The sequence below is a fragment of the Variovorax soli genome, assembly GCF_031454625.1.
GTDB classification, from domain to species: Bacteria; Pseudomonadota; Gammaproteobacteria; order Burkholderiales; family Burkholderiaceae_C; genus Variovorax; species Variovorax soli_A.
Genome location: NZ_JAVDRF010000002.1, coordinates 443,574 through 555,898, shown reverse-complemented (window position 1 = coordinate 555,898; position 112,325 = coordinate 443,574). Strand labels below are relative to the sequence as shown.

The window sequence follows — 112,325 nt, the reverse complement described above, 5'->3', positions numbered from 1 at the left end:
CTGGCGGCCGAGCTCGCCCTCTTCTCGCGCCAGTCGGCCAGCTCGCTATCGAACACCGTGGTCTACGAGGTGCAGACCGGCGCCCTGCTGCTGGTGCAGGCCTTGCTGGGCCTGTCGCGCGACGGCTTCACGCTGATTGCGCTGCTGCTCTACCTGGTCTATCTCAATTGGAAGCTGACGCTGATCGTCGGCGTGCTGGTGCCGGGGGTGGCCTGGATCATCAAGGCGTTTTCCAAGCGTCTCTATCGGCTCACCCTGCTCGGCCAGCAGGCGACCGACGAGCTGGCCTACGTGGTCGAGGAAAACGTGCTCGCCCACCGCATGGTCCGGCTGCACAACGCCGAGGCCAGCCAGACCCGGCGCTTCGACCGCTTGAGCCACGACCTCAACCGACTGGCCGTGAAGTCCACCATCGCCTCGGCCGCGACCACGCCCCTGACGCAGATCGTCGCAGCGGTCGCGCTTTCCGCAGTGGTCATGATCGCGCTCTGGCAAAGCGGCAAGCAGGGCTTCACGGTGGGCGGGTTCGTGGCCTACATCACTGCCATGCTGATGCTGATCGCACCGATCCGCCGCCTGGCCGACATGACCAGCCCGATCACGCGCGGACTCGCAGCGCTGGAGCGCGGCCTCGCGCTCATCGACGAAGTGGCGCCGGAATCGCAAGGCAGCTTCCGCACGCCGCGCGTGGTGGGCCGCATCGAGCTGCGCGCGGTGCACGTGAACTACCGCGGCGCGCAGGAGGCCCGCGCGCTGGACGGCGTGAGCCTGACGATCGCACCCGGCGAGGTGGTGGCCTTCGTCGGGCCCTCCGGCTCGGGCAAGACCACCCTGGTCAACCTGCTGCCGCGCTTCGTGCTGCCGAGCGCGGGCGAGGTGCTGCTGGACGGGCACGCCGTCGCCGACTGGGAGCTCAAGAACCTGCGATCGCAATTCGCGATGGTCAGCCAGGACGTGGTCATGCTCAACGACACGCTGGCCGCCAACGTGGCGCTGGGCGCCGACCTCGACCGCGATCGCGTGCTGACCTGCATCGCCGCCGCGAACCTGGCGGTGCACGTCGAGGGCCTGCCTCAAGGCATCGACACGGTGCTGGGGCATAACGCGACCCAGCTCTCCGGGGGGCAGCGCCAGCGCCTGGCAATCGCGCGCGCGCTCTACAAGGACGCACCCGTGCTGCTGCTCGACGAGGCCACTTCCGCGCTCGACACGGAATCGGAGCGCCTGGTGCAAGAGGCGCTGCAGCGGCTGATGCGCAATCGCACCACCCTGATCGTCGCGCACCGCCTCTCGACCATCCAGCACGCCGACCGCATCGTGGTGATGGAGCACGGCCGCATCGTCGAGCAAGGCAGCCATGCGCAGCTCATGGCGCTGGAAGGCCTCTATTCGCGGCTGCAGGCGCATGCGGTGCGCTCGGCGCCGGAAGGCGGCGAGCCCAGCCTCTGAGGCTTGGCCGCCTTGCGCTCGCTGCCGCCGGTGCACTGCAGGAGATCGACGCCATTGCGAAGATCGAGCGCGGCCGACTTCAAGCCCTTCGAAGCATGGACGCTGCCCGCCAAGGCGATCGTGCGCACCGCGGGCCGGGTGGCCACCGGACGCTTCGCCGATGCGAGCGGCGACCTCGATGCCGCCGCCAAGGCCTGCGAGGAGGCCATCGCCATGCAGGCCAGCCTCAGCTACGCCCTGCTGGTACCACCCGGTACGTCAATCGCTCGGCGCGGTCCGGCTGCGGCAAGGCAGGCTCGACGAGGCGCAGCAGGCCTTCAGGGGATTCGCGTGCGCAACAGCGGCTGGGCGCTCGTGAGGCTGGCCGAAGTCGAGCGCAGGCGGGGCGATGCAGTGCGCGACAATCGGCCGAGTGGTCGGAGCCTGCCGGGACGGCAGGCATCCGGCGCGCGCGAAACCACCCCCCTGATGACAGCCGCCCCCATCTACGCTTTGCCCCTTCCCCCTGCCGGCCTCGCTGCATTGGAGCAGCGGCTCGCCGGCGATCTCGAATGCCTGGGTTGGCCAGCGCGGCCCTGGATGCGCGAGCGCCAGCATGACGGTGCCGAGGTGCTCGACGTCGCCATCGTCGGCGCCGGCCAGGCCGGCCTCGCTGCCGCAGCCGCACTCGCGCAGCAAGGCATACGGGCCGTGGTGTTCGACCGCGCGCGCGAGGGCTTCGAAGGGCCCTGGGCGACCACGGCGCGCATGGAAACGCTGCGCTCGCCCAAGGAGCTCACCGGCCCGGCGCTGGGGCTGCCCGCCCTCACCTTCCGCGCCTGGTTCGAGGCCCGGTTCGGCGCCGAGGCCTGGGCTCTCCTCGACAAGATCCCGCGCCTTCAATGGATGGACTACCTGCGCTGGTATCGGCGCGTGATGGCGGTGGACGTGCGCAACGAAACGACGGTCACCGCCTTTCATCCGCGCGCCGATGCGATGGTGCGGCTCGCGCTGCAGACGCCCGAGGGCGCACGCAGCGTGCTGGCGCGGCGCGTGGTGCTGGCGACAGGGCGCGATGGCCTCGGTGGCCCGGCCGTTCCCTCTTTCGTCGCCGGGTTGCCGCCGTCGGCCTGGGCGCATTCCTCCGACGACATGGACTACGCCCGGTTGAATGGCCTGCGCGTCGGCGTGATCGGCGCGGGCGCCTCGGCGATGGACAGCGCCGCCACCGCGCTGGAAGCCGGCGCGCGCAGTGTGGACCTGCTGATCCGCCGCGATGATCTGCCCCGCGTCAACAAAGGCAAGGGAGCCGGCTCACCGGGACTGACCCACGGACACTACGACCTGCCGGATGAACACAAGTGGCGCGTGCGGCACTACATCAACCGCCAGAGCGTGCCGCCGCCGCGCGGCAGCACGCTGCGGGTTTCGCGGCATCCCGGCGCACGCTTCCACTTCGGCTGCCCCATTCTCGATGTCGCCTGGCAAGCCGACGACCGCGCGCTGCGCGTCTCGACGCCACGCGGCGAGTTCGAGTTTGACTTCCTGATCGTGTCCACCGGCTTCAAGGTGGATTGGGGCAGCCGCCCCGAGTTCGCCGCCATTGCCCCCCATGTGCGCGCATGGAAGGAGCGCTTCACGCCGCCACCGGGCGAAGAGGACACCGAGCTGGCCGACTCGCCGGACCTCGGGCCCGCGTTCGAACTCCAGGAAAGGGTCGCGGGCGCCTGCCCCGGGCTCGATCGCATCCATTGCTTCTGCTACCCCGCCGCGATGTCGCACGGCACCGTCTCCGGCGACATCCCCGCCATCAGCGAAGGCGCGCGGCGGCTGGCCGGCGGCATCGCGAGCCTCTTCTATCGCGAGGATTTCGAGTACCACTTCGCGCGGCTCGAAGCTTTCGACGAGCCGGAACTGATGGGCGACGAATGGGTGCCCGCGGCGCCCGCCGACGCGAATCCTGGCGAACCTTTGCGGCGCACCGCCAGCTGAACAAGCCGCACCCCTCGATCACACGACGATGACCTCCGCACCCACTCCCTCGACACCTTCCACGCCTTTCGACCTGGTCGATCGGCTCGTGCCCCTGGCCCCTGGCCAGTCCACCTGGAAGATCCGCCACGAGCGCCCCAAGGTCGTCGAAGCCACGCAAGGCAGCTACGAGGCCCTGTTCTCGCCGGCCGTGGAAGGCCTCGCCGTCATCGAGCGCTTGCTGGTCGCGCTGCATGCCTGCCGCATCGGCAGGGCCGCTGCGTTCGGCGACCATTACCGCGAGCGTCTTCTCGCAGAGGGCGCCGAGGCTTCGCTCGTCGATGCCGTGGACCGAGGCGGGATCGCTTCGCTGCGCGACCCGCGCCTGGCGCGCCTGCTCAGCTTCACCGCCACGCTGATGCGGCGCCCGCTGGACGGCGACCAGGCCGCGGTCCAGGCGCTGCGCGAGGCCGGTCTGAGCACACCCGCCATCGTTGCACTGGCGCAGCTGGTGGCCTTCCTGTCCTACCAGGTCCGGCTGGCCGCGGGGTTGAAGGCCATGTCCGATGCGGAGGCCGCGGCATGACGGCACCGATCCGCATCCAGGGCTTCACCACGGAGGTCCTGCGCTGGCAACCCTGGCTCGAGGGCGTGGCGCTCGACAGCGCCACGCCCGAGCAGCTGGCGGCGCTCGACGCGATGAGCCCGCAGGCCAGGACCTCGCCCTATTTCCTGCTGCTGGCGCACCAGCCCGAGATGCTGCTGCAGCGCTCCATCGCCTTCAACGCGATCATGTTCGCGCCCGGCGGCATGCCGCGCGCGGAGCGCGAGCTGGGCGCCACGGTGGAGTCGCGCGTGAATGGCTGCGTGTACTGCGCCTCGGTGCATGCGCAGCGCTTCCAGCAGCTCGCCCGGCGCAGCGACGTGATCGAGCAGGTGTTCGAGGAGCCCGCCTCCGCCGGCACCACGCCGAGGGAGCAGGCCATCGTGCGTTTCTCGATGCGGCTGACGGAGAAGCCCGACGAGGTGATGGCCGAAGACATTCGCGCCTTGCGAGAGGTCGGGCTCTCGGCGCTGGAGATCCTCGACCTGATCCATTCGGTGGCGCTCTTCGCGTGGGCCAATCGCCTGATGCTCAACCTCGGCGAGCCCATCTTTCCCGAGGACCCTGCAAGCGAAGCGGCCGGCGCCTGAGCCACCGGCTCAGCGCAGACGCTCGCGCAGCCCGGTGACGGTCTCGCGCTCCAGCGCCAGCGGCGCGAGCAGGTCGTTCTCGCCGCGGAAGTCGACGCCGGCGATCAGCGAGGCGGCGTCCACCAGGGTGCGGGTGGCGGGCATGGGCAAGCCGGCCATGCGGCCGAGGGCTTCGAGGAACACGAGGCCGTACGGGATGTCCTCGGTCACGTACCGGGTATCCACGCGGATCGGGCCCGGCGGTCCGCCGCGCTTCGCATGGAGCTCGGAGGCGATATCCGCCAGCCGTGTCGAAGCCACGCCGAAGGAGCGCGCGAAGTGCTCCTCGACGCTGCCGACCTCGATGCCGTACGCGCCGGCCAGCGCACGCCGCTCGGCATCGAGCGTTTCGATCACGCGCGCGACCGCGGGCGTCATGCAGTGGTACTGGGCCCAGGGCTCGCCACGCTCGATCCGGGTCCAGTTGTAGACCGCGAGCGGCGCGTGCGAGATCGCATTGACATTGGCGAGCGCGCTCTGCAGCGCATCGTCCTGCGCATGGAAGCCCTCCCCGAACATCGCGGTGCACAAGGCCAGCACGGAGGCGATGTCCGCGCCGGGCAGCGCCGAGACGCCGACGCGGCCACGGCGCGTCATGACCCGCACCTGCAACGCGGACTCGCGCCGGGCGGTCAGCACCGTCGTGCCCAGGCTCGCGACCGTCAACTGCCGGCCCGCCCGCTTGGCGTTCTCGTAAAGGTAGAGCGAGGACAGCGAGGCCATGGAACTGACGATGACCACCTGCCCGTCCCGAACGAAGGGGAGCATCCGGTCCATCACCCGGCGATGGCCATTGACCGGCATTGCGAGCAGCAGCACGTCGGCATCGCCGCAGAGCTCGGCCAGGCCGTGCACGAAGCCGGCGGCCACCGTGCACGGATGCAGGCCCGTGCACGCCAGCGCGTGGGTTCCCGGCAACCCGGCCTCGGTGCCGCGCGGCGACCACAGCAGGACTTCGTGCCCTGCCTGCCTCAACCAGACCGCGCTGGCCAGCGCGATCGCACCCGTTCCCACGATGCCGACGCGCAGCCGGCCACCGGCGGCGCTGCCGAATGAATCCGTCCGCTCCGAAGCAGGCCGCTCGGGCTCAGTCAACCTTGATCCCGCCCTGCTTGATGACGCGCGCCCAGCGCTGGCTGTCTTCCTCCACCACTTTGCCCAGCGCCGCGCTGCCGCCGCAGGTGTCCACGGCGCCCAGCTGCGCGAAGTGCTGCCGCGTCTCCGGCATGCCGCACACCTCGAGCAATGCCGCCGAGAGCGCCTTGACCCGCTCCGCGGGCATGCTCGCGGGCGCCATCACGCCCACCCAGACCGGCACGTCCATGCCGCCCGCACCGATCGCCTCGCCCACCGTCCTGGCATTGCCGAGCTTGGGCAAGGGCGCACGCGAGAAGGTGCCGAGCACGCGGGCCTTGCCGCTCTCGACCATGGGCTCGATGGAAGCTGCGCTGGTGACGATCAGCGCCACCTGCCCGCCCAGCAGGTCGGTCAAGGCGGGCGCGGCGCCGCGGTACGGCACGTGCAGCAGCTCCACACCGGCGCCCTGCGCCAGCAGTGCGCCGGTCAGGTGCGACACGGTGCCGTTCCCGGTGGAGGCGTAGCTCACCAGGCCGGGCCTGCTCTTTGCGTCGCGCAAGGCATCGGCCAAGGTCTTGTAGGGACTCTCGGCGCGCACCGCCACCGTCATGGGGGTGTCGGCAATCAAGGCCACCGGTGCGAAGTCCCGGCGCGGGTCGTAGGGCAGCTTGGGCTGCAGGTGCGGGGCGATCGTGATGGCACCGCCGGTGGCCAGCAGCACGGTCGCGCCATCGGTCGACTTGGCCACGGCGTCCGCCGCCACGATGCCGCCGGCGCCAGCCTTGTTGTCGATGACCACCGGCGTGCCCAGCTTGTCGCCGAGCTTGCTGCCGAGGTAACGGGCGATCACGTCCTGCGCGCCGCCGGAGGCGAAGGGCACGACGATGCGCAGAGGCTTGTCGTTCTGCCCGAGCGCGGGCGCCGCTGCCATGCAGGCCGCGAGGGCGAGCGACAGTGATTTGGAGAGCAGTTTCATGAGGACGTCCGGAAACGTGGAAAGACGAGCGGCAAGCGGCGTGCCTCAGAGCAGCACGATGTCGTATTGCCCCTGCCCCATCGCCGGCTCCGCCTGAAGCGAGATCGGCTTGCCGATGAAATCGCTGAGCCCCGCCAGGTGCTGGCTTTCCTCATCGAGGAACAACTCGATCACCTGCGGCGAGGACACGATGCGGAACTCGCGCGGCGTGAACTGGCGCGCCTCGCGCAGGATCTCGCGCAGCACGTCGTAGGCCACGCTGCGTGCGGTCTTGACGATGCCCTGCCCGCCGCAGGCCAGGCAGGGCTCGCACAGCATGTGCGCCAGCGACTCGCGGGTGCGCTTGCGCGTCATCTCGACCAGGCCGAGCTGCGAGAAGCCGCCTGCGGTGGTCTTGACGCGGTCGCGTGCCAGCTGCTTGCGGAACTCGGCCAGCACCTGCTCGCGATGGTCGTCGCGCACCATGTCGATGAAGTCGACGATGATGATCCCGCCCAGGTTGCGCAGGCGCAGCTGCCGGGCGATGGCCTGCGCAGCCTCCAGGTTGGTCTTGAAGATCGTGTCGTCGAAGTTGCGCGCGCCGACATAGCCGCCGGTGTTGACGTCGATCGTGGTGAGCGCCTCGGTCTGGTCCACCACCAGGTAGCCGCCGGACTTCAGGTCGACGCGGCGCCCCAGCGCCTTGGCGATCTCCTCGTCGATCGAATAGAGGTCGAAGATCGGCCGCTCGCCCTTGTAGAGCTGCAGCTTGCCCGCGGCCTGCGGCATGAATTCGAGGCCGAACTTGAGCAGCGCATCGAACTGCTCGCGCGAGTCGATGCGGATGGTCTGCGTGTCTTCGATGGTCATGTCGCGCAGTACGCGCTGCAGCAGGCTCAGATCCTGGTGCAGCAGCGACATCGGCGGCATGCGCGTCGACAGCTCGCGGATGCGCGACCAGGTCTTGCGCAGGTAGGCGATGTCTTCCGCCAGCTCGGCATCGCTCGAATCCTCGCCATTGGTGCGCAGGATGAAGCCACCGGTGGCCTCGGGCACCACGCCGCCGCTGCCGGCCGCGGCGGCCGCCTCGATCAGCACCTGCATGCGGGCGCGCAACGCATCGCGCAGGTCGGAGGGGATCTTCTGCGACACGCCCACATGGTTGTCCTGCGGCAAAAAGACCAGCAGCCGGCCCGCAATGCTGATCTGCGTGGACAGGCGGGCGCCCTTGGTGCCGATCGGGTCCTTGATCACCTGCACCAGGAGCGACTGGCCCTCGAACACCTGCTTTTCGATCGGCACCACCCCGCTGCCGTTGCGAGGGTCGCGATCGATCGCCGTCGCACTCGGCCGCGAACCGGGCGTGAACGGCGCCACTATGTCGGCCACGTGCAGGAAGGCCGTGCGGTCCAGGCCGATGTCGATGAACGCAGACTGCATGCCGGGCAGCACCCGCGAGACCTTGCCCAGGTAGACATTGCCGACCAGCCCGCGCTCCAGCGTGCGCTCCACGTGGAGCTCCTGCACGGCGCCGTGCTCGACCACGGCGACGCGGGTCTCCTGGGGGGACCAGTTGATCAGGATGTCTTGCATCTTCGTCTACCTAAAGCGCAAAGCCGGCCAGGCGCAGCAACTGGGCCGTCTCGAACATCGGAAGGCCCATGATGCCCGAATGCGAGCCGCTGATGTGCTCGACGAAGGCGGCCGCCCGCCCCTGGATGGCATAGGCCCCCGCCTTGCCCTCGGGCTCGCCGCTGGCAACGTAGGCAGCGATGCGGCGCTTCTCGACCGCGGCGAAGCGCACGCGCGATACGCTGAGCGCCGCATGCCGGCGCTTGCCGTGCTGCAGCGCCACGGCCGTCAGCACGCGGTGCGTGCGGCCGGACAACAGCGCCAGCATGCGCTGCGCGTCCTGTGCATCGGCGGGTTTGCCGAGGATGGCTCGCCCGCAGGCGACCGTGGTGTCGGCGCACAGCACCGGCGCCGGCGGCAGTCCCAGGCGGCGATGGCGCGCCACCGCCGCATCCAGCTTGAGCGCGGTGACGCGCTGCACGTAGGCGGTGGGCGATTCGCCCGGCTGCACGTGCTCCAGCGCCTCCGTGTCCTCCTCGGGACCGGCCAGCAGCAGCTCGTGGCGCACGCCGAGCAGGCCCAGCAGCTGCGCGCGGCGCGGGCTCTGCGAGGCGAGATAGATGAAGGGGTCCGTCATTCGCGGTGGTAAGGATGGCCGGCGTTGATCGACCAGGCGCGGTAGAGCTGCTCGACGAGCAGCACACGCGCCATTGCATGGGGCAAGGTGAGATCCGAAAGCCGGATGCGTTCGTGCGCGGCGGCCTTGAAGGCCGGGTCCAGCCCGTCGGGGCCGCCGATCACCAGCGCCACGTCGTCGCCCCCGCCCTGCCAGGCCGACAGCCGGGCCGCCAGCGCCTTGGTCGTGAGGGCGGTCCCGCGCTCGTCCAGCACCACGATGCGCATGCCCTTGGCGATCGCCGCCTCGATGCGCTCGCGCTCGGCGGCATGCAGCGTCTCGAGCGTCTTGGAGGCGCGCGGCTCGGTCTTGACCGCCCGCAGCTCGAGCTTGAGCTCGGGCGGAAAGCGCTTGGCGTAGTCGTCCCAGGCGGTCTGTGCCCAGTCGGGCACTCGCTGCCCGACCGCGACCACCAGCAACTTCATGCGCGTGCCGTGGCGGTCTTGCGCGGGGCCCTTTTCGCCGCGGTCACTTTCTTGGCCGGGGCCTTCGCAGCGGCCTTCTTGGCGGGCGCCTTGTTCACGACCATGGTCTTGACCGGCGCCTTCCTGGCTGGCGTCTTCCCGGCGGCGGTCTTCCTGGCCGCCGGCTTCGGCTTGGCGGCCGCGTCGGCAGCGCGCTGGGCGGTCTTGGCGGCGCTGGAGCGCCGGAGCGAAGGGCTCTTGGCGGCCGGCGCCTTTTCTTCGACCGCGCGGGGCGCCATCGGCTTGGCGGCGCCGAGCCTGGTCCGCACCGGCTTGTCGCCCCAGATCTCTTCCAGGTGGTAGTACTGGCGGATGGCCGGCTGCATGATGTGCGCCACCGCGGCGCCGCAGTCGACGATGATCCACTCGCCGTTTTCCTCGCCCTCCACGCGCGGCTTGGTGAAGCCGGCATCGCGCACGGCATCGCGCACGCTGGCCGCGAGCGCCTTGGTCTGGCGGTTGGAGGTGCCCGAAGCGACGATCACGCGCTCGAACAGCGGCGAGAGGTGCTCGGTGTCGAAGACCTGGATGTCGTGCGCCTTGACGTCCTCGAGTCCATCGATGATGGCTCTCTGGAGTTTCTGGGTGTCTTTCTTGGCGGCGGCTTCAGTACTCATCAGGTGGAACGGTAGAGGTGGTGTTGGTCAATATAGCGTGCAACCGCCGGCGGAACCAGACGAAAGAAGTCCTGGCCCTGCGCGGCGCGCATCCGCACGTCGGTGGCGCTGGTGTCCATGGGGGCGAGCGCGAGCGTCTCGAAGCGTGCGTCGGGCGGGAGTCCCGCCAACCCACGAGGATCGAAGGGACTTCCGTGCGTCGCGACGGGACGCTGCGCGACGGCGACGACGGCCCTCTGCAGGATCTCGCGCCAGCCGTGCCATTGCGGCAGCGAGGCCGCCTGGTCGGCGCCCAGGATGAGCACCAGTTCGGCGCCCGGGTGCTCCTGCTGCAACTCGCGCAAGGTGTCGAGGGTGTAGGTGGGGCCGGCGCGCCGCAGCTCGCGCGCGTCGACGATGGCGCCCGGCAGGCCTTCGAAGGCCAGCTGCGCCATCGCGAGGCGATGCCCGCCAGCGCTCAGCGCGCGTTCCTTGTGCCAGGCGTCACCGGTGGGAAAGATGCGCAGCTCGGCCAGGCCCAGCTGCGCGAGCGCGGCCTGCACCAGGGCGAGGTGTGCGTTGTGCGGCGGATCGAAGGCGCCGCCGAACACGCCGATGCGAGGCGCGGTCACAGCCATTCGCGGCGCACGATGAAATCGCTGTAGAGCGCGGCTTCCGGCGTGCCCGGCTCCGGCTCGCGGCGGTAGGCCCAGCTGGCCTGCGGCGGCATCGACAGCAGGATGGATTCCGTGCGTCCGCCCGACTGAAGACCGAAGTGCGTGCCGCGGTCCCACACCAGGTTGAACTCCACGTAGCGTCCGCGCCGGTAGAGCTGGAACGCGCGCTCGCGCTCGCCGGAAGGCGTGGCGCGCCGGCGCTCGACGATCGGCAGGTAGGCCGGCAGGAAGGCATCGCCGACCGAACGCAGCATGGCGAAGCTGCGCTCGAAGCCGAGCTCCGCGAAGTCGTCGAAGAAGATGCCGCCGATGCCGCGCTGCTCGTTGCGATGCTTGAGGAAGAAATACTCGTCGCACCAGGTCTTGAAGCGCGGGTACTTGTCATCGCCGAAGGGCGCCAGCGCATCGCGGCAGGCGCGATGGAAATGCACCGCGTCCTCCTCGAAGCCGTAATAGGGCGTCAGGTCCATGCCGCCGCCGAACCAGCACACCGGTTCCCCCTGCGCCGGCAGCGCCGCCAGCATGCGCACGTTCATGTGCACGGTGGGCACGTAGGGGTTGCGCGGATGGAACACCAGCGAGACGCCCATGGCCTCGAAGGGAGCGCCGGCCAGCTCGGGCCTGTGCTGGGTGGCCGAAGGCGGCAGCTTCGGGCCGCGCACCTGGGAGAAGCCGCAGCCCGCGCGTTCGAACAGGGCACCGTCCTCCAGGATGCAGGTCAGGCCGCTCCCCTGCAGGGGTTCGCCGGGCCCCTTCTCCCAGGCATCGCGCACGCAGGCATGGCCGTCGGCCGCCTCGATCGCAGCCACGATGCGCTGCTGCAGCCCCCGCAGGTAGTCGCCGACGGCTTGGGGGTCGTCGCGCATCAGCCTGGGGGCGTGCGCGCCTGGACGGCGCGGTGCCCGATGTCCTTGCGGTACTGCGCCCCATCGAAATGGATGCGCGCCGCCACCGCGTACGCGCGCTGCTGCGCCTGCTTGACGCTGTCGGCCAGCACGGTGACGCACAGCACGCGCCCCCCGCTGGTCTTGAGCTCGCCCTCTTCGAAGGTGGTGCCGGCATGGAAGACCACGGCATCGGACGTCTCGGGCGGGATGCCGTGGATGGCATCGCCCTTGCGCGGCGACAAGGGATAACCGTGCGCCGCCATCACGACGCCGAGCGCGACGCGGCGGTCCCAGTCGAGCTCGATCTGGTCGAGCGTGCCGTCGGTCGCGTGCCAGAACACCTCGAACAGGTCGGACTTCAGCCGCATCATGATCGGCTGGGTCTCGGGGTCGCCCATGCGGCAGTTGAATTCCAGCGTCTTGGGGTGGCCGGCGGCGTCGATCATCAGCCCGGCGTAGAGGAAGCCGGTGTAGGGAATGCCGTCCTTCTCCATGCCGCGGATGGTGGGCAGGATGATCTCGCGCATGGCCCGCGCGTGCACCTCGGCCGTGACCACCGGCGCCGGCGAGTAGGCGCCCATGCCGCCGGTGTTGGGGCCCTGGTCGCCGTCCTGCAGGCGCTTGTGGTCCTGGCTGGTGGCGAGCGCCGTCACGTTCACGCCGTCGCACAGCACGATGAAGCTGGCCTCCTCGCCCTGCAGGAACTCCTCGATCACTACGCGCGCGCCGCCCTCGTTGTGCGAGATGCCCAGCTTGTTGTCCACCAGCATGAAGTCGATGGCCTCATGCGCTTCCTGCAGCGTCGTCGCCACCACCACGCCCTTGCCGGCCGCCAGGCCGTCGGCCTTGATCACGATCGGCACGCCCTTGGCGTCCACGTAGGCATGGGCGGCCCCGGGATGGGTGAAGGCCTCGTACTCGGCCGTGGGAATGTTGTGGCGCTTCATGAAGGCCTTGGAGAAGGCCTTGGAGCTCTCCAGCTGCGCCGCGGCCTTGGTGGGGCCGAAGATGCGCAGCCCGTGCGCGCGGAATTCGTCCACCACGCCCGCTGCCAGCGGCGCCTCGGGGCCGACCACGGTCAGCGCGATCTTCTCCTTCAAGGCCCAGGCCCGCAGCGCGGCGGGCTCGGCGATGTCGATGCATTCGTAGCGCGAATCCGCGTGCGTGCCGCCGTTGCCCGGCGCCACGTAGACGCGGCTCACGCGCGCAGCCTGTGCCAGGCGCCACGCCAGTGCGTGCTCGCGGCCCCCTCCCCCGATCACCAGTACCTTCATTCGCAGGCTTTCATGGTCGCTTTTCTCATTCGGAAAGCGCAGCGTTGTGATAGACATCCTGCACGTCGTCGAGGTCCTCGAGCGCGTCGAGCAGCTTCTGCATCTTCGCGGCCTCCTCGCCGGCCAGCTCGATGGTGTTCTCGGCGCGCATCGTCACCTCGGCAATCTCGGGCTTGAGGCCTGCCGCCTCCAGCGCGTCGCGCACGGCCTCGAAGTCGCCGGGCGCGGTGAGCACCTCGATGGCGCCGTCCTCATCGCTCAGCACGTCCTCGGCGCCGGCCTCGAGCGCGACCTCCATCACCTTGTCCTCGCTGGTGCCGGGCGCGAAGACGAGCTGCCCGCAATGCTTGAACTGAAAGGCGACGGAGCCTTCGGTGCCCATGTTGCCCCCGTGCTTGCCGAAGGCGTGGCGCACCTCGGCCACGGTGCGCACGCGGTTGTCGGTCATGGTGTCGACGATGATCGCGGCGCCGCCGATGCCGTAGCCCTCGTAGCGGATCTCCTCGTAGCTGACGCCTTCGAGGTTGCCGGTGGCCTTGTCGATGTTGCGCTTGATGGTGTCGGCCGGCAGATTGACGGCCTTGGCCTTGTCGACCGCCAGCCGCAGCCGGGGATTGGCGCTCAGATCGCCGCCGCCGGCCTTCGCCGCGACCATGATTTCACGGATGGCACGGGTCCAGAGCTTGCCGCGCTTTTCGTCCTGCCGGCCCTTCCTGTGCTGAATGTTCGCCCATTTACTGTGTCCGGCCATGGCAGTCGTTCTCGCTATCTCGTGTTTTCGAAGCAGGTAGGGAGTTTACTGTCCGGCGCGGTACGACGGCCCCGCGTCCTACAGGGGGAGCACAGATCCTTTTTGGGATAATCCGCCGCTGATGCGCCGGGCCAGGTCGGGCATCTCCGGTTTCCATCCCTCACAGCGCATGAATATTCCTCCAACAACGAATGCCGAAGCCGCAACGCCCGCCGAGGAGCACTGCGACGTGCTCGTGATCGGCGGTGGCCCGGCCGGCTCCACGGCCGCGGCGTTGCTGGCGCAGCAGGGCCGCAAGGTGGTCCTGCTCGAGAAGGCACACCATCCTCGCTTCCACATCGGCGAGTCGCTGCTGCCGGCCAACGTGCAGCTGTTCGACCGGCTCGGCCTGCGCGACGAGATCGAGCGCATCGGCATGCCGAAGTGGGGCGTGGAATTCGTTTCCCCCGACCACGACCACAACGCCATGGTCGAGTTCGCCGACGCCTGGGACAAGACCATGCCCTATGCGTGGCAGGTGCGGCGCTCGGAGATGGACGAGATCCTGTTCCGCAACGCCGGCGCCCGCGGCGCGCAGACCCTCGAGGGCTGCCGCGTGCGCGAAGTCCAGTTCGACGCCGAGGGCGCCACGGTCAGCGCCCGTCTCGACGACGGTGCCGCGCGCAGCTGGCGCGCCCGCTTCGTGCTCGACGCCTCCGGCCGCGACACCTTCCTGTCGAACAAGTTCAAGGCCAAGCAGAAGAACCCCAAGCACAACAGCTCGGCCCTCTTCGGCCATTTCCGCAACGCCGACCGGCTGCCGGGCAAGCTCGAGGGCAACATCACCATCTTCTGGTTCGCGCACGGCTGGTTCTGGTACATCCCGCTGGCCGACGGCACCACCAGCATCGGCGCCGTCTGCTGGCCCTACTACCTCAAGTCGCGCAGCAAGCCCCTCAACGATTTCTTCGCCGACACCATCGCGCTGTGCCCGCAGCTGGCCGCGCGCCTGTCCTCGGCCACGCTGGTGGACGACGCGGTCCATGCCACCGGCAACTATTCGTACACCAGCACGCACTGCAGCGGCGAGCGTTACCTGATGCTGGGCGACGCCTACAGCTTCATCGACCCGGTGTTCTCCTCGGGCGTGTACCTCGCCATGTACAGCGCCTTCGAAGGCGCCGACGTGGTGGCGGCGGCCCTCGACCGCCCGGCCGAGGCCGCCGCGGCGCGGCAGCGCTTCGAGCGCGACATGCGCAAGGGCCCGCGCGAGTTCTCCTGGTTCATCTTCCGCGTGACCAATCCCACCATCCGCGAATTCTTCATGTACCCGCAAAACCCGTTCCGCGTGAAGGAAGCGCTGCTGTCGCTCCTGGCCGGCGACATCTACGGCAAGACGCCGATCTGGCGCTCGCTGCGGGTGCTCAAGGCTCTGTACTACCTGGTGTCCGCCGGCCATCCGCGCCGCACCTGGCAGGCCTGGCAGCGGCGGCGCCGCAACGTCCGCGACCTCGGGCCGCTCGCCGGCGAAAACATCGTCGAGGCCCGGTGAGCGCCACCCGGACGCCCGAAGGCGCTCGCCCCCTCCTGACGAGCCCGGGGAAGGTTCTCTTGTGAGCGCGCGCGACTTCAACGGGGTGCCGCCCCTGCGCGTCGAGCGACTGTCGCTGTCCCAGAGCCTGGCGCTGCCGCTGGCCGGGCAGGCACCCTTCGGCGCGCTCGGCTACGGCACTCCCAACGACCTGGCCTGGATGCCGACGGTCAATGCCCGCGTACTCTCGGACGCCGGCGCCATGGCCGACGTGTGGCACGCCAGCGAGCACATCGAATCCGGCACCACCGGCGCGGTGCGCTGGCGCTGCGACGGCCACTGGATGCTGGGGGCCATCGACCTCGACGAAACGAGCGAAGGATCCGACCTCGCCGAGCCGGCCCACCGGGCCTACCGCGACCTCTTCCGGTCGCTCGCGCACACCGGCTGCACGCACCTGTTGCGGGTCTGGAACTACCTGCCTCGCATCAACGCCGATGGCGGTGGCCTCGAGCGCTACCGCCAGTTCAACCTGGGCCGCCAGCAAGCCTTCGTCGAGGCCGGCCAGGCCGCCTTCGAAGGCGCGCCGGCCGCCTGTGCCCTGGGCATCCACCAGGGTGCCCTGGGCATCCGCTTCCTGGCCGGCCGCGTCGCGCCGCTGCCGGTCGAGAACCCGCGCCAGGTCTCGGCGTACCACTACCCGCCAGCCTATGGCCCGCGCTCGCCCACCTTCTCGCGCGCCGCACTGGCCGAAATCGGCGGCGGCGACGTGGCGCTGTTCATCTCCGGCACGGCGAGCATCGTCGGGCACGAGACGGTGCACCGCGGCGACGTGCGCGCGCAGACCGAAGAAACGCTGCGCAATCTCGAGGCCGTGATCGCCGCGGCCAACGCGCGCGGCTCCGCGCGCTTCGGCCTGGAGCGCATCGATGCCGTGGTCTACGTGCGCCATGCCGCCGACACGCCGACCGTGCGCCAGGTGCTCGAACAGAAGCTGGGCGCCCATTCCCACATGCTGCGCCACGCGATCTGCCTGGAGGCGGACATCTGCCGCCAGGAGCTGCTGGTGGAGATCGAGGCCCATGCCGTCGCCGCCGGCTCCTTGGGGCCTGACCGTACCGGCAAACCATGAAGCGCCTGCTGCGCTGGATCGTCTCCGTTCCCCTCGCCGTGCTGCTCTATGCATTGCTGGCGCTGCTGGGCGGAATCTCGCTCGCCTGGAACCTGATCGCGATGCTGCTCTACCCGGTGCTGCCCGCGCGCACCGGCCGCGCACTGGGCCGCCGCGTGATCGCGCTGGCCTACCGCGCCTTCTGGGCCACCGCCTCGGCCGTGGGCATGATGCGCATCGACGCCGGCTGCCTCGACGCGCTGCGCGAGGAACGCGGCGTGGTCTTCGTCGCCAACCACCCGACCATGCTCGACGCACTGCTGCTGGTGGCGCGCCTGCCGCGCAGCGCCTGCATCATGAAGGCCGACCTGATGCGCAACATCTTTCTCGGCGCGGGCGCGCGGCTGGCGCGCTACATCCGCAACGACTCGGCGCGCGTCATGGTGCGCCTCGCCGTCGAAGACCTGAAGGCCGGCGGCCAGCTGGTGATCTTCCCCGAGGGCACGCGCACGGTGACGCCGCCGCTGAATGCCTTCCGCCCCGGCGTCACGCTCATCGCGAAGCTGGCGCAGGCGCCGATCCAGACCGTCTTCATCGACACCGACTCGCCCTACCTCGCCAAGGGCTGGCCGCTGTGGCGGGTGCCGCCGCTGCCCATCGTCTTCACCCTGCGGCTGGGCCGGCGCTTCGCGCCTCAGCAGGACAGCGACGCGCTGCTGCGAGAGATCGAACAATACTTCCGACATCCCCTGGAACAGCGCGCCACCGACGCGCAGCCCGCATGCCAGCAGCCTCGCGCACCCACCTTGTCCTGATCCCCAGCTACAACACCGGCGAGCGCCTGTTCTCCACCGTGAGCGCGGCCCGCGCCCAATGGAATCCGGTGTGGGTGGTGGTCGACGGCAGCACCGACGGCACCGGCGAGCGGCTGCAGCAGATGGCCAGCGCCGATCCCGGCCTGCGCGTGTGGCTGCTGCCGCACAACCAGGGCAAGGGCGCGGCCGTGCTGCACGGGCTGCGCGCGGCGCGGGAGGCCGGCTTCACGCATGCGCTCACCATGGATTCGGACGGCCAGCATCCCGCCGAGCTGATCCCGGCCTTCATGCAGGCCTCGCAGGCAAGGCCCGAGACGATGGTGCTGGGCCGCCCGGTGTTCGACGCCTCGGCGCCGCTGCTGCGGGTGCGCGGGCGCAAGGTGTCCAACGGCTGGACCCAGCTCGAGACGCTCTTCGCCGGCATCGGCGACTCGCTCTACGGCTTCCGCGTCTACCCGGTGGCGGCGCTGATCGCGGTCATGGAGCGCCAGCCGTGGATGCGCCGTTTCGACTTCGACACCGAGGCCGTGGTGCGCCTGGCCTGGCGCGGCGTCAAGCCGGTCAACATCGACGCGCCGGTCAAGTACCTCAGCGCCGAGGAAGGCGGCGTCTCGCACTTCCGCTACTTGCGCGACAACGCCCTGCTGACGTGGATGCACACGCGGCTGATGGTGGAGTTCGTGCTGCGCTTGCCGAGCCTGGTGTGGCGCAGGGTGCGAGGGGCGCCGCCCTTTCAGCGCTGACGAATGCGGACACCGTCTGTCCGCCTTCAAGCCCTCAGACCATCCCGCCGTTGATCGAGATGATCTGGCCCGTGATGTAGGCCGCCTCTTCGCTTGCCAGGAAGCCCGCCAGCGCCGCCACCTCCTCCGGCCGGCCCGCTCGCTTCACGGGCACCAGCTGGTCGATCATGGCCTTGTCGAAAGCACCGTCGGCCATCGGCGAGGCGATGATGCCCGGGGCGATTGCATTGACCGTCACGCCGCGTGCCGCCACCTCCAGCGAAAGCGCCTTGGTCGCGCTGTTGAGCGCGCCCTTCGCCGCCGCGTAGTTGACCTGCCCGCGGTTGCCGGTGAGCGAAGCCACCGACGACATGTTGATGATCCGCCCCCAGCGCGTGCGCAGCATCGGCAGCAGCAGCGGCTGCGTGACGCGGAAGAAGCCGTTGAGGGAGACGTCGATCACCTTGTGCCATTGCGCCGCGCGCATTCCGGGCAGCACGGCGTCGTCGTGCACGCCGGCGTTGTTGACGAGGATCTGCACGGGTCCGCCCGCCAGCAGGCGCTCGCAAGCGGTACGCGTGCCTTCATCGCTGCCGAGGTCGAAGACATGGCACTCGGCCTTGCCGCCGGCGGCGGTGATGGCGGCAGCCAGCTGCTCGACCGCCTCCGGCCTGCTGTTGGCATGCAGCAGCACCACGGCGCCATCGCGCGCCAGGCGTTGCGCCACCGCCGCGCCGAGGGCGCCACTGGCGCCGGTGATCAATGCGCGCTTTCCGTCGAGACTCATGAGGATCGGCTTTCCAAGGCAGGCGGCGTGTTGAGGACGACCACGGCGCGGCCTTCGGCCAGCGCGCGCCCTGCTTCGTCCTTGACCGCGAATTCGTAGAGGATCTGGCTCGCATCGCCCGAGAGACGACGTGCATGCACATGCAGCATTCCCTCGACCTCGTCGAGCCTCGAGACGGCCATGCGCACGTTGCGCGCGCTCGCGAGGAAGCCGGCCGAGGGCTCGCTGCCTTCCGGCGCAATCAGGCCGCCATGCAGGGCCATCGCCTGGGCTGCGTACTCGATCGCATTGGCGGACAGCAGGCCTCCGGCCGTGCGCAGCGGGTTGTCCGCGCGCCGGTGCGTGGCAGTCGTGCAATGGATCTCGTGCGCATCCCAGGATTCCAGCCGCTCCAGCAGGCACATGCTGCCGCTGTGGGGGATCAGGCGGGCGATGCCGGCCCGGTCGAGCTGTTGCGCCGCGTTCATCGGAGTCCCTTCGCGTTCGGCTGCGGCCGAGCGCCTTCGGGCGGCGGGGCGACGCTCATGACGTCTCCGCGCCGCGGTCGGCCACCAGCAGCACGTTGGCGAAGGGCGTGCCGGCGCTCATGGGGACGCTCTGCACCGCCGAGAAGCCCAGGCGCTGCAACAGCGCCGTCCACTCGGACAGCGGGCGTCCCCAGGTCGGCGAGACACGGTGCCCGCGGACGCGCGTGACGGTGCGGTCCACCCATTGGCTGATCGCGTAACCGCGCCGGCTGGCCGCATCGCCCACGCGCAGCAACAGCCGCCCGCCCGGCTGCAGGGCGCCGTGCACGCGGCGCAGCACGCCTTCCTGCGCGCCGTGATCCACGTAGTGCAGCACGTCGAGGATCACGACCAGGTCGCAGGCCGGCATGGCTGCCTTGCGCATGTCCTCGCAGGCGAAGCGCGGCGCCGGCCGCAGGTGGCCGATGGAAGCCTCGGCGCGCGCCACATCCTTCGGCATCAGCTCGATGCCGGTGTAGTGGGCCGCGGCCGGCGTGGCGGCCCAGGCCGCCGGCCAGCGGCCCGGCTGCGCCTGCATCGCGGCCATCGCCGAGAGCAGGCTGGCGAACAGGCCCTGGCCGCATCCGATGTCCACCACGCGGCGGCGCTCGCCGATCAGGCCGCGTTCGATCAGCCCGCGGAACACCGGATCGTGTCCCAGCTTGCCGCGCGCGAAATGCCAGGCGAAGTTGCCGGCCTGCTTGTAGGGCTGGGTCGCGGCGTCGTGCAATTGACGCCAGGCGGCGTCCGTGGAGGGCTTGTCTTTCATGAGCGGGTCAGGAGCTGTCACTGCTTTTCAACGCTTGCGGCAGTGTCACGGCGCGCAGGCCCTCGGCACGAAGGCGCTCGAGCAGACGCGGCAGGACCTCGAGCACCACGGGACGTCCTGCGGCCGTGCGGGCGGCATGGCCATCGTGCAGCAGCAGGATGTCGCCCGCCTCCAGGCCTTTCGTGAGACGCGCGAGCACCGTGGCCGGATCGCGTTCGCGCGTGTCGAAGCCGCGGCGTGTCCAGCTCACCAGCACCAGCCCCAGGCGACGCAGGACCGGCGCGAGAAAAGGGTTGCGCAGCCCGGCCGGCGCGCGGAAGCAGATGGGACGCTGGCCCGTCGCTTCCTGCAGCAGCAGCTGCGCGCGCTCGATCTCGGCGTGGAAGCCGCGCGGTCCGAGCAGGGAGAAGTTGTGGCGATGCCGCGCCGTGTGATTCTGGATGCTGTGGCCGCGCGCGACGATCTCGCGCGCCAGGGCCGGGTGCTCGCGCACGCGCTCGGCGATGCAGAAGAAGGTAGCGCGCTGGCCCTCGGCATCGAGCAGGTCCAGCACCTGCGGCGTGACGTCCGGGTCGGGTCCGTCATCGATGGTGATCGCAATCTCGCAGCGCGCGGCCGAGGCTGCCGGCAGCCGCGTGACGTTCGGCCCCAGCAGGCTGCTGCGCGGTGTGAGGCCGGCGGCCGTGATCAGCACGTGGTTCAGCACCACTGCCCCGATCGCCCAGGGCATCGCCCCCGGCACGAAGAGCGCCGCCGCCAGCGCCAGCAGGTGCCAGCCGACGCTGGCGCGCACGACGGGCGGCCAAGGCCATGAGCCGGAGGCGGGAAGGGCTTGGGACATCGGCGTGGATTCTCCCATCAGCGGCGTGGCGCCGAGACGCCCGCGGGCCCGCGCGCGAATGCGGCCGACAGCAGCAGCGCCAGCAGCGCGCCCGGCGCGACCACGCGGCCGATGGCCGACAGCGCCGGGATGTCCGAGACCGCGATCAACGTGAAGGACACGACCGTCGTCAGGTTGGCCAGCATCAGCGAGGCCAGCGTGTCCTCGTCGGCGCGGCCGGTCTCGCGCAGCTGGTCGAAAAAGAGCGCGTAATTGGAGCCCACCGCCACCACCAGCAGCAGGCCCACCAGGTGCAGGATGCCCAACGGCACCTGCAGCACGGCGAGGCCGCCCAGCGTCAACAGCACGGCGACCAGCAGCGGCTCGCAGACGGCCAGCAGCCGGCGCCCGGAGCGCAGCCAGGCGCCCAGCAGCAGGACCACCGCGAGCGCACCCAGCATCACCTGCACGAAGGCCTCGTGCAGGTAGCGCCGGTAGAGGCTGCGCAGTTCGTCGCCGACGTTGACCACCTGCACCTCGGCCATGCCGGCGAGCGCGGCCTCGAGGCGCTTCGCATCGAAGCGCTCGCCGGGATGCAGCGAGATCAGCGTCGACCAGCCGCCGCCGGGGCGCTCGAACATCAGTGCGCCGACCACCGCGCCGAGCGGGCCGCCGGCCAGGTCGGCGCGGTGGATCATCGGCTGGCCGCGCGCCGCCTCGACATCGGCCAGGAAGGGCCCGAGCCGGCTGGCGGACAAGGGCAGGCCCTGCGTGGCTTCGGCCAACCGCGCCTTCAGCGTCGCTGAATCGGGCAGGCTGGCGAGGCGCGCCGCCTGCGCCGCCTCGCTGGGCAGCACGCGGGTGACGCTCTCGAAGCCGGCGAGCTCGCCCTGCCCCACCAGCGCCTCGAGCTTCGCGGCCGCGGCCTCGGTGTTGCGCAGGGCCGCCTGCTCGTCGGCGCCGCGCACCACCACCAGAGTGCCGCCGTCGCTGGCGCCGATATCGGCGCGCAGCGCTTCGTCGAGCTGCTGCGCGGCCTTGGGCACCGGGCTCATCGCACTCAGGTCGGCGCGCCAGAGGTGGCCGCCCTGCCAGAGCACCAGGGCCAGCGCACCGATTCCGAGGCCGACAAAAAGCAGGCGCAGCCGCGGGAGGGCGCGCACGATGAGTCCCGCGATCTGCGCCATCTGCCGCCGCATGCCCATGCCTGTCGCGCCATCGGGCGCCAGCACCGGCAGCACGAAGCGCGCGACCAGCGCGGCGGCGATCAGCCCGGCCAGCGAGAAAACGCCCAGCTGCGCCAGCCCCGGAAAGCCCGAGAACACCAGCGCCGCGAAGCCGCAGACCGAGGTCAGCAAGCCCAGCCGCACGGTCGGCCAATGGATCTCGCGCCAGCGCATCCAGCCGGTGCCGGGCACGGCGGAGCCCCGCGCCTGGATCAGGTAGTAGATCGCGTAGTCCACCGTCTCGCCGATCAGCGTGCTGCCGAAGCCCATCGTCAGGCCGTGCACCTCGCCGAACACCAGGCTGACCGCCGCCGTGCCCCCGACCACGCCGGTGGCGACCGGCAGCAGCGCCACCACCAGCGCGCGCGGCGAGGCAAAGGCCAGCAGCAGCAGGGCGCCCATCACGAGGCCGCCGATGGTGGCGAGCTGGATGGCTTCGTGCTTGATGCGATCGCGGCTCTCGACGGAGAACACCGGTGCGCCGGTCAGCTGCAGCCGCGGACCGGCGCCGTTCATCTCGCGCGTGGCGGCGTCGAAGGCCTGTTGGATCTGCGCAATGGCCTGCGCCTGCGCGTCCAGGTCGCTGCCGGCCGCGTGGGTGGTGGCCAGGATCAGCGCCCGCGGCGCGCTGCGCGAGACCCACACGCCCTGCTCGCTGCGCGGCGAGCTCGCGGGGATCAGGCCCTCGGCGATGCGTTGCGTCTCGCCGGTGGGATCGCGCTCCAGCAGGGGCCGGGTGATCTGCCCCGCCGGCGTGCCCAGCTGCGAGAGCGTGTCGACGAGGGCATCGCGCAGGCCCGCGGCCGTGAAGCGCTCGGGCGCGATGTCGGGCGCCAGCTGGTAGCGATGCTCGAAGAGCCAGGTGCCGGCCTCCTTCCAGTCGCCCGTCTCGCCGTTCTGCACCTGGTCGAAGCGCCTGCTCTCGCGCATCGATGACGCCACGGCGCGCGACACCGCCGCGCGCTGGGCGGAATCCTTGCCGCCTTCGATGCCGATGAACAGGGTGCGCGAGGCGATGCCGCTTTGCAGCTGCTCGATCAGCACGCGCTGCCGCTGGTCCGGGCTGGCGGGCAGGAAGGCAGAAAGGTCCGCGCTGAAATGCGTGCGCGCAATGAGCGCGCTGCCGGCCGCCAGCGCCAGCAGCCAGACGACGAGGGCCAGCGCATGGCGCTGCCGGCCCGACGCGGCTGCCTGGGGCGCGGTCACGATGCGCCGCGCACCGGCGTGACCACCATGACCGAGCGGTCGCCGCCGATGAATTCCATCTCGATGCCCAGCACTTCGCCCCCCTTGCCCGTGAGCCGCAGCGAGCGCACCTGGGCCGCGAGCTTCTCGTCGATGGGCACGAGGTCCAGCGCCCACTTGTCGGCCGAGCCCGTGAGCGTGCTTCGGAAATAGCGCTGCAGGGTCTGCGTGTTGCCGTTCAGGGTGCTGCGCATGGCTTCGACCATGCCCAGCAGTTCCGGCATGCTGTCCAGCGTCAGCGTGCGGGTGCGGCCGCCGCGCGACAGGGTCAGGGTATTGCCGTCGACCGCCATGGTCTCGGGCCGCGGCGTGAGCGTGCGCCGCGTCAGCCGGTCGGGTGCCTGGAAGCTCAGCGTGCCGCTCGCGTCCAGCGGCCCTTCGAGGCCGCGCACGAAGCGCTGCTCGGTGAAGCGCGCCTCGCCATTCTTTTGCCGGGCGAGCAGGCCCATCAGCTCGGGCAAATCGAAGGCCCACGCCGAGGATGCACAGAGGCAGAGCGCAGCCACCAGCCAGCGGCGCCAATGCTCAATCTTCGAGCCAGAAATCATGGAAGTTGAACCAGTTGTACGGGTAGGCGCGGCACAGCGCTTCGAGCCGCGCGACATAGCTTTCGAGCGCCGCGCGGATGCGGCGTTCGCGCTCGGCAAGGTCCGGCACGCGTTCGCTGAAGTCGGCCAGCGGCTCGAAACGGACATCGTAGCGGGCGCCGCCCATATAGAGGCCCGCCATGAAGAACACCTTGCGCCGCAGCAGTGCCGCCAGCCGGAACGGACCGTCATCGATCACCGCCGGATGGCCGAGAAAAGGCAGCGTGATGCTGTTGCCGCGCTGCTGGCCCGCATCTTCAGGGCTGGGCAGCGTGCGGTCGGCCAGGAGCCCCGCAAGGCCCCCGCCATCCAGCCAGTCGCGCAGGTCCAGCATGGAATGCGGCCGCCCGAGGGCGATGATGTGCGGCCGCAGGCCGGGCTGGGCGATCGCCTCGAGGACCGCCGTGATCTGCTGCGCGTTGTCCCGGTACATCAGCATCGCGAGCCGCAGTTCCTTCGGACAGCCGCTCTGGTGCTTGCAGGCACCGATGGCTTCGAAGCTGCCGACGTGCGCACCGAGCAGGAAGGCGCCGCGCCCCGCGGTCACCTCGGCCTCGACCGGTTCGTTGCCTTGCACGCGCACGTCGAACAGGTCCATGCGGCCGCGCAGGAAGTAGATGCGGTCCAGCACCGTGGACGCGAAGGCATGCAGCAGGCGGTAGCCATCGGCCCAGCCGGCGCGCGGGCCGATGGCGCGGAACAGGTAGCGCTTGATGTGCCGCCGCGGCGCGGGCGAGAACAGCAGGAAGTACAGGCAGATCGGATGAAGCACCAGCCGCGCCAGCGGCCGCCCGCAGCGAATGGCGATCCAGCAGATCACGCGCAGCGCCAGCATGTTGCTGCGCTCGGGCGTGCGCGACCAGTCGGCCTGGCGCGGTTTCGCCTTGCCGGCCTCGGGCGGCTGCGCACCGCCCATGGGCGGCGTCCCTTCGCCTGCGGCTGCGCTGCGGGCACCTTCGGACGGCCGGGCGGCGTTCATGCCTCGCTGCCCGGTGTCCAGCGCCCGCTGGCCGCGACCACCTCCGCCACCCGCACCTCGAAGCGAAGGCCTCGCGAGGCGCCGCTCTCGGGGCTGAGGTCGATCCGCAGCGTGCTGCCCGGGCGCACCGGCGCGAGGAACTTGGCCGCCGCGAGCGTGGGCCGCGGGCCCAGCCGGGCCGCCAGCGCGGGCACGCCCTGCGCGGCCTCCAGCACCTCGGCCAGCAGCAAGGCGCCGGGCAGCAGCGGCTGGCCCGGGAAATGGCCGGCAAAGGCCGGGTGGTCCAAAGGCACCTCGTGCGTGAGCTGCACCGGCGTGCCGTCGGACGCGAGCTGCGCCAGCGCGAACTCGCGCAGCGCGCGCGCCGTCAGCTTGCCGGTGCCCTCGCGCGGGAAGGCGTTCACGTGCACCACGCGGCGCGGCACGAAGACGGCTTCGAGCCGCTCGCGCAGCGCGGCGATGATGCCGTGGGCATCGAGCGTGGGCGCTACCACGAAGGCGACCGGGCGCACCACGCCGTCGGTGACGTCGTCGGGCAGCCAGAAAGCGCCGTCCTCCACGCCCGGGATGCTGTTGAGGTGGTGGTTGAGGTAGCCCAGCGAGCTGCGCCGCCCCGCCACGTGGATCAGGTCGTTGGCGCGCCCGAGCAGGCGGAAGTGCCGGTCGTCGACGAGCTCCAGCACGTCGGCCATCGGCGTCGGCTCGGGCACGAAGTCGCCCGCGAAGACGAAGCGCTCGGCGCCCGCGGCGTCGTGCTCGGCATGCACGCGGATCTCGCCGAAGGTCTCCCAGACCTCGCTGCGGGTCGGCCGGCGGGTCGCGACCTGGCCCGACTCGGTGCTGCCGTAGATCTCGATCATCCGGCCGCCCATGGCCTGCTCGGCCTGGGCCGCGAGCTGCGGCGAGAGCGGCGCGGTGGCCGAGAGGATGAGATCCACCGGCGGCAGCGCGATGCCCGAGAGCAGCAGCGTCTTGAGGTGGAAGGGCGTGGTCACCAGCGCTCGCGGCTGCGGCACCGAGGCCAGGGCCTGGGCCACGTCCGCCGGGAAGAAGGGCCGGCCGCTTTCGAAGGCGGCACCGCCCAGCATCGCGAGCAGCGCCGAGGATTCGAGCCCGTAGCTGTGCTGCACCGGCACCGTCGCCACCAGCGTGAGGCCGGCCAGCGAAGGGCGCCCGAGCAGCGCCGACAGGCGCCCAACCGCGGCGGCCACGTCGCCCACCAGCGTCTTCCAGGACTTGGCGTGCGGCTGCGGCGTGCCGGTGGAACCGGAGGTCAGCAGGCTCACCGCATGCAGGCTGGCCGCGATCGTGGGCACGAAGGGCTCGCCTGGGCCTGCCGGGGGCGGCCGGTGCTCGATCAGGACGCGTGGCATGCCGGGCGTCGCAAGGCCCGCATCGTCCGCCACGGCATAGGTGAGGGAGCCCGGCTCGACCAGGCGCGCCAGCGTGTCGGGCCGCGCGTCGGGCGGCAGCAGGCTGGCCTGGCCGCGCACCAGCGCCGCGGCCAGGCCCAGCGCAAAGGCGTAGCGGTCGGTGCAGAGGTTGACCACCGGGCCGCCGTCCGGCAGCTGCGGGGCCAGGCGCGCCACGTCGGCCAGAAACTCGCGCGCGCTCACCGGCACGCCTGCACGCCAGGCGAGCGGCGCATCGAGATCGCGCTCGGCCAGCAGCGGAAGAAGTTCGGGGCTCAAGCTCGGGTCGCCTTCATGGCCGCGGCGCCGGATCGGCTGGCGCGTTGTAGAAGGCACGCACCGCGTCGATCAGGCGCGTGCGCTCGAATTCGGGGTGCAGCCGGTAGCGCAGCAGGTATTCGCCCACGAAGAGAATTCCCACCATCAGCGGCGTCAGCAGGTTGGCCAACACCGACCAGGCGGCGAAGGACATGGTGGCATAGACGATCACCGAGGCCAGCACCATCAGTGCGAAGTAAACGGTCCAGACCCAGGTCACGCGGCAGGTGTAGTCGCGCATCGCGGGCGACAGCGGATGGATGCGCGCGGCGAACTGGCCAATGAGCGAGAGCCGGTCGCGCCGCAGCGTGCCGCCGAACCAGCCGCACAGCAGCGCGTTGATGCCCGCGTGCTGCAGCATGTAGAGCCGGTTGGGATCGCCCGCATCGCCGCGCAGCACCAAGGCGAAGCCCAGCACGCCGGCCAGCGCCGCGATCGCAAGGCCCCAGCTGCCGAAGCGGCTACCCGCGATGCCCAGCGCCGTCAGCCAGAGCGGACCGAGCAGCACTCCCACCGCCCAGGGCTCGGCGGCGTGGAAGAGCATCATCCAATGGGAAACGCCGGCATAGCCCACCCCCGCGAGCAGCAGGAGCGCCATGCGCCATCGAGACATGGGTCAGGAGTCGCCGCGATTCTGGGCGACGTGGGCTGCGAGGCTGCGCAGCGACTGGAAAATCTGCTGGTTGCGCTCGTCGTCCGAGCGCAGCTGGAAGCCGTACTTGCGCGAGACCTCGAGCGCGACCTCGAGGATGTCGATCGAATCGAGCCCCAGCCCTTCACCGTAGAGCGGCGCCTTCGGCACGATCTCGGCGGGTGCGATCTCCAGATTCAGCGACTCCACCAGAAGCACGGCCAGCTCGTTCTCCAGAGCGGACTGTTCGGGTGCATCGTCAAGAGCGGAAATGGGGGGCTGGGTCGATGACAAAAGAGGCTCCGAGAACTTTGGAATGAACTATCGCACGGGGTCGGAATTATAGGAGGCGGCCCCGGATGGCTTGGATAGACTGCGCTCAATCCTCAAACCGCCGGAGCACCCCATGGCCGCCCCCCTCCTGATCGCCCGCCACGACAGCATCGAATGCAATCTCCTGCCCGGGCTCGCCAACCGCCACGGCCTGATCACCGGCGCCACCGGCACCGGCAAGACCGTCACCCTGCAGACCATGGCCGAGAAGCTCTCGGCCATCGGCGTCCCGGTGTTCATGGCCGACGTCAAGGGAGACCTGACCGGCATCAGCCAGCCGGGCAGCATCGGCGAGAAGATGGCCGCCACCCTCAAGGACCGCGGCCTCGAGCCGCCCGAGTCGCTGGCTTGCCCCGCCACCCTGTGGGACGTGTTCGGCGAGCAAGGCCACCCGGTGCGCGCCACCGTCTCGGACATGGGGCCGCTGCTGCTGGGCCGCATGCTCGACCTCAACGAAACCCAGGCCGGCGTGTTGAACCTGGTGTTCAAGATCGCAGACGACAGCGGCCTGCTGCTGCTCGACCTCAAGGACCTGCGCGCGATGCTCCAGCACGTGGGCGAGAACGCGAGCCAGTTCACCACCGAATACGGCAACATCAGCGCCGCCAGCGTGGGAGCGATCCAGCGGGGGCTGCTGCAGATCGAGAGCCAGGGCGGCGACAAGTTCTTCGGCGAGCCCATGCTCAACATCTCGGACTTCATGCAGACCGAGGGCGGCAAGGGCGTGGTCAACATCCTGGCGGCCGACAAGCTCATGAATTCGCCCCGGCTCTATGCGACCTTCCTGCTGTGGCTGCTGTCGGAGCTGTTCGAGCAGTTGCCCGAGATCGGCGATCCGGAGCAGCCCAAGCTGGTGTTCTTCTTCGACGAGGCGCACCTGCTCTTCAACGAGGCGCCCAAGGCGCTGGTCGAGCGCATCGAACTGGTGGTGCGGCTGGTGCGCTCCAAGGGCGTGGGCGTGTTCTTCGTGACGCAGAACCCGCTGGACATTCCCGATTCGGTGCTGGCCCAGCTGGGCAACCGCGTGCAGCACGCCCTGCGCGCCTTCACGCCGCGCGACCAGAAGGCGGTGAAGGCGACCGCCACCACCATGCGGCAGAAGCCTGGCCTGGACATCGAGGCCGCGATCACCGAGCTGGCGGTGGGCGAAGCGCTGGTGAGCTTCCTCGACGACAAGGGGCGGCCCAGCGTCACCGAGCGCGTCTACGTGCTGCCGCCGGGCAGCCGGATCGGGCCGATCACGCCGGCGCAAAGGCAGGCGTTGATGGCGAATTCGCTGGTGGCCGGCGTCTACGAGAAGGCGGTGGACCGCGATTCGGCCTACGAGAAGCTCAAGGGACGCGCCGAGTCGGCGCCCGATGCGCCGCCCGTGGCTGCCGGCAAGCCCGGCGCCGCGACACCGGCCGAATCGGGCGGCGTGATGGGCAGCCTGAACGAGATCCTGTTCGGCTCGACCGGACCGCGCGGCGGCAAGCGCGACGGCCTGGCCCAGACCATGGCGAAGTCCGCGATGCGCACGATGGGGACGCAGGTGGGCAAGGAGATCCTGCGCGGGGTGCTCGGAGGGATCTTCGGGGCCAAGTCGCGGCGCTGAGGGCGCCGCAGAACGCGGGAATCGGTGCGACCGCCTCACCCGATCCTGCTGCCCGCAGCGTCCTTCACCACCGGAGCATCCGGTGCCCGATCAGCGCACCCGCCGCCACCGGCAGCGCCATCCCCATCACATACCAGATCGCCAGGAACGGTGCTGCCAGCTCCGGGCAGTGCAAGGCATAGACCGCGGCCCCCGCACCCGCCGACATGGCACCGGCCGCTGCGCCGGCCAGCGCAGGCCGCGTCGGCGCGAGGCTTTTCAGTGCCACCAGCGAGGCCACGAACACCGGCAGCGCGATGAACGCGATGTTGAAGACGCAGGTCCGCCAGGTCTGCCCCCACACCATCGCCGCGCGCTCGTCGACCGGCGCCATCAGCCAGGCCGCCAAGCCCAGCGCCCACACCAGCAGCACCGGCACGGCCACGCCCAGCCAGGCCGCGCGCACGCGTACCCCGGGCCGCGCCAGCCGCTGCACGAGCACGAAGCCGGCGACGGCGACACAGGCCGGGAACAGCAGCTTGACCCAGAACATCGGCCAGAACAGGGTCTGCACGAGGTCGCGCCGCACGCCGTATTCGAAGACCATCGTGGCAACCGACAGCGGCAGCCCGACGGCGAGCGCCAGCGCCAGGCGTCGCGCAGCCGCATGCCGCTGCACCGGCTCCGCTCGGGCAGCAAGCAGCGCGACGAGCTCGTCTGTTTTCATGAGGGGGATCTTCCGATCTTCGACGCCAGCGCCTTGAGCCCGCGATGAATGCCCACCTTGACCGCGGACTCCGACATGCCGGTCAGCCGTGCCGCCTCGGCCACCGACAGGCCCTCGAGCTTGACGTGGACGATCGGCAACCGATGCCGGTCCGGCAAGGTGTCGAGCAATCCGGCCAGGTCGCGGCGCGCATCGCTGGCCTCGGTGGCCGAATCGGCGAACACGGCAAGGTCGTCGTCCAGCGGTTCGTGCAGTGCCTCGCGGCCGGCCTTGGAACGCAGCAGGTCGATCATCTTGTAGCGCGCGATCGCATGCACCCAAGCCGTCAGCGGCTGGTCGCTCTGGTAGGTGTGGCGCTGGTTGTGCATGGCGAGCAGGCATTCCTGGACAAGGTCTTCCACTTCATCGGGCCAACCGAACAGCCGCCTGGCCAGAAAAGCGCGCAGGTGCGCGCTGAGCTTCTGCAGGAAGTCCCGATAGGCCACGGCATCGCCATCCAGGCCGCGCACGAACAGCTCGTGCAGCACCGTCTCCGCATCGCTCTTTGCCATCGGGCTCCCAGTGGTCATTCGGGCTTCGGCGCGTGCCGGTTACAGCACTGCGCAAAAAAAGAAATCCGGCGGATTGTGCCGTGCGCTGTAACGGCGACCGCAGGGCCGGCGAAGTAGAGACGACTGCGCCGAGCGGCGCGGTTGCAACCTTCACTCACTTACTGGAGCTCGTCCATGATCACTCGTCCCCTCGCCATCACCGCCCTCGCCCTCGGCGCTCTCGCCGCCGGTTCCGCCATGGCCCAAGACACCAAGCCCATGGGCGACAAGATGGCCACCATGGAGAAATGCTACGGCGTCTCGATGGCCGGCAAGAACGACTGCGCCGCCGGCCCGGGCACCACCTGCGCGGGCACCTCGAAGGTGGACTACCAGGGCAACTCCTGGAAGAACGTGCCGGCCGGCACCTGCACCACGATCAAGACGCCGAAGGGCATGGGCTCGCTGACGCCCATCAAGTCCTGACCACGCAGCCCGCCGCGCCATGCCCTCCCCTGCACTCAGCACCGGGCTCGGCCTCAAGGCCGAACACTACGACGCCGCCGTGTCGGCGCAGGCCGAGGGCCTTTGGTTCGAGGTGCATCCCGAGAACTACATGGTGGCGGGCGGGCCGCGCCTCGGCTGGCTCGAGGCGGTGCGCGAGCACCATCCCGTCTCGCTGCACGGCGTGTCGCTCTCGCTGGCGGGCGAGAGCGAGCCCGATGCCGCGCACCTCCAGCGGCTGGCCGCGCTCGCCGATCGCATCCGGCCCGCGCTGATCTCCGAACACCTGGCCTGGTCGGCCTGGAACGGGCACTACTTTCCCGACCTGCTGCCCTTCGAGCGCAGCACCGAGGCCCTGCATCGCATCGCGGCCAACATCGGCCGCACGCAGGACGCACTGGGCACCGCGATCGCGATCGAGAACCCCTCCCACTACCTGCGCTTCGACGGCCACGGCTGGGACGAGATCGACTTCCTCGCCGAGCTGGCACGGCGCACCGGCTGCACGCTGCTGCTGGACATCAACAACGTTCACGTGTCGGCACGCAACCTGGGCTACTCGGCCGAGGCCTGGCTGGACCGCTTTCCGCAGGCGCTGGTGAGCGAAGTCCATCTTGCCGGCCATTCGCACGACCCCGCGCTGGGCGAGGCCTTGTTGATCGACTCGCACGATGCGCCTGTCGCGCCGGAAGTCTGGGCGCTCTATCGCCGCTTCATCGCGCGCGCCGGCGCGAGGCCCACGCTGATCGAGCGTGACGGCAACGTGCCCGGCTTCCGCGAGCTGATGCACGAGCGCGACGTGGCCGAAGCGGCGCTGCGCGAAAGCGCCGGCGCACTGGAGGCCCGGTCATGAGCTTCCAGGCTGCCTTCGCCCAGGCCCTGTTCGACCCCGATGCGGCGACCGACCCGGCCGTGCGGCAGCTCATCGGTCAGCCCGCCTTCGCGGTCTATCGCAACACGATGATGAAGGGCTGCCTCGACGCGCTGGAGGCCAACTTCCCGGCCGTTGCGCGGCTGGTCGGCCGTGAATGGTTCCGCGCCGCGGCCGCACTGCATGCGGCAGCCAGCCCGCCGCGCGATGGAAGGCTGTTGCATTACGGCGAAGGCTTCGCCGATTTCCTCCGGCGCTTCGAGCCGGCGGCCGATCTGCCTTACCTGCCCGATGTCGCGCGTCTCGACGCGCTGTGGCGCGAGGTCCATGCCGCCCCCGACGCAGCACCGCTCGACGCAGCGCGGCTGTCGCGCCTGGCACCGGAGCGCCTCGCATCCCTGTCGCTTCAGCCCCATCCGGCCGCGCGCTGGGCCTGGTTCGCCGAGCAGCCGATCTACAGCATCTGGTCGCGCAATCGCGGCACCACCCACGAAGCTGCAGACGAAGAACTCGCCTGGCACGGGGAAGGCGCGCTCCTCACGCGACCTGCCGATGCCGTGACCTGGCATTCCATCGACCGAGCCGGCTGCGCCTTCCTGGATGCCTGTGCCAGCGGCCTGCCACTGGGCGAGGCCGCCGAGCAGGCCTTGATGCTCGATGCCGACTGCGACCTCGCAACGCTGCTCCAAACCCTGCTGCGTGCCGGGGCCTTCATCAACACCGATCTCCTCATCGAAAGCACACCATGACCATGAGCACGAACACCGCCGCCGCCGACTCCTTCGCGCCGCCCGATGCGCACGGCCTGCGCGCACGCTGGAACCGCCTCGCGGAACTGCTCACCCGCCTCGTGCCGCACGACCTGCTGGCGCTGGCCACACGCGTTGGCATTGCCGCCATCTTCTTCCTCTCGGGACGCACCAAGGTCGAGGGCTTCCTCACGCTGACCCCCAGCGCCTACGAGCTGTTCCGCACCGAGTACAAGCTGCCCCTGCTGCCGCCCGAGCTCGCGGCGCATCTCGCGGCCTATGCCGAGCACCTGTTCCCCGTCTTGCTGGTGCTGGGCCTCTTCACCCGGCTGTCGGCCCTCGCGCTGCTGGGCATGACGCTGGTGATCCAGCTCTTCGTCTATCCCGACGCATGGCCCACGCACCTGTCGTGGATGGCGCTGCTGCTCTACCTCGTCGGGCGCGGCGGAGGTGCGCTGGCGCTCGACCGGGTGTTGCGCATCGCGTGAAGGCCCGCGGCGCGCGGCTTGCCAGCCGCAGGAGCCCTCGCTACATTGTGTTTTTTGAGGGCCCGCAATGTCCGTTGACGCCGTTCCGACTCCTTCCTCGCCGACGCTTTCCCCGCATCCTTCCGAGCCCTCCCCCTCCGCGCCGGTCGCCACCTCGCCGGCCTCCTCTTCCCCGCAGCGGCCGCATATCCGCCTGACCTCGCATGCCGGCGGCATGGGCGCGCTGCCGATTCAGTGGGGCGCCGCCAACGCCGCCGAGCGCGGCCCGGTGGTCGGCACCACCACCAAGCGCGCGCACCGCAACGTGATCGGCACGCACAGCGGCTCCTACAGCGTCTATCGCGCGCTGGCCGTGGCGGCGGGTGCACTCAAGCGCGAGCACAAGGCCGACCTGACCAACACCGCGCCCACCGACGTGATCGGGCCCTATCCGCAATGGGGCGAGCCGGGCCGCATCGTTTCGCTCGATCCGTGGGGCGCCGTGGTGGCCGACGTCTTCGCGGCCGAGCTGGCAGCGGGCTACGACATCCGCCCCACCATCGCGATCACCAAGGCGCATGTGATCCTGCCCGAGGTCATCGAGGCCTTGCAGAAGGGCCGCCTCGTGGCCGATGGCAAGTTCCTCACCCCCGGCGGCGCGGCCATCGTCACCAAGGCCGCGATCGAGCCGGTCTGGTACCTGCCCGAGGTCGCGCGCCGCTTCGGCTGCTCCGAGACCGACCTGCGCCGCGTGCTCTTCGAGGAAACCGGCGGCATGTACCCCGAGCTCGTGACCCGCTCCGACCTCGAAGTCTTCCTGCCGCCCATCGGCGGCCAGACCCTGTACATCTTCGGCAATCCGCGCGACCTGGCGAATCCGGAGGTCGAGCTCACGGCGCGCATCCACGACGAATGCAACGGCTCCGACGTCTTCGGCTCCGACATCTGCACCTGCCGGCCCTACCTCACGCATGCGATCGAGGAGTGCATCCGCGGCGCGCAGCGCGGTGGCGTGGGCCTCATCGCCTACTCGCGCAAGGAAGGCCGCGCGCTCGGCGAGGTGACCAAGTTCCTGGTCTACAACGCGCGCAAGCGCCAGGTCGGCGGCGACACGGCCGACCAGTACTTCGCTCGCACCGAATGCGTGGCCGGCGTGCAGGACATGCGCTTCCAGGAGCTGATGCCCGATGTGTTCCACTGGCTCGGCATCCGCAAGATCCACCGCCTGGTGTCGATGAGCAACATGAAGTTCGACGCCATCGCCGGCTCGGGCATCGAGATCGGCGAGCGGGTGAACATCCCCGACGAGCTGATCCCCGCCGACGCGCGCGTCGAGATGGACGCCAAGATGGCGGCAGGCTACTTCACGCCGGGCGTGGTTCCCGACGCCGAGGAACTCAAGAAAGCCAAGGGAAGGAATCTCGATTCATGAGCAAGGACAACTACGGGCTCGACCCCGACCGGCCCACTTCGAACGCCGCCGTGCGCCATGCCGATGCCGATGGTCATGTGGACCCCGCCCTCGAGTTCGTGGAAGACACCACCCGGCCCGCCGGCGCCGTGGCGTTCCTGCGTTCCACCCGCGCGATCCGCATTCGCGCCGCGGCGCTGCTGGCGCGTGCGCGGCGCGGCGAGTCGGAGTGGTTCACCATCGGCGACGAGGCAGCGCTCGAAGAGACCGCGCGCACCGTGGCAGGCGTGACGAACGAGCGCTACCCCTCCGGTCCCATCCCCTTTCACAGCCGCTGGCGGCACTTCGAGGCCGGCGACGTCAACCGGATGGAGGAGCTCGACCGCCTGCTGGGCAACCTCAACCCGACGGAGCGCGCCCGCGCCCATATCGATCTGGTGTTGGTCAGCGTGCTGCTCGATGCCGGCGCCGGTCCCTACTGGCACTACACCGAGCCTGCCAGCGGCAAGCGCTTCACGCGCTCCGAGGGACTGGGCGTCGCGACCTTCCATGCCTTCACCAGCGGCTTGTTCTCCTCCGATCCGGATCGCCCGCTGCAGGCCGACGCCGCGGGGCTGCGCGGCCTCGTGACCGACCGGCTGGGCGATGCGTTCCAGGTGAGCGACATGAACCCGCTGGTGGGCCTCGCCGGCCGCGCGACCTTGCTGCGCCGCCTGGGCGAGGCCATGAGCGAGCAGCCGGAGACCTTCGGCGAGGACGGCCGCCCGGGCGGCATCTTCAACGCGCTGGTGAGCCCGCTCGGCCCCACCGCGCCGCCGACGGCCGAGGTCACGGCGCACGAGATCCTCTCGCTGCTGCTCGAGTCGCTCTCGTCCATCTGGCCGGCCGCCAATAGCATCGACAGCCTCGCGACCGACGGCAGCGACGCAGCGGGCGGCCTCCCCAGCGGCGATCCGGCGCTGGCACTGGGCGACTGCTGGCGCCACCACGCCGTGCGCGGGCCCGGGCTCACCAACGGGTGGATGCCCTTCCACAAGCTTTCGCAGTGGCTCACCTACTCGCTGATCGAGCCCTTCGAGTGGGCCGGCGTCAAGGTGCGCCACCTGGAGGCGCTCACCGCGCTGCCCGAATACCGCAATGGCGGCCTGCTCATCGACAGCGGCGTCATCGTGCCGCGCGACCAGGACCTGCTGGAGCGCACCTGGAAGGTCGGCGACGAGTTCATCGTCGAATGGCGCGCGCTGACCATCGCGCTGCTCGACGAGCTGGTGCCGCGCGTGCGCAAGGCGTTGGACCGCAACGAGGACGAGCTGCCCCTGGCCCGCGTGCTGGAAGGCGGCACGTGGGCCGCGGGCCGCGTGCTGGCACAGCGCTTGCGTGGCGGCACGCCACCCTTGCGCATCGAAAGCGACGGCACTGTCTTCTAGACTCTCTCTTTCGAAAAACGCCAACCAGCCCTTCCCATGAGCAACGTCCACCTCGTCGACCATCCTCTCGTCCAGCACAAGCTCACGCTGATGCGCCGCAAGGAGGCCAGCACCAACAGCTTCCGGCGCCTCCTCAACGAGATCAGCATGCTGATGGCTTACGAGGTCACGCGCGACATGCCGATGCAGGACATCGAGATCGAGACCCCCCTCGAGACCATGAACGCCAAGGTGATCGACGGCAAGAAGGTCGTGCTTGTCTCCATCCTGCGCGCCGGCACCGGCATCCTCGATGGCATGCTCGGCGTGGTGCCCGGCGCGCGCGTGGGCCACATCGGCTTGTACCGCGACCCGAAGACGCTCACCGCGGTCGAGTACTACTTCAAGATGCCGGGCGAGATGGGCGAGCGCGACTGCATCGTGGTCGATCCGATGCTGGCGACCGGCAACTCGGCGGTCGCTGCGGTGGAGCGGCTCAAGGAACTGAATCCGAAGTCGATCAAGTTCGTGTGTCTGCTGACCTGCCCCGAGGGCATCCGCACCATGCAGGCGGCGCATCCGGACGTGCCCATCTACACCGCGGCCATCGACCGCGAGCTGAACAGCCATGGCTACATCCTGCCGGGGCTCGGAGATGCCGGCGACCGCATCTTCGGGACGAAATGACGCTCGCCCCCAGGTTGCCCGGCACTTCGTGTCCGGGCGCCCACCCCCTACCGGGGGCAACACCAGCGGCCCGGCAAAGCCGGTTCCGCGGTGTTCCCGAATGAATTGCCAACCCGAGGAGAAGCCTGTGCCCCCACGCCGCCGATTGATCGTCCGCTCCATCGCCCTGGCCGCAGCGCTCGCAGGCGGCGCGCCCGGCCTTGCGTTCGCGCAGGCCAAGCTCAAGGTGGCGGCGGTCTACACCGTGCCCTTCGAGCAGCAATGGGTCGGCCGCATCCACAAGGCGCTGAAGGCGGCCGAAGCGCGCGGCGAGATCGAGTACAAGGCCACCGAGAACGTCGCCAACGCGGACTACGAGCGCGTGATGCGCGAGTACGCACAGGCCGGCAACCAGTTGATCCTGGGCGAGGTCTTCGGCGTCGAGGCCGCGGCGCGCAAGGTCGCCAAGGACTTCCCGAAGACAGCCTTCCTGATGGGCTCCTCGCTGAAGCCGCAGGCACCCAACTTCTCGGTCTTCGACAACTACATCCAGGAGCCGGCCTATCTGTCCGGCATGGTGGCCGGCGGCATGACGAAGACCAACAGGATCGGCATGGTGGGCGGCTTCCCCATCCCCGAGGTCAACCGCCTGATGAATGCCTTCATGGCCGGCGCGAAGGAAACCAACCCCAAGGTGGAGTTCAGCGTGAGCTTCATCAACAGCTGGTTCGATCCGCCCAAGGCCAAGGAGGCCGCTTTCGCGATGATCGACAAGGGCGCCGACGTGATGTACGCCGAGCGCTTCGGCGTCAGCGACGCGGCCAAGGAAAAGGGCAAGCTCGCCATCGGCAACGTGATCGACACGCAGGACAAGTACCCCGACACCGTGGTCGCCTCGGCCCTTTGGAACTTCGAGCCCTCGGCCAACCGGGCGATCAAGCTCGTGAAGGAAGGCAAGTTCGTCGCCGAGGACTACGGCCCCTATTCGATGATGAAGCACAAGGGCTCGGAACTGGCGCCGCTGGGCACCTTCGAGAAAAAGGTACCGCCCGAGATCGTCGCCAAGGTCAAGGCGAAGGAAGCGGACATCCTTGCGGGCAAGTTCACGGTGAAGGTGGACGACAGCCAGCCCAAGTCCACCGCCAAGTAAACACGATGGGTGATTCCGTGCTGCGGCTGCGCGGCATCACCAAGCGCTTCGGCAGCCTGGTCGCCAACGACGCGATCTCGCTCGAGCTCGGTGCCGGCGAGGCGCTCGCGCTGCTGGGAGAGAACGGCGCCGGCAAGTCAACGCTGATGTCGATCCTCTTCGGCCACTACACCGCCGACGCCGGCGACATCGAAGTCTTCGGCCGGCCCCTGGCGCCCGGCTTGCCCAAGGCTGCGCTGGCCGCCGGCGTGGGCATGGTGCACCAGCACTTCACGCTGGCCGACAACCTGAGCGTGCTCGACAACGTGATGATGGGCACCGAGCCTTTGTGGCAACCGTTCTCGCGGCGAAGCGCGGCGCGCGCCAGGCTGCTCGAGGTCTCGGCGCGCTTCGGGCTACCGGTGAAGCCGGAGGCCCGGGTCGGCAGCCTGTCGGTGGGCGAGCGGCAGCGGGTGGAGATCCTCAAGGCGCTGTACCGCGGCGCGCGCATCCTGATCCTCGACGAGCCCACCGCCGTGCTCACCCCGCAGGAAAGCGAGGCGCTGTTCGGCACGCTCTCGCAGATGGTGACCGGCGGGCTCTCGATCATCTTCATCAGCCACAAGCTCGACGAGGTGCTGCGCGTCTCGCACCGCATCGCGGTGCTGCGCGGCGGCAGGCTGGTGGCGCAGGCGCCGACGCGCGAGACCACGCGGGCGCAGCTGGCGCTGTGGATGGTCGGCCATGCGGTGGCGGGCGTGAAACGCACGCCAGCGCTCCAGGTGGGCGATGCGGTCTGCGTGCTCGACCACGTGCGCACGGCGGGCAGGGGGCATGACCGGCTGCTCGATGTTTCGTTGAGCCTGCGCGCCGGCGAGATCACGGCCGTGGCGGGCGTTTCCGGCAACGGCCAGGTCGCGCTGGCCGAGCTGCTCAGCGGCACCCGGCGTGCGACCGGCGGCAGCGTGCAGCTGATGGGACGCGCCCTGCCCGCCTCGCCCGCGCGCCTGGTCCGGCGCGGCGTGGCCCGCATTCCCGAGGACCGGCACGCGGTCGGCGTGGTGGGCGACCTGCCGGTGTGGGAGAACGCCGTGTCCGAGCGGCTTCGCAACGCCGGCTTCTCGCGCTGGCTCTGGGTTCGGCGGGCGGCAGCGCGTGCCCACGCACGCCGCGTGGAGCAAGCCTTCGACGTGCGCGGCGCGGGGCTGGACGCACCGGCGCGCGCACTGTCGGGCGGCAACATGCAGAAGCTGATCCTCGGCCGTGCGCTGCTGGCGCCGGATGCGGCGAAGAACAAGACGGCGCGGCTGATCGTTGCGCACCAGCCGACCTGGGGCCTGGACGTCGGCGCGGTCGCCTATGTGCAGCAACAGTTGATCGCGGCGCGCGACGCCGGCGCCGCGGTGCTGCTGATCTCCGACGACCTCGACGAGGTGCTGGCCCTGGGAGACCGGGTGGCCGTGATGCACGGCGGCCGGCTGGGTGAGCCGCGCCCTGCCTCGGCCTGGACGCGCGAAGCCATCGGGCTCGCCATGGCGGGCGCATGAGCGCTCCGCGTTGCCCCGCAGAGCACCGAAGCTGGGGACCGCACCCGTGATGCGGCTGGAGCGCCGCCACGAGACCTCGCGCGCCGCGCTGCTGCTGGCGCCGGTCGGCGCGATCGGCTTCACGCTGCTGGTCAGCGCGCTGCTGGTGCTGTGGGCCGGCGCGCCGGTGGGCCGCACCTACGCACTGCTGCTGCAAGGCGGCTTCGGGTCGGTCTTCGCCTGGAGCGAGACGCTGACGCGCGCCACGCCGCTGATCCTCACCGGCCTGGCCGCCACCGTGGCCTTCAAGGCCCGCCTCTACAACATTGGCGCGGAGGGGCAGTTCTACGGCGGCGCGCTCGCTGCCGTAGCGGTGGGCGGACTGCACGGCGGCACCGGCTTCGCGCTGCCGGCCTGGCTGCTGTTCCCGCTCATGATGGCGGCCGCCGCCTGCGTGGGCGCCCTGCTGCTGCTGGGCCCCGCACTGATGAAGAACAAGCTGGGCGTGGACGAGGTGGTGACCACGCTGCTGATCAACTTCATCGTGCTGCTCGGCGCCTCGGCGCTGCTCGATGGTCCGATGAAGGACCCGAGCGCGATGGGCTGGCCGCAGAGCGTGTCGCTGCAACCCGAGCTCGAGCTGAGTCGGCTGGTCGCGCAGACCCGCGTCCACACCGGGCTGCTGTGGGCCGGCGTGCTGGCGCTGCTGGCCTGGGTGCTCTTCAAGTACACGGTGATCGGCTTCGACATCCGCGCGCTGGGCGCCAACGCGCGCGCGGCGGCCTTCGCCGGCGTGCCGGTCACGCGCACCCTGGTGCTGGTGGCCTTGATCTCGGGCGCGCTGGCGGGGCTGGCCGGCGCGATCGAGGTCGCGGGCCGCACCAGCTATGTCACGCTGGACATGTCGCCGGGCTACGGCTACAGCGGCATTGTGATCGCGATGCTGGCCGGGCTGCATCCGCTGGGCGTGCTGGCCGCGGGCGTGTTCGTGGCCGGCGTGCAGGTGGGCGCCGACACCATGAGCCGCGCGATCGGCGTGCCCACCTACATCGCCGACGTGATCGTCGCGGCCTCGCTGATCGCGGTGCTGGTGGCCACGCTGCTGACGCAATACAGGGCACGATGGAAATAGCCGAGATCCTTTCCAACCAGGCCTTCTGGGTGGCGGTGCTGCGCATCGCGACGCCGCTGGTCTTCGGCACGCTGGGCGTGCTGCTGTGCGAGCGCGCGGGGGTGTTGAACCTCGGCATCGAAGGCATCATGGTCGCGGGCGCCTTCGCGGGCTGGCTCGCGGTGTATGCCGGCGCGCCGCTGTGGGCGGGCGTGGCGGTGGCGGCGATCGCCGGCGCGGTCTTCGGGCTGCTGCATGCCTTGCTCACCGTGGGGCTCGCGCTGTCGCAGCACGTGTCGGGGCTGGGCATCACGCTGCTGGCGACGGCGCTCAGCTACTACGGCTACCGCGTGAGCTTCCCGAAGGTGAACACGCCGCCGACGGTCACGCCCTTCGCGCCGATGGAATGGCTGCCCATCCCCGTGCTCGACGCGCAGACGCCGCTCACGCTGCTGGCGCTGCTGCTGGTGCCGCTGCTGGCGTACCTGCTCTACCGCACGCCGATGGGACTGGCGCTGCGCATGGTGGGCGAGAACCCGCAGGCGGCAGAGGGCCAGGGCGTGTCGGTCGCGGCGGCACGCACCGGCGCGATCGTGGCCGGCTCGGCCCTGATGGGCGTGGCCGGGTCCTTTCTCACGCTCTCGGCCTTCAACGCCTTCTTCTTCAACATGGTCAACGGCCGCGGCTGGATCTGCGTGGCCCTGGTGGTCTTCGCCTCCTGGCGGCCGGGCAAGGCCCTGCTGGGCGCCTTGCTGTTCGCCTTCTTCGACGCGCTGCAGCTGCGGCTGCAACAATCGGGCGACGCGCTGCTGCCATACCAGCTGTACCTGATGCTGCCCTACGTGCTGTCGATCGTGGCGCTGGTGCTGGTGGCGCGCAAGGCGGGCTATCCGCAGGCTCTCATGAAGCCGTATCGCAAGGGAGAACGCTGACGCCATGCTCGATCTACTCGTCCACAACGCCACGCTCCCCGATGGGCGCAGCGGCATGTCCATTGCCGTGCAGGACGGCCGCATCGCCGAGGTGGCGGCGGGCCTCGATGCACCGGCGCACGACAAGTGCGATGCGCAAGGCCTGTTGGTCGCGCCGCATTTCGTCGATCCGCATTTCCACATGGACGCGACACTGAGCTACGGCCTGCCGCGGGTCAACGAGAGCGGAACGCTGCTCGAAGGCATCGCGCTGTGGGGCGAGCTGAAGCCGCTGCTCACCGCCGAAGCGCTGATCGAGCGCGCCCTCGCCTACTGCGACTGGGCGGTGGCCAAGGGCCTGCTGGCGATCCGCAGCCATGTCGACACGAGCGACCCGAGCCTGCTGGCGGTCGACGCGCTGCTCGAGGTGAAGAAGCGCGTGGCGCCCTACCTCACGCTGCAGCTGGTCGCCTTTCCGCAGGATGGCGTGCTGCGCACGCCGGGCGGCGTCGACAACCTGAAGCGCGCGCTCGACAAAGGCGTGGACGTGGTCGGCGGCATTCCGCATTTCGAGCGGACCATGGCCGACGGCGCCGCCAGCGTCAAGCTGCTGTGCGAGCTGGCCGCCGAGCGCGCGCTGCCGGTGGACATGCATTGCGACGAATCGGACGACCCGCTCTCGCGCCATATCGAGACGCTGGCTTTCGAGGCGCAGCGGCTCGGCCTGCAGGGGCGTGTCACGGGCTCGCATTGCACCTCGATGCACTCGATGGACAACTACTACGCGAGCAAGCTGCTGCCGCTCGTCGCCGAGGCCGGCGTCGCGGTCGTGGCCAACCCGCTCATCAACATCACGCTGCAGGGCCGGCACGACACCTACCCCAAGCGCCGCGGCATGACACGCGTGCCGGAGCTGATGGCGCAGGGCGTGAACGTGGCCTTCGGGCACGACTGCGTCATGGACCCTTGGTACGGCATGGGTTCCGGCGACATGCTGGAAGTGGCGCACATGGGGCTGCACGTGGCGCAGATGACCAGCCAGCAGGGCATGCGGCAGTGCTTCGACGCGGTGACGTTGAATGCCGCGAAGGTCTTCGGGCTCGAAGGCTACGGCCTGGACGCCGGCTGCGATGCGAGTTTCGTGCTGCTGCAGGCGCGCGATCCGGTCGAGGCGATCCGGCTGCGCGCGCCGCGGCTCAAGGTCTGGCGCAAGGGGCGGCTGCTGGCCGAGACGCCGGCGGCGACGGCGGCACTGCAATTGCCGGGTCGGCCGGCATCGACGAGCTGGATGCCGTCAACGCGCTGAGCGACCCGGCGCTTCGTCCGAGCGGCGCGACGGCGCACCTCAAGCGGAGGGGACGATGGCCTCGGCGTATTCGTACAGCGCACCGAGAATCTCCTCGCCGCGCTCGTCCGCGGTCTCGGCCAGGGCATCGATCTCGGCGAAGAGCCGATCGACGTTGCGCGCACCGCCCTCGCCTTCGAGCAGGCGTGCCGTACGATGCGCCTCCCAGCGCGCGAGCGCCTCCGCATCGAGGGTGTCGGGAAAGTTGCGGGCGCGGTAGCGAAACACCAGTTCCTCCAGCCGCGGGTCGTCGAAGCCCGTGCGCGAACGCGCCAGCTCGGCCGGCGACAGGCCGCGCAGCTGCGTGAGCCGCCGGCGGTCGCCGTTGCCGACAAAGCCGCCGTAGAGGTCTTCGTCGACATCGGGCGTCTCTGCGCGCGGCCGCTCGTAGACCTGCGGCCAGATCGCGCTCATGTCGGGCAAGGCCGCCGCCAGCGTCGCATGGCGCATGGCCGCTTCGAGGTCGATTCCCCAGCGCGTGGCCATGGCCGGCGCGAGCGTCTTGAGGTTGCCGACCACCATCGGCGACTTGTTCAGGTGAACGCCTTTCAGCGGCAGGCGCAGCACGCCTTCCGGCAGGTCGGCGCTGCGCGTGAAGAGGCGCAGGCGCAGGGTCGCGACATCCAAGTCGCGCAGCTCGCTGGGGTCGTGGGCGAGGTCCCAGGCGAGCAGCTCGTTCTTGTTGGTCGGATGGGTCGCCAGCGGCCACATGACGGCGAGGCAGCCGCGCTCGGCCGGGAACATGCCCGAGACGTGCAGGAAGGGCCGCGCCGTCTCGCGCGTGGCCGGCAAGCCCAGCTCGCCGGTGACGCGGTCTTTCCTGTGCAGTCCCAGGGCGAAGTCGAAGAGCTTGGGCTGGCGCGTGCGGATCAGGCGCGCCAGTGCGATGGTGGCGCGCACATCGGAGAGCGCATCGTGCGCCGCCTCGTGCAGCAGCCCGTTGGCGCGCGCGAGGTCTTCGAGCTTGAAGCTGGGCGAGCCGTCTTCCTTCGTCGGCCACTCGATGCCATCGGGCCGCAGGGCGTAGCAGAGCCGAACGACATCGAGCAGGTCCCAGCGGCCGCAGTCGTTCTGCCACTCGCGCGCATAGGGGTCGATGAGGTTGCGCCAGAACAGAAAGCGCGTCACCTCGTCATCGAAGCGGATGGTGTTGTAGCCCACGCCGATGGTCCCGGGTTGCGAGAACGCGGCTTCGATCTTCGCGGCGAACTCGTGCTCGGGCAGGCCGCGCTCGAGGCACAGCTGCGGCGTGATGCCCGTGATCAGGCACGACTCCGCGCTCGGCAGGTAGTCGGGCGCGGGCTTGCAGTAGATCATCAAGGGCTCGCCGATCTCGTTGAGCTCGGCATCGGTGCGAACCCCGGCGAACTGCGACGGCCGGTCGCGCCGCGGCTCGACGCCGAAGGTCTCGTAGTCGTGCCAAAGAAAAGTCTGCGTCGTCATCAAAAGTGTTTCTCCCTCTTCTTGCTTTTGCGCCTTTCGCGAACCTTCGCGTCCGGCAATCCGATTCCGTTCCCGCCTTTATAGAAGCGGCGAAAACAGCCGCGCGGCCGCATCGCCGAGCCGGCGCGCGAAACTTTCGCGCCGCTGCCCACGGATCGCGGCAGCGCTGTGCAGGTCGGTCTCGAACTGCGCCGCCAGTGGCTTGGCGAGGGCCGGCCCGTAGATCACGGCACACACCTCGAAGTTGAGGCGGAAGCTGCGATTGTCGAAGTTGGCGGTGCCGATGATCGCGCAGTGGTCGTCCACCACCAGCGTCTTGGAGTGCAGCATGCGCGCCTTGTACTCCCAGATCTTGACGCCGGCCGCAATCAGCTCGTCGTAGTAGGAGCGCGCCGCGGCGCTCACGATCAGCGAATCGCTGCGCCGCGGCACCAGCAGCCGCACGTCCACACCGCGCAGCGCAGCGCTGGTCATGGCCATCAGCGCCGGCTCGCCGGGCACGAAGTACGGCGTGGTCAGCCAGGCCCGATGCGAAGCCGAGTGGATGGCCGCGACGTGCATGCGGTGGATGGCTTCGAGGGCGCTGTCGGGGCCGCTGGTAACGATCTGAACGGGGATGTCGCCCGCGCCTTCCTGGCCCGGCAGGCGCGGCAGCAGGACGTCCAGGGTCTCGTTGATGCGGCGCGGGTCTTCGCCGGTGGCGTAGGTCCAGTCCTCGAGAAAGGTGGTCTGCAGCCAGCGCACGGCGCTGCCCTCGATGCGCAGGTGGGCGTCGTGGTAGGCGTCGGGCCGGATGCGGCGGTCTTCCTCGTCGGTGATGTTGACGCCGCCGGTGAAGCCGACGCGGCCGTCGCACACGACGATCTTGCGGTGGGTACGGTAGTTGGTCACCGGCCGCAGCCGCCGGCCGATGCGGGTGTCGTGGAACAGCGCCACCTCGATGCCCGCCTCGAGCATGGGCGCCATGAAGCGGCGTCCGATGCGCTTGGAGCCCAGCGCATCGAGCAGCAGGCGCACGGTGACGCCTCCGCGCGCGCGTTCGATGAGCAGGTCGCGCAGGGCCGTTCCGGTCCTGTCAGGCTCGAAGATGTAGTACTCGAGGTGAATGTGGTCGCGCGCCTGGCGGATCGCCTCGAAGATGGCATCGAAGGTGCGGGCGCCGCCGGACAGCAGCTCGGTGGCGGTCGCACTCGATACCGGCAGCCCGCAGGCCGCCGTGCCGAGCGCGGCCATCTGCCGCAACGCCGGCGGCGCCCGCTCGGCCGCCGCGCGCAAGCTCGCCACGTCGGCCGGCGCCTGTGCGATCGCCCGGCTGCGCAGCCGCTTGAGGCGCTGCTTCTTCAGCCGCTGCGGCCCGAGGAAGTAGTAGATGAGAAATCCCGCAAAAGGCAGCAGCGCCAGCGAGAGGATCCAGCTCATCGTCGAGACCGGCGCACGCTTCTGCATCACGATCCAGACGGAAAGCACCGCGATGTAGCCGCTCCACGCGAGGGAGAGGCCGGTCTTCCATTCCTGGCTGAGCTGGGGGAGGATCAAAGGGAGAAGAGAGATTCGTGCAAAAAAAAGCCGGTAGCGCGAATGCTACCGGCCTCGGGACGGAGTCCCCCAGGATCGCGGGTCAGCCCGTGGCGGCCTCTTCGGCCTCGGGCTTGGCGCGCCCTTCCTTTTTGGGAACCGGCTGGATGTCCAGCTGGACTTCTTCCTTGTCGTCGAGGTCCACCGTGAGACGCCCGCCTTCCTGCAGGCGTCCGAACAGCAGCTCGTCGGCCAGGGCGCGGCGGATCGTGTCCTGGATCAGGCGCTGCATCGGCCGTGCACCCATCAGCGGATCGAAGCCCTTCTTCGCCAGGTGCTTGCGCAGCGTGTCGGTGAAGGTGACGTCGACCTTCTTCTCGGCCAACTGGGTTTCGAGCTGCAGCAGGAACTTGTCGACCACGCGCAGGATGATCTGCTCGTCCAGCGACTTGAAGCTCACGATCGCGTCCAGGCGGTTGCGGAACTCCGGCGTGAACAGGCGCTTGATGTCACCCATCTCGTCGCCCGCCTGGCGCGGATTGGTGAACCCGATGGTCGCCTTGTTCATGGTCTCCGCGCCCGCGTTGGTGGTCATCACGATGATCACGTTGCGGAAGTCGGCCTTGCGCCCGTTGTTGTCGGTCAGCGTGCCGTGGTCCATCACCTGCAGCAGCACGTTGAAGATGTCCGGGTGCGCCTTCTCGATTTCGTCGAGCAGCAGCACCGCGTGCGGCTTCTTGGTGATCGCCTCGGTGAGCAGGCCGCCCTGGTCGAAACCGACGTAGCCGGGAGGCGCGCCGATCAGCCGGCTCACCGCATGGCGCTCCATGTACTCCGACATGTCGAAGCGGATCAGCTCGATGCCCATGATGTAGGCCAGTTGCTTCGCCGCCTCGGTCTTGCCGACGCCGGTGGGGCCGCTGAACAGGAAGGAGCCGATTGGCTTGTCGTCGCGGCCCAGGCCGGAACGTGCCATCTTGACGGACGAGGCCAGCACCTCGAGCGCCTTGTCCTGGCCGAACACCACGCTCTTGAGGTCGCGCTCGATGTTCTGCAGCTTGCCGCGGTCGTCGTTCGAGACGTTGGCCGGGGGAATGCGCGCAATCTTGGCGACGATTTCCTCGACCTCGCTCTTGCTGATGGTCTTCTTGCGCTTGTTCGCCGGCAGGATGCGCTGGGCGGCGCCGGCCTCATCGATGACGTCGATCGCCTTGTCGGGCAGGTGACGGTCATTGATGTACTTGGCGCTCAGCTCCGCCGCGGCCTGCAGTGCGGCCACGCCGTACTTCACGCCATGGTGCTCTTCGAAGCGCGACTTCAGGCCCTTCAGGATGTCGACGGTTTCCTGCACGGTCGGCTCGACCACATCCACCTTCTGGAAGCGCCGGGACAGGGCCGCATCCTTCTCGAAGATGCCGCGGTACTCGGTGAAGGTGGTGGCGCCGATGCACTTGAGCTGGCCGCTAGACAGGGCGGGCTTCAGCAGGTTGGAGGCATCCAGCGTACCGCCGGAGGCGGCGCCGGCACCGATCAGCGTGTGGATCTCGTCGATGAAGAGGATCGCGTTAGGCTTGTCCTTGAGGGACTTGAGCACCCCCTTCAGGCGCTGCTCGAAGTCGCCACGGTACTTGGTGCCGGCCAGCAGCGCGCCCATGTCGAGCGAGTACACGTGCGACTCGGCCAGGATCTCCGGCACGTCGCCCTGCGTGATGCGCCAAGCCAGGCCCTCGGCGATCGCGGTCTTGCCCACGCCGGCCTCGCCCACCAGCAGCGGGTTGTTCTTGCGGCGGCGGCACAGGATCTGGATGACGCGCTCGACCTCGTACTCACGGCCGATCAGCGGATCGATCTTGCCGTCCTTGGCCATCTGGTTGAGGTTTTGGGTGAACTGCTCGAGCGGGGACGACTTCTCGTTCTTCTCGCCACCGCTCTCTTCGCCTTCGGACGAAGATTCGCTGCTGCTCTTGGCAGCTTCAGGCGGGTCGCTCTTCTTGATGCCGTGGGCAATGAAATTCACCACGTCGAGACGCGTCACGCCCTGCTGGTGCAGGTAGTAGACGGCATGCGAGTCCTTCTCGCCGAAGATCGCGACCAGCACGTTGGCGCCGGTGACTTCCTTCTTGCCGTTGCCGGTGGACTGCACATGCATGATGGCGCGCTGGATCACGCGCTGGAAACCGAGCGTGGGCTGCGTGTCCACATCGTCGGTGCCGGCCACCTGCGGGGTGTTGTCCTTGATGAAATTCGTGAGCGACGCGCGAAGGTCGTCCACATTGGCCGAGCAGGCGCGCAGAACTTCGGCGGCGCTCGGGTTGTCCAGCAAAGCGAGCAGCAGATGCTCCACCGTGATGAACTCATGGCGTTGCTGCCTTGCTTCCACAAAAGCCATGTGCAAGCTGACTTCCAGTTCCTGGGCAATCATGTGATTTCCTTTGGCTTTGCTGTAAATTTAATTCTCAGATGGGTTGGAGCGCAATTTATTCAACCGGTTCACTGACGCACTGCAAGGGATGCCCGGCCTGGTGGGCCGCTTCCATCACCTGATTGACCTTGGTGGCCGCCATGTCGCGTGAATAGACGCCGCAGATGCCGCGGCCGTCGAGATGGATCTTGAGCATGATCTGGGTGGCGGTCTCCCGGTCCTTGTTGAAGAACTCCTGGATCACGACGATCACGAACTCCATCGGCGTGTAGTCGTCGTTGAGCATCACCACCTGGTACATCTGCGGCGGCGCAGTCTTCTGCGGGCGCCGCTCGATCACGACCGCATCACCGTCGTCCCGCCGCGGCGTCACGGCCGGCGGCGTGGGGGGGGTCGAAGGGATTCTGGTAGCCATGAAATTCATTTTATCGAGCCGACCGCCGCTTGCAGCGCCCGTGATCGGACAACTGGTGGCGGCTTTGTGACATTCAAGACGCAGGGCGACAGGTTTGCAGGGAAAGTGCATGCAAGCGCCGTGCCGTCCTTTGCTGGGCGCATCTGGCGCTGCAGCAAAAAGAAAGCCTCGGCGCCTTGCGGAGACCGAGGCTTGGCGCAGAAGCATCCACAGACGCCTCGCGGACCGCTTTTACATGTTGTCAATCATGACCTGGCCGAAGCCCGAGCAGCTCACCTGGGTGGCGCCCTCCATCAGGCGGGCGAAGTCGTAGGTCACCTTCTTGCTGGCGATGGACTTTTCCATCGAGCGGATGATCAGGTCGGCGGCCTCGGTCCAGCCCATGTGGCGGAGCATCATCTCGGCCGAAAGGATCTCTGAGCCGGGGTTCACGTAGTCCTTGCCGGCATATTTCGGCGCCGTGCCATGCGTCGCTTCGAACATGGCGACGGTGTCGCTCAGGTTGGCGCCGGGCGCGATGCCGATGCCGCCGACCTGGGCCGCCAGGGCGTCGGAGACGTAGTCGCCGTTCAGGTTCAAGGTGGCGATCACGCTGTACTCGGCGGGGCGCAGCAATATCTGTTGCAGGAAGGCGTCGGCGATCGAGTCCTTCACCGTGATTTCCTTGCCGCTCTTGGGGTTCTTGAACTTCATCCAGGGGCCGCCGTCGACAAGTTCGGCACCGAACTCCCTGGCCGCCAGCCCATACGCCCAGTCGCGGAAGGCGCCCTCGGTGAACTTCATGATGTTGCCCTTGTGGACAATGGTCACGCTCGGCTTGTCGTTGTCGATCGCGTACTGGATGGCCTTGCGTACCAGGCGCTCGGTGCCTTCGCGCGACACGGGCTTGATGCCCAGGCCCGAGGTGCTGGGGAAACGGATCTTCTTGACGCCGAAGTCCTCCTGCAGGATCTTGATGAGCTTCTTCGCCTTGTCGCTCTCGGCTTCGAACTCGATCCCGGCGTAGATGTCTTCGGAGTTCTCCCGAAAGATCACCATATGGGTCTTGTGCGGCTCCTTGACCGGGCTGGGCACGCCCTCGAAGTACTGGATGGGACGCAGGCAGACGTACAGGTCGAGTTCCTGGCGCAGCGCCACGTTCAGCGAACGGATGCCGCCGCCGACCGGCGTCGTCAGCGGGCCCTTGATCGAAACCACGTAGTCGCGCACTGCCTGCAGCGTTTCCTCCGGCAGCCAGACGTCCGGGCCGTAAACCTTGATCGACTTTTCGCCGGCATAGACCTCCATCCACCGGATCTTCCTCTTGCCGCCATAGGCCTTGGCCACGGCCGCGTCGACCACCTTGATCATCACGGGCGTGATGTCGACGCCGGTGCCGTCACCCTCGATGAAAGGGATGATGGGCTGGTCAGGCACATTGAGGGAATTGTCGGCATTGACCGTGATCTTCTGACCCTCGGCCGGGACTTTGATGTGTTGGAAACTGGACATGAGAGCGAGAACTCCGGGTCTGAATTAAGGCAGGAAGACACCATGTTTCCAGCCGGCTGAATAGCCGTAGAATTTTAGACGCAACCGGAGGAGGTGGAAGGTTCTGTCAACCGCGGCTATATAGCCCTCGTTGTTGACGGACCTTCTGCTGGCCGGGAGGCGTTTTCAATCCATTTCCACAGAGGATCCTGTAATGAGCAAAGTTCTCGCAGTCATGATGGCCGGCTTGTTCGCCACCGCCGCATTCGCGCAGACCCAACCCGCTGAAGTCAACCCCCAGGGTCAGGGCAAGGCCGCTGATCGAGCCGAAGCCAGGAAGGCCTCCAAGCCTGCTGGTCAGGTCAAGCCTGCCGCGGGAGATCAGGGCAAAGTGGCGGAAGGCAGCGGCGGCGTGACCGCCACCGGCGCCGACAAGGCCGCCCAGGCCCGCCGCGATTCTCGCGATACGCGCCGTCCCGCCAAGGGCGGCGGCAAGAGGCCGGTTCCCGCCCAAGGCGGCACGCCTCAGTAAGCCGCCAGGCTCTGAACCCAGCAAAAAAGCGCTCGTTGGAGCGCTTTTTTTTGCCCGCTGTTGCAGTCCTGTCAACTGCCGATCTTCCACGTCGTTGAACGCGGGCGCCCTCGACGAGGGATGCAATCCATATTTTCGAAATTCAAAGGATTTTTCATGAATAAGCTGCTCGCCGCGTTGGTCGCCGGTTTCTTTGCCGTCGGCGCTTTTGCCGCCCAGGACGCTTCCGCGCCTGTGGTCGTTCCCAGCGCCTCGGTCCATGCGGTGAAGATGACCCAGAAAGTGACCAAGAAAAAGGTCCGCCACGTCGCTCACAAGTCGCACCATGCCGTGAAGAAGGTGTAAGCTCCTGCACCCATCGCCCATGCCCGCCTGTGCGGGCATTTTTGTTTGCGCCGCACCTTGCACCCGAGTCGTCCCATGTTCCAGCGCCTCATCGTCCTGCTCGCCCTGTTCGCCTCGTTGGTTGCATCAGCGCTCGCCCAGCAAGCCCAAACCGGTCTCCAGCGCGTGAGGCTTTCGGCCGGCATGTACCAGATCGACGCGCAGGTGGCACAGACCCCGGAGCAGCGGCAGATCGGCCTCATGTTTCGCAATGAAATGCCCCAGACCGAGGGGATGATCTTCGTATTCGAGCAGCCAGCCACCCAGTGCTTCTGGATGCGCAACACCCTGCTGCCGCTGACTGCCGCGTTCATCGCCGATGACGGACGCATCGTCAACCTGGCAGACATGAAGCCGCAGACCGACGACTCCCATTGCTCCGAGGAACCGGTGCGCTTCGTGCTCGAAATGAACCAGGGCTGGTTCGCCCACAAGAACATCAAGAAGGGCGCAAAGCTGGGCGGCGAGCTGTTCGCCAAAAAGCGCTGAGCCGCATCGGCGCCCAAATAAAAAGCCGACTCGCGGGTCGGCTTTCTTGTTGCAACAGCAAATCAGGTCAGCCGAAGTTCTTCGCGGCGAAGTCCCAGTTCACGAGCTTGGCGAGGAAGGTCTCGACGTATTTAGGACGCAGGTTCCGGTAGTCGATGTAGTAGGCGTGTTCCCAGACGTCCACCGTCAGCAGTGGCTTGTCGCCGGTCGTCAGCGGCGTTCCCGCGGCGCCCATGTTGACGATGTCCACCCCGCCGTCGGCCTTCTTCACCAACCAGGTCCAGCCCGAACCGAAGTTGCCCACCGCCGACTTCACGAAAGCTTCCTTGAAGGCCGCGTAGCCGCCCCACTTGGCCTCGATCGCCTTGGCCAGTGCGCCGGTGGGCTCGCCGCCGCCGGAGGGCTTCATGCAGTTCCAGAAGAAGGTGTGGTTCCAGATCTGCGCGGCGTTGTTGTAGATGCCGCCGCTGGACTTCTTGACGATGTCCTCGAGTTCCATGTTCTCGAACTCGGTGCCCTTCTGCAGGTTGTTGAGGTTCACCACATAGGCGTTGTGATGCTTGCCGTAGTGGTACTCCAGCGTTTCCTTGGAGTACTCGGGCGCCAGCGCGTCCAGCGGATATGGGAGGGGTGGAAGGACGTGTTCCATGTCTTTTCTCGCAGGTTGGTTGTGGGACGAAGCATTCTAGAAAGGAATCACGTCACTCGCGTCGGACGCAGTCTCGTGTCCGTTCCGACAACGGTCATATCGGCGGTGCCGTCGGCCAGGCGCGCCTGGACGGGGTCGCCGGGCGCCAGATGCTGTGCCCGGGTGATGGCCTTGCCATCGGCGCCGGTGAGCCATGCATAGCCGCGTTCGAGCACCAGCGCGGGATCGAGCAGTTGCAATCGCAGCGTTGCCCGTTCCAGCCGTTCCCTGCGCCGCGCCAACGCGCGGGCGAACTTGAGCGGCAACTCGGCCTGCAACGCTTGCTGTGCATGGTTTAGCCGCTCTGTCCGCGACAACGCCGCATGGCGCAGGCGCTGGGCATGCTGCACCAGACGCAATTCCTGGCGCAGAACCAGCGTCGACGGGCGCGCCAGACGGGACGCTGCGTCGTCGACACGCTGGTTCAATTGGTCCACGCGCCTCGAAAGCGCCCGGCGCAGCCGCTGCTCGAGCAAGGCCAGCGCCGCCACCCACAACTCGCGCGGAGCGGCTGCGAGCTCGGCCGCGGCGGTGGGGGTCGGCGCGCGGACGTCGGCGCAGAAATCGGCAATGGTGAAGTCGGTTTCATGGCCGACACCGCTGACGACCGGTACCGGGCTTTGCACGATCGTGCGCGCCAGCACTTCGTCGTTGAAGGCCCAGAGATCCTCGATCGAGCCGCCTCCGCGCACCAGCAGGATCACGTCGACCTGCGGCCGCCGCAGCGCATAGAGCGACCGCAGCGAACGCAGCAGTTCTGCCGGCGCGCCAGGACCCTGGACGGCGGCCGGTGCCAGCACGACGGGAATGTGCGGCACGCGTCGCCGCAGGGCGGTGACCACGTCGTGCAGCGCGGCGGCGCCGAGCGAAGTCACGAGGCCGATGGCCCTCGGCATGGCCGGCAGCGCCCGCTTGCGCTCGGGTTCGAACAGGCCTTCGGCCTCCAGACGCGCCTTGCGCTGCAGGAACTGCTCGAACAGCGCGCCCTGCCCGGCCCGGCGCAGGCTCTCGACAACCAATTGCAAATCGCCGCGCGGCTCGTACACCGCCAAGCGCCCGCGGACCTCGACCCGGTCGCCGTCGCGCGGCGAGAAATCAAGGAGGACCGCGGCACGCCTGAACATGGCGCACCTCAATTGGCCGCTTTCGTCCTTCAGCGCGAAGTAACAGTGGCCGCTGGCGGCACGCGAGAACCCGCTGATCTCGCCGCGCACCGCGACCGGATTGAAGCGGGCATCGAGCGCATCCGCAACGGCGTGGCACAGCGCCCCGACGGCCCACACCCGTGGCGCCGCCCTCTGCGTCTCAAATTCGCTCATAGGTCGAAAGCATCACGAGCGGCCAGTCGTCCACAAGCAGGGTGTTGGCCCCTGCTCCTTGCGAGGCATTGGCAGGCAATGCATGAGTTCACGTACAAGACCTTGATTTGATTGAAAAAAGTACTGCTCAAAATTCAATCGATCCAGCGCGAGGGCCGTGGAATGGGGCCGGGTGCAGGTTGGTTGGCGGGTTAGCCACAAAGTTATCCACAGAATTTGTGGGCCACGGCTGACAGGCAAATACAAATCGCAACATCTGCCCTGACGGTGGATAATCGCCGCGCATCTGCAGTCCACGGGCCGGAGGATTTTCTTGTTTTCGATCATAGTTGCTGCGGGCTGGCCGATCTGGCCGCTGCTCGCCTGTTCAGTGGTGGGGCTCGCGCTGGTCATCGAGCGATTCACCAGTCTGAAGACCTCAAAGATCCTTCCTCCCAAGCTGCTCGACGAGGCCATCACGGTCTCGCGCAACGCCATTCCCGGGCCGGACGTGGTGACCAAGCTGGAAAAAAATTCGGGACTTGGGGAGGTCCTCGCGGCCGGGTTCCGCCATCTGAATTCCAACCCCCAGTCGACCGAGGACGACCTGCGGGCCTCGATGGAAGCAGCCGGGCGCATCGTCGCTCACCGGCTCGAACGCTACCTCCCCGCGCTGGCGACCATCGCCTCGGCGGCTCCGCTGCTCGGCCTGCTGGGCACCGTGATCGGCATGATCGAGATCTTCGGCTCGCAGTCGCCGACCAGCGGCGCGGTTGGCTCCGGCAATCCCGCGCAGTTGGCGCACGGCATTTCCATTGCGCTCTACAACACGGCCTTCGGGCTGATCGTCGCGATCCCGGCCCTGATCTTCTGGCGCTACTTCCGCACCCGCGTCGATGAGTACCTGCTCAATCTCGAGCTCGCCGGCGAGCGCTTCGCGCGCCACCTGAATACGCTGCGGTCATGAACGCCCCCATGCTTGCCGCTTCGTGTGCAGCGCTCCCTCCCGAGGGGGGTCCAGCCTCCCCGGGGCGGCCCGACGAAGGGCGGCCATGAGAAGAATGCACTTCAGCCACGGCTCCAAGGAAGAGCCCGAGATCAACCTGATCCCTTTCATCGACGTGCTGCTGGTCGTGCTCATCTTCCTGATGCTGTCGACCACTTACAGCAAGTTCACCGAGATGCAGCTGCGCCTGCCGGTGGCCGACGTAGACGCCCAGCGCGACTATCCCAAGGAAGTGATCGTCGGCGTCTCCGCGGACGGGCGCTATTCGATCAACAAGACCGTGCTGCCCGAGCGCAGCGTGGAAGCCGTGGCCGAGGCCCTGGGCGCCGCGGCGAACGGCGGCAAGGACAGCGTCGTCATCATCAGCGCCGATGCCAGCACTGCACATCAGTCGGTGATCACGGTGATGGAGGCCGCCCGCCGCGCCGGCCTCATGCAGATCACCTTTGCCACCCAATCGGCCGCAGGAGCGGGACGCTAGTTGAACCTGCAGCGGATCTGGCTGCAGCGCGGCGTACTCGCGGGCCTGCTGTGGCCTCTTTCCCTTCTTTACGGCGCATTGGCAACCACCCGCCGAGTGCTCTATGGGCTTGGCCTCCTGGCCACCGAGCGCGCGGGCGTGCCAGTGATCGTGGTCGGCAACGTGATCGCCGGCGGTTCGGGCAAGACGCCGGTCGTGATGGCGATCGTGCGCCATCTCCAGGCCCGCGGGCTGAAGGTCGGCGTGGTGTCGCGTGGCTACGGCCGGACGACCGACGATTGCCGCGAAGTGCATGAGGGCAGCGACCCCAATGAAGTCGGCGACGAGCCGGCCCTGATCCGCCGTTCGACCGGGGCGCCCGTCTTCGTGGCGCGCCGGCGCATCGAGGCCGCGCGCGCGCTTCTGGCGCGCCATCCGGACACACGGTGCATCGTGAGCGATGACGGCCTGCAGCACCTGGCGCTGGCGCGCGATATCGAGATCTGCGTCTTCGACGACCGCGGCGCCGGCAATGGTTGGCTGCTGCCTGCCGGCCCGCTGCGCGAGCGATGGCCGCGCCGCTGCGACCTGGTGCTCCACACCGGCTCGCGGCCTGCCTTCGCTGGCTTCACGGCGCAGCGTTCGCTGGCCGAGCAGGCCGTGCGGCTGGACGGCACGCCGGTGCCGCTGGCTGCCCTCGCCGACCGGCCGTTGGTGGCGGTCGCCGCCATCGCGAAGCCGGAGGCTTTTTTTCAGATGCTGCGCGAGCGCGGGTTGCTGCCGCAGCAGTGCATCGGGCTGCCCGACCATTACGACTTCGCCGGCTGGCGTCCGCCGCCGGGTAACGGCTACACGTTGCTCTGCACGGAGAAGGACGCGCTCAAGCTGTGGCACCGCGCGCCCGATGCGCTAGCGCTGCCGCTGGTGTTCGAACCCGAGGCTGCCTTCTTCCGTGCACTCGACGCAAAGCTATCATCTGTCGATGGACACCAAGCTGCTTGAACTGCTCGTCTGCCCCGTAACCAAGGGCCCGCTCACGTGGCATCCCGAGAAGCAAGAGCTGCGCTCGCGCAGTGCACGGCTCGCCTACCCGGTGCGCGACGGCATCCCTGTGTTGCTGGAGACCGAAGCCCGCACGCTGTCCGACGAAGAACTGGGACTCTGAGCTTGCGCTTCCTGGTCTTGATTCCGGCACGGCTCGCCTCCACGCGGCTGCCCGACAAGCCTCTGGCGGACATCGCCGGCGTGCCGATGGTCGTGCGCGTCGCTCAGCGTGCGCGCCAGTCGGGCGCCGAGCGCGTGGTGGTGGCGGCCGACGATGCCCGCATCGTCGCCGCGTGCGGGGCGCACGGCATCGAGGCTCTGCTGACCGGTACCGACCACCCGAGCGGCAGCGACCGGCTCGCCGAGGCATGCGTGCAGCTCGGCCTGACGGATGACGAGATCGTCGTCAATGTCCAGGGTGACGAGCCGCTGATCGATCCGGAGCTCATCGACGCGGTGGCCGCGACCCTGGCCTCGCGCACCAATGCCGCGATGAGCACGGCCGCGCACGCGATCGACTCCCTCGAGGACTTCCTCAATCCCAATGTCGTCAAGACGGTGCTCGATGCCCAAGGCAATGCGCTTTACTTCAGCCGGGCGCCGATCCCCTGGTGGCGCGACGGCTTCGCCCGGAACGGACCGACGGCCCTGCCCACCTCACCGGCACCGCTGCGCCACATCGGCATCTACGGCTATCGCGCGGGCTTCGTACGCCGGTTCCCGGCCCTCCCACCATCGCCGATCGAAGCCACGGAGGCGCTGGAGCAGTTGCGCGCCCAGTGGCACGGATACCGCATTGCCGTGCACGTGAGCGCGCATGCGCCCGGTCCGGGCATCGATACGCCCGAAGATCTCGCAAGGGTCCGCGCCCTTTTCGCCGCCGCTTGATCTCGCCCGCGAACGGGCCGGTTTCGGGCGAGAGCGCATGCTATCCTCGAAACAACTCCGCCCATGCAACGCCGTTCCCGGTATGCCGAGCGCGACAGAAGATCGAAGAACCGTCCGAGGACACCATGAGACTGATTTTGTTGGGCGCCCCCGGGGCGGGCAAAGGCACACAGGCCGCCTTCATCTGCCAGAAATACGGCATTCCTCAAATCTCGACCGGCGACATGCTGCGCGCCGCGGTCAAGGCCGGCACGCCGCTGGGCCTGCAGGCCAAGGCGGTGATGGCCTCCGGGGCACTGGTGAGCGACGATCTGATCATCAATCTTGTCAAGGAACGACTTGCGCTGCCGGATTGCGCCCAGGGTTTCCTTTTCGACGGCTTCCCACGCACCATCCCGCAGGCCGACGCCATGCGCGCGGCCAACGTCAAGCTGGACTACGTGCTCGAGATCGATGTGCCCTTTGCCGACATCGTCGAGCGCATGAGCGGACGCCGCTCTCACCCGGCGTCCGGACGCACCTATCACGTCAAGTTCAATCCGCCGAAGGTCGAGGGCAAGGACGACGTCACGGGCGAAGACCTGATCCAACGCGATGACGACAAGGAAGAGACCGTGCGCCACCGGCTCGACGTCTACAGCCAGCAGACCCGGCCCCTGGTCGACTACTATGCGGCCTGGGCCAGGACAGAGCCCGAGGCCGCGCCGAAGTACCGCGCCATCAGCGGCGTCGGCACGGTCGAAGAGATCACCCAACGCGCCCTGGCCGCCCTGTCGAGCTGATCCGCTGAGCTGCGCAGCGACTGCGCGCCTGGAATTGCCCGGCCTCCCAGGTGGCGGGCAGCAGCAAGCCTATCTCGACCGGGAGCTTGCATCAACTCCGACGCCAGGTAGATCCATCCGCCCGAGCGCAGGGCCTCCAACAAGTGCTCAGGGCTGGGTGGCCATCAACTCCAGCATCAGGGCAATGCGCGCCTTCACCGGGGACAGCGCACCGGCGTCGCGCAGCACGGCACCAGGCGCCGGAAGAATGCGGCCCTGCGGGCAGCGCGTGGCACGCACAACCGCCACGCCCGCCGCCTGCGCCCGCAGCGCGGCTGCTTCAAGGGACTCGTGCAAAGTGCCGTTGCCGGTTGCCGCGAGCACCAGACCCTGGACCGGCTCCGCGGCCCCTGCCTGCCGCTCCCGCACAAGGGCATCGACGAGACTGCCGCGTGCCTCGGCGTGGCTCATCAGGATCTCCACGCGCGGCCAGTGTTCAATCTGCTGCATCCGTACGAAGCAATGGCGTGCCGGCTCCGGCGGGGAAAGGGGCCAGTTCCTGAGCTCGCGCAGGGCGCCCTCCTCCACATAGGCCACGGGACCTGCATCGCCCGAGTCGAAAGCGTCGACCCGGTAGGGATGGACCTTCTGCACGTCCAAGGCGCCATGCACGGAGCCCGCACAGACGGCCACCACACCGCGAGCACCGGGGGTGGCCGCAACAGCCACGGCATCGCGCATGTTTTGCGGCCCATCGGGCGTCAGCGCTGTGGCCGGTCGCATGGCACAGGTCAGCACCACCGGCTTGGAAGGCGCCAACACCGATTGAAGGAAGAATGCCGTCTCCTCCAGCGTATCGGTGCCGTGGGTGATGACCAGGCCGGCCACGTCGGACTGGGCCAGCCAATGGGCACAGCGTTCGGCCAGCCGTCTCCAGATCGCAAAGCTCATGTCCTTGCTGTCCGCCTGCGCCACCTGCTCGGTCTGCAACGCGACGCCCGGGGGCGCGACGATGCCCTCCAGCAGTTCGGTCACGCCCACTTGGCCGGCGGTATAGCCCACGTTGTCGGCCGGGCGTGCAGCGCGCCCCGCGATCGTGCCGCCCGTGCCCAGCACGATCACGCGGCGCCTGCTTTCGGTATTGTTATCGGCCATGGCTTGCCAAAGCTCCGGAAACTGGTTAAAAATACAGCTACTGGATATGCAGCCAGTGCCGCAAGGAGTCACCCATGCAGTTTGCCGTCAAGCTTACCGCCCGCCAGCAACAGATTCTGGACCTTATCCAGGCCGCCATCGCGCGCACCGGCGCGCCACCCACGCGCGCCGAGATTGCCGCCGAGCTGGGCTTCAAGTCCGCCAACGCGGCGGAGGAACACCTGCAGGCGCTGGCACGCAAGGGTGTCATCGAACTCGTGAGCGGGACCTCACGCGGCATCCGCCTCAAGGGCGACGCACTGCGCTCGCTGAACGAATCGCGCAACAGCCAGTTCTCCTTGTCACTGCCCGGCATGGCACAGCTTGCGTTGCCACTGATTGGCCGCGTTGCCGCAGGCTCGCCCATCCTGGCGCAGGAGCACGTGGACCAGACCTATTACGTGGAGAACACGCTGTTCCAGCGCCAACCCGATTACCTTCTCAAAGTGCGCGGCATGTCCATGCGCGACGCCGGCATCATGGACGGCGACCTGCTGGCCGTGCAGGCCACCAAAGAGGCCCGCAACGGCCAGATCGTCGTGGCCCGCCTGGGCGACGAAGTCACCGTCAAGCGCCTCAAGCGCAACAAGCAGGTCATCGAGCTGCATGCCGAGAATCCAGACTACCCCACCATCATTGTTCAGCCGGGCGAACCCTTCGAGATCGAAGGTCTCGCCGTCGGCCTCATCCGCAACACGATGCTGATGTAGCCCCGCACAAGCGGCGTCGGCGAAGTCGCCCGTGCCGTCAAAGCGGCTGCTACAGGTGGCGGGCGTATGGCCAAGGGCCATCACCCTGTCGCGGCCGATCCAAGCAATCCTGCCTGTGTTCAATCTCTGACCTTCATGGAGTTCACATGGGAATCGCTCTGCTCAGCCTCGTTGACTTTTTCACGCCCCTTCAATCGCTGGCCAGCCGCTGGATGCCGTCGCGCCGCCGCAGCGTCTCCGGTTTGCGCTACGTCGGCATCCGTCCCGGTTGTGCCGCGCGTCCGTCCGTGCCGGCGTCACGCCTTTCGGCGCCCGCCCGTCCGTTGCGCGTGGTGCGCACGGTCGATGCGCAACCCAACGGTACGGGCAGAGGCCGCGTCGTGATCTCCGGCCGCATGGCCGACGTGTGCGCTGAGCTCGATCGGTTGGCAGCGCTGGAGGCAGCCGGCGCCACGCCGTCCGGCCGCCTGCACTGAGGCCCACGCTTCGCCGGCTGGCGCGCTGAGCGCCCGAAGCACGGACCCGGACGCCCGAAGCGCGGACATACCCCAGGAGCGCCCTGCGCTTTCTGGCGCACGGCACGCAGCCACGTGGATGGTGCGAGGCACAATGGCACGCCATGAACATCGTGATCCTCGACGACTATCAGGATGCAGTGCGCAAGCTGCGCTGCGCCTCCAAGCTCGACGCGTATGCCGCCAAGGTCTACACCAACACCGTCAAAGGCATCGGGCAGCTCTCGGTGCGGCTCAAGGACGCCGACGTGATCGTGCTGATCCGCGAACGCACCCAGATCTCACGCCAGCTGATCGAGAAGCTGCCCAAGCTCAAGCTCATTTCGCAGACCGGTCGCGCCGGCAATCACATCGACGTCAATGCATGCACCGAGCATGGCGTGGCGGTCGCCGAGGGTTCGGGTTCGCCGCTTGCGCCGGCCGAGCTCACCTGGGCACTGATCATGGCGGCGATGCGCCGATTGCCCCAATACATCAGCAACCTCAAGCACGGCGCCTGGCAACAGTCGGGCCTCAAGTCCGCGTCCATGCCGGCCAACTTCGGGCTGGGTTCCGTGCTCAAAGGCAAGACGCTCTGCATCTGGGGTTATGGCCGCATTGGCCAACTGGTCGCACGCTACGGGCAGGCCTTCGGGATGCAGGTCGTGATCTGGGGCCGTGAGGAGAGCTGCGCGCGCGCGCGCTCCGACGGATTCCAGGTGGCCCCCAACCGCGAAGCCTTGTTCGCCGCGGCCGACGTGCTGTCCGTTCACCTGCGGCTCACCGAGGAGACCCGCGGCCTGGTCACGCTCGAGGACCTCTCGCGCATGAAACCTACCGCGCTCTTCGTCAACACCTCGCGCGCCGAGTTGGTCGAGCAGGACGCCTTGCTCGCCGCGCTCAACCGCGGCCGGCCTGGCCTCGCAGCCATCGACGTCTTCGAGAGCGAGCCGCCGCTGCAAGGCCACGCCTTGCTGCGGCTGGAGAACTGCATCTGCACGCCGCACATCGGTTATGTCGAGCAGGACAGCTACGAGATGTACTTCGGCCAGGCGTTCGACAACGTCGTCAGCTTCATCAAGGGCAGTCCGACCAACATCGTCAATCCGGGCGCGCTGCAGGTGCGACGTTGAAGCGCCCCGGCCTGTCGGCGCCGCTTTGGGCCCTCCTGGCGGGCAACTTCGTGATCGGCACCGGGATCATGGTGGTGCCCGGGACGCTCAACGAGCTCAGCGGTTCGCTGCAGGTCAGCGCGGCCACGGCCGGCCAGCTGATCACTGCCGGGGCGACAGTGGTGTGTTTCGGCGCGCCGCTGCTTGCCGCCGCGGTTGCGGGGTGGGACCGGCGGCTGCTGTTGGCCTGCACCATGCTCTGGTACGCGGCCGGCCATCTGGTCGCGACACTGATGCCGAGTTTCGGCGGATTGCTGGCGGTGCGCATGCTGACCGTCCTCTCCCCCGCCATCTTCACGCCTCAGGCCGCCGCCTGCGTCGGCCTGCTGGTGCCGCCGGAGCAGCGCGGCCGTGCCGTGACTTTTGTTTTCCTGGGCTGGTCCATGGCCTCGGTGCTCGGCCTGCCGCTGGGCACCTTGATCGGGGGCCATTTCGGTTGGCGAACCGCCTTCGTCGTGATCGCGGTGCTGTCGCTGCTGAGCGCGGCCTGGATCTGGCGCCAGTTGCCGAGCGGCATCCGACCGCCGGCCTTGACGCGGGCCGCCTGGGCGCAAGTGCTCAAGAGTCCGCTGCTGATGGGAGTGGTGGCGGTCACTGCGCTCCAGGGCTCGGGCCAGTTCGTGCTGCTCAGCTACTTCGCTCCCGTGCTGCGCGAGACCCTCGGCGCCGACGCCACGGCGCTCGGATTCATCTGGGGCTGGTTCGGCGTCTGCGGCCTGCTGGGCAACATGCTCGTGAGCCGGAGCATCGATCGCGTGGGCGCCCCGCGCATGGTGCTCATCACCACCTCGTTGATCGCGCTGAGCTTGTTGTTGTGGCCGCTGGGCGTCACGCTCATCGGGCTGGCGCTGATCCTGGTGCCTTGGGGCCTGGGCTGCTTCGCCACCAACTCGGCGCAGCAGGCGCGCCTGGTGTCGATGGCTCCGGCACTCGCCCCCGGCTCGGTGGCCCTCAACAGCTCCGGCATCTACGTGGGGCAGGCCGTGGGTGCCGCGGCCGGCGGCTGGCTTCTGGCAAACGACGCGATCGCCGGGATGAGCTGGGCCGGATTCGCAATGCTCATTTGCGCACTGGTGCTGAGCCTGGCTGTCGACCGCGCCCAGGCGCGACGCGCTGCCTTCAGCGTTTAACCGGCTTCGGCGCGATCTCGGCCTCGGTGTCCGGATCGAAGAGTTCGAAATCGATCACATGCGGATCGGCCGAAGGCGCCGGCGGTGGCTTGGGTGTGTCGAGCGGAGCGCGCATCGTTTCGAAGGCAGTCCTGTCGAAGTCGCTGAAGTCCAGGCTGGCGTCGGGCTGGACGCGTACCGACTCGCGGCTACTTCGGCCATCCGGCACTGGCCTGGGGCCATCCGGGACCAGCACGGTCTCGTGCTCCAGCGTGTCGTCGATCGCATCGTAGATCGAGTCAGGCAGCATTGGCCCATCCTCGACGGGCTCGGGCGGGCGCTCGCCTGCGAGCGGCGCGGGCGTCGTGGCCATCTGCTCGTGGCCGAAGGTGTCGACAAAGGAATGCGGCGTGACCGGCGCGGGCGGCGCGCTGTCCGGATCGATCACCTCCTTGGCCACCGAATAGAGCAACAGCAGTTCCTGGTAGGCAGCGAGATCGAAGGCCTCGTCTTCGCTCACTCCGGGCTTGCGAAAGATCAGTTCCTCGATCAGCGCCAGGGTGCCGGGCGCCGGCCATTGCGACTCGATGCGCGCCAGCGTGCTGCGGTAATGCTCGAGTCCCTTGCCCGTCTGATCGAATTGCTCGAAAGGCGGCACGTAGGCATTGAAGGCCCGCTCGAACTCGTCGGCCAGGCGGGCATAGTCGTCCTTGCGGTCGAGCGAGTGGTAGATGCGCAGCAGGTCCAGATAGGCCAGGGCGCTGGTGCCGGGGTTGGTGGCGATGTGCTCGCGCAGCACCGCGATCGCCTGGTCGTGCTGGCCGAGCGAAAGGAAGAAGTCGGATTGCTGCTGGACGTCGAAGAGCTCTTCGGTGTTGACGGGCCGCAGGGGCGTGCCGTCGGCGGCGCGCGCTGCATGGGGAGGATGGGACTCGACGAAACCGCTCTCGTCCTCGGGTTCCAGGTCTGCGAAGGTGGCTGCGCCGAAGTTGGTGGCGTTCGCGCTGCTCCGACGCCCCGGAGCCCTGACATCTTCTTCGCCATCGTCATGCAATTCGCCCAATGCGTCAGGACGCGTGGGCCCCTGGTCGCGCGTCGGCGCGGCCTCGCGCCACCAGGCCGGCTCGGCCCTGCGCGCGACGAGGCGCCACAGCAGCAGGATCGCAATCAGCGCGAGCAGCAGCAGGCCGACGAGGGCGTAAACCAGCGGATTGCGGTAGCGCTCCTCCCGCGCCTGCGAGAGTTCGGTTCGCAATTCGAGCAGGGCACGCTGGTTCTGCGCCGTCTGCTCGCGCAGCGCACTCAGCGTGGCCTCCAGCGTCTGCATGCGCTGGGCCTCGCGCTGCGCCGCTTCGGGCTCGCCGTTGAGGGCACGCCATTCGGCGGCGGCGGCGCTGCGGCGAGCCGGCTCCTGCACCGCGGGGAGCGTCAGCTGGGGCGTGGCCTTGAGGCTCGGCTGCGCGACCGGGATCGGCTCCACCGCCTCGAGTTGCAGGCGCGATCCGCCGGGCGCGGCTGCACGGGCTGGTGCCGGTGCCGGCGCGGGCGCGGCCGCAGGGGCAGCAGACGCGCGCGGCGCAGCAGCAGCACGCCGAAACGGCGGCGCCTGTACGCCCGCAGGCTTGCGAGGCGTGGACGCGCTTCGGCGCGGCGCCGGCGCCTCGTCAACCTGGGTGCCTGCGCCCGCCGCGGCAGCACTGTTGCGCCGCGCCGAGGCCCCACTCTCGAGACCTGAAGAGGAGCCTGCGCCCGCCATGCGCGATGACGCGCGCGCAGGCGGCTCGGCGGCCGCACGCGGCCCGGTCACACTCGGCACGGGCACACTCGGCAAGGAGGTCGCCGTCGGGACGTCGGCAAGCAGCACATAGCTGCGCGTGGAGCGCGTCTGGCAACCCGCGCGCACGTTCACGTTGACCACCGGCTCGTCGATGGTGGCAGTGGATCGGATGCGCATGCGCGAGCTGGCTGCGGTGGGTCCGGGTTCGAGCGATACAGACACGTTCGAATCGGTGAGGCGCGTGTCGCCTTGAACCACTTCGGCCTCCAGGCACAGTCCGCCGCCGGTCTCGGCTGCGTCCACCGAAAGCGGCACCACCAAGTCCAGCGGCTTGCCGATCCAGACGGCGCCCTGGGGCCGCCCGATGGTCAAGGCAGACGATTCAAATGCGAGCCCGAGTAGAAACAGGGCCGCAGCCAAACGTGGTGGTTGCAAAATGGATAGAAGCTTAAGAAGTAATCGAAAGTAGACACATTCTGGCATGCACGCCGGAGATGCCATTTTCTCGGAGAGACAATTATCAAATGACTGTGCAGTTTTCCAACGTAGGGATCATCGGGGCTGGCGCAATGGGCCGAGGCATTGCCCAGATTGCCGCGCAGGCCGGCAGCCAGGTTCTGCTGCTCGATAGCTTCGAGGGCGCCGCTGTTCGCGGCCGCGACGCGATCGTGGCCCAGTGGCAGAAGCTGCAAGAGAAAGGCAAGCTGGACGAAGCCCAGCGCGATGCCTTGTCGGCACGTGTCCACGCCGTCGACTCGATGCAGGCGCTCGCCGGCTGCGATCTCGTGATCGAGGCCGTGATCGAGGACCTGGAGGTCAAGCGCAAGCTGTTTCGCGAACTCGAAGCGGTGGTCGCCCCCTCGGCCATCCTGGCGACCAACACCTCCTCGCTCTCGGTCACGGCCATTGCCGCCGCGATGGCGCAGCCGCAACGCATGGCGGGCTTCCACTTCTTCAACCCGGTGCCGCTGATGAAGGTGGTCGAGGTCGTCGCCGGCTTCAAGACCGACGCGCAGGTCTGCCGGCAACTCACCGCCTACGCAGCGCAGATGGGGCACGCCGCCGTGCAGGCCCAGGACACCCCCGGCTTCATCGTGAACCATGCGGGGCGCGGCTATGGCACGGAGGCGCTGCGCATCGCCGGCGAAGGCGTGGCGGATTTCGCGACCATCGATCGCATCCTCAAGGACCAGGCGGGCTTCCGCCTCGGCCCTTTCGAGCTGCTGGACCTGACCGCCCTCGACGTCTCCCACCCGGTGATGGAGTCGATCTATCACCAGTACTACGAGGAGCCCCGCTATCGCCCGAGCGTGATCACCGCGCAGCGGCTCGCAGCAGGTGCGCTCGGGCGCAAGACGGGCGAAGGCTTCTACCGCTACGTGGACGGCGTCGCGCAGCAGGCGCCGGAGGCACCTGCGCCGGTGTTCGAGGGCAACCCGGCAGTCTGGGTCTCGCCACGCGCGGCACGGCGGCCGGAGCTGCTGAAGCTGGTCCACACGCTGGGTGCCCAGCTCGAAAGCGGGGCCACGCCCTCCTCCGCAGCCCTGATCCTGGTCGCGCCACTGGGCTTCGATGTCACCACTGTCGCGGCCGTCGAGCGGCTCGACGCCACGCGCACCATCGGCATCGACCTGATGGTGGATGACGCTGCCACCAGGCGCCGCGTACTCGCCACCAATCCGGCGACGCGCAACGACGTGCGCGACGCCGCCCATGCCCTCTTCGCACGCGACGGCAAGGCCGTGAGCGTGATCCGTGACAGCGGCGGCTTCGTTACCCAGCGCGTGGTCGGCACCATCGTGAACATCGCGGCCGACATGTGCCAGCAGCAGGTCTGCTCGCCCGCCGACCTCGACCTGGCCGTGAAGCTGGGTCTGGGCTACCCGCAGGGCCCGCTCGCGATGGGCGATCTCTACGGCCCCACCAACGTGCTGGAAGTGCTGTTCAACCTGCAGACCGTATACGGGGATCCCCGCTATCGTCCGAGCCCCTGGCTGCGCCGACGCGGCGCGCTGGGCCTGAGCCTCACCCACCCCGAAACGCAAGCGTAAGAGACAGGCATTCGAATGACAGCAGAACTCAAGAGCACGACCGAGGGCGGCACCATGGTGCTCACGCTCTCCAACCCCTCGCAGCGCAACGCGCTAGGGCCCGAGATGTACGCCGCGGGCATCGAGGCGCTCAACGGCGCAGAGAACAGCAACGAGGTGCGCAGCGTCGTGCTGGTGGGCGAAGGCCCATGGTTCTGCGCCGGCGGCTCGCTGCAGCGGCTGTCGGCCAACCGCGAGCGCGAGCCGGCGGTGCAGGCCGAGAGCATCGAGGCACTGCACAACTGGATCGACTCGATCCGCACCTTTCCCAAGCCGGTGATCGCAGCCGTCGAAGGCGCGGCGGCCGGTGCCGGCTTCTCGCTCGCGGTGGCCTGCGACTTCATCGTCGCAGCGCGCGATGCGGTGTTCGCGGCCTCCTACAGCGGCGTCGCGCTTTCGCCCGATGGCGGCTTGAGCTGGCATCTCGCGCAATTCCTGCCGCGCCAGATCGCCAGCGAGTGGCTGATGCTGGGCGGCCGCATCGACGCGGCACGCCTGCACGCGCTCGGCCTGATCAACGAGGTGACTGAGAGCGGCCAGGCCCTGTCGGCGGCGCTCGCGCTCGCCCATCGTCTCAACGCGCGTGCGCCCAATTCGCTGGCCAGCATCAAGGAGTTGCTCGGCGAGGCGCGCAGCGCGACCTTCGCCTCGCAGCTGTCGCAGGAGCGCGACCACTTCGTGCGCAATCTGCACCACCCCAACGCGGGCATCGGCATCGCCGCCTTTCTCGCCAAAGAGACGCCACGCTACGAATAGCGGCGCGTCGCCCGGGCGACAAGCCGAGGCATTTTCAGTCACGCACAGGACAGACCATGGACGAGCCCATTCTTACCATCGAAGAACGAGAGGCGATCAATGCTGGTCGCTGGTTTTCTTCTCTTTCCCCATCCCTGCGTCACGACATTCTTCGATGCACCTTCGTCAAACGCTACAAGGACGGCGACCTGATCTGCGCGCGCGGCGATCCGCCCGAGCAGTGGATCGCCTGCGCCAAGGGCGCGGTGCGCGTGAGCTCGACCGCGGTGTCGGGCAAGCAGGTGACGCTGACCTACGTGGAGCCCGGCATCTGGTTCGGCGATGTGGCCATGTTCGACGGGGACCGTCGCACGCACGATGCCTATGCGCATGGCGACACCACCATCGTCTGCGTGGCGCGCGCCGATTTCCAGAAGATCCTCGCCAGCCACGTGGAGCTCTACGAGGCGCTGATGCGGCTGCAGGCGCGGCGCATCCGGCAACTGTTCGGCCTGGTCGAGGACCTCAACACCCTGCCCCTGCGCGCGCGGCTCGCCAAGCAGCTGATCCACCTGGTGCGCAGTTACGGCGTGCCGAATCTCGCGGACGGCAGCCAGATGCGCATCGGCCTGCACCTGGCACAGGAAGAACTGGCGCAGCTGCTGGGCGCCTCGCGCCAGCGCGTCAACCAGGAACTCAAGGCCATGGAGCGCGAGGACGCGATCCGCATCGAGCCGGGCGGCCTGGTGGTGCTGGATCGTGCCGCGCTGATGCGCATCTCGGAAGCCGACGACCAATAACAGCAGCCGCCCAGTGACATGACCCAGGACTTCGACAACTTCGTTGGCACCCGCGCCGTTTCCAAGCAGCACGTCTTCGACATCGATGCGCTGACCGCCTGGCTCGAGAAGAACCTGGGAGGCTTCCATGGGCCGCTCACGGTCGAGATGTTCAAGGGCGGCCAGTCCAATCCGACCTACAAGCTGGTCACGCCGACGCAGAGCTACGTGATGCGCGCGAAGCCGGGCCCCGTTGCCAAGCTGCTGCCCTCGGCCCATGCGGTCGAACGCGAGTTCAAGGTCATGAGCGGGCTGGCCGGCACCGACGTGCCGGTGCCGCGCATGCACTGCCTGTGCGAGGACGAGAGCGTCATCGGCCGCGCCTTCTACGTCATGGAGTTCATGGAAGGACGGGTGCTCTGGGACCAGTCCCTGCCCGGCATGAGCAACGCGGAGCGGTCCGCGATCTACGACGAAATGAACCGCGTCATCGCCGCGCTGCACACGGTGAAATTCACCGAGCGCGGACTGGCCGACTACGGCAAGCCCGGCAATTACTTCGAGCGCCAGATCGGCCGCTGGAGCAAGCAGTACGTGGCCTCGGTCACGCAGCCCATCCCGGAGATGGACCGCCTGATGGAATGGCTGCCGGCACACATGCCCGACAGCGCGCGCGACGACAAGATGACATCCATCGTGCACGGCGACTACCGGTTGGACAACCTGATGTTCCACGCCACGGAGCCGCGCGCCATTGCGGTTCTGGACTGGGAGCTCTCCACGCTGGGCCATCCGCTGGCCGATTTCAGCTACCACTGCATGTCCTGGCACATCGCGCCGGGCGCCTTCCGCGGTATCGGCGGGCTCGATCTGAAGAGCCTCGGCATCCCGACCGAGGGCGAGTACATCCGCAAGTACTGCGAGCGCACCGGGCTCACCACGCCGGAGGCGCTGGCGCCCGACTGGAATTTCTACCAGGCCTACAACCTGTTCCGCATGGCTGCAATCCTGCAAGGCATCGCCAAGCGGGTCGAGGCCGGTACTGCGTCGAGCGAGCAGGCCGTGGCCTCGGGCCGCGGTGCGCGGCCGATGGCCGAGATGGCCTGGCAGTTCGCCCAGCGGTCCTGAGAAGCCACGGCTTCCGACCGGTCCGCGCCCTCCCCTACCCCTACTCCACAGGAGACTCCATGGATTTCGAATACTCGGCCAAGACAAAAGACTTGCAGAAGCGCGTCAGCGCCTTCATGGAAGAGTACATCTACCCTGCGGAGGCCGAGTACACGGCCGAGCTGGCGGCCAACACCGCGGCCGGCAAGCGCTGGACTGCACTCCAGACGGTCGAGAAGCTCAAGCAGAAAGCCAAGGCGCAGGGCCTGTGGAACCTCTTCCTGCCGGTCGACAGCGCCGAGGTGTCGGGCTACAGGGGTGCAGGCCTCACCAACCAGGAATACGCGCCCCTGGCCGAGATCATGGGCCGCGTGCCGTGGGCCAGCGAGGCCTTCAATTGCTCGGCGCCGGACACCGGCAACATGGAGACCATCGCGCGCTACGGCTCCGACGAGATCAAGGCGCGCTGGCTCAAGCCGCTCTTGGAAGGCGAGATCCGCTCGGCCTTCGCGATGACCGAGCCCGACGTGGCCTCGAGCGATGCGACCAACATCGCCACCCGCATCGAACGCCAGGGCGACGAGTACGTGATCAACGGCCGCAAGTGGTGGATCTCCGGCGCGGCCGATCCGCGCTGCAAGCTCTTCATCACCATGGGCAAGACCGATCCCGAGGCACCCCGCCATTCGCAGCAGAGCATGGTGGTGGTGCCCGCCGATGCCAAGGGCATCCACATCGTGCGCCCGCTCAACGTGATGGGTTATGACGACGCGCCGCACGGCCACGTCGAGATGTACTTCGAGAACGTGCGCGTTCCCGTGAACAACATCCTGCTGGGCGAAGGCCGCGGCTTCGAGATCGCCCAGGGCCGCCTGGGACCGGGACGCATCCACCACTGCATGCGCACGATTGGCCTGGCCGAGCGCGCGCTCGAGCTGATGTGCAAGCGCGCCTCCTCGCGCGTGGCCTTCGGCAAGACCGTTGCCTCGCAGACCGTGACGCAGGAGCGCATCGCCGAGGCGCGTTGCAAGATCGACATGGCGCGCCTGCTCACCCTCAAGGCGGCCTGGCTGATGGACGTGGCGGGCAACAAAGTGGCCAAGACCGAGATCGCGATGATCAAGGTGGTGGCGCCCAACATGGCCTGCCAGGTGATCGACTGGGCCATGCAGGTGCATGGCGGCGGCGGCATGAGCGACGACTTCCCGCTGGCCTATGCCTATGCCGGCGCGCGCACGCTGCGCTTCGCCGACGGCCCGGACGAGGTGCACCGCAATGCGATCGCCAAGTGGGAACTGGGCAAGTACGCCGCCGGCAAGGTCGATGACGAGATGCCCGTCACCCGCTTCTGATGGCGTTCCGGCATCTGCAGACCGCCTCGCGCCTCGGGCGCCGGCGGTTTTTTCTTGCCTACAGTTTCTTTTGCAGGAACATGGCCTGGCCGAAGGCCGGGTCGAGCTGGTAGTTGGCGAAGCCTTCGCGGACATAGGCGCGCAGTGCGCTGTGGTTGGCAGACAGCACCTCCAGCGTGAGCTTGCAGGCGCCGCGTGCGCGAGCTTCCTGCTCCACGCGGGCCAACATGCGCTGGGTCACGCGCCGGCCACGATGGCTCGGCCGCACCACCACGTCATGCACGTTCACGAGCGGCTTGCAGGCGAAGGTCGAGAAGCCCTCGATGCAGTTGACCAGGCCGATGGCCTCGCGGCCGTCGAAGGCCAGCACGCTGAAGGCCTGCGGCCGCGCAGCCAGTGCTTCGGGCAACTCCGCAAGCACCTCAGCCGCCAGCGGCGTGCCGCCGCCGGCAGGGTCGCGCGCGTAGCTGTCCAGCAGATCGACCAGTGCACGCGCATGCGCCGGGTCGCGGTAGTCCGCGAGCAGGATCTCGATCACGCCACCGCGCCCGCTTCCACCGCCGCCACCAGGCGCCGCGCACACGCATCGGCCTGCGCTGCGTCGCGCGCCTCCACCATCACCCGCAGCAGCGGCTCGGTGCCGCTTGCACGGATCAGGACGCGGCCGGCATCGCCCAGCTCCGCCTCGCAGCGCCGGATCTCGGCGGCGAGCCCCTGGTTGGCCTTCCAGTCCTGGTCCCCGACCAGGCGCACGTTGATGAGCGTCTGCGGGAACAGCGCGAGATCGGCCAGCAGTTCGCCCACCTTCTTGCCGCTGCGCTGGCAGGCCTGCAGCACCTGCAGGGCGCTCACGATGCCGTCGCCCGTGGTGTGGCGGTCGAGTGCGAGCAGGTGGCCGGAGCCTTCGCCGCCGAGCAGCCAGCGGCGCTTTTCGAGCTCTTCCAGCACATAGCGATCGCCCACGCGCGCGCGCACCAGCTCCATGCCTTGGGCGCGCAGCGCCATCTCGACCGCCTTGTTGGTCATCAGCGTGCCGACCACGCCGGCCAGCTTCTCGCCGCGCGCGATTCGCTCCATCGCCATCAGGTAAAGCAGTTCGTCCCCGTTGAACAGGCGGCCGCTCGCGTCGACCAGCTGCAAGCGGTCGGCATCGCCGTCCAGCGCGATGCCATAGTCCGCGCCGTGGGCCCGCACCGCATCGATCAGCGCCTGCGGATGCGTGGCGCCCACGTCCTTGTTGATGTTGAGGCCATCGGGGGCGCAGCCGATGCTGATCACGTCCGCACCAAGCTCATGGAAGACGTTCGGCGCCACCTGATAGGCCGCGCCGTGGGCGCCATCGACCACCAGCTTCAGGCCTCGCAGCGTGAGGTCGTTGGCAAAGGTGCTCTTGCAGAACTCGATGTAGCGGCCCGGCGCGTCGTTCAGGCGTCGCGCCTTGCCGAGCTGCGCAGAATCGGCCCACACCGGCGCTTCCTCGAGCGCGGCCTCGACCGCCAGCTCCCAGTCGTCGCTGAGCTTGGTGCCGTGCGCGCTGAAGAACTTGATGCCGTTGTCCGGATAGGCGTTGTGGCTGGCGCTGATCACCACGCCGAGGCTGGCCCTCTGGGCGCGCGTGAGATAGGCCACGCCGGGCGTCGGCAGCGGCCCCAGCAGCACCACGTCCACGCCGGCGGAATTGAAGCCCGATTCGAGGGCCGATTCGAGCATGTAACCCGAGATGCGCGTGTCCTTGCCGATCAGCACGGAGGGGCGCGTCTCCGCCTTCTTGAGCACGCGGCCGACCGCATGCGCCAGGCGCAGCACGAAGTCGGGCGTGATGGGTGCCTGGCCGACCGTGCCGCGAATGCCGTCGGTGCCGAAATAATGCCTTGTCATGGTTGCTTCTCCAGCCCCTGTTGTTCTGAACGCATGGCCCGCCAGACGGCCAGGGCCGCCACGGTTTCGCGCACATCATGGACGCGCACGATCGACGCCCCGCGCTCGACGGCCAGCACCGCGGCCGCAATACTCGGGACCAAACGTCCGGCCGCCAACGCGATCCCGGTGACCGCGCCGACCGAGGACTTGCGCGACCAGCCGACCAGGAGAGGCCAGCCGGCAACGAGCAGTTCCTGCTGGCGCGCCAGCAAGGCGAAATTCTGCGCCACGGTCTTGCCGAAGCCGATACCTGGGTCGATTGCAATGCGCTCGGGTGCGATCTTCAGCGCCAGCAATGCCTGCGCCTGTTGTTCGAGAAAGGCGCGCACGGCGGGAACTGCGTCCCCTTCCATCGGTGCCGCCTGCATGGTTTGCGGATCGCGGTGCATGTGCATCAGGCAGATGCCGCAACGCGGGTGCGCCGCCACCGCCTCGCGCGCGCCTGGCTGACGCAGCGCCCAGACATCGTTGACGATGTCGGCGCCGAGGTCCAGCACCGCGCGCATGACCTCGGGCTTGTAGGTGTCGACCGAGACCGGCACCTGCAGCTTCACCGCCTCGCGCACCACCGGCAGCACACGCGCCAGTTCTTCGTCGAGCGGCACGGCCGGGCTGCCGGGCCGGGTGGATTCGCCCCCGATATCGAGGATGTCGGCTCCCTCTTTCACCAATTGGGCGCAATGGGCCAGCGCCGCCCCGGTCGAGGCATGCGCCCCGCCATCGGAAAAGGAATCGGGCGTGACATTGACGATGCCCATGACGCGCGGCTGTGCGAGATCGATCTCGAAGCGCGCGGTGCGCCAGGTCTTCGTCATGCGAGCCTTCCGGAAAAGAAAAACGGGGCCAGAGGCCCCGTCGATCGCCCGAGCCTCATGCTCAGGCCGCAGTGGGCGCCGGGTCGGGGTTCACCGCCGGCGTGCCACCGCTGCCACCGCTGCCCGAAGACGGGGTGCGCGGCGTCCAGTCCTTGGGCGGGCGCGGCTCGCGGCCGGCCATGATGTCGTCGATCTGCTCGGTGTCGATGGTTTCCCATTCGAGCAGGGCCTTGGCCATCACGTGCATCTTGTCGCTGTTCTCTTCGATCAGGCGGCGCGCCAGGGCGTACTGCTCGTCGATGATGCGGCGCACCTCGGCATCGACCTTCTGCATGGTCGACTCGCTCATGTTGGTCGTCTTGGTGACCGAGCGGCCCAGGAAGACCTCGCCCTCGTTCTCGGCGTAGACCATCGGGCCCAGCGACTCGGTCATGCCGTAGCGCATCACCATGTCGCGCGCGATCTGGGTGGCGCGCTCGAAGTCGTTGCTGGCGCCGGTGGTCATCTGATGCATGAACACTTCTTCGGCGATGCGGCCGCCGAACAGCATGCTGATCTGGTTCAGCATGTACTCGCGGTCATAGCTGTATCGGTCCTGGGCCGGCAGGCTCATGGTCACGCCGAGGGCGCGGCCCCGCGGGATGATGGTGACCTTGTGCACCGGGTCGCACTTGGGCAGCAGCTTGCCGATCAGCGCATGGCCGGACTCGTGGTAGGCCGTGTTGCGGCGCTCTTCCTCGGGCATCACCATGCTCTTGCGCTCGGGGCCCATGAAGATCTTGTCCTTCGCCTTCTCGAAGTCCTGCATTTCGACCACGCGCGCGTTGCGGCGCGCGGCCATCAACGCGGCCTCGTTGCACAGGTTGGCCAGGTCGGCGCCCGACATGCCCGGCGTGCCGCGCGCGATGATGCTCGGGTTCACGTCCTGGCCCAGCGGCACCTTGCGCATGTGCACGTTGAGGATCTGCTCGCGACCCCGGATGTCGGGCAGCGTCACGTAGACCTGGCGGTCGAAGCGGCCGGGGCGCAGGAGCGCGGCGTCCAGGATGTCGGGGCGGTTGGTGGCCGCGACCACGATCACGCCGAGGTTGGTCTCGAAGCCATCCATCTCGACCAGCATCTGATTGAGGGTTTGTTCACGCTCGTCGTTGCCGCCGCCCAGGCCGGCACCCCGCTGGCGGCCGACCGCGTCGATTTCATCGATGAAGATGATGCAGGGGGCGTTCTTCTTGGCGTTCTCGAACATGTCGCGCACGCGGGCCGCGCCCACGCCGACGAACATCTCGACGAAGTCGGAGCCGGAGATCGAGAAGAAGGGGACCTTGGCTTCGCCGGCAATGCCCTTGGCGAGCAGCGTCTTGCCGGTGCCGGGGGGGCCGACCAGCAGCAGGCCTCGCGGAATGCGACCGCCCAGCTTCTGGAACTTGGCGGGATCCTTCAGGAAATCGACGACTTCCTTGACTTCCTCCTTGGCCTCGTCGCAACCCGCGACGTCGGCAAAGGTGACCTGGTTGTTGTTCTCGTCCAGCATTCGGGCCTTGCTCTTGCCGAAGCTGAAGGCGCCGCCCTTGCCACCGCCCTGCATCTGCCGCATGAAGTAGACCCAGACGCCGATCAACAGCAGCATCGGCCCCCAGCTCACCAGCAGCGTCATGAGGAGCGAGCCTTCCTCGCGCGGCTTGACGTCGAACTTGACGTTGTTGGCGATCAGGTCCCCGACCAGGCCGCGGTCCAGATAGGTGGCCGTGGTGCGGATCTTGCGGTCGTCATTGGTGATGGCGACGATCTCGCTGCCGCCCTGCCCTTCCTGGATGGTGGCGCTCTTGATGCGGTTGTTGCGGACTTCCTCGAGGAAGTCGGAGTAGCCCACACTGCCGGCCCCGGCGACGCCGCGGGTGTCGAACTGCTTGAACACAGTGAACAACACCATCGCGATGACCAGCCAGACGGCGACCTTGGAAAACCACTGATTGTTCAAACGAAGCTCCAGTCGAAAGCGCGTGAGGCACAAAAACAAGAAACGCGCTAGGGCACGCAATTGGCGTCCATTTTAGGCTTTTCAACCTGCGAAATGCCGGAATTTCCCTATAGCAGCCATAGGACGCGCACGGTTTTGAGCCGAATGCCTCGCCAAGGCGAGGTATCAATTCGTATCGATCGGCTTCAGGCCGATGCCGACCATGAAGGTTTCCGCGGATTTATCGCGAGACGCCTTGGGCTTGATCGGTTTCACGACCCGAAAATTCGTCCTGAATAGCTGCGTCAGCTCGGCATAGCCGCTGCCATGAAAAAGCTTGGCGACCAGTGCGCCTTCCGGCTTCATGTGGTGGCGAGCGAAGGCGATCGCAAGCTCGATCAGGTGACTGACGCGTGCCGCGTCGGCCGAAGCAATGCCCGACAGATTGGGGGCCATGTCCGACACCACCACATCCGCCAGCCGGCCGGCCATCGCCTCCTGCAGCCGGGCCAGCACCTCGTCCTCGCGGAAATCGCCCTGCAGGAAGGTCACCCCCTCGATCGGCTCCATCGGCAGCATGTCGAGCGCGATGATGCTGCCCTCCAGCTGCCCCGCGGCAGCACCGCCCGGTGACAGCCTGCGGCGCACGTACTGGCTCCAGGCGCCGGGCGTCGAGCCCAGATCGACCACCAGCTGACCCGGGCGGATCAGGCCCAGCGCCTCGTCGATCTCCTTGAGCTTGTAGGCTGCGCGCGCCCGGTACCCCTCTTTCGTGGCCAGTTTGACGTAGGGATCGTTCACATGGTCGTGCAGCCACGCACGGTTGACCTTGCTGCTCTTGGGTTTGGGATTCATCGACACTCGATAATACGGGGATGCCCGCCATTCAACTGACCCCTGCCCAGCGCAAGGTACATCGCGCCGAAGCGCACCATCTCGACCCGATCGTCATGATCGGCAACGACGGGCTGACGCCGGCCGTCAAGAAGGAAGCCGACGCCGCGCTCAAGGCCCATGGCCTGATCAAGATTCGCGTTTTCTCCGATGACCGCCCGGCGCGCGAGGCCATGCTCCAGTCCCTGGCCGAAGACCTGAACGCCGCGCCGATCCAGCACATCGGCAAGTTGCTGGTGCTCTGGCGCCCCATCCCCGAGAAGGAGCGCGCGACGGACGAGGACCGCATGCCCGGCCCGCGCGACGTGAAGGTCATCAAGTACAGCAAGCGCGGCGGGCAGCGGCCGGAGATCAAGACCCTGCGCGTGCTCGGCAACCAGCGGCTCACCCCCGGCGGCAACATCAAGCGCGCCAAGGCGAAGAAGAGCCTCTCGGTCAAGAAGCGCCATCAGGCGGATTGAAGGATGCCGAGCCACGAACAGGCGGCCCTCCCGCAGCGCCACATTCTCTGCATGAAATGGGGCACCAAGTACGGCCCCGAGTACGTCAATCGCCTCTATGCGATGGTGCGCCGGCACCTGTCGGGCGACTTCAACTTCGTCTGCCTGACCGACGACCCGAAGGGCATCCGCAGCGAGGTGCAATGCTTTCCGATCCCGCCGCTGGACCTGGAACTGGCGCCGGGCCAGGTGGACCGCGCCTGGAAGAAGCTGACCACTTTCGAAGAGAACCTCTACGGCCTGCGCGGCCGGGCGCTGTTCATCGACCTCGACGTGGTGATCGTCGGCAGCCTGGACGAGTTCTTCGAGTATCCGGGCGAGTTCCTCATCATCCATGACTACGCCCGTCCGTGGCGGCGCCGACGCATCACGGGCAACTCCTCGGTCTACCGCTTCGAGATCGGCGCCCACCCGGACGTGCTCGCGCATTTCCGCGAGAACATGGACGCCGTGCAGGCCACGTACCGCAATGAGCAGACCTACCTGTCGGCCTTCATGCACCGCAAGGGCACGCTGGCCTATTGGCCGGCCGAGTGGTGCCCGAGCTTCAAGTACCACGGCATCCCGGCCTGGCCCACCAACTACTGGCGCGAGCCCTTCGTGCCGCGGGGCGCGCGAATCATGGTCTTCCACGGGGAATGCAATCCGCCCGATGCGCTGGCCGGCCGGCGCAACCGGCGCTTCCGCTTCATCCGGCCCGCGCGCTGGATCACGCGTTTCTGGAACGCCTGATCAGCCTTCGCGGCGCCCCAGGCGCCACAGCAGCACGCCGGCACTGAGCCATTGGCCAAGGTACATGGCACTGCCGAGCGAGTGCCAGAGCCGGAGGTTTTCGCGCGCCAGGATGCGCGGCGCGACCGCGTACTCCTGCAGCAGCGCCAATAGAAGGGCCACGACCACCCAGGCGATCGAAATGCGAGACGGCGCATCCACACGCGTCTGGATCTTCGATCTGAAATAGGCCAGCAGCACCAGGCCGCAAGCCAGCGACACCCAGCTCTGGGCCGAGAACAGCCGGCCGGCCAGGCTGCCCGCGAGGGCGGGGTTGCCCAGATGGGCGAAGAGCATCGGCACGACCAGGAAGCCGATGGTCGTCAGGCTGCCCCACCACAGGGCGCTCACCAGCAGTGCGATGCGGTCCTTCACCAAGGCTCAGAGGTAGCTGACGCCCACGATCTCGTAGCGCTTGACGCCACCCGGGGCCTGCACCTCGGCGGTGTCGCCCTCCTCCTTGCCGATCAGTGCGCGCGCGATCGGGCTGGAGACGTTGACCAGGCCCAGCTTCAGGTCGGCCTCGTCCTCGCCCACGATCTGGTACTTGAGCGCCTCGCCGGTGTGCTCGTCCTCGAGCTCCACCGTCGAGCCGAAGACGACCCGGCCGCCGGCGTCCAGTTCGGAGGGATCGATGACCTGCGCGTTCGACAACATGCCCTCGATCTGCTTGATTCGGCCTTCGATCCAGCCCTGGCGCTCCTTGGCGGCGTCGTAGTCCGCGTTCTCGCTCAGGTCGCCCTGGGCCCGCGCGTCGGCGATCGCGGTGATGATCGCCGGCCGATCGACCGACTTCAGCCGCTGCAGTTCGTCACGCAGCTTCTCGGCGCCGCGCTTGGTAATCGGGATGGTGGTTGCAGCCATGTTTTGTCTCTTCAGAAAGCGAAACCGCCGAACGCTGCCGTTCGGCGGTTCATGGAAGGAAATTGATCAGACGAGCGTGCGTCCGGTCAGCCGGCTCAGGATGGCGAGCGGGCTCGAATCAGGATTGTATTGCCTTGCAGCGGGCAGGTGCAGCGTCTGCTCCAGCATGTACTGGCCCGACATGACGGCGTGCGAAGTCTGGTCCGAAAAGCACACCCACACCGACCCGGCGGGGAACGGGACAGTCTGCTGCTGAGCGCTCTTCTGATAGTCGAGGTCCGACTTCATGCCGTCGTGCAGCTGCAGCATCAAGTGGTCGTACTCGCTGCGGAAAGACTTGGTCACGTGCAGGGACTGCAGCAGCCGCGCCTGCCAGCGCGAATAAGGCTTGGCGCGAGGCAGGAAACGCTTCGCCACCGCCTCGAAGGGTTCGCCCACCCGCCAGACGCGCGGCACGCCCTCCGGATTGACATTGGTGAAGACGCGCAGGATGCGCTCGCCGTAGTTGGGCCGCGAAGGGAAAGCGTCGACGTGCAGCCGGCGGTCGTCGGCCCGCCAGGACTGCACGCGTGTCTCCACCTGCGCCGGCCGGTAGCTGGTCGGCGCCAGGCGCAGCGCCGGCGTGTAGTGCGGCAGCAGGCCATGGATCAACGCCTGGGCCTGGGCACGAAAACGCCCCACCATCGCCGCCACAGCCTGTTGCCGGGCCTCGTCGCCGGCCACGCCCTTGAGGCGGCCGTTGGCGTCCAGGCTGATGTTGCGCACGTCCGGCGACAGCACGGCCGGCGTCAGCAGCTCGCGCTCCCGCGGCAGCAGGTCGAAGACCAGCCGCGGAAAGTAGAGCACCTTGCCGGCTTCGAGCGCGGCGATCCACGCCTCGTTGGCCGAGGCGCCGGCCCAGTCGGCCAGGTCGAGTTCGACGAGCTGCGTATCCATGGCCTTCAGGCGCTCAGGCCAGGGCGAGCTGGGCGTGCATCTCCTGCACCGAAATCACGTCGAGGTCCTTCATGTGGCGCATTCCTTCCACCGCGGCCTCGGCGCCGAAGATGGTGGTGAAGGTGGTCACGCGTGCCAGCAGGGCCGAGGTGCGGATCTGGCGCGAATCGGTGATCGCGTTGCGACGCTCTTCCACCGTGTTGATGACCAGGGCAATCTCGTTGTTCTTGATCATGTCCACGATGTGAGGTCGGCCTTCGGTCACCTTGTTGACCGTGGCGCAGGCGATGCCCGCCGCGTTGATGGCGGCGGCCGTGCCCTTGGTCGCGATCAGCTCGAAGCCCAGTGCGGCCAGCCCGCGTGCAACCTCCACTGCACGCGGCTTGTCGTTGTTCTTCACCGAGATGAAAACGCGCCCCGACTTCGGCAGGTGCGTGCCGGCGCCGAGCTGCGACTTCACGAACGCTTCGCCGAAGGTCTTGCCCACGCCCATCACCTCGCCGGTGGATTTCATCTCGGGGCCGAGGATGGTGTCCACGCCAGGGAACTTGACGAAGGGGAACACCGCTTCCTTCACGCTGAAGTAAGGCGGCGTCACTTCCTTCGTCACGCCCTGAGAGGCCAGCGACTGGCCGGCCATGCAGCGCGCCGCCACCTTGGCCAATTGGATGCCGGTCGCCTTGCTCACGTAGGGCACGGTGCGCGAAGCGCGCGGGTTCACTTCGAGGACGTAGATCACGTCGTGGCCGTCCTTCTCCTGGATCGCGAACTGCACGTTCATGAGGCCGACCACGTTGAGCGCCTTCGCCATGGCGGCGCTCTGGCGCTTGAGCTCGGCGATCGTTTCGGCCTTGAGGCTGTAGGGCGGCAGCGAGCAGGCGGAGTCGCCCGAGTGCACGCCGGCCTGCTCGATGTGCTCCATCACGCCGCCGATGAGGGTGGCGCCGTCGGCATCGCGCAGGCAGTCGACGTCGCATTCGACGGCATCGTTGAGGAAACGGTCCAGCAGCACCGGCGAATCGTTGCTGACCTTCACCGCCTCGCGCATGTAGCGCTCGAGGTCGCGCTGCTCGTGCACGATTTCCATCGCCCGGCCGCCCAGCACGTAGCTCGGGCGCACCACCAGCGGATAACCCAGCTGCGCCGCCTTCTCGAGCGCCTCGGCCTCGGTGCGCGCGGTGGCGTTCGGCGGCTGGCGCAACTTCAGGTCGTTGAGCAGCCTCTGGAAGCGCTCGCGGTCCTCGGCCGCATCGATCATGTCGGGGCTGGTGCCGATGATGGGCACGCCGTTGGCCTCCAGGTCGAGCGCGAGCTTGAGCGGTGTCTGCCCGCCGTACTGCACGATCACGCCGGTGGGCTTTTCCTTGTCGACGATCTCGAGCACGTCCTCCAGCGTGAGCGGCTCGAAGTACAGACGGTCGCTGGTGTCGTAGTCGGTCGAGACCGTTTCGGGATTGCAGTTGACCATGATGGTCTCGTAGCCGTCCTCGCGCAACGCGAGCGCGGCATGCACGCAGCAGTAGTCGAACTCGATGCCCTGGCCGATGCGATTCGGACCGCCACCTAGCACCATGATCTTCTTCCTGCTTCCCGGATCGGCCTCGCACTCGTCTTCGTAGGTCGAGTACATGTACGCGGTATTGGTCGCGAACTCGGCCGCGCAGGTGTCCACGCGCTTGTAGACAGGACGCACGCCGAGTGCGCGCCGCTTCTCGCGGATCGCGGTGTCGGTCGTCTTGAGCTGGCGCGCCAGGCGGCGGTCGGAGAAGCCCTTCTTCTTGAGCGCGAGCAGGGTGGCGCGGTCCATGTCATCGAGCGACTTGGTTTCCAGCTCCAGCTCGATCTTCACGATTTCCTCGATCTGCACCAGGAACCATGGGTCGATCTTGGTCAGCGCATGCACTTCGTCGACCGTCAGGCCCATCGCGAAGGCATCGCCCACGTACCAGATGCGGTCCGGGCCGGGCTCGCCCAGCTCCTTCTCGAGCACTTCGCGGTCCTGCGTCTTCTCGTTCAAGCCGTCCACGCCGACCTCGAGGCCGCGCAGCGCCTTCTGGAACGATTCCTGGAAGGTGCGGCCCATGGCCATCACCTCGCCCACCGATTTCATCTGCGTGGTGAGGCGCGAGTCCGCCTGCGGGAATTTCTCGAAGGCAAAGCGCGGAATCTTGGTGACCACGTAGTCGATGCTGGGCTCGAAGCTCGCCGGCGTGGCGCCGCCCGTGATCTCGTTGCGCAGCTCGTCGAGCGTGTAGCCGACGGCCAGCTTGGCCGCGACCTTGGCGATCGGGAAGCCGGTGGCCTTGGAGGCCAGCGCCGAGGAACGCGAGACGCGCGGGTTCATCTCGATCACGACCATGCGCCCGTCCTTCGGGTTGATCGAGAACTGCACGTTGGAGCCGCCGGTGTCGACGCCGATCTCGCGCAGCACGGCCAGCGAGGCATTGCGCAGGATCTGGTATTCCTTGTCCGACAGGGTCTGGGCCGGAGCCACCGTGATGGAGTCGCCGGTGTGCACGCCCATCGGATCGAGGTTCTCGATCGAGCAGACGATGATGCAGTTGTCCGCCTTGTCGCGAACCACCTCCATCTCGTACTCCTTCCAGCCGAGCAGAGATTCCTCGATCAGCAGCTCGTTGGTGGGCGAGGCTTCCAGGCCGCGCTTGCAGATGGTCTCGAACTCTTCAGGGTTGTAGGCGATGCCGCCGCCGGTGCCGCCGAGCGTGAAGCTCGGGCGGATCACGACGGGGAAGCCCACGGTCTTCTGCACGGCCCAGGCCTCGTCCAGCGAGTGGGCAATGCCCGAGCGCGCCGAGCCCAGGCCGATCTTGGTCATCGCGTCCTTGAACTTCAGGCGGTCCTCGGCCTTGTCGATGGCCTCTGGCGTGGCGCCGATCAGCTCGACCTTGTACTTGTCGAGCACGCCGTTGCGCCAGAGGTCCAGCGCGCAGTTCAGCGCGGTCTGTCCGCCCATCGTGGGAAGGATGGCGTCGGGGCGCTCCTTGGCGATGATCTTCTCGACCGTGGGCCAGGTGATCGGCTCGATGTAGATCACGTCGGCCGTGGCAGGGTCGGTCATGATCGTCGCGGGATTGCTGTTGATCAGGATGACCTTGTAGCCCTCCTCGCGCAGCGCCTTGCAGGCCTGCACGCCGGAGTAGTCGAACTCGCAGGCCTGGCCGATGATGATCGGGCCCGCGCCGATGATGAGGATGCTCTTGATGTCGTTGCGCTTAGGCATTCTTCTGCCCTTCTTTGTGACTTTGCATGAGCGCGGTGAAGCGGTCGAACAGGTAGCCGATGTCGTGCGGGCCCGGCGAGGCCTCGGGGTGCCCCTGGAAGCAGAAGGCGGGCTTGTCGGTGCGCGCCAGGCCCTGCAGCGTGCCGTCGAACAGGCTGACGTGCGTGGGCCGCAGATTGGCGGGCAGCGTCTTCTCGTCGACCGCGAAGCCATGGTTCTGGCTCGTGATGCTCACGCGGCCATTGTCCAGGTCCTTGACCGGATGGTTGGCGCCGTGGTGGCCGAACTTCATCTTGAAAGTCTTCGCGCCCGAAGCGAGCGCCATGATCTGATGGCCCAGGCAGATGCCGAACACCGGGATGCCGGTCTCGATCAGCTCGCGCGTGGCCGCGATCGCGTAGTCGCACGGCTCCGGGTCGCCGGGGCCGTTGGCCAGGAAGATGCCGTCGGGACGCAGCCTGAGGACGTCGGCCGCGGATGTCTGGGCCGGCACGACGGTGATGCGCGCGCCGCGCTGCGCGATCATGCGCAGGATGTTCTTCTTGACGCCGTAGTCATACGCCACGACGTGGAACTTCGGCGTGATCTGCACGCCGTAGCCCGGCTTGCCGTCGACGTGGACGAGCTTCCATTCGGTCTGCGTCCACTCGTAGGTCTCCTTGACCGACACGACCTTCGCGAGATCCAGGCCCGACATGCTGGGCGCAGCCTTGGCGGCGGCGATGGCCTTGTCGATCAGCGCCTGGGTGACGCTCTCGCCCGTCGCCAGGCCCAGGATGCAGCCGTTCTGAGCGCCATGCGTACGCAGATGGCGCGTGAGCTTGCGGGTGTCGATGTTCGCGATGGCGACCGTCTTGCCGCGCACCAGGTACTCGGCCAGCGTGGCGGTCTTGCGGAAATTGGATGCCAGAAGCGGCAGGTCCTTGACGATCAAGCCAGCAGCATGGATCTTGTCGGCCTCGATGTCCTCCTCGTTGACGCCGTAGTTGCCGATGTGCGGATACGTGAGCGTCACGATCTGCTGGCAATAGCTGGGGTCGGTCAGGATTTCCTGGTAACCGGTCATGGCGGTGTTGAACACCACTTCGCCGGTCGTGGCGCCCTGGGCGCCGATCGAGTTGCCGAGAAAGACCGTGCCGTCTGCAAGCGCCAGGATGGCGGGCGGGAAATTTCCCTTGAGAGACAAAAGCACTGGGATCTCCGAATGGATGACGCCCACGGCGGACCCAAGATGTGGCTCTTGGTCGCGACTTTCGTCGAGGAGTTGGCTTGCGTGCGCTATGGGCGAGGTGTGGGCGGAAAAGCCCTTGATTATAGCCCGGGCCCGCTTATCCCCCGGCGGCCGCAGCGCTTGCGTGCAGGCAGATGGCCGCCGCTGCCGCGACGTTGAGCGACTCCTCGCCGCCCGGCTGGGCGATTCGCACCTGCAGGCCTGCGCGAGCTTCCAGGGCGGGCGAAAGTCCCTGCCCTTCGTGCCCCATCAGCCAGGCGCAGGGATGCGGCAGTCGCGCCCGGTGCAGCCATTCGCCGCGGTGCGAGCTGGTTGCGACGCAGGGCACGGCCAGCGCCTCGAGCGCGTCGGGCTCGGCCCCCTCGATCAGCCGCAACCCGAAATGCGCGCCCATGCCGGCGCGCAGCACCTTGGGCGACCACAAAGCCGCCGTGCCCTTGATCGCGATCACCTGGGCGAAGCCGAAGGCCGCCGCGCTGCGCAGGATGGAGCCGACGTTGCCGGCGTCCTGCAGCCGGTCGAGGACCACGGTGGCCGCGTCGGGAGCGACCGGCGGCGGCGCCGGCAGGTCGAGCACGAAGCCCATCGCCGCGGGCGACTCCAGGCCGCTCACGCCCGCCAGCAGCGCGTCGGCGACCACCACGTACTTCTTCGCCGCGCCGGCCCACGCGTGGCGTGCCGCCGGCCAGGCAGTCTCCGTGAAGACCGCGATGGCCGCGCGCACACCGCGCTCTCGCGCCGCCCGGCACAGGTGATCGCCCTCAAGCCACACGCGGCCCGACTTGCGGTAGCCGCCCGGGTCGTGCGTCAGCTTGCGCAGGTCCTTGAGGAGGGGGTTGTCCCGCGAGCTGATGTGGCTGGGTTCGGCCGCGCTCATGGCGCGGGCCGCAGCTCGACCTGCTCTGTCTCGATCTGCACCGTCTCGACGAGCAGTTCGCCCGATGCGACCGCGATCGGGATCTCCTCGCCGGCGGCGCGCGCGAGCGCCGCGGCCACGGGGCTGAAGAAGCGCCGGTGGTGCACGCAGGCGCCGTGGCGCAACAGCGCCTCCAGGTGCTCGGGCGTGCTGTAGCCCTTGTGCGAGGCAAAACCGTAATGGGGAAACTCGAGATGCAGCTGCTCGCACAGGCGGTCGCGATGCACCTTCGCCAGGATCGAGGCGGCCGAGATCGATTTCACCGTGGCATCGCCGCCGATGACCGCCTCGGCCAGCACGTCCAGCTGCGGCAGCCGGTTGCCGTCGACCAGCACCTTCGACGGCTTCAGCCGCAGGCCCTCGACAGCCCGCTTCATGGCCAGCATGGTTGCGCCGAGGATGTTGTACGCATCGATTTCCTCGACGCTGGCCTGGCCGATCGAGCAGCACAGGGCCTTGGCGAGGATCTGGTCGTTCAGGCGTTCGCGCTGCAGCGGCGTCAGGACCTTCGAGTCCGCCAGGCCGCGGATTCGGCGCTGGTCGTCCAGGATCACGGCGGCGGCCACCACCGGTCCGGCCAGCGGGCCGCGCCCGGCCTCGTCGACGCCGGCCACCAGGCCCGGCGCATCCCATGCGAGCTTGGCCTGCTCAGCCTTCAAGAACTTTCTGGATCGCATCGGCGCACAGTGTCGGGGTATCTCGCTGCAATTCGGCGTGCAGCGCGCAAAAACGTTGTTGCAAGGCGTGAACCTTGTCAGGCGAGGCCAGCCAGGCGAGCGTCGCCTCGGCCAGGGCCCGCGGCGTCGCCGCCTCCTGGATCAGCTCGGGCACGGCGAATTCGCCGCTCAGGATGTTGGGCAGGCCGACCCAGGGCTGCAGTTGCTTGCGGCGCATCAGGGCCCAGGACATGGGATTCATGTTGTAGGCGATCACCATCGGCCGCTTGAAGAGCGCGGCCTCGAGGGTGGCGGTGCCGCTGGCGATCAGCGTGACATCGCAGGCGGCGAGCGCGACATGCGAGCGGCCGTCGATCAGTTGCACCCGGTCCTTCATCCCGCTCGCCGCAAGGAGCTGCTCGACGTCGCCGCGCAGGCTCGGCAGCGCGGGCAGGATGAAGCGCAGCTCGGGCCGGGCTTGCTGCATCAACGCCGCAGCGGCGAAGAAGCGGTCGGCCAGGTAGCGCAGCTCGGAACGCCGGCTGCCCGGCAGCAGGGCCACCACCGGCGCTTCGGCGTCCAGCCCGAGCGCGGCGCGCGCGGCGATCCGATCAGGCGCCATCGGGATCACGTTGGCGAGCGGATGGCCGACGTAGCTGGCGGCGATGCCCTGCTTCGCCAGCAAGGCGGGCTCGAAGGGAAAGATGCACAGCACATGGTCGACGGCGGCGCGCAGTTTTTCCACGCGCTCCGGCCGCCAGGCCCAGATCGAGGGGCAGACGAAATGGGCCGTCTTCATGCCGCGCTTGCGCAGCGCCGCTTCGAGGTCGAGGTTGAAGTCCGGCGCATCGACGCCGATGAAGAGCCCGGCTCCTTCGCGAAGCAGCCGCGCCTTCAGCTGGCGCCGGATGCCGGCAATTTCTGCGTAGTGGCGCAGCACCTCGACGTAGCCGCGCACGGCCAGCTTCTCTTGCGGCCACCAGCTTTCGAAGCCGCGCTTCTGCATCTGCGGTCCGCCGATGCCGACCGCCCCCATCTCCGGCCAGCGGGTCTTCAGGCCGTCCAGCAACAGGCCGGCGAGCAAGTCGCCCGAAGCCTCGCCCGCGACCAGCGCGAAGCGCCGCTGTGTCTCCTGCGCCATGCCGCTCCTCAGCGCGCGATGCCGCGCGTGGCGCTGGCCAGGAAGGCTTTCATCAGGGCGACGTCGGCCGCCGCTTCGGGCACCTCGGTGGCCAGGACCTCGATGGCGGCGCGCGCTTCCTCCAGGGTCTTGCCCTGGCGGTAGAGCAGCCGATGCATCTGCTTGACGGCCGCAAGGCGTGCCGCGGAAAAATCGCGCCGGCGCAGGCCGACGACGTTGAAGCCGCGCACCGCGAGCGGATTGCCGTCGACCAGCATGAAAGGCGGCACGTCCTGCGCGACCGCGCTGGCGAAGCCGATCATGGCGTGCGCGCCGACCGAGACGAACTGATGGATGCCGGTCAGGCCGCCCACCGTCACCCAGTCGGCCAGGTGCACGTGGCCGGCCAGCGTCGTGTTGTTGGCCAGCGTGGTGTGGTCGTCGACCCGGCAATCGTGCGCGATGTGCGTGTAGGCCATGATCCAGTTGTCGCTGCCCACGCGCGTGACGCCGCCCGCGCCCGGCACGCCGATGTTGAAGGTGCAGAACTCGCGGATGGTGTTGCGATCGCCGATGACCAGTCGGGTGGGCTCCCCCGCGTATTTCTTGTCCTGCGGGATCGCCCCGAGCGATGCGAACTGGAAGATCCGATTGTCGCGGCCGATGGTGGTGCGGCCTTCGATCACGCAGTGCGATCCGATGGTGGTGCCGGCGCCGACGCGCACATGCGGGCCGATCACGGAATACGGGCCGACGCTGACCGTCGGATCGAGTTCGGCCTGGGGGTCGACGATGGCCGTCGAATGAACCTGGGTCATGCCTTTTCGAGAAGCGTCAGCTGATCTGGCGCATCGCACACATCAGGCTGGCCTCGCAGGCCAGCTCGCTGCCGACCCGTGCCCTGCCCTTGAACTTGGAGATGCCGGCCTTCATGCGCTCGATCTCGACCTCCATCGTGAGCTGGTCGCCGGGCTCCACCGGGCGCTTGAAGCGTGCGCCGTCGATGGCAGCGAAGTAGTACACGGTGTTGTCGTCCGGAACGATGTCCAGGGAATGGAAGGACAGCAGCGCCGCTGCCTGCGCCATCGCCTCCAGCATCAGCACGCCGGGCATCACCGGGCGGTGCGGGAAGTGACCGTTGAAGAAAGGTTCGTTCATGGTCACGTTCTTGAGCGCCATGATGCGCTTGCCCTTTTCCATCTCGAGCACACGATCCACCAGCAGGAACGGGTAACGGTGGGGCAGTAGTTTGAGGATCTGATGGATGTCGAGCTTCATGATGGCTTGTCCTGCATCGCCGATTTTTCCAGCGCCTTGAGGCGTTCCCGCAGGGCGTGCAGTTGTTTGAGGGTCGCGGCGTTTCTCTCCCAGGCGGCATTGTCGTCGATGGGAAACACGCCGGTGTAGTGGCCCGGCTTGAGAATGGAGCGCGTGACCACCGTCGCGGCCGAGATGTGCACCCCGTCCGCCATCTTGAGGTGGCCCAGCACGATCGCGCCGCCGCCGATGGTGCAGTTGGCGCCGATGTCGGCACTGCCCGCCACGCCGACGCAGCCGGCCATGGCGGTGTTCCGGCCCACGCGCACGTTGTGGCCGATCTGAATCAGGTTGTCGAGTTTGACGCCATCCTCGATCACCGTGTCTTCGAGCGCACCGCGGTCGATGCAGGTGTTGGCACCGATCTCCACGTCGTCGCCGATGCGCACCGCGCCCAGCTGCTCGATCTTGATCCAGGCGCCCTGGTGCGACGCGAGCCCGAAGCCATCGGCCCCGATCACCACGCCAGGATGCAGCAGGCAGCGCGCGCCGATGACGCAGTCCTCGCTCACCGTCACCCTGGACTCGAGCACCGTCTGCGCGCCGATGCGAGCGCCGCGTTCGACCACGCACAGCGCGCCGATGCGGGCCGTCGAATCGATCTGAGCATCCGGGTCGATCACCGCGCTCGGATGGATGCGCGCGCCTTGCGGCTTCGCATGGGATTGCTTCCAGAGCTGCGTCAGCCGGGCAAAGTACAGGTAGGGATCGGGCGTCACGATGAACGCGCCGCGCCCCGCCGCCGCATCGCGCATCGCCGGCGACACGATGACGCAGCCGGCCTTCGAGGCCGCAAGCTCTTTCTGGTATTTGGGATGGCTCAGGAAGCTGAGCGCATCGGCTTGCGCGGTCGCCAGCGGCGCGAGGCGCTCGATCGACAACGCAGGATCTCCCTGGAGTTCGCCCCCGAGGGCTTTAACGATTGCGCCTAGCCGCAGTGCCACACGGGTTCACGGCGTCACTTGCCGTTGGTAACGGACGCGTTCAGCGCCTTGATCACCTTCTCGGTGATGTCGTGCTTGGGATTGATGTAGATCGCTTCCTGCAGGATCGCGTCGTACTTCTCGGCCTCGGCCACCTGCTTGACCACGCGGTTGGCGCGCTCGTAGACCTGCTGCAGTTCTTCGTTCTTGCGGGCGTTGAGGTCTTCCTGGAACTCGCGGCGGCGGCGCTGGAAATCACGGTCCTGGTCGACCAAGGCGCGCTGGCGCGCGGTACGCTGGCTTTCGGACAAGGTCGGCGCCTCGCGCTCGAACTTCTCGGAAGCGGCCTTGAGCGCCTCGCCCTGTCCCTGCAGGTCTTTTTCGCGCTTCAGGAATTCCGACTCCAGCTTTGCCTGCGCGGCCTTGGCCGGTTGGGCCTCTCGGAGCACGCGATCGGGATTGACGAAACCGATGCGGAAGGTTTCCTGCGCCTGCGCGGGCGTACCCACGAGCGCGAAGGCGGGGATCAGCAGCGCACCGGCGGCGCGAAGCAAAGGAGTCATTAGAAGGAGGTTCCGATCTGGAATTGCAGGCGTTGGATTCTATCCTTCGGGATGGGATGCGATGGGTCGGTGAGGTCTTCCTTCTGCTGCTTCACCGGGATGGCATAGGCCAGGCGCAGGGGCCCCAGCGGCGAGATCCAGCTGATGCCGAGACCGACCGAGGCGCGCAGCTTCTGCTGGGCCTTCCATTGCGCGTCCGAGAGGGTCGAATCGCGCGAGCCGGCGAACACGTTGCCCACGTCGAAGAAGCCATAGAGGCGCAGCGTGCGGTCATTGCCGGCGCCCGGGAAAGGCGTGCTGAGCTCCATGTTGAAGATGGCTTTCTTGGTGCCGCCGAGCGCGGCGCCCTCGGTCTGTCCGAACAAGGGCACGTCGCGGGGGCCGAGCGAGTTCTGCTCGAAGCCGCGCACCGAACCCAGGCCGCCGGCATAGAAGTTCTTGAAGATCGGATAAGGCTTGTTGCCATAGGCCTTGGCGTAGCCGACTTCTCCGTTGATCGCGAAGGTGTACTGCTTGCTGATCGGGAAGAACTGCTGGTACGAATAACTGGACTTCCAATACTTCATGTCGCCGCCGGCGCCGACCTCGAGGTTGGCGCGCTGGAGCTTGCCGCGAGTCGGCACCAGCGCACTGTCGCGATCGTCGCGCGACCAGCCGATGGACAGCGGCACGCCCCAGACGCTGTCGTTGGCACAAGCGGTGACCAAGCCCGTCGACGCATTGGCGGTGCAGCCGAAGTAGGTGCGGTACGACTGCGGCGTCAGGTAGGCGACGTTGCCGCCCGGGTCGAAGCGGTAGCGCTCGAGGCCGATGCCGAAGAAGATGGTGTCGACCTCGCTGAACGGAACACCGAAGCGGACCGAGCCGCCCTCGTTGACCAGCCGGTAGTCGCCGTCGACGCTGTAGTAGGGACGAGTCGTGGTGTGGAACACACCGAAGGTGCGGGAGATTCCGTCCTTGGTGAAGTACGGGTCGGTGGTGGTGAGCGAGAGCGTGCGCGCGTACTTGCTGGTGTTGACCTGAAGTCCGAGGTAGTTGCCCGATCCGAACACGTTCTCCTGCGCGATGCCGAAGGTGAGGGACACCTTCTCGGCGCTCGAAAAACCAGCACCCAGCTGCAGCGTACCGGTGGGCTTCTCGGTCACGCTGATCGCCAGGTCCACCTGGTCCGGCGAGCCGGGCACCTCCTGCGTCTCCACGTTCACGTCGGTGAAGAAGCCCAGGCGGTCCACCCGGTCGCGCGACAGCTTGATCTTGTCGCCGTCGTACCACGAGGCCTCGTACTGGCGGAACTCCCGCCGGATCACCTCGTCGCGCGTCTTGTTGTTGCCCGCGACTGCCACGCGCCGTACATACACCCGTCTCGAAGGCTCGGCCTTCAAGGTCAGCGTCACCCGGTTGTTCACCCGGTCGATTTCCGGTTCCGCCTGCACCCGCGCGAACGCGTAGCCGAAGGTGCCGAAGTAGTCTGTGAAGGCCTTGGTGGTCTCGGTCACCTGCTCGCCGTTGTAGGGCTCGCCCGGCTTGATCGTCACCAGCGACTTGAACTCGTCGTCACGCCCCAGGTAGTTGCCCTCGAGCTTGACCCCGGCGACGACGAACTTCTCGCCCTCGGTGATGTTGACGGTGATGCTCAGGTCCTGGCGATCCGGCGAGATGGCCACCTGCGTGGAGTCGATACGGAACTCCAGGTAGCCGCGCGTGATGTAGTACGAGCGCAGGGTCTCCAGGTCGGCATTGAGCTTGGCGCGCGAGTACTGGTTGCTCTTGGTGTACCAGCTCATCCAGCCGCCCGCGTCCTGGTCGAAGAGGTCGAGCAGGGTGCCTTCACTGAAGGCCTTGTTGCCCACGATGTGGACCTCGCGGATGCGCGCGGGCTCGCCCTCGGTGACGGTGAAGGTGAGGTTGACCCTGTTGCGCTCGATCGGGGTGACGGTGGTCACCACCTGGGCGTTGTAGAGGCTGCGGCTGATGTACTGGCGCTTGAGCTCCTGCTCGGCGCGGTCGGCCAAGGCCTTGTCGTAGGGGCGGCCGTCGGCCAGGCCCACTTCGCGCAGCGCCTTCTGCAAGGCAGCCTTGTCGAACTCCTTGGTGCCCACGAAGTCCACGTCGGCGATGGTGGGGCGTTCCTCGACGATGACGACCAGGACGTTGTCGACCACGTCGATGCGCACGTCCTTGAACAGGCCCAAATCGAACAGGGCGCGGATGGCAGCCGAGCCGCGCTCGTCGTTGTAGGTGTCGCCCACGCGAAGAGGCAGCGAAGCGAAGATGGTGCCGGGCTCGACGCGCTGCAGGCCTTCGACTCGGATGTCGCGCACCGTGAAGGGCTCGATGGCCCAGGCGGCAGTGGCCGAGAGCGCGCTGGCGACCAGCATGGCAACGCTGCGCAGGCGAAAGCGACTGAATTTCTTATTCATCTGTGATTTGAGCCGGCGCCGAAAGGGCCGACAGATAGTTAACCAAAGAGTCGAGTCACATCGTTGAAGATGGCGATCGACATCATGACCAGCAGCAACGCGACACCGCCGCGCTGGAGCCGTTCCATCCAAGCGTCGGAGACGCTCCTGCCGGTCAGGCCCTCCCAAAGATAATACATCAGGTGTCCTCCATCGAGGACCGGCAGCGGCATGAGGTTCAGCACCCCAAGACTCACGCTGATGAGTGCCAGGAACACGAGATACTGCGTGAGTCCGAGGCTGGCCGACTTGCCTGCATAGTCGGCGATGGTCAGCGGTCCGCTCAGGTTCTTGATCGAGGCTTCGCCGGTCAGCATCTTGCCCATCATGCGCACGGTGAGCGCCGATACTTCCCAGGTGCGCACCACGCCTCGCCAGACGCCATCCACCACGCCCTGCCGCACGGTCACCATCTCCGGCGGCGAGCCCACGTAGGCGCCGACGCGGCCGAACTTGCTGGCACCCTCCTCGCGCACCTCGGGTGTGACCTCGATGCGCTGCAGCGTGCCACGCCGCTCGACCTGCCACACCTGGGTACGCGGCTGGCCGTTGTCGACCGAGGCGCGAATCACATCGCGCAACTGCTGGCCATCGACAATGGCGGTCGCCCCGACCGCGCGCACCAGATCGCCGTTGCGCAGACCGGCGCGCTCAGCGGGGCTGCCTGCCACCACTTCGCCGATCTCGGCCCGGGTGAGCGGCGCGACCACGCCGATCTTGCGGAACATCTGAGCGTCGGCATCCTTGGCGCCGAGCCGGCTGAGCGGAAGCGCGATCTCGCGCGCCGGCCCTCCGCCCTCGCCCGCGATCTCGAGCGTGAGGTCGCGGCCATCGAGCGCGCCGCGCGTGATGCGCCAGCGCAGGTCCTCGAAGGACTGCACCGGTTCGAGGTCTTCACCGAAGCCGGCGCGCACGACGTGCTCTCCGCCGCGCAACCCGGCCTGCTCGGCCAGCGAAGCGGCCACCGGACGTGCCAGCTTGGCGATGGGTTCTTCGACGCCGATCCAGTTGACCGCCGTGTAGAGCACGACGGCAAGGAGCAGGTTGGCGATGGGGCCCGCGGCCACGATGGCTGCGCGCGAACGCAGCGGCTGGGTGTTGAAGGCGCGGTGCCGCTCCTCCGGCGCCACCGGCTCCTCGCGCTCGTCGAGCATCTTCACGTACCCGCCGAGAGGAAAAGCCGCGATCACGAACTCCGTGTCCTGCCCGGGATGCTGGCGCCGGGGCTTCCAGCTGAAGAGCTTGTGGCCGAAGCCGACAGAGAAACGCAGCACTTTGACGCCGCAAGCCACGGCCACGCGGTAGTGGCCGTATTCGTGCACGGCGATCAACAGACCCAGGGCGACGATGAAGGCGACAGCGGTGAGCATGGAAGTCCCCTGGTTTCAGTGTGCTCGGAAAGCATCAGGCTGCAAAGCGCAGTGCCGCCGCATTGGCCGCTGCCCTCGCGCTGGCGTCCAGGGCCAGCAGGTCGGCCAGTGATGCCGGATTGGAGGGCAGGACCATCTCCAAAGTTTCCATGTTCACGGCATGGATGCGGTCGAAGCGCAGGCGATGGTGCAGGAAGGCCTCGACCGCGACCTCGTTGGCTGCATTGAGCACCGCGGTCGTGCCTGGGGCTGCCCGCAGCGCGTCCCAGGCAAGTCCCAGGCCGGGGAAGAGCTGGGCATCGGGCGCATCGAAGGTCAGCGCGGCCAATTGACGGAAATCGAGCGATGCCGCGCCGCTCTCGATGCGCTCGGGCCAGGCCAGCCCGACGGCGATGGGTACCCGCATGTCGGGCGTGCCGAGTTGTGCGATCACCGAGGCGTCGGTGAACTGCACCATCGAATGCACCACGCTCTGCGGATGGATCACCACCTCGATCTGTTCCGGCATCACGCCGAACAGGTGGCGGGCCTCGATCACCTCGAGCGCCTTGTTCATCATGGTGGCCGAATCCACCGAGATCTTGCGGCCCATGACCCAGTTCGGATGCGCGCAGGCCTGTTCGGGCGTGACTGTCGCGAGTGTTTCCGGCGCACGCGTACGGAACGGGCCGCCGGAGGCGGTCAGGATGATCTTGTCGATGCGCCGCGCCCAGGTGGCCGGGTCTTCCGGCAGCGATTGGAAGATGGCCGAATGCTCGCTGTCGATGGGCAGCAAGGTCGCCCCGCCCTCGCGCACCGTGCGCATGAAGAGCTCGCCGCCGACCACCAGCGCCTCCTTGTTGGCGAGCAGCAGGCGCTTGCCGGCGCGGGCGGCGGCCAGGCAGGACCCGAGTCCGGCGGCGCCGACGATGGCGGCCATGACGGCATCGCAGTCCTCATGCGAGGCAACGGTCTCGATGGCGCTCGCGCCTTGCAGCACTTCCGTGGGCAGCCCGGTGTGCCGGAGCTTGTCGGCCAATAACCGCGCATGCGGTGCGCTGGCCATGACCGCGAACTTCGGGGCGAAGCGCCGGCACTGAGCCAGCAGTTCGTCGACCTTGGTGGACGCCGACAGCGCGAACACCTCGAAGCGTTCGGGATGCCGCGCGATCACATCGAGCGTGCTGACGCCGACGGAGCCGGTCGAACCGAGCACGGTGATGCGCTGGCGTTTCATGCCATTCATAGGAAGGCCAGCATCATGGCGATGGGCAGCGTGGGCAGCAGCGCGTCGACACGGTCGAGAACGCCGCCATGGCCGGGCAGCAGTGCGCTGCTGTCCTTTGCGCCGGCGCTGCGCTTGACCAGCGATTCGACCAGGTCACCGACGACGCTCATCGCGGCCAGGAACAGGACGCCGATCAGCAGCAGCCACCAGCCGCGCTCGGCCAACCGCGTGTAGAGGCTGGCCACGCCGGCGCGCGCAGCCGCGTCTGCCCAGACCCAGGCCAGCGCAAGCACCACGACGCCGATCATGCCGCCCCAGACGCCCTCCCAGCTCTTGCCGGGACTGATGCTGGGCGCGAGCTTGCCCCGGGTGAATCGAAGGCCGAAGGCACGGCCGGCGAAATAGGCGAACACATCGGCCACCCAGACCAGAACGAGGATCGACAGCAGGAAATTGACGCCCTCCATGCGGGCCTTCACCACGGCGAGCCAGGCCACCCACAGCATCAGCATCCCGCCCACCAGGCGCAGGCCGCGAGGCACGCGCGGCCAACCCGGCACGGCGGCGCGCAGCAAAGCCGCACCGCCCAGGACCCAGGCGCCGCTGGCGATGATCCAGACGATCAGCAGCGGCCGCTGGAGCAGCCCGAGCCACCAGGACAGCACGCAGAGCAAGGCCATTTCGATCCCGAAGAAAACCGACATGCGCGAGGAATAGCCGTTGAGCCGGCCCCACTCCCAGGTCGCAGCCGCGATCAGCACCAGCATCACGCAGCCGAAGGGCAGCGGCGAGGGATAGAACAGCGCAGGCAGCAGGATCGCCAACAGGACGACCGCGGTGATGATGCGTTGTTTGAGCATCGCGCTCAGGCGGCCTGGGGATCGTGGCGCGCACCGCCCGTCACTTGCGCAGAGGTCTTGCCGAAGCGGCGCTCGCGGCGCCGGTAGACCTCGATGGCCTCATCCAGCGCGGCCTCGTCGAACTCGGGCCAGAGGCGGTCGCTGAAGAAGAGCTCGGCGTAGGCGCTCTGCCACAGCAGGAAGTTCGACAGCCGCTGTTCGCCGCCGGTGCGGATGAAGAGGTCGGGATCGGGCACGTGCGACAGCGCCATCGCCGCGTCGAGGTTGGCTTCGGTCAGCGGCTCGCCACGCGCAGCGAGTTGGGCCGCGGCCCGCGCGATGTCCCAGCGTCCGCCGTAGTTGAAGCAGACGTTGAGCACCAGCCGCGTGTTGTGAGCGGTGGCGGCTTCCGCCTGCAGCAGCCCGGCGGCGATCTTCTCGGAAAGGCCGCCGCGCTCGCCGACGAAGTGCAGGCGCACCCCGTCCTGGCTCAGCTTCGGGACCTCGCGGCCGAGGGCGAGGACCATCAGGTCCATCAGGCCCGACACCTCCTCGATGGGCCGATTCCAGTTCTCGGAAGAGAAGGCGAACACCGTGAGCACACCGACGCCGCGATCGGCGCAGGCCTTCACGCAACGGCGCAGCGATTCGACGCCCTGCTTGTGGCCGGCCACCCGTGGCAGGAAGCGGCGCGTGGCCCAGCGCCCATTGCCGTCCATGACGATGGCGATGTGGTGGGGCACGGCGGCGTTCGGATTGCTCATCTCAGACAGCCATGATCTCCGCCTCTTTGGCCGCCACCAGGCGGTCGATCTCGACGATGTGGCGGTCGGTCACTTTCTGGATCTCGGCCTCGGCGCGCTTCTGGTCGTCTTCCGACGCCAGTTTCTCCTTGACCAGCTTCTTGATCGCATCGTTGGCATCACGGCGCAGGTTGCGCGTGGCGATCTTGGCGTTCTCGCCCTCGGTGCGAACCAGCTTGGTCATCTCCTTGCGGCGTTCCTCGCTCATCGGAGGCATCGGCACGCGGAGCAGGTCGCCCATCGAAGCCGGGTTCAGGCCCAGGTCGCTCTCGCGGATGGCCTTTTCGATCTTCGCGCCCATGCCCTTTTCCCAAGGCTGGACGCTGATCGTGCGCGAGTCGATCAGCGACACGTTCGCCACCTGCGACAGCGGCACCGAGGAGCCGTAGTAGTCGACGTGGATCGAATCCAGCAGCGCAGGATTGGCGCGGCCGGTGCGGATCTTGGTGAGGTTGTTCTGGAATGCGGCGATCGACTGGTTCATCTTGGCGTCGGTCGCACTGCGGATATCGGCGATGGTCATCTTGTCTTGCTCCTACGCGTGCACGAGCGTGCCTTCGTCCTCGCCCATCACGACGCGCTTGAGCGCGCCGTTCTTGAAGATCGAGAACACCTTGATCGGCAGATTCTGGTCGCGGCACAGCGCGAAGGCCGTGGCGTCCATGATGCCGAGATTCTTCGCAATGGCCTCGTCGAAGCTCAGGCGCGCGTAGCGCTTCGCGTCCAGGTCCTTCTTCGGGTCGGAGGTATAGACGCCATCCACCTTGGTGGCCTTGAGCACGAGCTCCGCGCCGATTTCGGCGCCCCGCAGCGCCGCTGCGGTGTCGGTCGTGAAGAAGGGATTGCCGGTACCGGCCGCGAAGATCACGACCTTGCCCTCTTCGAGATACTGCAGGGCCTTGGGGCGCACGTAGGGCTCCACCACCTGCTCGATGGCGATGGCCGACATCACACGTGCGATCAGCCCCTGCTTGTTCATGGCATCGGCCAGGGCCAGCGCGTTCATCACGGTCGCCAGCATGCCCATGTAGTCGGCGGTGGCGCGGTCCATGCCCACCGATCCGCCGGCCACACCGCGGAAGATGTTGCCGCCGCCGATCACGATGGCGACTTCGACACCCATGTTCACCACCTCGGCCACCTCCTCGACCATGCGCACGATGGTCGCGCGGTTGATGCCGAAAGCATCGTCACCCATCAAGGCCTCGCCCGACAGCTTCAACAAGATTCGCTTGTGGGCCGGACGGGTTTCGAGCATGAGGGGATTCCTTTGAGGTAGGCGGGCCGAGTTTAAAACGTGAGTGTGAAGAAGCGGCAACGCGCTTCGCGCGCCGCCGCCAGGTCGTGCCGCTCAGGCAGCCGCCGCCTTGGCGGCCGCAACCTGCGCCGCCACTTCGGCAGCGAAGTCGTCGACCTTCTTCTCGATGCCTTCTCCGACGACGTAGAGCGTGAAGCTCTTGATCGACGTGCTGGCGGCCTTGAGCATCTGCTCGACGGTCTGCTTGTCGTTCTTGACGAAGGGCTGGTTGTGCAGCGAGACCTCCTTGAGGTACTTCTGCACGCCACCTTCGATGCGCTTGGCCACGATGTCGGCCGGCTGCGGCTGCTTGCCGGCGGCTTCGGCGGCCTTGCGGTCCTCCTCGGCCTTGCCAGCTGCCACGGCGCGTTCCTTTTCGATCAGCTCCGCGGGGACGTCCGAGCTCGTGATCGCGACCGGCTTCATGGCGGCCACGTGCATCGCCACATCCTTGGCTGCCGTGTCGTCGCCTTCGAACTCGACCATCACGCCGATGCGCGTGCCGTGCAGGTAGGAGGCGAGCTTGCCGTTGCCGGCGAAGCGCTTGAAACGGCGGAAGCTCATGTTCTCGCCGATCTTGCCGATCAGCCCCTTGCGCACGTCTTCCAGCGTCGGGCCGAAGCTGTCCTGCTCGTAGGGCAGCGCTGCCAGGGCAGCCAGATCCGGGGGGTTGTGCTTCGCGACCAGCATCGCCGCGGCGTTGGCCAGCGCGAGGAAGCTGTCGTTCTTCGACACGAAGTCCGTCTCGCAGTTGATCTCGACCATGGCGCCGACGCCGCCTTCGGCATAGGCGGTCACCACGCCCTCGGCCGTGATGCGGCTCGAAGCCTTGCCCGCCTTGTTGCCCAGCTTGATGCGCAGCAGCTCTTCGGCCTTTTCCATGTTGCCGTCTGCCTCGGTCAGCGCCTTCTTGCACTCCATCATCGGGGCGTCGGTCTTTGCGCGCAGTTCGCCGACCATGCTTGCGGTGATTGTTGCCATCTCGTTTCTCCGTTCGGTTTAGCAGCTGCGGCGGCCCGCACGGGGCGCCGCGAAAATCAAGTTAAAAAAAAGGGGCATCGAAGCCCCTTCTTCAGGCGCTCGCGGGCGCGAATCAGGCCGAAGCGCCCTCTTCGACCTCGACGAACTCATCGGAATTGCCCTCGGCCACGGCCTTGACGACATCGCTGACGGCGCTGGCACGGCCTTCGATGATGGCATCTGCGATGCCGCGGGCGTACAGCGTGACGGCCTTGGACGAGTCGTCGTTGCCGGGGATCACGTAGTCGATGCCCTCGGGCGAATGGTTGGAGTCCACCACGCCGATCAGCGGAATGCCCAGCTTCTTGGCCTCGGCCACGGCAATCTTGTGGAAGCCCACGTCGATCACGAAGATGGCATCGGGCAGCGCGGCCATGTCCTGGATGCCGCCGATGTCCTTCTCGAGCTTCTCGATCTCGCGGTTGAAGGTGAGCTGCTCCTTCTTGCTGAGGCTGTCGAGGCCGGCTTCCTGCTGGGCCTTCATGTCCTTCAGACGCTTGATGGAGGTCTTGACGGTCTTGAAGTTGGTCAGCATGCCGCCGAGCCAGCGGGTGTCGACGAAGGGGACGCCGGCCCGACGTGCCTCGGCCGCCACGATCTCACGGGCCTGGCGCTTGGTACCGACCATCAGGATGGTGCCGCGGTTGGCGGTGAGCTGCTTGGCGTACTTCATCGCTTCCTGGAACATCGGAAGCGTTTTTTCCAGATTGATGATGTGGATCTTGTTGCGATGGCCGAAGATGTACGGGGCCATCTTGGGGTTCCAGAAGCGCGTCTGGTGCCCGAAATGGACACCGGCTTCCAGCATTTCGCGCATGGTCGTCGACATAGGAATAACTCCAAAGGTTGGGTCTAAAATCCAGCCCGTTTTGCGGTCCTCTCGTGAGGCCCGCAACACCTCGAATGGGCTGGTTTGCGGATGTGTTTTGCGCTGGGAAAAGACCCAGGGTGAAACCCGCAGAGTATAGCACGCACCACCACCCCTTCCTCCTTGCTCGCAGCCACTCCACACCATGCGCCCTGACCTGCACGCCATCCGCCTGTCCCTGCTGGCTGGCGCCTCCGACGCGCGCACCGAGATGGAGCATTCCATCGCGGCGGCCAGCGCCCCGGCCTGCCAGCACGCCTTCACCAGGACGATGTTCGAGTCGGCGCGCCAAGCGGCCGCGCTGGCGCAGCCCGCGCAGCGCCTGGCCGGGCTTGCTTTTTCGACCAAGGACCTGTTCGATCTCGCCGGGCAGCCGACGCCTGCCGGCTCGGTGGTGCTGGCCCACGCCCCGGCGGCGAAGGCCGACGCCCCCGCCGTGGCCCGCCTCCGTGCCGCGGGCGGCAGCCTGCTGGGCCGGACCAACATGACCGAATTCGCCTTTTCAGGCGTCGGCGTCAATCCACACCACGGCACCCCCGCGAATCTCAGCGATTCCGCCACGCCGCGCATCCCGGGCGGCTCCTCCTCGGGCGCCGCGATCTCGGTGGCCAGCGGCGCGGCTTTCATCGGGCTGGGTTCCGACACCGGCGGCTCCATCCGCATCCCGGCAGCGCTGAACGGCGTCGTCGGCTTCAAGAACACGGCGCGACTGGTGCCCACAGAGGGCGCGCTGCCTCTGTCGACCACGCTGGACACGGTCTGCGCCATGACGCGCTCGGTCCGCGACGCGATCACCGCCCACGAAATCCTGGCGGCCCGCCGCGTCACCGCCGGCACGGCGCCGCTGTCCGCCTACCGGCTGGCGGTGGTCAAGGATCTGTTCTTCGAGGAGATCGAGCCCGCCGTCGCCCGCGCCTTCGAGCGCACGCTGCGCACGCTGAGTGCCGCCGGCGCCCGCATCGAGGAAATCGCGCTGCCGGAGCTTGCGGATCTGCGCTCGATCAATGCCACAGGTGGCTTCTCCGCCGCCGAGGCCTATGCCTGGCACCGCCTGCTGCTTGAACGCAGCGGCGCCGGCTACGACCCTCGGGTGGCGCAGCGCATCCTGAAGGGCGCGACGATGAAGGCGCACGAATACATCGAGCTCGTGCATGCGCGCCGCGGCTGGATCGCCCGCATGGAACGCGCGCTCGCACCCTACGATGCCCTGCTTTCGCCCACGGTACCGATGGTCGCGCCGCCCCTGGCCAACGTGGCGCCCGGCGCGGAGCGCGACGAGGCCTTCTTTCGCATCAACGCACTGCTGCTGCGCAACCCGTCCGTGGTGAACATGCTCGACGGCTGCGCGCTCTCCCTGCCCTGTCATGCCAAGGGCGAACTGCCGGTCGGCTTCATGCTCTGGCATGCCGCGCTGCACGACGATGCGGTGCTGGCGATCGCGCTGCAGGTGGAGCGCGCGTTGCAAGCCACGCATTAGCGCGCCCCGCGGGCAACGCCTCTCATCTCACCCGAAGAACCGAATGAAAATCGCGATCGTGGGCGCCGGCATCATCGGCGTCACCACCGCCTGGGAGTTGGCCTCGGACGGACATGAAGTCATGGTCTTCGAGCGCCGCGGCGCCGCCGCCGAGGAATCCAGCTTCGCCAATGCCGGCGTCGTGGCACCCGGCTATGTCACGCCCTGGGCGGCGCCGGGCATGCGCGCCAAGGTGCTGCGTTCGCTGCTTTCCACCCACGGCGCGGTCAAGCTGCGCTGGCCCCTCAGCCGGCGCGACCTGGGCTGGATGGCGCGCTGGCAGCGCGCCTGCCAGCTCGAAAGCTACCTGGCCAACCGCGCGCGCATGCAGCGGCTGGCCTTCTACAGCCGCACACGGCTGCACGAGATCACCGAGGCGCGGGAACTCAGCTACGAGCGCAGCGACGGTTACCTGGTGCTGCTGCGGTCCAAGCGCGAGAAGAAGCTGGTGCAGGCCGGGCTCGAGGTGCTGCGGCAGGCCGGCAGCAGCTTTCGCGAAGTCGATGCCGACGAGGCGCGGCGCATCGAGCCCGCGCTCAGCACCGACACCGCGCTGGCCGGCGCCATCCACCTGCCGGACGACGAAGTGGCCAACTGCCGCCAGTTCGCCCTGCTGCTGAAGTGGGAGGCCGAGGCCCTGGGCGCCCAGTTCCATTTCAACTGCGATCTCGCGCCGCTCAACCGCGCCGCGCCGACCGAACTGCGGCTGGCCAGCGGCTCCGAAGGCCACCGCTTCGACGCCGTGGTGGTGTGCGCCGGCGTGGCCTCGGCCGGCTTGTTGCGGCCGTTGGGCCTGCACATCCCGCTGGCGCCGGTCTACGGCCATTCGATCAGCGCCAACATCCGCGAACCGCTCAACGCGCCGCGCAGCGCCGTGATGGACGAGCGCTACAAGGTCGCGATCTCCCGTCTCGGCCTGCGCGTGCGGGTGGCAGGCAGTGCCGAACTGGGCGGCTCGCTCGACAGCATGCACCCCGACGCGCTGGGTACGCTCTACAAGGTGCTCCATGACTGGTTCCCGGGCGCGGTCACCCTGCAGGCCGGCGTCCAGCAGTGGAAGGGCGCGCGGCCGATGCTGCCCGACGGTCCGCCGATCATCGGCCCGAGCGGCGTGCCGGGCATCTGGCTCAACCTGGGGCACGGCTCGAGCGGCTGGGCCTTGTCCTGCGGCAGCGCGCGGTTGCTGGCCGACCTGATGGGAGGCCGCGATCCTGGGATCGATCTCGAGGGCCTGGGCATCGAGCGTTTGCTGCAACACTAGGGACCCACTGACGGCAAGACGGAAGGGCCTGACATGCAACGCATCACCGCCGCCACCGCTGCCCCGCTGTTCGGCATCGCCGCTTCGCGCCGGATCGAGCAGGCGACAGCAGCCACTCTGCCGCGCCACATGCTGATGCAGCGGGCCGGGCTCGCCGTCGCGCGGCTCGCCATAACGACGGCGCCGCACGCGCGCACGATCTGGATCGCCTGCGGCCCCGGCAACAATGGGGGCGACGGCTTCGAGGCGGCCGCGCAGTTGCAGCAGCGCGGCTTCGCGCCGGTCGTCACCCGCGTCGGCAACGACGCTGGCCTGCCGGCCGACGCAGCCGCCTCGCTGCAACGCGCGCTCGATGCCGGCGTGCGCTTCGCGGACGCGCCGCCCGCGCATGCCGATCTCGCAGTCGACGCCCTGCTCGGCCTGGGCGCCACCCGCGCGCCGGAAGGGCCTATGGCCGACTGGTTGCGGCGCATGCATGCCGGCACCGCACCCGTGCTCAGCGTGGACACGCCTTCGGGTCTGAATGCCGACACCGGCGTGCTGTCGCTGGACTTCCTCGCTTCGCCTGGCGGATCAGGACGCGAGCCCCGCCGCCTGTGCCTCAGTCTGCTGACGCTCAAGCCGGGCCTTTTCATGGCGCAAGGACGCGACGCCAGCGGCGAGCTCTGGTTCGACGATCTGGAGGCGGCACCCGGGGCCGAGCCGCCCACTGCCCGGCTGCCCGGCGAGTTGCCGGTGATGGCGCGGCCGCATGCCTCGCACAAGGGAAGCTACGGCGATGTCGCAGTGATCGGCGGCGCTCCGGGAATGGCGGGAGCCGCCCTGCTGGCGGCCACGGCGGCGCTGCATGCCGGCGCCGGCCGCGTCTATGTCGCGCCGCTCGATGCCGGGCTCGTGCCGCTCGACACGACGCAGCCGGAGCTGATGTTCCGGCGCCCCGAGGCGCTCGAGCTGGCGGCCATGACCGTGGTGTGCGGCTGCGGCGGCGGCACGGCGGTGCACGACCTGCTGCCGCGGGTGCTTGCAGAGGCCCGGGCGCTGGTGCTCGATGCCGATGCGCTCAACGCCATCGCCGGCGATGGCGCCCTGCAGGCGTTGCTCGGCGCACGCGCGCGCGCCGGGCGCGCCACGGTCCTCACGCCGCATCCCCTCGAAGCCGCACGCCTGCTGGGCACCGGCGCGGCCGAGGTGCAGGCGGATCGGCTGCACGCCGCACAACGGCTGGCGGAACGCTTCGGCGCCACGGTCGTCCTCAAGGGTTCGGGCACCCTCGTGACAGCGGCGGGAGAGACGCCGGTGATCAATCCCACCGGCAACGCGCGGCTCGCGACCGCGGGCACGGGCGACGTGCTGGCCGGCATGATCGGCGCCAGCCTGGCGGCCGGCCGACCCGCAATGGTTGCCGCCTGCGAGGCCGTATGGCTGCACGGCGACCGCGCCGACCGCTGGCCAGCAGGCCTGCCGCTCACCGCCGGCGCGCTGGCGCGCAGCTGAAGAAGAGCGCGCCTAGCCGCGCCCGACGAAGGGCATCTTGGTCGCCATGACCGTGTGGAACAGCACGTTGGCTTCCAGCGGCAGGTTCGCCATGTACAGAACGGACTGGCCGACGATGGACACGTCCATCACCGGTTCGATCGCGATCTCGCCGTTGGCCTGCGGCACCCCCTTGGCCATGCGCGCGGCCAGGTCGGTCATGGCGTTGCCCACGTCGATCTGCCCGACCGCGATGTCATGCTTGCGGCCGTCGAGCGAGGCGGTCTTGGTCAGTCCCTCCACCGCGTGCTTGGTCGCGGTGTAGGCGATGGAATTGGGCCGCGGCGCAGTGGCGGAGATCGACCCGTTGTTGATGATGCGGCCGCCGCGCGGCGTCTGCGCCTGCATGGTGCGGAAGGCCTGCTGGATGCAGTAGAACATCCCGTTGAGGTTGATGTCGACGACGCCCCGCCATTGCTCGGGCGTCCACGCCTCGAAAGGTCCAGGCGGATTGCCGACGCCGGCATTGTTGAACAGCAGGTCGACACGGCCGAAGCGCTCCACCGCGGCGGCGAACAAAGCCTGTACCGATTCGGGATCGGCCACGTCCGTCGGCACCGCGAACGCACGCGCGCCGGCACCCGACTCGCCGGCCACTTGGTCCAGTGGCTCCAGCCTGCGGCCCGCGAGCACCACGCTCCAGCCGTCGCCCAGCAGGGCCAGAGCGGCAGACCGGCCAATGCCGCTGCCCGCGCCCGTGACGATCGCGATGCGGCTCTTCTTCTCTGCACTCATCTTCGCTTCTCCTTCAACGGCGCGGCTTGCGCCCCTTCATTTTGTTGGCCGCTTTCTTGACGGCCGAGCGGAAAGCCTGCATTGCCGACTGCGGAGCCGCGCCGGCGGCGTGTTCGCTGCGCTCGACCGACTGAGTTTCGGGCTTCTTGCGCGCGCCGCGCTTGGTCGAGGCCTTGGCCGGCATGCCGCCGGTCGCGACGCCCTTGTCCTTCAAGGCACGGGCACTCAGCTCCTCGCCCTCGCGCACCAGGCGGAAGTCGATCTTGCGGCCATCGAGGTCGACGCGGCTCACCTGCACGCGCACGCGGGTGCCGATGGCATAGCGGATGCCGGTGCGCTCGCCGCGCAGTTCCTGCCGCTGCTCGTCGAACTTGAAGTATTCGCCACCCAGCTCGGTGATGTGCACCAGGCCTTCGACGTACATCGCATCGAGGGTGACGAAGATGCCGAAGGTGGTGGCCGCGGTGACCACGCCGCCGTACTCTTCGCCCAGGTGCTCGCGCATGTACTTGCACTTGAGCCAGGCTTCGACGTCACGGCTGGCCTCGTCGGCGCGCCGTTCGTTGGCGCTGCAATGCAGGCCGGCCGCTTCCCAGGCCAGCACCTCCTTGCTCGGCGCAACGGTCGCCTTCTGGGGCTTGGCCGTCGGGGCCTTCACGCGCGATGCCAGGCGCTTCGCGAGCTTGGCATGCGCCTCGCCGGGCGTCGGCAGCATCGGCAGCTGGTACCTGGTCTTGCCCAGGATGGCCTTGATCACCCGATGCACCAGCAAATCCGGATAGCGCCGGATCGGGCTCGTGAAGTGCGTGTAGGCCTCGTAGGCCAGCCCGAAGTGCCCGCTGTTGATCGGCGTGTAGATCGCCTGCTGCATCGAGCGCAGCAGCATGGTGTGGATCTGCTGCGCGTCAGGCCGTTCCTTGGTCGCCTGGGCGATGGCCTGGAACTCGCCGGGCTTGGGGTCGTCGGTGATCGACAGGCCCACGCCCATGGCCTTGAGGTAGCCGCGCAGGATCTCCTTCTTCTCGGGCGTCGGGCCCTCGTGCACGCGGTACAGCCCGGGATGTTTGCCCTCGGCGATGAAGTCCGCACTGCAGACGTTGGCTGCGAGCATGGCCTCTTCGATCAGGCGGTGCGCCTCGTTGCGGGTGCGCGGGACGATCTTTTCGATGCGGCCGGCTTCGTCGCAGATGATCTGCGTTTCAGTCGTTTCGAAGTCGACCGCGCCACGCTTGCTGCGCTGCGAGAGCAGTGCGCGATACACATCGTGCAGGTTCAGCAGGTCCTTCACCCGCTCCTTGCGCTTGGCCGCCTCAGGCCCGCGCGTGTTGCCGAGGATCGCGGCCACCTCCGTATAGGTGAAGCGCGCATGGCTCCACATGACGGCCGGATAGAACTGGTAGGCGTAGAGCTCGCCGTCGGCCGCCACCAGCATGTCGCACACCATGCACAGGCGCTCGACCTCGGGGTTGAGCGAGCACAGGCCATTGGACAGCTTCTCGGGCAGCATGGGGATCACACGGCGCGGGAAGTAGACGCTGGTGGCGCGATCGTAGGCATCGATGTCGATAGATGAACCGGTGTGCACATAGGCGCTGACATCCGCGATCGCGACCAGCAGGCGCCACCCCTTGCCCCGGCCCACCTTCGCGGGTTCGCAGTAGACGGCGTCGTCGAAGTCACGCGCGTCCTCGCCGTCGATGGTGACGAGCGGCACATCGGTGAGGTCGACCCGCCCTTTCTTGTCGATCGCGCGCACCTTGTCGGGAAGCGCCTTGGCCTCGGCCAGGCAGGCTTCGGAGAACTCGTGCGGCACGCCGTACTTGCGCACGGCGATCTCGATTTCCATGCCGGGATCGTCGATCTCGCCCAGGACTTCCTTCACGCGGCCGACCGGCTGGCCGAACAATGCGGGCGGCTCGGTGAGTTGCACGACCACCACCTGGCCGACTTTGGCAGTGCCGGTCGCGCCCTTGGGGATCAGCACGTCCTGGCCGTAGCGCTTGTCCTCCGGCGCGACCAGCCAGATGCCCCCTTCGTGCAGCAGGCGGCCGATGATCGGCTGCTCGGGCCGCTCGATGATCTCGACCACGCGGCCCTCGGGCCGGCCGCGGCGGTCCTGGCGCACGACGCGCGCCTTGACACGGTCCTTGTGCAGCACCGCGCGCATCTCGTTGGAAGGCAGATAGATGTCGGCTTCGCCGTCGTCGCGCTGCACGAAACCGTGCCCGTCGCGATGACCTTGCACCGTGCCTTCGACTTCGTCCAGCAGTCCGCCGGATTGACTCAAATTCTTGATATATACTCTCTTTCTTTCCTGAAATTCAAAACCTGTTGCGAGGGGCTAGCCTCCAAGCAGCAAGTGGGCCCAGATGGCGGAATTGGTAGACGCACTAGTTTCAGGTACTAGCGAGTAACATCGTGGAGGTTCGAGTCCTCTTCTGGGCACCAAGTTTAGATAAACCCATCGGGTCATCTTCGATTCAAGCCACCGGCCTCCGGTGGCTTTTTCCTTGTCTGTCAAAAACCGCATTAGACAGGCAGCGCGATCAGGTCGTGCCCCTCGGCGCCCACGATGCGCGCACGCGTGAAGTCGCCGACCTTCATGGTCTTGCTGATCTTCTCGGGTGGCAGCAGCCGCACGGTGCCGTCGATTTCGGGGGCATCGGCATAGGTCCGCCCGACGCCGCCCTTGCGCCCGAGGGCCGGCGCTGAATCGACCAGCACCTGCATGGTGGCGCCGATGCGCCTGCGCAGCTTCGCGATCGACACCGCCTCGGCGACTTCCATGAAGCGCGCACGCCGCGCCTCGCGTTCCCCCCCCGGCAGCATGCCCGGGATGTCGTTGGCGGCCGCGCCCTGGACGGGGCTGTACGCGAAACAGCCCGCGCGGTCGATCTCAGCCTCGCGGATGAAGTCGAGCAGATGCTCGAACTCCTCTTCCGTCTCGCCGGGAAAGCCGGCGATGAAGGTGCTGCGGATCACCAGCTCGGGGCACACCTCGCGCCAGCGCGCGATGCGCTCCAGGTTCTTCTCGCCGCTGGCCGGCCGCTTCATGCGGCGCAGGACCTCGGGATGGCTGTGCTGCAGGGGCACGTCGAGATAAGGCAGCACGCGGCCGCTTGCCATCAGCGGAATGATCTCGTCGACGCTGGGATAGGGGTACACATAGTGCAGCCGCACCCAGGCGCCATAGGGCTCGGCGATCTCGCCCAGCGTGCGCACCAGCTCCAGCATGCGCGTTTTGACCGGCTTGCCGTCCCAGAAGCCGGTGCGGTACTTGACATCGACGCCGTAGGCGGAGGTGTCTTGGCTGATCACCAGCAGTTCCTTCACGCCGCCTTCGAACAGGGCCTTGGCCTCGGCGAGCACATCGCCCACGGGGCGAGACACCAGATCGCCGCGCATCGAGGGGATGATGCAGAAGGTGCAGCGATGGTTGCAGCCCTCGCTGATCTTCAGATAGGCGTAGTGCCGCGGCGTCAGCTTCAGGCCGGCGATGCCGAAGGCCTGCGGCACCAGGTCGATGAAGGGGTCGTGCGGCTTGGGCAGGTTGGCGTGCACCGCATCCATCACCTCCTGCGTTGCATGGGGGCCGGTAACGGCCAGCACGCTGGGATGCATCTGGCGCACCAGGTTGCCGCCGCCTTCGCCTGCCTTCGCGCCCAGGCAGCCGGTCACGATCACTCGGCCGTTCTCGGCCAGCGCCTCTCCGATGGTGTCCAGGCTCTCCTTGACCGCATCGTCGATGAAGCCGCAGGTGTTGACGATCACCAGGTCGGCGCCCTCGAAGGTCTTGGAGGTCTGGTAGCCCTCGGCGCTCAATTGGGTCAGGATCAGTTCGGAGTCCGTGAGTGCCTTGGGGCAGCCGAGGCTCACGAAACCGACCTTGGGGGTGGCCGGGACGGCAATAGGTTCAGGGGAGGCGACTTCGCTCATAACCCCCTATTGTCCCAGCTAACGGTCCGTCTGGCCGCCCGGGGGTCGCTTGATGCCGAACGCGCCCAGCACCTGCTCTGTGTTTTTCTGCATCTGCTCCTGCATCTGCAGGAACACGTTCTTCGACTGCTCGACATAGTTGCCCATCAGTCCCTGCAGCATGGGCGACTGCATGGTCATGAAGCGTGCCCACATCTCGGGCGTCAGCGCCTGCGCCTTCTCGGCCAGTTGCGCCTGCACTTCCGCCATGGCCTGGATGTTCTTCTCGAGGTAAGGCCCCATGTAACCCTGCATGGCATGGCCGTAGAAGCGGATGATGTTCGAAAGAACCTGTTCGGTGAACATCGGCGCGCCGCCGGCCTCCTCCTCGAGGATGATCTGCAGCAGGATGCTGCGCGTGAGATCGTCGCCGGTCTTGGCGTCGCGCACCACGAATGGCGACTTGCTCATGACCAGCTGCCTCACCTCGGTGAGCGTGATGTAGGCGGAGGTTTCCGTGTCGTAGAGCCTGCGGTTGGGATATTTCTTGATCACCCGCTGCGTCGGTGTTTCGCCGGCGGATTTCTTGCTCTGCACTACGGACTCCTTGAGGTTTATCGCCTTCATGCGCAAACCATTCTAGGGAGCGGTTTTGCTGCACCGCGCCAAGGTTTACCCTGACCGGAATGGCCTTCAATCGAGCGCGGTGGCGTACTCGGCGCCGCACACCTTGCACACCGCCGACTCGGGACGTTCATCGCTGGCCTCGCGGAAGTGCAAGGGACTCTTGACGCCGTTGAAGACCCAGCAGCGCGGGCAATGCTCATGGCCGGCCAGTGGCAGATAGCCGCGCGCACGCTGCTCTGCACGCTCCCGCGTGACGGGCGATCCCTGCCGCACCGTTCGCGCGACGTCCTCGGCCGCCATGGTGCCGGCGCGCCCATTGGCGCGGTCGTTCAGTCCGTAGACCACGCGCGCGAACTCCAGTGGAGCCTGCCGCAGCAAGGCGGCGAGGCGGTGCTCCTCGAGTGCCGGACCGGCCTCAGCCTCTGGCGTGGTCATCGTTTCCCTGGGTCGAATGAAGTGGTGATGTGGACGGCCAAGTTACCACAACTGTCGGCGTACCCGCCAGTCGACGAAGGCAGTAGACCATGCGGGGTGCACGCTCCCGACCGGGCGGCAGAAGTACGGCGAAGGGCCGCAGCCGCTAGGCAACCGCTTGGTTGGTGCGGCTGCTGCGATCGGGGAAAGATTGGTAGGCGCGATTGGACTCGAACCAACGACCCCCACCATGTCAAGGTGGTGCTCTAACCAGCTGAGCTACGCGCCTGTGAGTTTGTTCGAGAGGCCGAAGTATAGCAGGCAGCGAGAGCGCTTTTTCCCGTCACCTCAGCGGCGTCGTGCGGAACGTACGCCGGCCACCGCGCGGACCACGCCCAGCACCTGCGTCAGTCGCCCGGCATCGGCGATCTCGATGGTGAAGGTCATCCACGCCGTTCCCTTCACGGACTGCGTCTGCACGCCGATCACGTTCATCTTCTCGCGTGCGAACACATCGGAGATGTCGCGCAACAGTCCCTGGCGATCGGTGGCCTCCACCGCCACGTCGACCGCATAGACCGAGGCACTCCCGGCGCGCGGTTCGGCCCACTCGACGTCGATCACGCGCTCGGCATCGCGCCCCGCCATCATGCGGAAGTTGCTGCAGTCGGCGCGATGGATGCTGACGCCGTGGCCGCGCGTCACGAACCCGCGGATCGGATCCGGCGGCGCCGGCTTGCAGCACTTGGCGAGCTGCGTCATCAGCGAAGAAACGCCTACCACGAGCACGCCGCCCTTGCCCGAGCTTTCGCCCGCGCGCGCCTTCTTGATGATGACGCCGTCGTCGGGTCCCGGCGCCGGTTCCGGCGGACGCAGCAGCATCTCGATGTTGCGCAGCGAAAACTCGTCCTTGCCGACCACCTCGAACAAGTGGTCCGCCGACTTGAAGCCAAGCTGCGACGCCAGGTCGTCGAGCTTGAGCGCGGTCTTGCCCTCACGCTGCAGCACCTTCTCGACCGCCTCGCGACCGCGCGCCACCGTCTCGTGCGTGATCTGCGCGTTGAACCAGGCCCGCACCTTGGCACGTGCGCGATGGCTTGCGAGGTAGCCCAGCTCCGCATTGAGCCAGTCGCGCGAAGGACCGCCCTCCTTCGCCGCGATGATCTCGACCGTCTGCCCGTTCTGCAGCGGCGTGTTCAGCGGCACCATCGCGCCGTCGACGCGCGCGCCGCGGCAGCGATGGCCCAGGCTCGTGTGCACCGTGTACGCGAAGTCGACTGCCGTCGCGCCCTGGGGCAGCTCGACGATGGCGGCATCGGGCGTCAGCACGTAGATGCGATCGTCGAACAGGCCTTGTCCCTGCGAGCCGCCCGAAAGGTCGCGCTCCCAGGCCAGCAGCTGGCGCAGCACCGCGATCTTGGCGTCGTACTCGCCGCTCGCCCAGACGCCGGCGTAGCCCTTGTGGCCCGCTTCCTTGTAAGCCCAATGCGCAGCCACGCCGTGCTCGGCGTGATCGTGCATCTCCTCGGTCCGGATCTGGATCTCGATCGGCTTGCCTGCCTGGCCGTTCACCACCTCGCGAACGACCGTGTGCAGCGACTGGTAGCCGTTCGGCTTGGGGCGCGCGATGTAGTCGTCGAACTCCTCATCCAGCGGCTGGAAGTGCGAATGCACCCATGCCAGCGCCGCATAGCAGTCCTTCACGTCGGCCACCACCACGCGCAACGCCAGGATGTCGAAGACCTGCGCGAAGTCCAGCGATTTGCCGCGCATCTTCTTGACGATGCTGTAGATGTTCTTGGGGCGCCCCTGCACCGTGGCCTTGACGCCTTCCGCGGCCAGCTCGCGCTCGAGCCGGGCGCGCAGCTGCTCCACATAGCCTTCGCGCTCCACGCGCTTCTCGTCGAGCAGTCGCGCGATGAGCTTGTAGGTCTCCGGCTCGAGGAAGCGGAAAGACAGGTCCTCGATCTCCCACTTCACCTGCCAGATGCCCAGCCGGTTCGCCAGCGGCGCGAACACCTGCAGGGATTCGCGCGCCACGCTCTCGGGCACCGGCTGCTTCGAGGCGGCCGCATAGCGCAGCGTCTGCAGCCGCGACGCGAGCCGCAACATCACCACGCGCAGATCGCGCGAGAACGCGAGCAGCATCTTGCGCACGTACTCGGTCTGCGTGCCGGCGCCGTCGCCGAGATGCGCGTTGGCCGTGACCGAGCGCGCCTGCTTCTGCACGTGCACGAGCTTGGTGGTCTCGACGGCGAGCGACGCGAAGTTGTCGCCGAAGACCTTGGCGATCACTTCCTGCGGCCGGTTCAGGTGCTGGCAGGAATAGACCAGGTAGCTGGCCGCCTGCATGGCCTCCGACCCGCCCATCGCCGCAACGATGGCGGCCACGGCGTCGGCATGCGCGAGCGTGTTCTCGCCGGTGTCCAGCGTCTCGTCGGCGATCAGGGGCTCGGCGAACGCACGCGCCCGCGCGAGCATGTTCTCCTGCACCGGGGTGCGCTCCGCGGTCGCGGCCGAGAGCGGATAGTCGACCACTGAAGCACCGGACATCGACAGGCCGGGTTGTTCGCGCTTCACTCGCTCAATCCCTCCCAGAGGGTGCGATAAACGGCAGACTCGATCATGGAACGCGGGCAGTCACGATGAAGATAATGGGCTCGTTGCATCCTAATTCATCCGGAGATTGATCATCATGCTCAAAGGCAAAACCGCGCTTGTCACGGGGTCCACCAGCGGCATCGGGCTCGGCATTGCGAAGGCACTGGCGCAACAGGGCGCCAGCATCGTGCTCAACGGTTTCGGCGACGCGGACAAGCCCAAGGCCGAGATCGAATCGCTGGGCGCCAGGGTCGTTCATCACGGTGCCGACATGAGCAAGCCGTCGGACATCGAAGACATGATGAAGTTCGCGGCCGCCAGGTTCGACCGTGTCGACATCCTGGTCAACAACGCCGGCATCCAGCACGTCGCGAAGGTCGAGGACTTTCCCGTCGATCGCTGGGACGCGGTGATCGCCATCAATCTCACGAGCGCCTTCCACACCACGCGCCTCGCGGTGCCTGCCATGCGGGAGGCCAACTGGGGCCGCATCGTCAACATCGCCTCGGCGCACGGGCTCGTGGCCTCGGCGCAGAAGTCCGCCTACGTGGCGGCCAAGCATGGCATCGTCGGGCTCACGAAGGCGGTGGCGCTCGAGACAGCCACCACCGGCATCACCTGCAATGCGATCTGCCCGGGCTGGGTGCTGACGCCGCTGGTGCAGAAGCAGATCGACGACCGCTCCGCACGCGAAGGCATCTCGGTCGCACAGGCCCAGAACGACCTGCTGGGCGAGAAGCAGCCTTCGCTGCAGTTCACCACGGTCGAGCAGTTGGGCGGCCTCGCGGTCTTTCTGTGCTCATCGGCCGCGGACCAGGTCCGCGGTGTGGCCTGGCAGGTCGACGGCGGCTGGACGGCGCAGTAATGAGAACAGCGCATCCGCGACGCGGCCGCGCTACTTGAGCTGCACCGATCCCGACACGTTGACGACCACGCTGGTCTTGCCGGCCTCGACCGGCACCGCCGCGTCGTACGACATCTTCGACGCAGCCTCCGCCGCCATCATGCGCGGGCGGATCGGCGGACCTTGGTTGGCATTGACCGACACTTCGCGGAGCGTGTAGCCGCCGAAGCCGAAGCCCTTGGCCAGCTCTGTGGCCTTCTGCTTGAAGTTGTCGATCGCGATGGTCTGCGCCTCGACCTCGACCTTGGCGCGCTGCTCGCGGCTTAGCCCGAACCCGATGCCGCCCACGGTGAGCGTGGAGATGCGGCCGGCCGTCTGCGTGATGCGCATGAAATCCTTGCCCTCCAGCACCAGCTCCGCCGTGCCCTGCCAGCCGGAGATCTTGCCGTCGCGCGTGTAGCGCGGCACCAGGCTGAAGTTGCCGGTGCGCACGTCGAGCAGCCCGGGCTGGGCGTTCTTGCGCGCCTCGGTCAGCGCTGCATCCAGTGCGGTCTTGAGCTGGGATTGCACGGTCGCCGCGTCGGCTCCATCGCGGCTGGTGCTCAGCGTCATGGACAGCAGGTCCTGCTGCGCTTCGACCGTGCCGGTCGCCGACAGTTGCAGCACGTTCTGCGGTGGGGCCCATGGCGCGCTCTGGGCCATGGCCACACCGGCACTCATCAATGCGGCCCAGGCCGCGAGCTTCTTGATTTTTTTCAAGGCGAGCACTTCCATCAAAAAGAGAAAAAGCAGCGCGCCCC

Annotated in this window: 109 protein-coding genes and 2 tRNA genes (1 of these 111 only partly in view); 46 read left to right on the top strand and 65 right to left on the bottom strand. The window is 68.0% G+C overall.

Annotated features, from left to right (window positions below; all coding sequences use genetic code 11):
- The 4 genes from msbA to J2739_RS06555 form a co-directional block, all read left to right on the top strand.
- Positions 1-1,449, top strand: the 3' portion of a protein-coding gene (msbA, locus tag J2739_RS06570; RefSeq protein ID WP_309899738.1) for a lipid A export permease/ATP-binding protein MsbA. Its footprint begins 336 nt before the window's first position; only the last 1,449 of its 1,785 coding nucleotides appear in the window; its start codon lies off the left edge, out of view; it ends in the stop codon at positions 1,447-1,449.
- Between the two features lie 468 nt (positions 1,450-1,917).
- Positions 1,918-3,420 (top strand): FAD-dependent oxidoreductase, encoded by a 1,503-nt coding sequence (locus J2739_RS06565; RefSeq protein WP_309899977.1) that lies wholly within the window; start codon positions 1,918-1,920, stop codon positions 3,418-3,420.
- Between the two features lie 28 nt (positions 3,421-3,448).
- A complete protein-coding gene (locus J2739_RS06560; RefSeq protein WP_309899736.1) occupies positions 3,449-3,985 on the top strand; it encodes a CMD domain-containing protein in 537 nt (178 codons plus the stop codon).
- The gene (locus J2739_RS06555) at positions 3,982-4,593 is read left to right on the top strand and encodes a peroxidase-related enzyme (protein ID WP_309899734.1); all 612 of its coding nucleotides are present in this window, start codon (positions 3,982-3,984) and stop codon (positions 4,591-4,593) included. Before J2739_RS06560 ends, J2739_RS06555 begins: the two co-directional genes overlap by 4 nt.
- Positions 4,594-4,602: 9 nt before the next feature.
- Here J2739_RS06555 and J2739_RS06550 read toward each other — a convergent pair whose 3' ends face one another.
- From J2739_RS06550 to J2739_RS06505, 10 genes are read right to left on the bottom strand one after another with little or no spacing between them, the layout of a single operon-like run.
- Positions 4,603-5,727 carry an NAD/NADP octopine/nopaline dehydrogenase family protein gene (locus J2739_RS06550; protein ID WP_309899732.1) on the bottom strand — a complete coding sequence of 375 codons (1,125 nt, stop codon included), beginning with the start codon at positions 5,725-5,727 and terminating at the stop codon, positions 4,603-4,605.
- A complete protein-coding gene (locus tag J2739_RS06545) occupies positions 5,720-6,685 on the bottom strand; it encodes a Bug family tripartite tricarboxylate transporter substrate binding protein (RefSeq protein ID WP_309899730.1) in 966 nt (321 codons plus the stop codon). The genes J2739_RS06550 and J2739_RS06545 overlap by 8 nt, the downstream gene beginning before the upstream one ends.
- 45 nt (positions 6,686-6,730) lie before the next feature.
- Complete coding sequence (gene rng, locus J2739_RS06540) at positions 6,731-8,257, bottom strand: ribonuclease G (protein ID WP_309899728.1); 1,527 nt, start codon at positions 8,255-8,257, stop codon at positions 6,731-6,733.
- Between the two features lie 10 nt (positions 8,258-8,267).
- Positions 8,268-8,873, bottom strand: coding sequence for a Maf family protein (locus J2739_RS06535; RefSeq protein WP_309899726.1), 606 nt, complete (start codon positions 8,871-8,873; stop codon positions 8,268-8,270).
- Entirely contained in the window at positions 8,870-9,337 is a 468-nt protein-coding gene (gene rlmH / locus J2739_RS06530) for a 23S rRNA (pseudouridine(1915)-N(3))-methyltransferase RlmH (RefSeq protein WP_309899724.1), read from the bottom strand. The genes J2739_RS06535 and rlmH overlap by 4 nt, the downstream gene beginning before the upstream one ends.
- Positions 9,334-9,993 (bottom strand): ribosome silencing factor, encoded by a 660-nt coding sequence (gene rsfS / locus J2739_RS06525; RefSeq protein ID WP_309899722.1) that lies wholly within the window; start codon positions 9,991-9,993, stop codon positions 9,334-9,336. The genes rlmH and rsfS overlap by 4 nt, the downstream gene beginning before the upstream one ends.
- Entirely contained in the window at positions 9,993-10,610 is a 618-nt protein-coding gene (gene nadD, locus J2739_RS06520; RefSeq protein ID WP_309899720.1) for a nicotinate (nicotinamide) nucleotide adenylyltransferase, read from the bottom strand. Before nadD ends, rsfS begins: the two co-directional genes overlap by 1 nt.
- On the bottom strand, positions 10,601-11,515 hold the full coding sequence (gene hemF / locus J2739_RS06515) for an oxygen-dependent coproporphyrinogen oxidase (RefSeq protein WP_405053836.1): 915 nt from the start codon (positions 11,513-11,515) through the stop codon (positions 10,601-10,603). The genes nadD and hemF overlap by 10 nt, the downstream gene beginning before the upstream one ends.
- Entirely contained in the window at positions 11,515-12,810 is a 1,296-nt protein-coding gene (gene purD, locus J2739_RS06510) for a phosphoribosylamine--glycine ligase (RefSeq protein ID WP_309899717.1), read from the bottom strand. Before purD ends, hemF begins: the two co-directional genes overlap by 1 nt.
- Positions 12,811-12,835: 25 nt before the next feature.
- Positions 12,836-13,561 (bottom strand): YebC/PmpR family DNA-binding transcriptional regulator, encoded by a 726-nt coding sequence (locus J2739_RS06505; RefSeq protein WP_309899715.1) that lies wholly within the window; start codon positions 13,559-13,561, stop codon positions 12,836-12,838.
- A gap of 169 nt (positions 13,562-13,730) precedes the next feature.
- On the opposite strand from J2739_RS06505, the gene J2739_RS06500 reads away from it, so the two are divergent.
- From J2739_RS06500 to J2739_RS06485, 4 genes are all read left to right on the top strand, one after another.
- Positions 13,731-15,092, top strand: a complete 1,362-nt coding sequence (locus J2739_RS06500; protein WP_309899714.1) for an NAD(P)/FAD-dependent oxidoreductase — start codon at positions 13,731-13,733, stop codon at positions 15,090-15,092.
- A gap of 61 nt (positions 15,093-15,153) precedes the next feature.
- Positions 15,154-16,203 carry a chorismate transformation FkbO/Hyg5 family protein gene (locus tag J2739_RS06495; protein WP_309899712.1) on the top strand — a complete coding sequence of 350 codons (1,050 nt, stop codon included), beginning with the start codon at positions 15,154-15,156 and terminating at the stop codon, positions 16,201-16,203.
- Positions 16,200-16,997 (top strand): lysophospholipid acyltransferase family protein, encoded by a 798-nt coding sequence (locus J2739_RS06490; protein ID WP_309899710.1) that lies wholly within the window; start codon positions 16,200-16,202, stop codon positions 16,995-16,997. The genes J2739_RS06495 and J2739_RS06490 overlap by 4 nt, the downstream gene beginning before the upstream one ends.
- Positions 16,964-17,740 (top strand): glycosyltransferase family 2 protein, encoded by a 777-nt coding sequence (locus tag J2739_RS06485; RefSeq protein ID WP_309899708.1) that lies wholly within the window; start codon positions 16,964-16,966, stop codon positions 17,738-17,740. The genes J2739_RS06490 and J2739_RS06485 overlap by 34 nt, the downstream gene beginning before the upstream one ends.
- Positions 17,741-17,774: 34 nt before the next feature.
- Here the strand turns inward: J2739_RS06485 and fabG are convergent, their stop codons facing one another.
- From fabG to J2739_RS06435, 10 genes are read right to left on the bottom strand one after another with little or no spacing between them, the layout of a single operon-like run.
- Positions 17,775-18,506, bottom strand: coding sequence for a 3-oxoacyl-ACP reductase FabG (fabG, locus tag J2739_RS06480; protein WP_309899706.1), 732 nt, complete (start codon positions 18,504-18,506; stop codon positions 17,775-17,777).
- The gene (locus tag J2739_RS06475) at positions 18,503-18,973 is read right to left on the bottom strand and encodes a hotdog family protein (RefSeq protein ID WP_309899704.1); all 471 of its coding nucleotides are present in this window, start codon (positions 18,971-18,973) and stop codon (positions 18,503-18,505) included. Before J2739_RS06475 ends, fabG begins: the two co-directional genes overlap by 4 nt.
- A 55-nt stretch (positions 18,974-19,028) precedes the next feature.
- Positions 19,029-19,781: a class I SAM-dependent methyltransferase gene (locus tag J2739_RS06470; RefSeq protein WP_309899702.1), complete on the bottom strand. Its 753-nt coding sequence runs from the start codon at positions 19,779-19,781 to the stop codon at positions 19,029-19,031.
- Between the two features lie 7 nt (positions 19,782-19,788).
- A complete protein-coding gene (locus J2739_RS06465) occupies positions 19,789-20,640 on the bottom strand; it encodes a polysaccharide deacetylase family protein (protein ID WP_309899701.1) in 852 nt (283 codons plus the stop codon).
- Positions 20,640-23,033 carry an MMPL family transporter gene (locus tag J2739_RS06460; RefSeq protein ID WP_309899699.1) on the bottom strand — a complete coding sequence of 798 codons (2,394 nt, stop codon included), beginning with the start codon at positions 23,031-23,033 and terminating at the stop codon, positions 20,640-20,642. Before J2739_RS06460 ends, J2739_RS06465 begins: the two co-directional genes overlap by 1 nt.
- Entirely contained in the window at positions 23,030-23,620 is a 591-nt protein-coding gene (locus J2739_RS06455) for a LolA-related protein (RefSeq protein ID WP_309899697.1), read from the bottom strand. The genes J2739_RS06460 and J2739_RS06455 overlap by 4 nt, the downstream gene beginning before the upstream one ends.
- Positions 23,598-24,575, bottom strand: coding sequence for an acyl-CoA synthetase (locus J2739_RS06450; RefSeq protein WP_405053843.1), 978 nt, complete (start codon positions 24,573-24,575; stop codon positions 23,598-23,600). Before J2739_RS06450 ends, J2739_RS06455 begins: the two co-directional genes overlap by 23 nt.
- 59 nt (positions 24,576-24,634) lie before the next feature.
- Positions 24,635-26,329, bottom strand: coding sequence for an ApeI family dehydratase (locus tag J2739_RS06445; RefSeq protein ID WP_309899693.1), 1,695 nt, complete (start codon positions 26,327-26,329; stop codon positions 24,635-24,637).
- A gap of 13 nt (positions 26,330-26,342) precedes the next feature.
- On the bottom strand, positions 26,343-26,981 hold the full coding sequence (locus J2739_RS06440; protein ID WP_309899691.1) for a COG4648 family protein: 639 nt from the start codon (positions 26,979-26,981) through the stop codon (positions 26,343-26,345).
- Between the two features lie 3 nt (positions 26,982-26,984).
- Positions 26,985-27,293, bottom strand: a complete 309-nt coding sequence (locus J2739_RS06435; protein ID WP_309899689.1) for a phosphopantetheine-binding protein — start codon at positions 27,291-27,293, stop codon at positions 26,985-26,987.
- Positions 27,294-27,405: 112 nt separating this feature from the next.
- On the opposite strand from J2739_RS06435, the gene J2739_RS06430 reads away from it, so the two are divergent.
- Positions 27,406-28,926 carry a helicase HerA-like domain-containing protein gene (locus J2739_RS06430; protein ID WP_309899687.1) on the top strand — a complete coding sequence of 507 codons (1,521 nt, stop codon included), beginning with the start codon at positions 27,406-27,408 and terminating at the stop codon, positions 28,924-28,926.
- 64 nt (positions 28,927-28,990) lie between these two features.
- Here the strand turns inward: J2739_RS06430 and J2739_RS06425 are convergent, their stop codons facing one another.
- On the bottom strand, positions 28,991-29,632 hold the full coding sequence (locus J2739_RS06425) for an NrsF family protein (RefSeq protein WP_309899684.1): 642 nt from the start codon (positions 29,630-29,632) through the stop codon (positions 28,991-28,993).
- On the bottom strand, positions 29,629-30,201 hold the full coding sequence (locus J2739_RS06420) for a sigma-70 family RNA polymerase sigma factor (protein ID WP_309899680.1): 573 nt from the start codon (positions 30,199-30,201) through the stop codon (positions 29,629-29,631). Before J2739_RS06420 ends, J2739_RS06425 begins: the two co-directional genes overlap by 4 nt.
- Positions 30,202-30,357: 156 nt before the next feature.
- Here J2739_RS06420 and J2739_RS06415 point away from each other — a divergent pair, with 156 nt between their 5' ends.
- The 12 genes from J2739_RS06415 (at position 30,358) to J2739_RS06360 (ending at position 42,219) form a co-directional block, all read left to right on the top strand.
- Positions 30,358-30,648, top strand: a complete 291-nt coding sequence (locus J2739_RS06415; RefSeq protein WP_309899678.1) for a BufA1 family periplasmic bufferin-type metallophore — start codon at positions 30,358-30,360, stop codon at positions 30,646-30,648.
- Between the two features lie 19 nt (positions 30,649-30,667).
- Positions 30,668-31,519 carry an MNIO family bufferin maturase gene (gene bufB, locus J2739_RS06410; protein WP_309899676.1) on the top strand — a complete coding sequence of 284 codons (852 nt, stop codon included), beginning with the start codon at positions 30,668-30,670 and terminating at the stop codon, positions 31,517-31,519.
- On the top strand, positions 31,516-32,286 hold the full coding sequence (locus tag J2739_RS06405; RefSeq protein WP_309899674.1) for an HvfC/BufC family peptide modification chaperone: 771 nt from the start codon (positions 31,516-31,518) through the stop codon (positions 32,284-32,286). The genes bufB and J2739_RS06405 overlap by 4 nt, the downstream gene beginning before the upstream one ends.
- 2 nt (positions 32,287-32,288) lie before the next feature.
- On the top strand, positions 32,289-32,774 hold the full coding sequence (locus J2739_RS06400) for a DoxX family protein (RefSeq protein WP_309899672.1): 486 nt from the start codon (positions 32,289-32,291) through the stop codon (positions 32,772-32,774).
- A gap of 67 nt (positions 32,775-32,841) precedes the next feature.
- A complete protein-coding gene (locus J2739_RS06395) occupies positions 32,842-34,185 on the top strand; it encodes a GTP cyclohydrolase II (RefSeq protein ID WP_309899670.1) in 1,344 nt (447 codons plus the stop codon).
- The gene (locus J2739_RS06390) at positions 34,182-35,591 is read left to right on the top strand and encodes a DUF1688 family protein (protein WP_309899668.1); all 1,410 of its coding nucleotides are present in this window, start codon (positions 34,182-34,184) and stop codon (positions 35,589-35,591) included. The genes J2739_RS06395 and J2739_RS06390 overlap by 4 nt, the downstream gene beginning before the upstream one ends.
- 36 nt (positions 35,592-35,627) lie before the next feature.
- Positions 35,628-36,257: a uracil phosphoribosyltransferase gene (upp, locus tag J2739_RS06385; protein ID WP_309899666.1), complete on the top strand. Its 630-nt coding sequence runs from the start codon at positions 35,628-35,630 to the stop codon at positions 36,255-36,257.
- 127 nt (positions 36,258-36,384) lie between these two features.
- Entirely contained in the window at positions 36,385-37,386 is a 1,002-nt protein-coding gene (locus J2739_RS06380) for a BMP family protein (protein ID WP_309899665.1), read from the top strand.
- A 5-nt stretch (positions 37,387-37,391) separates the two neighbouring features.
- Complete coding sequence (locus J2739_RS06375) at positions 37,392-38,912, top strand: ABC transporter ATP-binding protein (protein ID WP_309899662.1); 1,521 nt, start codon at positions 37,392-37,394, stop codon at positions 38,910-38,912.
- 49 nt (positions 38,913-38,961) lie between these two features.
- Positions 38,962-40,023: an ABC transporter permease gene (locus J2739_RS06370; protein ID WP_309899973.1), complete on the top strand. Its 1,062-nt coding sequence runs from the start codon at positions 38,962-38,964 to the stop codon at positions 40,021-40,023.
- The gene (locus tag J2739_RS06365) at positions 40,014-40,934 is read left to right on the top strand and encodes an ABC transporter permease (RefSeq protein ID WP_309899660.1); all 921 of its coding nucleotides are present in this window, start codon (positions 40,014-40,016) and stop codon (positions 40,932-40,934) included. The genes J2739_RS06370 and J2739_RS06365 overlap by 10 nt, the downstream gene beginning before the upstream one ends.
- Positions 40,935-40,938: 4 nt before the next feature.
- Positions 40,939-42,219 carry an amidohydrolase family protein gene (locus tag J2739_RS06360; RefSeq protein WP_309899658.1) on the top strand — a complete coding sequence of 427 codons (1,281 nt, stop codon included), beginning with the start codon at positions 40,939-40,941 and terminating at the stop codon, positions 42,217-42,219.
- A gap of 39 nt (positions 42,220-42,258) precedes the next feature.
- Here the strand turns inward: J2739_RS06360 and sbcB are convergent, their stop codons facing one another.
- The 5 genes from sbcB to icd form a co-directional block, all read right to left on the bottom strand.
- A complete protein-coding gene (sbcB, locus tag J2739_RS06355) occupies positions 42,259-43,701 on the bottom strand; it encodes an exodeoxyribonuclease I (RefSeq protein WP_309899656.1) in 1,443 nt (480 codons plus the stop codon).
- 78 nt (positions 43,702-43,779) lie between these two features.
- The gene (cls, locus tag J2739_RS06350; RefSeq protein WP_309899654.1) at positions 43,780-45,237 is read right to left on the bottom strand and encodes a cardiolipin synthase; all 1,458 of its coding nucleotides are present in this window, start codon (positions 45,235-45,237) and stop codon (positions 43,780-43,782) included.
- A gap of 82 nt (positions 45,238-45,319) precedes the next feature.
- Positions 45,320-47,638 carry an ATP-dependent Clp protease ATP-binding subunit ClpA gene (gene clpA / locus J2739_RS06345; protein ID WP_309899652.1) on the bottom strand — a complete coding sequence of 773 codons (2,319 nt, stop codon included), beginning with the start codon at positions 47,636-47,638 and terminating at the stop codon, positions 45,320-45,322.
- 55 nt (positions 47,639-47,693) lie between these two features.
- Positions 47,694-48,053: an ATP-dependent Clp protease adapter ClpS gene (gene clpS, locus J2739_RS06340; RefSeq protein WP_309899650.1), complete on the bottom strand. Its 360-nt coding sequence runs from the start codon at positions 48,051-48,053 to the stop codon at positions 47,694-47,696.
- Positions 48,054-48,284: 231 nt separating this feature from the next.
- The gene (gene icd / locus J2739_RS06335) at positions 48,285-49,544 is read right to left on the bottom strand and encodes an NADP-dependent isocitrate dehydrogenase (protein ID WP_309899648.1); all 1,260 of its coding nucleotides are present in this window, start codon (positions 49,542-49,544) and stop codon (positions 48,285-48,287) included.
- Positions 49,545-49,737: 193 nt separating this feature from the next.
- Here icd and J2739_RS06330 point away from each other — a divergent pair, with 193 nt between their 5' ends.
- The 3 genes from J2739_RS06330 (at position 49,738) to J2739_RS06320 (ending at position 50,928) form a co-directional block, all read left to right on the top strand.
- Positions 49,738-50,055: a cell envelope biogenesis protein TolA gene (locus tag J2739_RS06330; RefSeq protein ID WP_309899646.1), complete on the top strand. Its 318-nt coding sequence runs from the start codon at positions 49,738-49,740 to the stop codon at positions 50,053-50,055.
- 156 nt (positions 50,056-50,211) lie between these two features.
- Positions 50,212-50,400: a hypothetical protein gene (locus J2739_RS06325; RefSeq protein WP_309899644.1), complete on the top strand. Its 189-nt coding sequence runs from the start codon at positions 50,212-50,214 to the stop codon at positions 50,398-50,400.
- 75 nt (positions 50,401-50,475) lie between these two features.
- A complete protein-coding gene (locus tag J2739_RS06320; RefSeq protein WP_309899641.1) occupies positions 50,476-50,928 on the top strand; it encodes a DUF192 domain-containing protein in 453 nt (150 codons plus the stop codon).
- 67 nt (positions 50,929-50,995) lie between these two features.
- Here the strand turns inward: J2739_RS06320 and J2739_RS06315 are convergent, their stop codons facing one another.
- Positions 50,996-51,577 carry a superoxide dismutase gene (locus J2739_RS06315; protein ID WP_309899639.1) on the bottom strand — a complete coding sequence of 194 codons (582 nt, stop codon included), beginning with the start codon at positions 51,575-51,577 and terminating at the stop codon, positions 50,996-50,998.
- Positions 51,578-51,624: 47 nt separating this feature from the next.
- Entirely contained in the window at positions 51,625-52,935 is a 1,311-nt protein-coding gene (gene xseA, locus J2739_RS06310; RefSeq protein ID WP_309899637.1) for an exodeoxyribonuclease VII large subunit, read from the bottom strand.
- Between the two features lie 313 nt (positions 52,936-53,248).
- Here xseA and J2739_RS06305 point away from each other — a divergent pair, with 313 nt between their 5' ends.
- The 6 genes from J2739_RS06305 (at position 53,249) to adk (ending at position 57,094) form a co-directional block, all read left to right on the top strand.
- Positions 53,249-53,881 (top strand): MotA/TolQ/ExbB proton channel family protein, encoded by a 633-nt coding sequence (locus J2739_RS06305; protein ID WP_309899635.1) that lies wholly within the window; start codon positions 53,249-53,251, stop codon positions 53,879-53,881.
- Between the two features lie 94 nt (positions 53,882-53,975).
- Positions 53,976-54,401, top strand: a complete 426-nt coding sequence (locus tag J2739_RS06300; RefSeq protein WP_309899971.1) for an ExbD/TolR family protein — start codon at positions 53,976-53,978, stop codon at positions 54,399-54,401.
- Complete coding sequence (gene lpxK, locus J2739_RS06295; protein ID WP_309899633.1) at positions 54,402-55,382, top strand: tetraacyldisaccharide 4'-kinase; 981 nt, start codon at positions 54,402-54,404, stop codon at positions 55,380-55,382.
- A complete protein-coding gene (locus J2739_RS06290; RefSeq protein WP_309899632.1) occupies positions 55,363-55,545 on the top strand; it encodes a Trm112 family protein in 183 nt (60 codons plus the stop codon). The genes lpxK and J2739_RS06290 overlap by 20 nt, the downstream gene beginning before the upstream one ends.
- Before the next feature lie 2 nt (positions 55,546-55,547).
- Positions 55,548-56,312, top strand: coding sequence for a 3-deoxy-manno-octulosonate cytidylyltransferase (gene kdsB, locus J2739_RS06285; protein WP_309899629.1), 765 nt, complete (start codon positions 55,548-55,550; stop codon positions 56,310-56,312).
- A gap of 125 nt (positions 56,313-56,437) precedes the next feature.
- Positions 56,438-57,094, top strand: coding sequence for an adenylate kinase (gene adk, locus J2739_RS06280; RefSeq protein WP_309899627.1), 657 nt, complete (start codon positions 56,438-56,440; stop codon positions 57,092-57,094).
- Positions 57,095-57,241: 147 nt separating this feature from the next.
- On the opposite strand, the gene J2739_RS06275 is transcribed toward adk, so the two are convergent.
- Positions 57,242-58,228, bottom strand: a complete 987-nt coding sequence (locus J2739_RS06275; protein WP_309899625.1) for an asparaginase — start codon at positions 58,226-58,228, stop codon at positions 57,242-57,244.
- 74 nt (positions 58,229-58,302) lie between these two features.
- Between J2739_RS06275 and lexA the strand changes: the two genes are divergently transcribed.
- From lexA to J2739_RS06255, 4 genes are all read left to right on the top strand, one after another.
- Positions 58,303-58,977 (top strand): transcriptional repressor LexA, encoded by a 675-nt coding sequence (gene lexA, locus J2739_RS06270; protein ID WP_309899623.1) that lies wholly within the window; start codon positions 58,303-58,305, stop codon positions 58,975-58,977.
- A gap of 146 nt (positions 58,978-59,123) precedes the next feature.
- A complete protein-coding gene (locus J2739_RS06265) occupies positions 59,124-59,453 on the top strand; it encodes a hypothetical protein (RefSeq protein WP_309899621.1) in 330 nt (109 codons plus the stop codon).
- A gap of 143 nt (positions 59,454-59,596) precedes the next feature.
- Positions 59,597-60,604: a D-2-hydroxyacid dehydrogenase family protein gene (locus J2739_RS06260; protein ID WP_309899619.1), complete on the top strand. Its 1,008-nt coding sequence runs from the start codon at positions 59,597-59,599 to the stop codon at positions 60,602-60,604.
- On the top strand, positions 60,601-61,773 hold the full coding sequence (locus J2739_RS06255; protein ID WP_309899617.1) for an MFS transporter: 1,173 nt from the start codon (positions 60,601-60,603) through the stop codon (positions 61,771-61,773). The genes J2739_RS06260 and J2739_RS06255 overlap by 4 nt, the downstream gene beginning before the upstream one ends.
- Here the strand turns inward: J2739_RS06255 and J2739_RS06250 are convergent.
- Positions 61,763-63,901, bottom strand: coding sequence for a hypothetical protein (locus tag J2739_RS06250; RefSeq protein ID WP_309899615.1), 2,139 nt, complete (start codon positions 63,899-63,901; stop codon positions 61,763-61,765). The genes J2739_RS06255 and J2739_RS06250 overlap by 11 nt on opposite strands.
- Positions 63,902-64,053: 152 nt before the next feature.
- Here J2739_RS06250 and J2739_RS06245 point away from each other — a divergent pair, with 152 nt between their 5' ends.
- From J2739_RS06245 to J2739_RS06225, 5 genes are read left to right on the top strand one after another with little or no spacing between them, the layout of a single operon-like run.
- On the top strand, positions 64,054-65,580 hold the full coding sequence (locus J2739_RS06245) for a 3-hydroxyacyl-CoA dehydrogenase (RefSeq protein WP_309899614.1): 1,527 nt from the start codon (positions 64,054-64,056) through the stop codon (positions 65,578-65,580).
- Between the two features lie 15 nt (positions 65,581-65,595).
- Positions 65,596-66,375 (top strand): oxepin-CoA hydrolase, alternative type, encoded by a 780-nt coding sequence (locus tag J2739_RS06240; protein ID WP_309899612.1) that lies wholly within the window; start codon positions 65,596-65,598, stop codon positions 66,373-66,375.
- A gap of 56 nt (positions 66,376-66,431) precedes the next feature.
- Positions 66,432-67,154 carry a Crp/Fnr family transcriptional regulator gene (locus tag J2739_RS06235; RefSeq protein WP_309899610.1) on the top strand — a complete coding sequence of 241 codons (723 nt, stop codon included), beginning with the start codon at positions 66,432-66,434 and terminating at the stop codon, positions 67,152-67,154.
- A gap of 18 nt (positions 67,155-67,172) precedes the next feature.
- A complete protein-coding gene (locus tag J2739_RS06230; protein WP_309899608.1) occupies positions 67,173-68,261 on the top strand; it encodes a phosphotransferase in 1,089 nt (362 codons plus the stop codon).
- A gap of 59 nt (positions 68,262-68,320) precedes the next feature.
- On the top strand, positions 68,321-69,592 hold the full coding sequence (locus J2739_RS06225; RefSeq protein ID WP_309899606.1) for an acyl-CoA dehydrogenase family protein: 1,272 nt from the start codon (positions 68,321-68,323) through the stop codon (positions 69,590-69,592).
- Positions 69,593-69,650: 58 nt separating this feature from the next.
- Here J2739_RS06225 and J2739_RS06220 read toward each other — a convergent pair whose 3' ends face one another.
- The 5 genes from J2739_RS06220 to J2739_RS06200 all read right to left on the bottom strand — a co-directional run bounded on the left by J2739_RS06220 (position 69,651) and on the right by J2739_RS06200 (position 75,139).
- Positions 69,651-70,130: a GNAT family N-acetyltransferase gene (locus J2739_RS06220; protein WP_309899604.1), complete on the bottom strand. Its 480-nt coding sequence runs from the start codon at positions 70,128-70,130 to the stop codon at positions 69,651-69,653.
- A complete protein-coding gene (glmM, locus tag J2739_RS06215) occupies positions 70,127-71,470 on the bottom strand; it encodes a phosphoglucosamine mutase (protein WP_309899602.1) in 1,344 nt (447 codons plus the stop codon). The genes J2739_RS06220 and glmM overlap by 4 nt, the downstream gene beginning before the upstream one ends.
- Complete coding sequence (gene folP, locus J2739_RS06210; RefSeq protein ID WP_309899600.1) at positions 71,467-72,327, bottom strand: dihydropteroate synthase; 861 nt, start codon at positions 72,325-72,327, stop codon at positions 71,467-71,469. Before folP ends, glmM begins: the two co-directional genes overlap by 4 nt.
- A gap of 61 nt (positions 72,328-72,388) precedes the next feature.
- Entirely contained in the window at positions 72,389-74,305 is a 1,917-nt protein-coding gene (gene ftsH, locus J2739_RS06205; protein ID WP_309899598.1) for an ATP-dependent zinc metalloprotease FtsH, read from the bottom strand.
- Between the two features lie 165 nt (positions 74,306-74,470).
- Positions 74,471-75,139: an RlmE family RNA methyltransferase gene (locus J2739_RS06200; protein WP_309899969.1), complete on the bottom strand. Its 669-nt coding sequence runs from the start codon at positions 75,137-75,139 to the stop codon at positions 74,471-74,473.
- Between the two features lie 20 nt (positions 75,140-75,159).
- Here J2739_RS06200 and J2739_RS06195 point away from each other — a divergent pair, with 20 nt between their 5' ends.
- Both J2739_RS06195 and J2739_RS06190 read left to right on the top strand, forming a co-directional pair.
- Complete coding sequence (locus J2739_RS06195) at positions 75,160-75,639, top strand: YhbY family RNA-binding protein (RefSeq protein WP_309899595.1); 480 nt, start codon at positions 75,160-75,162, stop codon at positions 75,637-75,639.
- A 51-nt stretch (positions 75,640-75,690) separates the two neighbouring features.
- Positions 75,691-76,410: a glycosyltransferase gene (locus J2739_RS06190; RefSeq protein WP_309899593.1), complete on the top strand. Its 720-nt coding sequence runs from the start codon at positions 75,691-75,693 to the stop codon at positions 76,408-76,410.
- On the opposite strand, the gene J2739_RS06185 is transcribed toward J2739_RS06190, so the two are convergent.
- From J2739_RS06185 to rpsB, 21 genes are all read right to left on the bottom strand, one after another.
- A complete protein-coding gene (locus J2739_RS06185) occupies positions 76,411-76,824 on the bottom strand; it encodes a DUF4149 domain-containing protein (protein ID WP_309899591.1) in 414 nt (137 codons plus the stop codon).
- 6 nt (positions 76,825-76,830) lie between these two features.
- Positions 76,831-77,313, bottom strand: coding sequence for a transcription elongation factor GreA (greA, locus tag J2739_RS06180; RefSeq protein ID WP_309899589.1), 483 nt, complete (start codon positions 77,311-77,313; stop codon positions 76,831-76,833).
- Positions 77,314-77,379: 66 nt separating this feature from the next.
- Positions 77,380-78,249, bottom strand: coding sequence for a Kdo hydroxylase KdoO (locus tag J2739_RS06175; RefSeq protein ID WP_309899587.1), 870 nt, complete (start codon positions 78,247-78,249; stop codon positions 77,380-77,382).
- Positions 78,250-78,262: 13 nt separating this feature from the next.
- Positions 78,263-81,490, bottom strand: a complete 3,228-nt coding sequence (carB, locus tag J2739_RS06170; RefSeq protein ID WP_309899586.1) for a carbamoyl-phosphate synthase large subunit — start codon at positions 81,488-81,490, stop codon at positions 78,263-78,265.
- A complete protein-coding gene (gene carA / locus J2739_RS06165) occupies positions 81,483-82,682 on the bottom strand; it encodes a glutamine-hydrolyzing carbamoyl-phosphate synthase small subunit (protein ID WP_309899584.1) in 1,200 nt (399 codons plus the stop codon). The genes carB and carA overlap by 8 nt, the downstream gene beginning before the upstream one ends.
- A 136-nt stretch (positions 82,683-82,818) precedes the next feature.
- The gene (locus tag J2739_RS06160; RefSeq protein WP_309899582.1) at positions 82,819-83,598 is read right to left on the bottom strand and encodes a TrmH family RNA methyltransferase; all 780 of its coding nucleotides are present in this window, start codon (positions 83,596-83,598) and stop codon (positions 82,819-82,821) included.
- Positions 83,595-84,314, bottom strand: coding sequence for a ribonuclease HII (rnhB, locus tag J2739_RS06155; protein WP_309899580.1), 720 nt, complete (start codon positions 84,312-84,314; stop codon positions 83,595-83,597). Before rnhB ends, J2739_RS06160 begins: the two co-directional genes overlap by 4 nt.
- Complete coding sequence (gene lpxB / locus J2739_RS06150) at positions 84,286-85,434, bottom strand: lipid-A-disaccharide synthase (protein WP_309899578.1); 1,149 nt, start codon at positions 85,432-85,434, stop codon at positions 84,286-84,288. The genes rnhB and lpxB overlap by 29 nt, the downstream gene beginning before the upstream one ends.
- An 8-nt stretch (positions 85,435-85,442) precedes the next feature.
- Positions 85,443-86,231 carry an acyl-ACP--UDP-N-acetylglucosamine O-acyltransferase gene (gene lpxA, locus J2739_RS06145; RefSeq protein WP_309899576.1) on the bottom strand — a complete coding sequence of 263 codons (789 nt, stop codon included), beginning with the start codon at positions 86,229-86,231 and terminating at the stop codon, positions 85,443-85,445.
- A gap of 16 nt (positions 86,232-86,247) precedes the next feature.
- On the bottom strand, positions 86,248-86,691 hold the full coding sequence (fabZ, locus tag J2739_RS06140; RefSeq protein WP_309899574.1) for a 3-hydroxyacyl-ACP dehydratase FabZ: 444 nt from the start codon (positions 86,689-86,691) through the stop codon (positions 86,248-86,250).
- Positions 86,688-87,674: a UDP-3-O-(3-hydroxymyristoyl)glucosamine N-acyltransferase gene (lpxD, locus tag J2739_RS06135; protein ID WP_309899571.1), complete on the bottom strand. Its 987-nt coding sequence runs from the start codon at positions 87,672-87,674 to the stop codon at positions 86,688-86,690. Before lpxD ends, fabZ begins: the two co-directional genes overlap by 4 nt.
- 14 nt (positions 87,675-87,688) lie before the next feature.
- On the bottom strand, positions 87,689-88,216 hold the full coding sequence (locus tag J2739_RS06130) for an OmpH/Skp family outer membrane protein (protein ID WP_309899569.1): 528 nt from the start codon (positions 88,214-88,216) through the stop codon (positions 87,689-87,691).
- Entirely contained in the window at positions 88,216-90,636 is a 2,421-nt protein-coding gene (bamA, locus tag J2739_RS06125) for an outer membrane protein assembly factor BamA (RefSeq protein WP_309899567.1), read from the bottom strand. The genes J2739_RS06130 and bamA overlap by 1 nt, the downstream gene beginning before the upstream one ends.
- A gap of 38 nt (positions 90,637-90,674) precedes the next feature.
- A complete protein-coding gene (rseP, locus tag J2739_RS06120) occupies positions 90,675-92,045 on the bottom strand; it encodes an RIP metalloprotease RseP (RefSeq protein WP_309899565.1) in 1,371 nt (456 codons plus the stop codon).
- A 34-nt stretch (positions 92,046-92,079) separates the two neighbouring features.
- Complete coding sequence (gene ispC, locus J2739_RS06115) at positions 92,080-93,261, bottom strand: 1-deoxy-D-xylulose-5-phosphate reductoisomerase (protein ID WP_405053842.1); 1,182 nt, start codon at positions 93,259-93,261, stop codon at positions 92,080-92,082.
- 5 nt (positions 93,262-93,266) lie between these two features.
- Positions 93,267-94,112: a phosphatidate cytidylyltransferase gene (locus tag J2739_RS06110; protein ID WP_309899561.1), complete on the bottom strand. Its 846-nt coding sequence runs from the start codon at positions 94,110-94,112 to the stop codon at positions 93,267-93,269.
- A 5-nt stretch (positions 94,113-94,117) separates the two neighbouring features.
- Positions 94,118-94,855 (bottom strand): polyprenyl diphosphate synthase, encoded by a 738-nt coding sequence (gene uppS, locus J2739_RS06105; protein ID WP_309899560.1) that lies wholly within the window; start codon positions 94,853-94,855, stop codon positions 94,118-94,120.
- A 1-nt stretch (position 94,856) separates the two neighbouring features.
- Positions 94,857-95,417 (bottom strand): ribosome recycling factor, encoded by a 561-nt coding sequence (gene frr, locus J2739_RS06100; RefSeq protein WP_309899558.1) that lies wholly within the window; start codon positions 95,415-95,417, stop codon positions 94,857-94,859.
- A gap of 12 nt (positions 95,418-95,429) precedes the next feature.
- Positions 95,430-96,152 (bottom strand): UMP kinase, encoded by a 723-nt coding sequence (pyrH, locus tag J2739_RS06095; RefSeq protein ID WP_309899556.1) that lies wholly within the window; start codon positions 96,150-96,152, stop codon positions 95,430-95,432.
- Positions 96,153-96,245: 93 nt separating this feature from the next.
- A complete protein-coding gene (tsf, locus tag J2739_RS06090; RefSeq protein ID WP_309899554.1) occupies positions 96,246-97,172 on the bottom strand; it encodes a translation elongation factor Ts in 927 nt (308 codons plus the stop codon).
- A 112-nt stretch (positions 97,173-97,284) separates the two neighbouring features.
- On the bottom strand, positions 97,285-98,040 hold the full coding sequence (rpsB, locus tag J2739_RS06085; protein WP_309899553.1) for a 30S ribosomal protein S2: 756 nt from the start codon (positions 98,038-98,040) through the stop codon (positions 97,285-97,287).
- Positions 98,041-98,224: 184 nt separating this feature from the next.
- Between rpsB and J2739_RS06080 the strand changes: the two genes are divergently transcribed.
- Genes J2739_RS06080 through J2739_RS06070 form a run of 3 tightly spaced genes read left to right on the top strand, consistent with a single transcriptional unit; the run spans position 98,225 to position 102,350 of the window.
- Positions 98,225-99,556: an amidase gene (locus J2739_RS06080; protein WP_309899551.1), complete on the top strand. Its 1,332-nt coding sequence runs from the start codon at positions 98,225-98,227 to the stop codon at positions 99,554-99,556.
- Positions 99,557-99,599: 43 nt separating this feature from the next.
- Complete coding sequence (locus J2739_RS06075; protein WP_309899550.1) at positions 99,600-100,856, top strand: D-amino acid dehydrogenase; 1,257 nt, start codon at positions 99,600-99,602, stop codon at positions 100,854-100,856.
- A 33-nt stretch (positions 100,857-100,889) separates the two neighbouring features.
- Positions 100,890-102,350, top strand: coding sequence for an NAD(P)H-hydrate dehydratase (locus J2739_RS06070; RefSeq protein WP_309899548.1), 1,461 nt, complete (start codon positions 100,890-100,892; stop codon positions 102,348-102,350).
- A gap of 12 nt (positions 102,351-102,362) precedes the next feature.
- Here the strand turns inward: J2739_RS06070 and J2739_RS06065 are convergent, their stop codons facing one another.
- Positions 102,363-103,124, bottom strand: a complete 762-nt coding sequence (locus J2739_RS06065) for an SDR family oxidoreductase (protein WP_309899546.1) — start codon at positions 103,122-103,124, stop codon at positions 102,363-102,365.
- A 13-nt stretch (positions 103,125-103,137) separates the two neighbouring features.
- On the bottom strand, positions 103,138-105,411 hold the full coding sequence (gene rnr / locus J2739_RS06060; RefSeq protein ID WP_405053835.1) for a ribonuclease R: 2,274 nt from the start codon (positions 105,409-105,411) through the stop codon (positions 103,138-103,140).
- 76 nt (positions 105,412-105,487) lie between these two features.
- On the opposite strand from rnr, the gene J2739_RS06055 reads away from it, so the two are divergent.
- Positions 105,488-105,572: transfer RNA gene (locus J2739_RS06055), tRNA-Leu, on the top strand.
- An 81-nt stretch (positions 105,573-105,653) separates the two neighbouring features.
- Here the strand turns inward: J2739_RS06055 and rimO are convergent.
- From rimO to J2739_RS06030, 5 genes are all read right to left on the bottom strand, one after another.
- A complete protein-coding gene (gene rimO / locus J2739_RS06050) occupies positions 105,654-107,060 on the bottom strand; it encodes a 30S ribosomal protein S12 methylthiotransferase RimO (protein ID WP_309899544.1) in 1,407 nt (468 codons plus the stop codon).
- An 18-nt stretch (positions 107,061-107,078) separates the two neighbouring features.
- The gene (gene phaR, locus J2739_RS06045; protein ID WP_309899542.1) at positions 107,079-107,666 is read right to left on the bottom strand and encodes a polyhydroxyalkanoate synthesis repressor PhaR; all 588 of its coding nucleotides are present in this window, start codon (positions 107,664-107,666) and stop codon (positions 107,079-107,081) included.
- 66 nt (positions 107,667-107,732) lie between these two features.
- Positions 107,733-108,101 (bottom strand): hypothetical protein, encoded by a 369-nt coding sequence (locus J2739_RS06040; RefSeq protein WP_309899539.1) that lies wholly within the window; start codon positions 108,099-108,101, stop codon positions 107,733-107,735.
- 191 nt (positions 108,102-108,292) lie between these two features.
- Positions 108,293-108,369 (bottom strand) — tRNA-Val (locus J2739_RS06035).
- Between the two features lie 59 nt (positions 108,370-108,428).
- Positions 108,429-110,633, bottom strand: coding sequence for a RelA/SpoT family protein (locus J2739_RS06030; RefSeq protein WP_309899965.1), 2,205 nt, complete (start codon positions 110,631-110,633; stop codon positions 108,429-108,431).
- Between the two features lie 142 nt (positions 110,634-110,775).
- Between J2739_RS06030 and J2739_RS06025 the strand changes: the two genes are divergently transcribed.
- Positions 110,776-111,546, top strand: a complete 771-nt coding sequence (locus J2739_RS06025) for a 3-hydroxybutyrate dehydrogenase (RefSeq protein WP_309899537.1) — start codon at positions 110,776-110,778, stop codon at positions 111,544-111,546.
- 30 nt (positions 111,547-111,576) lie between these two features.
- Here J2739_RS06025 and J2739_RS06020 read toward each other — a convergent pair whose 3' ends face one another.
- A complete protein-coding gene (locus J2739_RS06020) occupies positions 111,577-112,284 on the bottom strand; it encodes an SIMPL domain-containing protein (protein ID WP_309899535.1) in 708 nt (235 codons plus the stop codon).
- Between the last annotated feature and the right edge of the window lie 41 nt (positions 112,285-112,325).

Bases quoted from the DNA above. Each gene is read 5' to 3' on its own strand.
- J2739_RS06370 (WP_309899973.1), top strand. From the start codon at position 38,962: ATGCGGCTGGAGCGCCGCCACGAGACCTCGCGCGCCGCGCTGCTGCTG.
- lexA (WP_309899623.1), top strand. From the start codon at position 58,303: ATGCAGTTTGCCGTCAAGCTTACCGCCCGCCAGCAACAGATTCTGGAC.
- J2739_RS06365 (WP_309899660.1), top strand. From the start codon at position 40,014: ATGGAAATAGCCGAGATCCTTTCCAACCAGGCCTTCTGGGTGGCGGTG.
- rpsB (WP_309899553.1), bottom strand. From the start codon at position 98,040: ATGTCGACGACCATGCGCGAAATGCTGGAAGCCGGTGTCCATTTCGGG.
- J2739_RS06535 (WP_309899726.1), bottom strand. From the start codon at position 8,873: ATGACGGACCCCTTCATCTATCTCGCCTCGCAGAGCCCGCGCCGCGCG.
- J2739_RS06175 (WP_309899587.1), bottom strand. From the start codon at position 78,249: ATGGATACGCAGCTCGTCGAACTCGACCTGGCCGACTGGGCCGGCGCC.
- J2739_RS06490 (WP_309899710.1), top strand. From the start codon at position 16,200: ATGAAGCGCCTGCTGCGCTGGATCGTCTCCGTTCCCCTCGCCGTGCTG.
- bufB (WP_309899676.1), top strand. From the start codon at position 30,668: ATGCCCTCCCCTGCACTCAGCACCGGGCTCGGCCTCAAGGCCGAACAC.
- J2739_RS06080 (WP_309899551.1), top strand. From the start codon at position 98,225: ATGCGCCCTGACCTGCACGCCATCCGCCTGTCCCTGCTGGCTGGCGCC.
- icd (WP_309899648.1), bottom strand. From the start codon at position 49,544: ATGTCCAGTTTCCAACACATCAAAGTCCCGGCCGAGGGTCAGAAGATC.
- J2739_RS06330 (WP_309899646.1), top strand. From the start codon at position 49,738: ATGAGCAAAGTTCTCGCAGTCATGATGGCCGGCTTGTTCGCCACCGCC.
- J2739_RS06425 (WP_309899684.1), bottom strand. From the start codon at position 29,632: ATGAAAACAGACGAGCTCGTCGCGCTGCTTGCTGCCCGAGCGGAGCCG.
- J2739_RS06505 (WP_309899715.1), bottom strand. From the start codon at position 13,561: ATGGCCGGACACAGTAAATGGGCGAACATTCAGCACAGGAAGGGCCGG.
- J2739_RS06430 (WP_309899687.1), top strand. From the start codon at position 27,406: ATGGCCGCCCCCCTCCTGATCGCCCGCCACGACAGCATCGAATGCAAT.
- J2739_RS06030 (WP_309899965.1), bottom strand. From the start codon at position 110,633: ATGTCCGGTGCTTCAGTGGTCGACTATCCGCTCTCGGCCGCGACCGCG.
- J2739_RS06320 (WP_309899641.1), top strand. From the start codon at position 50,476: ATGTTCCAGCGCCTCATCGTCCTGCTCGCCCTGTTCGCCTCGTTGGTT.
- J2739_RS06470 (WP_309899702.1), bottom strand. From the start codon at position 19,781: ATGAAAGACAAGCCCTCCACGGACGCCGCCTGGCGTCAATTGCACGAC.
- J2739_RS06265 (WP_309899621.1), top strand. From the start codon at position 59,124: ATGGGAATCGCTCTGCTCAGCCTCGTTGACTTTTTCACGCCCCTTCAA.
- J2739_RS06075 (WP_309899550.1), top strand. From the start codon at position 99,600: ATGAAAATCGCGATCGTGGGCGCCGGCATCATCGGCGTCACCACCGCC.
- J2739_RS06160 (WP_309899582.1), bottom strand. From the start codon at position 83,598: ATGAGCGCGGCCGAACCCAGCCACATCAGCTCGCGGGACAACCCCCTC.
- glmM (WP_309899602.1), bottom strand. From the start codon at position 71,470: ATGACAAGGCATTATTTCGGCACCGACGGCATTCGCGGCACGGTCGGC.
- J2739_RS06565 (WP_309899977.1), top strand. From the start codon at position 1,918: ATGACAGCCGCCCCCATCTACGCTTTGCCCCTTCCCCCTGCCGGCCTC.
- J2739_RS06375 (WP_309899662.1), top strand. From the start codon at position 37,392: ATGGGTGATTCCGTGCTGCGGCTGCGCGGCATCACCAAGCGCTTCGGC.
- clpS (WP_309899650.1), bottom strand. From the start codon at position 48,053: ATGGCTACCAGAATCCCTTCGACCCCCCCCACGCCGCCGGCCGTGACG.
- greA (WP_309899589.1), bottom strand. From the start codon at position 77,313: ATGGCTGCAACCACCATCCCGATTACCAAGCGCGGCGCCGAGAAGCTG.
- J2739_RS06485 (WP_309899708.1), top strand. From the start codon at position 16,964: ATGCCAGCAGCCTCGCGCACCCACCTTGTCCTGATCCCCAGCTACAAC.
- rseP (WP_309899565.1), bottom strand. From the start codon at position 92,045: ATGCTCACCGCTGTCGCCTTCATCGTCGCCCTGGGTCTGTTGATCGCC.
- J2739_RS06200 (WP_309899969.1), bottom strand. From the start codon at position 75,139: ATGAATCCCAAACCCAAGAGCAGCAAGGTCAACCGTGCGTGGCTGCAC.
- J2739_RS06450 (WP_405053843.1), bottom strand. From the start codon at position 24,575: ATGGGCGGTGCGCAGCCGCCCGAGGCCGGCAAGGCGAAACCGCGCCAG.
- ispC (WP_405053842.1), bottom strand. From the start codon at position 93,261: ATGAAACGCCAGCGCATCACCGTGCTCGGTTCGACCGGCTCCGTCGGC.
- tsf (WP_309899554.1), bottom strand. From the start codon at position 97,172: ATGGCAACAATCACCGCAAGCATGGTCGGCGAACTGCGCGCAAAGACC.
- sbcB (WP_309899656.1), bottom strand. From the start codon at position 43,701: ATGACGACGCAGACTTTTCTTTGGCACGACTACGAGACCTTCGGCGTC.
- J2739_RS06360 (WP_309899658.1), top strand. From the start codon at position 40,939: ATGCTCGATCTACTCGTCCACAACGCCACGCTCCCCGATGGGCGCAGC.
- upp (WP_309899666.1), top strand. From the start codon at position 35,628: ATGAGCAACGTCCACCTCGTCGACCATCCTCTCGTCCAGCACAAGCTC.
- J2739_RS06235 (WP_309899610.1), top strand. From the start codon at position 66,432: ATGGACGAGCCCATTCTTACCATCGAAGAACGAGAGGCGATCAATGCT.
- J2739_RS06065 (WP_309899546.1), bottom strand. From the start codon at position 103,124: ATGAGTGCAGAGAAGAAGAGCCGCATCGCGATCGTCACGGGCGCGGGC.
- folP (WP_309899600.1), bottom strand. From the start codon at position 72,327: ATGACGAAGACCTGGCGCACCGCGCGCTTCGAGATCGATCTCGCACAG.
- J2739_RS06555 (WP_309899734.1), top strand. From the start codon at position 3,982: ATGACGGCACCGATCCGCATCCAGGGCTTCACCACGGAGGTCCTGCGC.
- rnhB (WP_309899580.1), bottom strand. From the start codon at position 84,314: ATGCGATCCAGAAAGTTCTTGAAGGCTGAGCAGGCCAAGCTCGCATGG.
- J2739_RS06225 (WP_309899606.1), top strand. From the start codon at position 68,321: ATGGATTTCGAATACTCGGCCAAGACAAAAGACTTGCAGAAGCGCGTC.
- J2739_RS06390 (WP_309899668.1), top strand. From the start codon at position 34,182: ATGAGCAAGGACAACTACGGGCTCGACCCCGACCGGCCCACTTCGAAC.
- J2739_RS06500 (WP_309899714.1), top strand. From the start codon at position 13,731: ATGAATATTCCTCCAACAACGAATGCCGAAGCCGCAACGCCCGCCGAG.
- J2739_RS06025 (WP_309899537.1), top strand. From the start codon at position 110,776: ATGCTCAAAGGCAAAACCGCGCTTGTCACGGGGTCCACCAGCGGCATC.
- rng (WP_309899728.1), bottom strand. From the start codon at position 8,257: ATGCAAGACATCCTGATCAACTGGTCCCCCCAGGAGACCCGCGTCGCC.
- purD (WP_309899717.1), bottom strand. From the start codon at position 12,810: ATGAAGGTACTGGTGATCGGGGGAGGGGGCCGCGAGCACGCACTGGCG.
- J2739_RS06400 (WP_309899672.1), top strand. From the start codon at position 32,289: ATGAGCACGAACACCGCCGCCGCCGACTCCTTCGCGCCGCCCGATGCG.
- J2739_RS06110 (WP_309899561.1), bottom strand. From the start codon at position 94,112: ATGCTCAAACAACGCATCATCACCGCGGTCGTCCTGTTGGCGATCCTG.
- J2739_RS06395 (WP_309899670.1), top strand. From the start codon at position 32,842: ATGTCCGTTGACGCCGTTCCGACTCCTTCCTCGCCGACGCTTTCCCCG.
- J2739_RS06440 (WP_309899691.1), bottom strand. From the start codon at position 26,981: ATGTCTCGATGGCGCATGGCGCTCCTGCTGCTCGCGGGGGTGGGCTAT.
- fabZ (WP_309899574.1), bottom strand. From the start codon at position 86,691: ATGAAGCTCGACATCCATCAGATCCTCAAACTACTGCCCCACCGTTAC.
- J2739_RS06070 (WP_309899548.1), top strand. From the start codon at position 100,890: ATGCAACGCATCACCGCCGCCACCGCTGCCCCGCTGTTCGGCATCGCC.
- J2739_RS06415 (WP_309899678.1), top strand. From the start codon at position 30,358: ATGATCACTCGTCCCCTCGCCATCACCGCCCTCGCCCTCGGCGCTCTC.
- J2739_RS06300 (WP_309899971.1), top strand. From the start codon at position 53,976: ATGCACTTCAGCCACGGCTCCAAGGAAGAGCCCGAGATCAACCTGATC.
- J2739_RS06290 (WP_309899632.1), top strand. From the start codon at position 55,363: ATGGACACCAAGCTGCTTGAACTGCTCGTCTGCCCCGTAACCAAGGGC.
- J2739_RS06545 (WP_309899730.1), bottom strand. From the start codon at position 6,685: ATGAAACTGCTCTCCAAATCACTGTCGCTCGCCCTCGCGGCCTGCATG.
- J2739_RS06475 (WP_309899704.1), bottom strand. From the start codon at position 18,973: ATGAACGCGGCGCAACAGCTCGACCGGGCCGGCATCGCCCGCCTGATC.
- J2739_RS06315 (WP_309899639.1), bottom strand. From the start codon at position 51,577: ATGGAACACGTCCTTCCACCCCTCCCATATCCGCTGGACGCGCTGGCG.
- J2739_RS06325 (WP_309899644.1), top strand. From the start codon at position 50,212: ATGAATAAGCTGCTCGCCGCGTTGGTCGCCGGTTTCTTTGCCGTCGGC.
- J2739_RS06190 (WP_309899593.1), top strand. From the start codon at position 75,691: ATGAAATGGGGCACCAAGTACGGCCCCGAGTACGTCAATCGCCTCTAT.
- rimO (WP_309899544.1), bottom strand. From the start codon at position 107,060: ATGAGCGAAGTCGCCTCCCCTGAACCTATTGCCGTCCCGGCCACCCCC.
- phaR (WP_309899542.1), bottom strand. From the start codon at position 107,666: ATGAAGGCGATAAACCTCAAGGAGTCCGTAGTGCAGAGCAAGAAATCC.
- J2739_RS06405 (WP_309899674.1), top strand. From the start codon at position 31,516: ATGAGCTTCCAGGCTGCCTTCGCCCAGGCCCTGTTCGACCCCGATGCG.
- J2739_RS06275 (WP_309899625.1), bottom strand. From the start codon at position 58,228: ATGGCCGATAACAATACCGAAAGCAGGCGCCGCGTGATCGTGCTGGGC.
- J2739_RS06040 (WP_309899539.1), bottom strand. From the start codon at position 108,101: ATGACCACGCCAGAGGCTGAGGCCGGTCCGGCACTCGAGGAGCACCGC.
- bamA (WP_309899567.1), bottom strand. From the start codon at position 90,636: ATGAATAAGAAATTCAGTCGCTTTCGCCTGCGCAGCGTTGCCATGCTG.
- frr (WP_309899558.1), bottom strand. From the start codon at position 95,417: ATGACCATCGCCGATATCCGCAGTGCGACCGACGCCAAGATGAACCAG.
- J2739_RS06195 (WP_309899595.1), top strand. From the start codon at position 75,160: ATGCCCGCCATTCAACTGACCCCTGCCCAGCGCAAGGTACATCGCGCC.
- lpxA (WP_309899576.1), bottom strand. From the start codon at position 86,231: ATGACCCAGGTTCATTCGACGGCCATCGTCGACCCCCAGGCCGAACTC.
- xseA (WP_309899637.1), bottom strand. From the start codon at position 52,935: ATGAGCGAATTTGAGACGCAGAGGGCGGCGCCACGGGTGTGGGCCGTC.
- J2739_RS06230 (WP_309899608.1), top strand. From the start codon at position 67,173: ATGACCCAGGACTTCGACAACTTCGTTGGCACCCGCGCCGTTTCCAAG.
- J2739_RS06240 (WP_309899612.1), top strand. From the start codon at position 65,596: ATGACAGCAGAACTCAAGAGCACGACCGAGGGCGGCACCATGGTGCTC.
- J2739_RS06420 (WP_309899680.1), bottom strand. From the start codon at position 30,201: ATGACCACTGGGAGCCCGATGGCAAAGAGCGATGCGGAGACGGTGCTG.
- pyrH (WP_309899556.1), bottom strand. From the start codon at position 96,152: ATGCTCGAAACCCGTCCGGCCCACAAGCGAATCTTGTTGAAGCTGTCG.
- carB (WP_309899586.1), bottom strand. From the start codon at position 81,490: ATGCCTAAGCGCAACGACATCAAGAGCATCCTCATCATCGGCGCGGGC.
- rlmH (WP_309899724.1), bottom strand. From the start codon at position 9,337: ATGAAGTTGCTGGTGGTCGCGGTCGGGCAGCGAGTGCCCGACTGGGCA.
- J2739_RS06455 (WP_309899697.1), bottom strand. From the start codon at position 23,620: ATGATTTCTGGCTCGAAGATTGAGCATTGGCGCCGCTGGCTGGTGGCT.
- clpA (WP_309899652.1), bottom strand. From the start codon at position 47,638: ATGATTGCCCAGGAACTGGAAGTCAGCTTGCACATGGCTTTTGTGGAA.
- rsfS (WP_309899722.1), bottom strand. From the start codon at position 9,993: ATGAGTACTGAAGCCGCCGCCAAGAAAGACACCCAGAAACTCCAGAGA.
- nadD (WP_309899720.1), bottom strand. From the start codon at position 10,610: ATGGCTGTGACCGCGCCTCGCATCGGCGTGTTCGGCGGCGCCTTCGAT.
- J2739_RS06465 (WP_309899701.1), bottom strand. From the start codon at position 20,640: ATGGGAGAATCCACGCCGATGTCCCAAGCCCTTCCCGCCTCCGGCTCA.
- fabG (WP_309899706.1), bottom strand. From the start codon at position 18,506: ATGAGTCTCGACGGAAAGCGCGCATTGATCACCGGCGCCAGTGGCGCC.
- lpxB (WP_309899578.1), bottom strand. From the start codon at position 85,434: ATGGCGCAGGAGACACAGCGGCGCTTCGCGCTGGTCGCGGGCGAGGCT.
- J2739_RS06130 (WP_309899569.1), bottom strand. From the start codon at position 88,216: ATGACTCCTTTGCTTCGCGCCGCCGGTGCGCTGCTGATCCCCGCCTTC.
- J2739_RS06245 (WP_309899614.1), top strand. From the start codon at position 64,054: ATGACTGTGCAGTTTTCCAACGTAGGGATCATCGGGGCTGGCGCAATG.
- adk (WP_309899627.1), top strand. From the start codon at position 56,438: ATGAGACTGATTTTGTTGGGCGCCCCCGGGGCGGGCAAAGGCACACAG.
- J2739_RS06560 (WP_309899736.1), top strand. From the start codon at position 3,449: ATGACCTCCGCACCCACTCCCTCGACACCTTCCACGCCTTTCGACCTG.
- uppS (WP_309899560.1), bottom strand. From the start codon at position 94,855: ATGAGCAATCCGAACGCCGCCGTGCCCCACCACATCGCCATCGTCATG.
- J2739_RS06260 (WP_309899619.1), top strand. From the start codon at position 59,597: ATGAACATCGTGATCCTCGACGACTATCAGGATGCAGTGCGCAAGCTG.
- hemF (WP_405053836.1), bottom strand. From the start codon at position 11,515: ATGCGCGACGACCCCCAAGCCGTCGGCGACTACCTGCGGGGGCTGCAG.